The sequence below is a fragment of the Parapedobacter luteus genome (genome assembly GCF_900168055.1).
In the GTDB taxonomy this organism is placed as follows: Bacteria; Bacteroidota; Bacteroidia; order Sphingobacteriales; family Sphingobacteriaceae; genus Parapedobacter; species Parapedobacter luteus.
The window spans coordinates 115,343-230,685 of the sequence record NZ_FUYS01000006.1; the positions used below are offsets into that span (position 1 = coordinate 115,343).

Here is a 115,343-nt window from a genome sequence, read left to right on the forward strand (position 1 = left end):
CTGTAGCCGGCATACACATGCAATCCCGTACGGTGCAGACCGCGATAGCGCGATAAGCCGAACATCGTAATCAGCATAATTTCGGTAACGATCAAGACAATCGCAAGCACCGGCAGCCCCAAATAAAAGTTTAAGGGGATTAAAATCCCCACCAGTGCAATCATAAATAGCGACACCACATTAAAACTGCGGTTTTCATTGGGCAGCATCCCTGGCTTTCCCACCAGCTCCTGCCAGCCCCCCCTAAGCAAGGCCAAAAATGAACGGCTATATTTGCTTTTCAACGATAAATTATCAACTTGTACGCCTAATACTACAAAAGTGCTGAAAACAATTTAATTTCCTCGTATAGAAGGTCAAAATTCCGTCAATTTAGCTCCGTGTCGGCGAGCTATCGACTATTTACCGGTTCTCCCGGTTAACGTACTTCCCAATCTATGGGATGCTTCACCTCAATGCAATGAGCAGCCAAACATTTACCCTTGCGTGCTGTTGAATAAAAGGAGGATATTGGCGATGACAAGCAACAACAAACAACACGTACCGGATGATCCGGAGAAAAAGGGGAAGAGCACCTTGGAGAACGAACATGCAGCCCACATGGCTTTCGATAGACCACAACAATATATGGATGCAGATGACGAAGAAAGCCGCGAGACCGAGGACGATGCCGATAACGCCGATGGCGACGGCGGAGCCCCGACTGACACAGATACACAATCCAGTGACTAAGGTCGCGACTTTGTACACGTTTAAACGCACATTCAGGCGGCATTTCAGCGAAACACCGCGTGCGGAGCCGTATAGAGACTACCGCTTTTTGGATTCCGGCGATAAAAGCCGATATTCGTCTGCATGAAGACGACAGACCATTTCCTTCTCCTACTTTGCATACTTTTTCCGCCGATGCTGCCGGCTAAGGCAGCGCCCGATCCCGATAGGGGTGTCCAATTTTTTGAGGGTACGTGGTCGGAAGCGCTGAACGCCGCTGAGGCCTCGGGCAAACTGATATTCGTAGATGTTTATACGGATTGGTGCCCCCCCTGTAAGCGCATGAATAAGGAAGTACTACCCTTACCCGAGGTGGGCGAGTCATACAACACGTCCTTTATCAATTACAAGCTCGATGCCGAGAAGGGTGACGGCATAGCCCTGGCCAAACAATATGAGGTGGCGGCCTATCCCACGTACCTATACCTTGATGCCCAAGGCAACCTGTTACATCGTGCGGTAGGCTACTTCGGTGCACAGGCATTCATTGCCCATGCTGAACGCGCCCTGGCATCGGCAAGCGACGCGCAAAACCTGCGCAGGCTCGAATCGGCATTCAACAACGGCCAGCGCGATCCCGCGTTTCTGCGCAGCTACATCGTCAAGATGAACGAACTCGGCATAAGCAATAGCCAAGCGATAAACACCTACTTCGAGGCGCTTCCCCTGAGCACGCTCACCCAGCCGGACGAACTGGCCTTCTTGGGTGAGCATATCAACAGTATGCACAACCTCGCGCTGGTTTTCCTGCTTGACCACTATCACCTGCTCGATGCGGAGCAGCAGCGCAAACTGGCTCCGCGCCTGTTTGGAGTACTTACCGATGGTGCTGCCGAAGCGCTTGCCGCCTATCGACCGTTTGACGTGAAGCAGGCACTTGCTTTTTCTGAGCAATTGCTCCCTCATCTCGGCGAGCGGCAGCAGCAGCGGTTTCTACGCCTAAGCCTGATGCATCACGTATCGGTGCGGGATACCGCAGGCGTAAAGCGCTGGGGCAAGGCCTTGGTAGATAGCATCATGACCATTCCCCCAGATTCCGTCAAGGCAGAAGACAACCGGCGGTACCAGGCAGTCACGGAGTCTTTTTTGAGCGAGGCGCAGGACAGCACATCCATCAAAGGGTTTGAGGCCGATAAACCGTTCCTGGTAAACACCTATACACGCGAGCTTGTCTCCTTCTTGTATGAAGCTGCCAACGCATACGACACCGCGCTGGCTGACGACGATCCAGCTTTGCGGGAGGCCTGGGCGTGGATGATGCGCTGCGATGAGCTGATGCCGAATGAACGATTTGCAGCCGCCGCCAATCGCATCCGCGCACGGATACACGCCAAGTAGGCCCCCTTTATTCCCCAAAATGTCATATCGTCCCCCATGGCATGCCCTGTTGCTGCGATGGTTGCAGCCCCCTCTGTATACGCCTTTCTACCGCTATATAACGCTTTACCTTCGCTAAAGAGCCGTTTTTGGGTACTTTTAGCGAAGGATATGCGAAGGATATGCGGACAGGGGCGGAGGGAAGGATAAGGGAAGGGCGGCTTGCCGGCGCTTCGGGCGAGTGACGGACTGCTCGTTTTCGGCTGAATCCGATGGACATGAAAGAAAAGCCCCGAAACGGGGAGAATCGGGGCTTTCTAACTAACCAATTATAAACCTAAATTATGAAAAGACAATTTTTAAAAACTACTATATAGACGTATAACTTCCCCAATGGATTAAGGAAAAATGTTAAAACTTTGTTAAAAAAGTTCCTGCATAGCTGTTTGCTCCTAAACGCACCGTTTTGAAAAACATATTTCATTAATATCTTTGTTTTAAATAGGATACATATGACACAGGCGACCTTGCATATTGATAGTAGTTTTGGATGAACGCAAAAAGCATATATTATTCAATGTTTTTTTTCTTCCTTGCCTGCGCCGGATCCGCGGATTTACGTTTTGTAAATATAGCAGAAGGCAAGAGATTAACGCATGGTAAACCGTTGGACTTGACCATAGCGGGTCTGCCAACGGGAGTCGATTCAATTCAATATTATATAGACAACGGGATTCTCGACATAAAAAATGGCACGGAAGGCTTGGTTGTCAATTCAGCCGAAATAAAGATGGGGCAACATACCGCTTCTGCCCTTGTATTCCTTAATACGGGCAAAAGGCTGCGGGTTTCTTCCGCATTTACGCTGCTCCCCCCGGTTCCAAAACAGTTTCGATACGAAGTAATCAACCGCTATTCTCACGATTCGAGCGCGTATACGCAGGGTTTACAATATCAGCATGGGGCACTCTATGAAACGACGGGGATTAAGGGTGCTTCAACGCTGCGGACTGTCAACGTAAAATCCGGGGAAGTTATCCGGTCAAAAGAAATAGGCGACAACTATTTCGGCGAGGGAATGACCTTAGTCGGTGATAGTATCTATGTCTTGACCTATCGCGAGAACACCTGCTTTGTCTTTGACAGGCATTCGTTCAGACTGATTAAGACCTTCAACTATGATCAACCGCGCGAGGGTTGGGGAATAACGTACGATGGCACGAAGCTGATAAAATCGGATGGTTCAAATGTGTTGTATTTCATTGATCCAAAAACCTTCCGTGTATTACATACCGTCCCTGTATTTGACGATAAGGGTCCTGTGCCTCAGCTGAACGAGCTGGAATATATCGAAGGAAAAGTATACGCAAATGTTTACCAAGAAGACTATATCGTCGTGATCAATCCGCTAAATGGAGTGGTTGAATCAAGGATAAATCTGATCGGAATATACGACCATAAAGCGCAAGACAATGAGCTGAATGGCATCGCATACAATGATGCAGACAGCACACTGTATGTAACCGGAAAAATGTGGCCTTATTTGTTCGAGATCAAACCGCAGGCGCTGTAAGCGATAGAACACCCGGGGCTGCGCCAACCTCTCCCGGTGATGTGTATCTTCGTAAATCCGATATCAGAAAATATTTCTATTGCCCTGATGGCAGCGTTATGGCCTTGCATAGCCGGAGCTTGCGATAATTTGATAATCGGCAATACCATTAAGTACAATAGATGTTGCGTACATTACAAGCCGGCTGCAAGTCGAACGCATATACCCGCAGGCGTCAGGCGAAAATAAGGAGATAAAACGATGACAAAAAACAAATTGCAGGTTGATTATCCATTTTTCCTACATGTCATCCGCGAAGCGGTATCCCATCTACCCGAAGCAAATGAAAGGCTGTGCCATGGAACGCCCGGGTTTTATGCGGGCAAGAAAATCTTTGCCCGTGTACAGGAAGACCTGGCATCGCTGGCGGTCTACACGAAAAGAAAGGATGACTTGCTTGCATCGAATCCCGTAGTATACTTTACTACGCCGCATTTCGATGGGTATGATTATGTGCTGGTACGGCTGGCCCGCGTCGACTTCAATGAATTGGCGAAGTTACTGCTGGAAGGTTGGCGAGAACGAGCTCCTAAACGGGCGATAAGGGAATATGAGTCGCTGTATGGATGATACCGGAGTGCATTAAACATCAATAAAATGTAGTCGATCATTCGCAATTTCATTGGCGTACGCTATTCGTAGCTGGTTAATTTTCTGCTTAAAGTATGCATATACTTCTACGGAACTTTTTTCTGCTTTTTCGCTATCCCCAAAATCATCCTTCAGGTACTTGGAAAGCGAAAACAAGGTTCTGGGGTATTCGTAAATCAGTAAACTATCATTGTCGATATTGGCACGAAGCCAAAAAGGTTCGCTTTGGGACGCTTCCCTGACATAAACGATCTCCGCTTTTCGCTCCACCGCATTGGCGTAGCTGCACAATGAAGAAAAATTTTTCGGGATTCCGATTTCAACGTTGATTTTGTCGGTAGTGAATGTCTTTAACGAATTGTCTGGAAAAGAAAAATCAACAGGAACCTTGGATTTTACTAATTTTCCCAGCCTGCCGGAGAAATGGTTAAAATAACCGACCGCCAGAATTTCGGCCAGCGATTTTTTAAATGTTTTTACATTTTCCCTGTAAAATAGAATGGCCAAGGCCAAAGAGACCACCAAACCGACCCCGAGAGAAACCCACAGATTTTTAAACAGTGCATTGTCAGCACCGTTTAGGTATTCGAGATAGGTACCAACAGTCGGGATGACCGAATAAAACATGTCTTTAACCGGCAGGAATTTTAAACCAAATTTCATTTCGAATGATTGTTACCTCATTGCCAATGCAAGCAAAGGTATCCCAGCTTTTCGCACTGTAAAACCGAAATGATTTTGTGCCAGACTTGATTTATTTCATGAGGAAACGAAATGATTATCTGCGTCGGGCGAACCGATGACTGCCTTCATACAGGGTTTGAAAAAACGAGCTCATTTCCAGGCCGGCAACGTTCTGACGTTACATTTTTTGTTTATAATCCGCCGGATTTCCTTATTTTAGGCCGACTCCATTCTCAAGGAGACGGCCTACATTATGAGTAAAAAATCAATTTTCATTACAGACGGGGTGAATTATACCACACCCTTCATGGCAATAAGCGCACTGTTTCTCACCTGGGGCATCGCACACGGCTTGCTGGATACGCTCGACAAGAACTTCCAAGAATTGTTGCACTTAAAAAAATGGCAGTCAAGCTTTATACAAGTCTCACTCTACGGGGCCTATTTTTGCATGGCCATACCGGCCGGTTTATACACCCAAAAATATGGCTACAAAAAGGGAATTATATTCGGGTTGAGCCTTTTTGGAATCGGCGCATTACTCGCTGCGGGCACCGCACCGCTACAATCGTTTGTTCTTTTTCTCTTTTGCCTCTTGGTGATCGGCGCAGGCTTGGCAACGCTGGAAACAGGGGCCAACCCCTATACCACCAAGCTGGGCCCTCCGGAATCCGCTGAAAGGCGAATCAATATTGCCCAGTCTTTCAATGGCTTTGCTTGGGTAATCGGCCCGCTGATCGCCTTATCCATTTATGGCAATCGCAGCCATGTGGAAGGCGAAAAAATGATCTCCATTATCCTTCCCTTCGCTATCATCGGATTGTCCGTTCTGGCGATTGCCTTTGTTTTCTCCCGGTTAAAGCTGCCTAAAATCGATGAGGAAGATTTAATGCACGCTCATGGCGCTGCCCCCACGCCAGGTAGTGACATGGAAATTTCGGACCCTTCGCATCCCGCTTATATTTCAAAGAAACCGTTATGGAAAAACAGGCATTTTAAACTGGGCGTTGCCGCCCAAGCTTGCTATGTGGCGGCACAAACCGGTGTTTTTAGCTTCCTGATCAACTTCGTTACGGACCACGATATGCATCCCAGGTTTGATGTGCGATATGGCCCGTATTTCTTGTCCCTCGGTTTTTTCCTATTTATGATGGGCCGGTTTTCGGGCAGTGCACTGATGAGGTACTTTAAGCCTTCCCGCCTATTGGCTTGCTATGCACTAATGGTATGTGCGCTGCTGCCCCTCGTATCGTTGAAATTAGGATGGACTTCCCTCATTGCGCTTTATGGCGTTTTCTTTTTCATGTCCATTATGTTTCCAACCATATTTGCATTGGCCATCAGGAGCTTAGGAACTCATACCAAGCAAGGGGCGTCTTTTTTGGTGATGTCAGTTGGGGGCGGAGCGGTGTTTCCACCATTAATGGGCTACGTTTCAGACCTATACGACATGTCTGCTGGCTTTTTTGTTCCTATCCCGCTATTTGCATTCGTTGCCTATTATGCCATTGAGGGATATAAAATTAAGCCTTAGCAGCCGCGTACGCCTGATCAAATCTGCGTGTACCCGGCTTCCTATGTCTCAAATACCCCGCAAACTCGTCGCTTTTACCCTGCTAATCAAGCATATAAAACCCCTATTTTTGTCATTAAACGAGGCTCGCCTAATACATGGCAGCGTAACAAGCGTACAGGATGAAACCGAAAAGAATCTGGGCAAATCTGGCTGTCACTGACTTGACACGGACAGCAAAATTCTACACAGCATTGGGATTTAAACGAAATGGAACACATGGCTCCGGCGAACTGGTTAGCTTTTCCTTTGGCGAGGCTGGCTTCGTCATCAACTTTTTTCTGAATGATGTGCTGAAAGCCAATTTGGAAATTGAATTGGCTGATCCCCATCGGGCAGCCGAGGTAGTGTTTACACTATCCGCAAACGGCAGCGAGACAGTCGACAAATGGGCGTTGGAGGTGGAAAAAGCAGGCGGCCGACTCATTTCCAGACCGTCAGCGTTTGGCGAAGGATATTATGGGTTTCTCTTCGCCGACCCTGACGGCCATCGCTTCAATGTCTTTCACATGGATGGCCTTTGATTGCCTCCTACTAATCTGTTGTATCTTCGCCTGTTTTATTCTTTTTTGAAGCATCATGGTTGTAATACGCCCAAGCGAGTTCTACAAGTTCAGCATCTAAAACAGAGCCATCTGCCATTTCGGCAAGATACATGCCGCCAAGGTCATCGTAAACGATGGATTCGGTGACTTGCTGCATACCTACCGGAATGGTCTCAACAGGTAAAAATTTCACCGTTTTTCCAGTCCTGTTGTGGGTGACGTATATCGTAGACGCGCCGTCGCTTTGCTTAATTTCAAATGGTTCCATTGCCTTGTTGAGCTTTACCTTTTGAGTCAACAAATAACAGCGCCGGATGTTCGTACCTATTTTGACAACGGAACATCCATTAATGAGCTGGTTCCTCCCTATCATGCGCAACCCAAATAAGCTGCGATGTGTCATAGCCGATTTGTTCGGCTTTTTGAAGGTAACTCTCCCGGATACTATCGGGAACCGCTGTCGTTCTCGATAAAATCCAAAGATATTTCAGGCTTTCGCCTGCTACCAAGGCATACTGATAATCTTTGTCCAACGCGATCACGTTGTAGCCCGAATAGAATGGACCGAAAAAAGACACCTTTAGTGCACCGATACGTTGGTCATCCCTGAATTTTGCCTTGCCGGTTGCCGACTCCCATTTACCTTTGACGTAATTATAGCCGCTATTGCGTACCCTGATCGTGCCGCTTTCATTGAGGCTGTACGTAGCGGTTACATTGTTAAGATCGCGCTCCTGCTTGTGATCCAGGCGTGCTATTTCATACCAGTTGCCCAAATAGCGGTCCATCTCAAAATGTTGTACAGGCTCTGCATTTGGGGGAATGCTCGCGCACGAGTAAAGCAGGACGACTGCCACAAGGACGACGATGTTGTTTTTCTTGCTCATATGGTTTTTAGTCAACCGGCGTGTGCCGTAAATGTTTTTAAAAACACCCCACGATCTACGTCGTAATCTTCTTGCCTTTTAAACGGCTAAACCGTTTACCTGTCGCTTCCGCTTTTTGCAAACAGGGACCCACACTTCGCTGTATGCATAATCATTTTTATGCGCATCCATTTTGGCGAAAGAAAAAGTAGGAGCATCAACCACTTCGTAGTCGGACGACGGCAACCACTCGGAATACGTTCTGGCCATGGTTTGCTGCAACGCTGCCGGAAATGGCCCTTCGTTTGGAAATACCGCCCAGGCGCAGGCCGCTACAGGCACCTTGTCCAAAAGCTCACTTACCTCGTTTTTGGTGGTCAAAACACCTATCAAATGCGTCAAATTGCCCTCTTCTTTCTTAAACCCGGCGTCGGCATCATAAGAGACATTTACTATTTCGTATGGCCCTATATCCTGAAGGGCATGCATTTCTCGCCTTTGAGCTTCGGTGATGCTCTTGGCCAATTCCACAATTTCGCTATTAATGCCTTCGAATTGCATGGGTACCCGTTTACTGACACCGACGAAATTGAACGCCGGCTTTTCCTCAAGTCTGAATTCCATGGTATTTCCTCCTTTTACAGTAATGATAAATGATAGCTTGGGCACCGATTTGTTCGGTCCCTTTTTGGTTATTTCTGAGGGTAAAAAGCCGCTCCATTTCTTGAACGCACGAGTGAATCCGTCTAGTGACTGATAGCCATATTTGAAAGCGACATCCGTTACCCTATCACCACTCAGTAAGTCTTTATTGGCTTCTGACAGTTTCCGTCCTTTGATATACTCACTCAGCGTCAATCCAGAAAGATAAAAAAATATCTTCCTAAAATGATAGTCCGAAACACCTGCGTAGTCGGCGATGGCTTCAAGGGACAGATCATCGGTGAGATGATCTTCAATATAATCCATTACCCCGTTTAATTCGTTTAACATTTTATTTCCTTTTATGCAGCAAGAATACCATGGCCAACGAAATATCGCTCGACTTTTGTATGCCCAAAAATATCGGATTCCCTTGTTCCAAGTCTTGCCTTGTCATGAAGGCTGCATGCTTATTCGTTCCCAATCAGCGCAGGCTTAGCCACCGGTGCCGAATTGCGCAGACGCTAAAGCTAAAACCGGCACACACGAGAGAGCTTCCCGTTGGACGATTTGAGAATGCACTATCCCTATTCGGCTAAGTGACTTTTCTGTTCAGGTGCCAGGTCATTACGATTTTCACGGCCAGTACCACGCCCATAAAAGCCGGCAGCACCGCATAGCCCGTGTGGGACGCCAATTTGCCGAATAGCAGCGGCATGACCGTTATGCCGATATAGGCGCTGGCCATCTGCAAACCCATGATTGCCTGCGAATGCTGTTCGCCGAAGTTGCGCGGCGTTTCATGCAGGAGGCTTGGAAAGATGGGCGCACATCCCAAGCCGACCAACAGGAACCCGGGCAAGAACAATGTCTTAACCGGCAGTAACAGCACTAGCAGGCCCGCGGCAATTAACCCCTCGCCGATATAGACGAGCTGCTTGTTGCCCACTCGTTCGGACACGAATCCCGAGATGAAGCGGCCAGCGGTGATCCCAACGAAATAGACAGATACCAGCCTTGCCGCATCTTCCGGCTCGACGTCCCTGGCGAATACCAGGAAGCTGGCGCCCCACAGGCCAAAGGTAGCTTCAACGGTGCAATAGCAGAAAAAGATAATGAGTGCCTGTTTCACACCCCTGATTTTGAGCAATTCGTAGAATGAACGGCGCCTTCCTCTATTTGGCCCGTCGCCCTCCGTGGCGTTTGGTATCCAAAGCGGCAATGACGCCAGCAGCACCAGAAACAAGGCAATCTGGATCCAGCCGACGGTACGGTACCCACTTGCCCACCCCGCACCAGCCGACAATTGGGCCGCCATAATCATCGGCCCGGTGGCCGCGCCTACTCCCCAGAAGCTATGCAGCCAGTTCATGTGCCGTGCCCGGTAGTGCAATGCCACATAATTGTTGAGCGCCGCATCCACGCAGCCGGCACCGAGGCCGAGCGGAACCGCCAACAAGCATAGGTAAACGAAGTGTTGCGACACGGAAAAACCCAGCAGTGCCAATGCGGTGATCAGTACACTTGAGGTGGTAATAGCCGCAACGCCGTACCGGCTGATCAGCCTGGCACTCAATAGGCTCGAGACTACCGTTCCGCCTGCTATGATCATCGAGATGATACCAGCAAAATGAACCGGCACTCGCAAATCGACATACATTGTTGGCCAGGCAGGTCCGAGCAACGAATCGGGTAGACCAAGACTAATAAAGGCGAGGTAGATTACCAGGAGCAGCAGGCCGCTTTTTAAGTTCATCGGCTCGATTCAAAGGTCATCACATAAACGTTGGTCTCCTTGCGTGAAAATCCCACACTCGGATACAGCTTGTTCGCTTCGATACGGGTAGGATTGGAAGTGAGCGACAGCAGGTCGACCTCCTGCGCCTTCGCAAAGGCGATAGCGTGTTCGGTAAGCCGCCGACCCAATCCTTGCCCGCGGTACGCCTCGTCTACGACCACATCCTCTACCCAGGCTTTGCGCCCAGTGGGCGCACGGTAGATGCAGACGGTAATCATCCCGGCGAAATTGCCGCCGTCTGCGACTGCTACAAACAGGTGGCTGTTTTCCGAAGCTATCAACGCTTCCAGATCCGCCTCGTCGAAAACGCGTTCGCGCCCGGTCAGCTGGCGCAGGAACCGCGCCATGGCCTCGCGCAAACCGGGGGTGTTTGAGGTAACTTCCTTGATGTGCATGTTATGTCTTCCTTGTACAATCCCATAGTGGGACGACCAAAGCTATAAAAAAAACACTTTTAATCTGACGATAAATTCGGGAGGCAACGGCTATATTTTCTTTGAATGGTTTCATTTAACAAGAATTGCGGCATACGCCACCATACATTATCTTTGCAGGGCATGAACTTGCTGCTATGTCCCGTTATGCCGGAACCACGGCCTGACAGAAAGCCGATACGCGCACGCGGCGAAGGGCACCAGTCCGGCATATGGGCTACCGATGTCCGCTTACCTAAGCGGCATCGGGCCATGAAAGTCAACGTTGCATAAAAACGAACAACATGCGAAATGTAATTTTAGGATTGGCCGTAACATTGGATGGTTATATAGAAGGCCCCAACGGAGAATACGACTGGTGTTTTACCGACCAGGACTATGGCTTGAAAGAATTTTTCTCGCGCATTGATGCGGTCTTCATCGGGCGGAAGAGCTATGAGGTGGCGCAGGCCTACGCTGAGGGAAATGACGGTCAACTGGTACCCGGCATGCCACCTGCGAGCGAATATGTTTTTTCTCGAACGCTGGAAAAAGTAAAAGAAGGGGCGGTTTTGATATCAGATAATGCGATGAATGAAGCACGTAAGATCAAAGCGGGGCCCGGCAAAGATATCTGGTTGTACGGTGGCGCATCACTAACAGGTGCCTTGATGAAGGAAGGGTTAGTGGACGAACTGTGGATGTCCGTACACCCCATACTGCTGGGCAGCGGAAAACCGCTTTTTCGCCCACAGGATAGCCGCACCCGGCTTACACTCCTTGATAGTAAAACGTACGATACCGGATTGGTATCGCTCCGGTATCGGGTTGATAAAAAACAATGAGTTACTTTCTTTTCGGCTTTGATACCTGTGCTTCTTCATTAAACGCAAGACACAGCGCTATCCAGTAATTGAAATCGTCTGGATCGGCGAAGCCTTCGGGGTTGACATAGCAATAGCCTGCTAAATTTTTTCCCTTCATGACCATCGGCTGGCATCCCTTGCGTAGAATAACGGCGTCGGTCTGATCGGGGCTAAATCGGCACATCAAAGAATCGTCCGTAACGTTGATGCACATCTTGCCGTTAACCAGAAAAGCCAGCCCACCGAACATCTTCTTTTCGTGTACCGTAATGCCGGAGACACCACCAAGGTAGGCCCTTACTCGTTGTGCCAACTCAATGTCGTATGCCATAGATATAGATAATGCAATAACGTGAAGTCGTAACTCGCTTTAGGCATTGATAAGACATCGCCGTCGGCGGATTCAAAGATAGTCAGCTTCCGCGACTCCACCCAACGCTGCAGCTAAATATGCAGTACCCACCTCACGTCAAAGGCATCAACTACCTCAATAAGCTTTGTGTCGTCATCCTTTTCGAAAGCACGATCTTTTTTATCGACCGCCAACTTTTCAATAAGCGCTTTTCTTTCAAGAGTATTTTGACAATGCAGGAAAATAGACATGTAGTTCCCAAGCGTCCTTCCCTCATCATACACGAGATCTGAACCGTGTATGATGATGCTGTCAGAAACAAGAGACCCGCTGATGACTGGCACCTCGGCATAGCCTTCCAACGTTTCTCTAAATGTTTCGAATTGCAAGGTGCCGCCGAAGCAGGTCTGGTAAAATGTGAGTGCTCTCCTACAATTGCCGGGAAAAGTAATGAAGATTGCACTCACTAATTTGCCATTATTACGATCAATCATGTTCGTTGAATTAGGCATCAGGAATTTCCGGCTCTACAAGCTTGATTAATTTCTCCAGCGATTCCTGCCAGCCCAAATAACACATCTCCGCCGGTATGGCTGAAGGAATTCCCTCTTGTAGCACGTTGAGTTCAGTGCCGCACGAAACCTTTTTTAGCCGTATGGTTGTTGTCATTTCCCCCGGCAAATTGGGGTCGTCAAACGTATCGGTATATTTAATAAACTCATTAGGTTTTATTTCAAGATACGTTCCGCCAAAAGAGTGCCCATTCCCGGTACTGAAATTAATAAACGTCATACGGAACTTCCCACCTTCCGTGAAATCCATTTGCTGCACAGTGCACACAAAGCCGTATGGCGGCAGCCACGTAGCATGGGCGATGGGATCTGCAAATGCGCGAAAGACCTTTTCAGGACTTGCCTGGATTACCCGATGTAATGAAACTGAATTACTTTCCATGATCAAAAAATTTAATTTGTTACTAATTATTTCTTGTACGCTCCGCTGATTGCTCATTTTCCTGTTTGCGGAACGTGATGATTTTTTTTATCAGCGCGTTAGGTAGCGGTTTTCCTGTTGGAATCATCAATTGTTTGATAATTGGTCTTAGCCATAGGTCTGGATTTTACGGTTATAGCGATATGAAATGGCAAGAATGCCAAGCACTGCAAGTGGCATCAACATATACCCTATGTTTTGATCTACGGCCGCATGGCTGATGAATGCAAAGACTAGATTGAATGTAAGTCCCGCATATGCCCATTCCTTGAGCCTGGCCGGGACTTGCGGAACGGAAATCGCTAACACGCCGAGGACCTTACAGATAATCAGTGCATAGGCAAAGTAGTCGGGGTAGCCCAAGGGCCTTGTACCTATGGTCGCCTGCTCCGGTGAAAAAAGCAGGGCGCTAAGCGGCATGACACCTTCCCAAAGGATGATGATGATCGTGGCCACCCAAAAGATTGTTTTATTCTTTTTCATGTTGTTATCTATTAAGACAATGCCTTATGAATTAGTTGACTCGACATAGTTTACAAAGTTGTCTAGGATCGCTTGCCAGCCTTGTTTCTGAAACTCCGGGTCATTTTCTGTCTCGGCATCAAACGTGGTTGCCACATGGGTTTTACCATTTTGTGACGTGAACAGCGTAGTAGCCTTTCGCCCGTCAGGCATAGTGTAAGCAATTTCTTTGTGCAATTCTACCGTTTCGTAAACGCCTTCAAAATCAAAACCGAAGCTGCCGTCCTTGGCTTCCATCCGGTGCTTGAACTTCCCTCCTACACGCAGGTCGTTTTCGCTGCTTGGGCTATGCCAACTTGGGTCTGGAGCGTTCCATTGCATAATGTCGCTTGGTGTATTCCAAACCTTCCAAACTTTTTCTACGGGAGCATTTGCTGTTGCCTCTACCGTAATTCTTGTTGCTTGTGTCATCACGAGTATTTTATTTGTTAAATTTTACAATTCAAAATTACGATAGGGTATACGATTGTAGCTGTTGTGAAAATGACAACTTTAGGGGTGAATTATGACAAACTATTTCCTATCTTGCGGCTTATTAGATTGTTGATATGCAGATTTCTGTCTTTGTACCTGAATATGGGGTGATTGAGGCCGTCACACCGCCGTTCAGAACGTTTCATACCGCCAATGAGTTTTTGGCCACATTCGGCAAAAGACCTATTTTTAAGGTTGAATATGTAGGCTTAAAGGAATACGTGCCCGCCAACAATGGCGAATACACCATCAAAACCGATAGGTTGCTCAAGGACGTAATGGAAACGGACCTACTAATCATTCCGCCTACATTTGGCGACACAGCCAAAGGAATTCAGGCTAACGCAGAGGCAATCCCTTATTTTAAGAAGTTGCATGAAAAAGGCGCAAGTCTTGCCAGTTTGTGCATCGGCGCTTTCCTTTTGGCTGAAACGGGTCTCCTCAACGGAAAAAAGTGTTCCACGCACTGGGCTTATATTAATGAGTTTAAAGAGCGATATCCCGAAGTGGAAGTGGAAGATGGCGCTATCATCACAGAACATGGCAATATTTACAGCTCTGGCGGAGCAAGCAGCTTGTGGAATTTGATATTATACTTAGTTGAAAAATTTGCCGACAGAGAGACGGCCGTGATGATATCCAAATATTTTGCGTTAGATATTGGAAGGGATAGCCAATCGCAGTTTGCTATATTCAAGGGGCAACGGAATCACGGTGATGTTGGCATCCAAAAAGTACAGGACTACATTGAAAAAAATTATCATCACAAATTAACAATAGAAACGCTGGCAAATTTGATTAATACAGGCCGCAGGACCTTTGAGAGAAGGTTTAAAGAGGCCACCAACAATACACCCATAGAATATATACAGCGCGTAAGGATAGAGGCTGCCAAAAGTTTCTTTGAGGCATCAAGGAAGAACGTAACGGAAATCATGTTTGATGTGGGGTATACCGATACAAAAGCGTTCCGAGACACCTTTAAAAAGGTTACCGGGCTTACGCCGATAGAATATAGGAATAAGTTTGCCCGAGTGGCTAACGAGGTGTGAGGAGCAAATAGTCTCGCTGCTTAACGTTTTTTACAAGTAATCCGATATGGTTAAACGATTGCACCTGTCCAGTGGAGCTTATGCACTTTCTTTCTTGCTTCTTTTATCCTTTGTGGTGTCATGCACAAAAGAAAAAATCCATACGGATCCGACGGACGAACCGAAAACGCCCCCCTCAGACCTGGCAGAAAGATTTCTGTACGGTTCTAACATGGGAGCCTATCAAGGTTGGTCCGACGAACAGTTGGCTGAATTGCTAATGGGCAATACGGCAAAGGGTATTGCTGGTGTGGGGGTGAATAGCCTACGTCCTGCGATGTACGACCACTTTGTGCAACAATGGGGCTATGACATCCGGCTAAACGCGTTTGAAACTTACCAACAACTGGGCGGTACAGACCATACAGTCTTCCTCAACGGCCCAACTGATGCCCATAGGGAACAGGCAAGCTACTGCAATGGCGTCCGATCGCAAACCTTCGCCAACCTGTATGAGCCGATATGGTCTTCGGCCGGAAAGGTGAATGACAATAACTACTATGCCAGCTATGTTTACAACGTAGTGAAGACTTATGGTCCTTATGTAAAGTACTGGGAGGTCTGGAATGAGCCTGACTACACCAACAACTGGGAAGCCACCCAAACCTGGGCGCAAACAGATCCCAACCCGTGCGATCTCCCGAACTTTGCGGCGCCTATCCAATCCTATGTGCGGATGCTCAGGATTACCTATGAAATCGTCAAACATTTGGATGGCGATGGCCTGGTGTGCGTGGGCGGCTTAGGTTATCCGAGTTTTCTGGAGGCCATATTACGCAATACTGATAACCCAAACGGAGGAAGCGTCAGCGCCGATTACCCAAAAAAGGGTGGTGAGTGGTTCGATTGCCTAAGTTACCACGTGTATCCAATGTATTACTTGGGAAGCAATCACAATTCTGACGCAGCGGCTACGGCACTCGTCAACCATAAAAACGCGTTTCAGGCTGTGCTTGATAACTATTCGTATGACGGAACAACCAACCCTAAGAAAGCCTTCATCATTACGGAAAGCAATATACCGCGTAAATCCATCGACGGCTATATTGGAGGCGATGTTGTGCAACGGAATTTTTTAATAAAGGCAGCGGTCCAGGCGCAAAAGGCGGGTATCAGCGCGCTTTACATTTATGGCCCTGCTGAAAGCAGGCCATTAGCCCAAGCCAACGACCCCTATCAGGCAATGGGCTTTTATCAAAACATAACATCTGGCCCTTATCATGCTACCATCACATCCGGCGGTATCGCTTGGCGCACCGTAAGCGGTCTATTAAGAACCCGGCAATATGATCCCGCTGCAACGGCCATGCTGCAATTGCCCGGCCATATTGACGGCGCGGCGTTTTATGGTGCTGATGATGAAAGTTATGTTTATGTATTGTGGGCAAAAACCAGTGAAGCATCAGAAACAGCATCGGCCCAATACAGCTTTCCGGCGTCATTAAAGATGACGACAGCTACGCAGTTCGATTGGGACAACCAGCAAACCCGTGTGACCAGTACGCTCGCATTGACTGGATCGCCTGTATTTATCAAACCTTAGCGGTGACGGTCAAACCCGGCCCTGAATTCCAAGGGACTTTGGCGGGTTTTTTGCCTGAATAGCTTACTGAAGGATTGCGGGTGTTCAAAGCCTAATTCGTAAGCAATCTCACTCACCGCTAATGGTGTAGTGGAGAGCTTTTCTTTTGCCTTATCGATCAACTTGGTGTGGATGAGCTGCTGTGCGCTTTGTCCGATGAGCGAGCGCAGCACATCGCTCAAGTAGCCTGGTGAAACGTGTAATTGTGCCGAAAGATAGTGTACAGTGGGAATACCCCGGCGCAGCGATTGCCGACTGTTGAAATATTCGTCCAACAGCGCTTCCATCTTTTGCAGCAAATCGTTGTTTACCGCTTTACGGGTAATGAATTGGCGCTTGTAAAACCGGTTTGCATAGCTGAGCAACAGCTCAACCTGTGCAATAACGACATCTTGGCTGAATTCGTCAATCCGGCTATGAAGTTCTTTCTCAATAATCCGGTAAACGGAAAGAATGACTTCCTTCTCATTATCGGACAGGTGCAGGGCTTCATTGACTGAATAGGAAAAGTAGCCGTACTGTTTTATCTTTTTTGCCAGTGGATACCCAAGCAAAAAATCGGGATGGATGAGCATGACGTATGATGAAGCCACGTCGGTGTATTCGGTTGCCCCTACCAATTGGTTCGGCGCCATAAACATCATGCTTCCTTCTTTGAAATCATAATAGTCCTGCCCGTATTCCAGCCTTCCGCTGCTTTCGGTAATGAAGGTTATTTTATAAAAATCCAGCACATCGTAAATCGGAGCCTTATCAGGATTGAACGGACTGTCTTTGTCAAAACGCGTTAAGCTCACCAATGGGTTCTGGGGCTTGGGCAGGCCAAATGCCTGGTGTACATCAGCGATGGAAGTAAATCTGATCAGTTTGTTTTGTCTTTTCATCCACTAAATTTAAAAAATAAAGTAAAAACCTATGATGATTTATCTTATCACCATAGGTTTTGAACGTGAGGGTATCACCACGGAAAGACCACGCTTTCGGGCCCTGTAAACGTCCCTGTAGGGCCGTCTTCCTCAAGCACTACGCGTATCGGCTCACGTGAGCCTTCTTCGACGGTATCGGTTCCCTGAAAATTGTTGAGTGCCGTAGCGGTAAAACCGGGACTGACGGCGTTTACCTTGATAGGGGTGCCTTCCAGTTCGATGGCAAAAGCAACGGTAATGGCGTTGAGCGCGGTCTTGGATGAACCGTAAACCAGATCAAAACTTGTTCGCCAGGGGTTGGACGGGTCCATGTTCATGGTAAGCGAACCGAGCCCGCTCGATACGTTTACGATGCGCGCAGCAGGCGCATTGCGGAGCAACGGCAAGAAAGCCTGCGTCATGGCAACAACACCAAAGACGTTCGTTTCCCAGACCGTGCGCATTTCGGTTAGTGAAGCGGCGCTTGGGCGGTTTGCAGCCATTATTTCCTCAAGCGTACGGCCCCGGCTTCCGGCGTGCGAAATGGCTGCATTATTTACCAAAAGGTTAAGCATACCAAAATCGCGCTGTACTTGTGCCGCGGCCGCAGCGATAGAATGTTGCTCGGTGACATCCAGCTGTATTGCGCGAGCCTTGCCGCCGATTTCGCCTACGGCTGCCTCGCCATTTTGCGCATTGCGTGAACCTACATACACGGTGTAGCCGTTGTCGGCAAGGGCTTTGGCAATTTGAAAACCTACGCCCTGATTGGCGCCCGTTACAAGGGCTATTTTTTCATTTGCTTGCATAACTGTAATTGATTTATAGGACAAAGGTCCGAATATGCATATCAGGCTACGTAGCTGAATTGAGGGATTTTGAAGCCTAATCGAGGGAAGCGAAGAGACTGACATAGGGTTGGCCGGTATGACGTGGCCCAATCGGGCGGCAATTCCCTGACCGGCGTAGCGGGTGTCGAGATCAATGCCGGACGAATCGCCTTCGGAGGCAATTAGCAATCGCCCCTGTCGCAGAACCTTGCTGATAGCAGCGTAAAAGCGGGCGATCGGTGGCTGGCGCATGTCTCATTCAGTTTTTGATAGGTCCTCCGTCAAATCATTGTCAAAGCCCACCTAGCGCAGGCTTATTTGTTTCTGACTACCGACGTCCAAAAGCTAGCGGACGACCTTTTGGGAAAACAAAAAACAGCCTAACTAACTTGCATGTCAGCAATCGCCGCCGCCCACTTCGGATTTGGAAATCCGGAACAAAGTACATAATTTTAAAGCAACCAGATAGACTTGGCTCGTGCAAGTAGGATTCTTCTTTAGGCTATGCCATTGTAGGACTATTTATCATCCTGCCACGATAAAAAAATGACTGATCCTTTTTCGGCTCTCCCTCAAATCTCAAAAAAATGGAAAATCTGTCTAAAAATGAACCCCGCAGGGAACAGACGCCCTTCAGGAGTATTGCGTTGGCCTTTTCCGGGGGTGGCTTTCGCGCTGCTTCGTTTGCGTTAGGCACCTTGAGCTACTTGAACGAGCTGACATTGGAAGCAGGCACACCTTTATTGAAAAATGTCTCCTTCATATCGTCTGCGTCGGGAGGTACGATCACCAACGCCATGTATGCACAGCATAATGCGGCAAATCAACCATTTGGCACTTTTTACGGAAAGCTTTTCACCATCCTCAATGGCACCGTTCTACTGGATTATGTGTTTAAGATACTGAATGATGACAGCCAATGGGAATCTAGGCCGGACAAAAAGCGCAACATGATCAACGCCTTTGCCCTGGCTTATGATTATTACTTGTTTGAAGGTGCGCTTTTGGGAGAACTGTACAGTGGTAACTCCGCGTCTCACCTGGAAGAGGTATGTTTCAACGCGACGGAATTTTACAGGGGCTTGTTATTCCGGCAAAATATCAAGATGAAATTTGACAAAGGTTTCAGGGAAGACAGAAAATTCCGGTATGGGAATTTTGCCATCAACCTGGGTTGGAGCATTGCCCGGAAACTCAAGCTGTCCGACCTTCTGGCGGCTTCATCCTGCTTTCCCGCAGGGTTCGAGCCAATAATGTTCCCCAATGATTTCACGTATAACAACGCTATAACCGCCGACCAAAACAATAAATCGCTGACCGGGGAAGAATTGTTGAGTGACCTTTACGTCCGACTAAAGGAAATGAACCGAGGCGAATTGGTGAGACTGTATGGCGAAGAGGCTGTCGAAAGGGTGATGGCGCAATTGCCGCAGCACCCGACTCCAGAAGAAATTAACGATGCCTTCAAGTCAGTAGATATCGACCACGCTTTCCTGTTTGGAATGATGGACGGCGGAATTACGGACAACCAGGCGTTGGAGAGTATTTTGGATGCGCAGGAGCGACGGCTTGCGGCAGATGGAACCAGTTTTGCTCCGTTTGACCTGATGCTTATCGGTGATGTCGGCAGTGACCTTATGGATCCTTATGTGCCTCCCAAAGACGAATCTGCTTATACCGGGGTCAAAGGGATCACACTCAACACCTTGCTTGTCGTCCTAACGTTCCTAAGTGCCATCGGGCTGGCCGCTGTCTTTGCCGGATTCACCGCGAATGCCCACGGGTTTGGCGCGAAACTGTCCATATTGAGCGGCTCAGCCACGTTGCTGTTGAGCGGCCTGCTGTTGTGCATACTAGTAGTGATTCGGTCATACATCAAAGGTAATATCCATAAACTGGGAGGTTTGGATCTGGATAAGAACTTTTCTCCTGAAATTGTCAGCAATCTGTTTAAGCACTTCGGCGCTACCCCTGTAGGTGTTATTTACCGGATGCTGAAAGAGCGGTTTAGCTCCGTATTGCTGCTCAACAACGACGTCTTTTTAAAACGCATCCGTTTTCTCTTGTACAACGCTGCCTACAATAGTAAACGGTACACGTATCGGCTCAAGACCAACCACCTGTATGACCTTTCCTTTTCAAATGATTCGGCTAGGGATTCGATACCGGGGACGACCCCCAGTAGGGAAATGCAGGTTGTGGCCCAGGCAGGCTTTGAAATGGGAACGACACTTTGGTTTGACACCAAAAGCCAAGAAAATGACAGCAACGCAGCACTCATTGCTTGTGGTCAATTTACGACCTGTTACAACCTACTGAAATATATTTACAGGCTTAGGAACTCCCCAATCAAGGGCAAACCTTCCTACTACAGCACATTGCCCGAAAAATACCGGAAATTGATAGACCACCTGGATGCAAGCCTAAAGCAGGACTTCAACAAATTTAACACCGACCCATTTTGGATGTATAATCAGTATGGGACTTCTCTGGGCCTTCCGGGATTCAAAATTGTGAAAATTGCCAACTTTAAGTTTCCGAAAGAATTCGAAGGGCTTAGGTGAGCTTCTTAGCTGCTCATTGAAATTTGGCTTAGCGCAGTACAGTACCTGAACGACCCTTGTCCTAATCGGCGATACCGTATGGTAAGGTCTGCAGGTAGGTCACTCGCCGATGGCATCCGGTTCCGTGCAAATAGTCTCCACGATATCTCGGACAGGGACACCAGCCACAGTAGCTGGAAAATCAACTGATATTTACAGCAAAGAAAAGCCCCGAAACGGGGAGGATCGGGGCTTTCTAACTAACCAATTATAAACCTAATTATGAAAAGACATTTTTTATTTACTATTTATATAGACGTACAATTACCCTACCTTATTACGGCATGAATGTCATCATTTTGTTAAAAAGCCATAATGCTTCAGCGGTCTGGCAAGGCGCGGACGAGGGTGAAGGATAATGCATTTGGCAACCTTTATTTTGATTTGTAAAATTTGAATGCTACATTCATCGATTATTTAAGATATCATGAAGTTGCTGCTGCTGGTGATTATACTGTTGTTGATCGGGGGATACTTATGCGCATACCTGCTGGCCAAAAACAGAAAGCGCCCTTTTCTATCGGGAAACGCTCGCAACCGTATAAAACGCTTTGGCGTCACCTGCTTTTTTTTGGGCGCAGTGCTTGGCCTGTTTATGCTATACATCAGGATCAGATATTAAGCCCTTTTATGGTTGTGCAAAAGCATCCAAATCCAGTGGCTCCTTACGCCCACCGCTGGCCGATTTATAAATCGCTTTGAGGATGATGAGATCCCTCAAACCCATTTCGCCGCTTACCCTGCTGGTTTTATTGTTCTTTATGCATATCGCAAAATCATCCATTTGGAGGGCCTGCTGATTAACTTCGGGAAATATCATTTCCCCGGTTGAAGCCCTGCCTTTCAGCCCGCTGTACTCATACGCTGGGCTAAGTTCGAACCAGCCATCATCCGCTTCGGCCCTCAAAAAGTTGCCGTCCCTGGCGTAGCTACTTTCGCAAATGGCTACCGTGCCGTCGACAAACTCCATTTCCCATTGTATTCCTTCTTCTACATCCTTGAATTTTTCAGGATCTGTCTTCGGCAAAAATGAGGCGTTGACGGCAACAGGTAGTTGACCCGCGATGTATTGAGCGGCCTGAACGCAGTAAATACCGTTGTTCATCAACGGCCCGCCACCGGCCAAGCTGCCCTTAACCCGCCATTGGTCTTTTTCGCCGATAGCCATGCTGTCATCGGAGATGATGCGTCTTACCTTCCCTAAAGTCCGGCCGCGCCCAAGTCGCATCAGCTCTTGATGAAAAAGATCAAAATGAAGCCGGTAGCCAACAGATAACCGGACGCCCGCTTCATTGCAGGCTTCAATCATGCGTTTACCGTCTTCGACCGTTGTAGCCAGCGGTTTTTCGCATATGACATGTTTCCCAGCACGTGCGGCGCGGATGGTGTACTCGGCATGCATCGAATTAGGGAGGACGATATAGACGATATCGATATCAGTATTATCTTTGATACGATCAAAATCTGCGTAGCTGTACAAGTTTTCGGACTTCAACTGATATTCGTCTTGCCACTTTTTTCGTTTTTCCTCGCTGCCGCTCACCACAGCCGTCAGAGAACAATATGCGGTTGCTTTCAGTGCCGGGCCGAGCTGCCCATTACTGTACTCACCCAGCCCTACGAGTGCTACGCCGAGTTTTTCACGAGGTATGGAATGATGTATTGACATGGCCGTCTGTTTTACTTACCGATAGGTGATACATAAGTGACTACCACACTTTTTTATTGGATGCCTGCAACATGTCTGTGGCATAAAGGGCCACCTCATCACCGTCGTCCGCACGCTCCATCCGCTTTTTCATCGCACTTTCCCAACTTGCCAATGCTCCTTTGATGGTATCACCGTATCCGACCACGCCCGTCTGCATATCGGGGCCGAGTATGCAGTTGTAGCCCTCATCCGCCTGAAAAACCACTGGCTGAAGCTCCTTGACGAGCAGGGAAATGTTCTTGTCTTCATAGTTAAGCTGAATAACACGGTCTTCTGCAACTTTCATCTGTTTCATACAATGTAGCATTGTGCTGTTATGGAAAAACACCTTACCACTGGTTTTGTTGTATTTCTTTTTGCCAAACAAACTGATTCGTTAAAGGTTACCACACAAAAGGAGCTATTATGAAACAAGCGGATATGAGTGAAGCTGTTGCCTTAGATGGTCAGATGACTGATGACCACGGCAGTTGCGAACAGTTAACAACCGGTGTCTGGCGGCTAAAGATTTTATTTGTGAATGTGTATTTGGTTGCTGCAGACAACGGCCGATGGGTACTGATAGATGCCGGACTCAAAGGTGCTGGCCAAAAAATTGCCGACACGGCAGCACAATTGTTTGGCGAGGACAACCCTCCAGCGGCAATTATCCTTACCCACGGCCATTTTGACCATGTAGGCGCATTGCATTACCTGCTTGGCATATGGGACGTACCGATATACGCTCATGCGATGGAAATACCTTACCTGACCGGGCAGGCCGAGTACCCACCGCCAGATCCCTTCGCGGGCGGGGGAATGATGAGCTGGATATCGTTCCTATACCCGAATAAGCCCGCCAATTTGGGCGACCGCGTAACCCCTCTGGACAAAGACGGCAGCCTGCCCTTTCTCCATAAATGGCGCTACCTGCTTACACCCGGTCATGCGCCTGGGCACATATCGTTATTTCGTGACACCGACAAGGTCCTCATCGCGGGAGACGCATTCGTCACCACGCGTCAGGAATCTGCCTTCTCTATCCTTTTCCAAAAAAGACACCTGTCCGGTCCGCCGAAATATTTTACATACGACTGGGAAACGGCGGCGGAATCCGTAAAAATGTTACAGGAACTCAACCCATCTGTAGCCGCAAGCGGACATGGAAAACCAATGCGGGGCCGTGAACTCACCGAGGGACTCTTAAATTTAGTCAAAAATTTCGACCGGATAGCAGTACCCCAAAACGGCAGATACACAAGAAAGCCTGCACGTGTAAACAGACGGGGGGTGGTGGAACTTCCAAGCGCCCGCCCAATGCTGAACAAAACGTTGGTGACTTCAATAGTGGCAATTGCAGTCGTAGGTGGGCTTGCTTGGCTGCAAATGAAGAAAATGAAATAGCCACCTTAACTCACTCATCGAACTTTTGGCTATTGACACAATGAGGGGAGGCCGATGACATGAGATTTGAAATACCCGACTTTAGTTTGTTGACGGAGTTGATACCAGGAGTAACGTCATTGAAGGGGAGGGTAGTGATACTTCACTTTCCGACGCATACGGTTCTGGAGCTGTTACACGCCGAGGATCCACTATCAAAAACCGTTAGCCCTTGCTATGAATGGGAACGGATAAACAAATACGGTGAAATTGATAAATTCACCTTTATTGTGCATCGTTACGTAACCGATGATCTTACTGCCGTGTTTGAGCAAGCGAAAGAATGGTATCGAAACATAATCGACTGGCTCGATACAAGTGACGACGCGTTTGATCGTTTTTTGCGGGAATGGGAAAACCACTCAGACGACTTGCCAAACTAAGCTGGCATCATCGCGCGGCTCTCCCGTGCCCGAATGTGGCACAGGCAATCACGTTTACTTGCCTCGCCTTTTTGCCAATACCGCAGCGGCGATCCCCGCAGCCAATAGCGTACCTAACGCCACACGGGCGAGAACCCCCTTGCGATTGTATTTCCAAGCTGCGTTCCAGCCGCGTTCAGCGAGGATATTAGGAATGTGACCACGCCTGAGGTCATCCAAAAAACCTTCCGCCACGTTGATCCGATCGGCCAACAATAACGGTAGCCAATGAGCGAACCGAGACTCACTGTATTTAAACGCCTTTCGGCGTAGCACACCGCTTAATCCTCGGGGCGGAAGCGGGGTACCAAAAACAGCCGACACATACGGTCTTTCGTTGGAATGTAGCACCTCCACATTTTCCAATTGCTGCGGCGGCCTTTGCCAATCGAGCCGACGGTGATCGTCGCCGGTGTAATGCTTCATCGGATACGTAGGCTCGTTCTCCGGATCTGCATCAATACCCCAACCTTTGATATGGGAATATTTTTGTGACATGTCGTTTTCCATAATATGATTTTTTAGTTACTCGCCGAGGACGGTATCAATACCGTCTTGATACAATTATCGAGTTTTGATGAGAAAATGTGGTAAGCGTCAGCGACTTCTTCGAGCGGCATGCGGTGAGTGATCAGCCCTTTCGGATCAATGTATCCGTCTTGCACATGCTTGATCAACCGAGGAAGCAAACGCTTGACCGATGCCTGATTGGCACGGATAGTAATCCCCTTATTTACCACATTTCCGATAGGGATGAGGTTGCCCGTAGGCCCATACACGCCGACGATAGACAAAATGCCTCCTTTTTTGACCGAATTTATTGCCCAGTGAAGCGCGATAGCCGCGCCTGCCTGAAGCATCAGTTTCTTTCCGGTAATGGTATGTAATGCACTTCCAGCAGCATCGGCTCCCACGGCGTCAATGCATACGTCCGCTCCTAGCCATCCTGTCTCCCGTTTCAGGAACAACACCGGATCTTCCAAAGAGCGGAAATTATAGGCTTCACATTGCGCGTATTGGCGAGCAAACTCCAACCGATACTCCAGATGGTCGATGATAATGACACGGCCAGCGCCAAAAAGCCATGCACATTTAGCGGCCATAATGCCTATAGGGCCGGCCCCGAAAACCACCACCGTATCTCCAGGTTTGATGCCGCCCATTTCGGCCGCCTGGTAGCCCGTGGGCACTACATCCGTCAAGAGCACGGCATCGTCGGGATCCATATCGGCTGGTATGATGGTAGGCCCCACATCGGCATAAGGCACCCGCACATATTCTGCCTGTCCGCCGTCATAGCCCCCTGCGGTGTGTGAATAACCAAATATCCCGCCAACTGCTGTGGCTTCCGGGTTGGACTCGTGGCAATTGCCATACAATCCCTGCTTACAGAAAGCACAGGCACCACAGGCAATGTTGAAAGGCACCAGCACATGATCGCCTTTTTTCAGCTTCTCAACGGAAGGACCTACTTCTTCGACAATACCGATAAACTCATGTCCAAAGGTGGTGCCTACCCGCGTATCCGGAACCATTCCGTGATATAAGTGCAAATCCGAGCCGCAGATGCAGGAACGCGTCACACGTACAATGGCATCATTGGGATGGAGGATTTCGGGGTAGGGTTTGTGATCCACCCGTACACGGCGTGGACCTCGGTAATTCATTGCTAACATAACAATCGTTTTAAAAACATCCTACTTTCATGGTCGAGCTGATTGTTCATACTTGTCCGATAGCTGCTCAGCCATTCCATAGAGATGACAGCGAAAGTCCGCAATTGTTGGCTTTCATTGAAAAAACAACGTGAGCCATGCCAATGGCGGCCAAATGCTACGCCTGCTGGGCATGGCGGACAGGCGTTTTGCAAAAGGCGTTTGTGCAAATAGGATGAAGGCGACGATGAGCTCGGCGAGATCACCCCAATAATACATCATCTGGGCGGCCGAACGAATCGCTTCACCAGTGAAAGGGACGTTCCGTGGATAAAAGTGTGCATACATGTATTTGGCAAGAAAAGCATGAGCAGCGATACTAAAAAACAACACCCATGCACGCACCTGGAAGCTGGGGCGTGCCGGCACCGGATCTGGCCCAATGATGGCCCAAGTAAACAAATAACCTGCAGCTAAAAAATGAAAATGGATAACATGATGCAGGTAGGGGTTGGTCAGACTCTCGGCGTACAGCGGCGACAAATATAGCACATACATGCCGCCAATATTGAACACCATCGCGGCCACGGGATGACACGCCACCCGAAAGGCCTTGTGTTTCAGCAATGCCATGAGCCTTCTGGCAGGTGCCGCAGGCAGCGTTTTCAGGGCTAAGGTAAAAGGCGCCCCGACCACCAAAAAGATAGGAGCAAACATACCGATTAACAGATGCTGCACCATATGGCTATAAATGTCGTGATGGGCCCTTTCCATGAGCGGCGGGCTACCACCCGCCATCAATGTACTGATGCCCAAGACAAAGCTGAGCGCACGCCATGCCGGCCACTTACCGCCTCGCCTCCTCACATACCAATAGCTTCCTGCATAGATTGCAGCGATGGCCGAAAGCACCGCAAGGAGCACCATATGGCCAACCGTAATTTCATGAACTGGGTGGTGATGCATAGCTATCGTCTAAGTCCGCCTTATCAAATAAATGCCGGTAAAAAGCAGTATTAAAGCCGCAACATTCCACGCGATGTCATAGGGCAAAATAGGGTCTACATACCGGATTTGATGCAGGCGTAAAATTTTATGATTGACGATACCATCAAACAGTTGAAAGCCACCTGCGCCGAGGAAAAATCCGGCCACGGCCCTTCGTTTTATGAGTAGCTGGCTATGCTTCAGCTTCAATAACATGATGAATCCAGCGGCTATGGCAATGATTTCCGTCGCGTGGAGCAAGCCGTCTGCCATCAATCCGACATCGGTAGTAGACCCGTCGTAGAAGTGATGCCAAGCCAGCAGCTGATGGAAGACAATCTCATCTACCGCAGCCATCATGCCGATACCCACCAACACGCCTCCCCATGTTGAACGCATGCGGGCAAAACGATAGCCTGTCATTGTGTTGTCTATCATTGCGGCCTCCAAATAATTGGAGCAACACATAAGGTCGCTCCTTTGTTTGGCCGTTTTTTCTTCCAAATATGCCTTGGCGCAATCTGCCTGCTCAAACCAGTAACTGGTTTTCCTGTTATACTACCGAAAAACGTTGTTAACCCGGCTTGTTCACCAGCCTTCGTGATGAGGGTTGGAAGCAAACTAAACTGAAATATATGCAACAAATTAATTGGCTTAAACACGCAATCGTTTACTCGCTTGATATCCGGAGTTTTAAGGACAGCAATCTGGACGGTCTCGGAGATATCAACGGTTTACTTTCTAAATTCGACTATTTGATCGGGCTTGGTATCAATTGTGTCTGGATAGCCCCCTTTTATTGCACGAACCAACAAGACGACGGGTATGATGTCATTGACTATTATGCGATAGATCCTAGGTTGGGTACCATGGAAGACTTCGGAATGCTGGTCGCGGAGGCCAAAGCGAAAGATGTAAAGATCATCCTCGATCTTGTTGTAAACCACACCAGCAATGCTCATCCTTGGTTTAAGATGGCTATAGAGCAACCCGATTCCCTGTACCACGATTATTATATCTGGAAAAAACAAAAACCACCAAACGACAAAGACGACCTCGTATTTAAAACCGTTGAAGACAGCAATTGGGAGTATGAGCCCTCAGTGTCTGCCTACTTTTACCACACTTTTTACAGCCATCAACCGGATCTGAATGTGGCTAATCCACGGGTACAGGCCGAAATCATTCGTATCATCGATTTTTGGATGAGTAAAGGAATAGACGGATTCCGTATAGATGCCGTACCGCATATCCTTCGCAATAAAGGCGATAGCTATTTCGTGGGCGACCCCTATAAATTGCTGGAGGACTGGCGATCAGCTACACTACGGCATAATGCACAGGCCATACTCGTTGGTGAGGCCGACGTGGAGCCGGAGGAATACTCCAATTTCCTGAATGGGCGGAAATTGACCGGGCTATTCAATTTTTACCTCAACAACTATACATTTCTCGCGTTGGCCACTCAAAAAGCTGTCCCATTGCACCGGGCGATCCAGCGTCTACCACTTGTGGAGGGCAGACGTTACCTCAATTTTCTGCGAAACCACGATGAGCTGGACCTCGAACGTCTCGCTAACGACCAACGCCAACAGGTTTTCAAGCAATTCGCTCCCAAGCGATCGATGATCATCTACGATAGAGGAATCCGGAGAAGGCTGGCTCCGATGGTAGATAACAATGGCAGCCGCATAAAACTGGCCATGAGCTTACTTTTCACACTGCCAGGCATACCCGTAATACGGTACGGCGAAGAAATTGGTATGGGAGACGACCTCAACCTACCCGAACGAAGAAGTGTCCGTACCGCCATGCAATGGGCTAATCAGCCTAATGGCGGCTTTTCAGACGCTGCGCCTAACTATCCGCTAATACGAAAGGGTGAGTTTGCTTATGATAGGGTCAACGTAGCGGACCAACTGACAGATGCTACTTCGTTGCTAAACGTCGTGAAAACCATGATATGTATTCGTCAGGACAAAGCGGATTTATTCGGTTCTGGAAGTTTTACGCTTTTACGCTCAAGCAACGATGCGGTGTTGGCTTTCGGCTATAGGCTGGCCGATAAATTGTTAGTCGCCGTCCATAATTTTTCCGGACAGCCACAGGACGCAACAGTCATGTTGCCGACCAAGCCAAGCCATCTTATTGCCGTCTTGATAAATAAGGAAAACACAGTGGTAGCCGATAAGCACTTCGCTATTGGCCTGCCTGGTTATGGATATAGCTGGCTTATGATGGGTGTATGATTTAAAACTTTTTTAAAATAATTAAAACAATTTTAGGTGGTTTTTTGTCTGCTTCTCTGCCAAACAGACGATCAGTGAGGTAGTTAAAATTGAGTGAGTGCTCGATTCGGCAGCAATAGCCGACAAGAGCATGGGTTAATGAGTGCTTAGTTTATGAAAATAGCTGAAAATCATAGATAATGTAAAACACACATACGTAATGTAAAACACACGACACCATCATCAAAGCAGATTATGAATAAGATTGAATTTAGCACCAAGGTAGTACAGGAAGTAGGCTCGTTAAACAACTACGCACGTTATTTTACCCGAGACCCTGAAAATGCGAGTGATTTAGTCCAAGACACGATGTTAAAGGCATTTTCTTATTATAACAAGTTTAAGGAAGGCACCAATTTACAAGCTTGGCTTTATACAATACTAAAAAATACCTTCATCAATTATTACAGAAGGAAGGTAAAGACCAACGCTATCATTATGAAAACGGAAACCATTTCCTCATCCGATCTCTATAAGAGCTCGTTGCGCAATAACGCGGAGGGGAAATTCATTATGAAAGACATTGAATATGCCTTGTCAAAGCTTTCTGAAGAATATTATTATCCTTTCACTATGTATTATGAAGGATATAAATACCACGAAATCGCTGAACAATTCCAAATCCCAATTGGGACGGTAAAAACCCGCATACATGTGGCCAGGCAGCAGCTCAAGAAAAAGCTCAAGCCATACGCCAAAGGCAAGTAAGTAAGTTAAGCTGCATACATCACACAATATAAAAATAAAGCCGATACCCGCACGTATCGGCTTTATTTATTTAATTGGTAGTTACGCTGCATTTACTTCAATCGATACCAACCATAACCATAGCCGTCAAGTTTCAATTGATCATCTTCGACCGGTACCGGTTGACCAGAAAAAAGATCGGTCAATTGGTTGTCTGCCAATAGCCGATGCTCGAGTCTGAATGCTTGCGGCTTGTCCGAGAAGTTATGGATGGTCAGCAGTGACTTGTCACCGTAGTCGTACCGGACCGCAAAAATATATTTCGAATTGGCCGGGATGATTTCAAAGTCGGCGAGCCCGATTTCCGGACAGGCCTTGCGTGTGCGAATAAGTCGTTTAATATGGTTGAGCAGTGATGTCGAATCTGTAAGCTGCTGCATTACATTAACTTGCTGGTATCCATAAAGTCCATGGCTGATAACATTTCGAAACGGCGTATCTGCCGATGTGAATCCGCCATGAGGCGCTCCGCTCCATTGCATCGGTGTCCGCACAGCCAATCGCTCTTTCAATGATAGGTCATCACCCATACCAATCTCCTCGCCGTAGCGGATAACGGGCGTTCCCGGCAGGGCATATAACAAGCTGTATGCCATGCGCAACTGCTTAGGATCGCCAAGCATAGGAGCCAGCCGTCTACGTATGCCCCGGCCATAAAGCTGCATGGACGTATCAGGGCCAAATTTGGCGTATACCTCTTCCCGCCGCCGTTCCCCCAGCCTATCGAGGTCAATCTCATCATGATTCCGCAGAAAATGTGCCCACTGTGCCGTCGATGGCTTTTCCTTGGTATCTTCGATGGCTTTGATAAACAAGCGGAGCTCCTGCGTAGCAAGTGCATAAAATAAAAACTGATTGACGTAAAAGTTAAACATCATCTGCATGCCATTGTTATCTTCGCCAAAATAGTCCTTATTCTCCTGGGGCGAAAGGTTAGCTTCGCCCAACATCAGCGCATCATGTTTTGCATCCCGCATGATATTGCGCATGGTGGGCACCAACTGCATCATCCGTTGAGGAGTTTCACTGCCTGTCTCAGGAACATCGATAATAAAGGGTACCGCATCCAGCCGATAGCCGTCCATGCCCTGTTCCAGCCAAAAGCGCAGAATCTTGAAAGCTTCCTGTTGTACTTCCGGGTTGGTGTAGTTCAAATCGGGCTGAAAGGGATAAAACCGATGGAAATAATATAAACCGGCGATGGAGTCGTAAGACCAGGTAGTACGCTGGACACCTGGAAATACCATCCCTTTGTCCGCGTCGTCCGGCAGGTCCGCTGACCACACATACCATCTACGGTACCGCGAATCGGGACTCCGGCGCGCCTCCTCGTACCATGGATGCTCGATGGATGTATGATTGAGTACAACATCGGAAATCACTTTCATACCCCTTTTCTTAGCCTCAGCCATAAATAGGTCAAAATCGTCCATCGTGCCGAACTTCGGATTAATCGTGTAATAGTCTTTCACGTCATAACCATCATCATTCCCCGGCGACGGATTAAATGGAGCCAGCCAAATTACATCGACACCCAGGCTGTCCAGATACCCCAGCTTTTGGATGAGTCCCTGAAAATCGCCTATTCCATCGCCATCACTGTCTTTGAATGTGCCTACTTCAAGGTTGTAGATGATGCTGTTTTTATACCAAAGGCCATCATCCGGTGCAGTTGACTCTTGCGCCAAGGCCATAGATAGTCCGGACGCTGCGAGTCCGACGAATAAGCTCCACCAAATGTGGGTCGGTTGCGCTTTTTTATGCTCCATAGTTTTGCGGTGTATCGATTGTTCGTTGACTAGAAGGTGTTCGCTTATAATCCGGCAAGCTTTGAGCTTATCGTGAATAACATTTTTCTGGCATTTTCATCATAAGCCTGATCATGGGCCCGCGCTTGCCGTTTGCCGTCGAAAAACGCCCCGCTAATATCAGCAACCTCTGGTGAAGTGGCCACAAATAACACAGCATCGACGCCTTCTGAAATGCTGCTTCTGGGGCGACTGTTGCTCTCGCGAACCAAGGTGGTATCCATGAGTGATGCCGGATGTACGCTATTGATCCGAATACCCGCATCGCGGAGCCTATGTGACAAGGTCATGGCAAGCATTACCAAGGCCAATTTACTTTGGCCATAGGCACGCCGCCCGGTATACGCGGCATCCAGCATGAGATCTTCAAAGTCGAGCGGTTCCTGCAACCCTGAAGCTACCATGACGACCCGGGAACCTTCGGTTTGCTGCAGCAGGGGTAAAAGCAGATCGGTAAGCAAGAATGGTGCAAGGTAGTTAACCGCAAAACGAAGTTCATAGCCATCTTGACTCATTTGCCGACGACCGCCACCACCAGCTGGACCAATTCCTGCATTGTTTATCACCACGTCCAGTTGCTGATGTGCCGACAAAAGCTTAGCCGCCAATGCACGAACCTCCCCCAGATTTGCCATATCAGCATTGTAGTATATAATGTTTTTGTTGCCTGTTTCCTGAACCAGTGCATCAACCGTAGATCTCCCCTTATCCGGATTGCGCCCGTGCAAAATGAGCGCCGTCCCCTTCCAAGCTAGCGCTTTAGCAAGCGCTTTACCCAGTCCATCTGTGGCACCGGTTATCATAACTACCTGTTCGGATAATGCTCTCATAAGTATCGTTTCTAAACGTCTTCAAGGGCTCTCTTGCCACTATAAGAGCCTAACAAAAGCGGGGTATGAAGGTTTGAAGGAACCGATCAATCGCCACCGGAATCCAACTCAATTCAATTGATATATTTTTAAAACCGACACCACCTCCTGTTGTTATGCGATCAAGGGTAAGCGATAACTAAAAATTTGAAATAATATGGAAACACAAGTTGAAAAAGGAGCGCCGTCGGGACTGGAATTATTCTATCAGACATTGCTGCAGGAGATTTATTGGTGCGAACTGCACCTACGTGATGTCCTGGAAAGTATGGAGGAGCGCGCGAGCACGGATGAACTGAAAACGGCCTTCAGAAACCACCGTGAGGAAACAAACAATCAGGTGAGCCGGTTGGAAAAAATTTTTTACAAGAAAGGTGTGGGAGCACAGCCCGTATTCTGCGTGGGGATGCAGGGCCTGTTTGATGAGGGTTGGCAAGTGATTGATGAAACAGAGGAAGGGTCGGCACATCGTGACGCGGCGCTTATCGTAGCTGCACAAAAGGTTGAGCATTATGAAATTGCAACCTACGGCAGCTTGAGCACATTGGCGAAAACACTGGGCTATCAGGAGGCTGCCGACTTGCTGGAACAGACCCTTGCCGAGGAAAAGAAAGCAGACGCCACGCTGACGACATTGGCCGAGAGAGACATCAATACCGAAGCCAGTATTGAGCCGGCGTCTGAGGAGCAGCTACCACCTACCGACACGTCCAGCATCACTACGGAATCCGACCCTGCGGTGGATGCCATGAAAGCAGGAATAGACGGCATGGACGCCGGCGCGAGCTCCAAACCCACCCATGAAGGTGCAGAAGCCAGTGCTCCCGGTTCGGCCGATGCGTTATTGGTAAACGACGATGGAACGCCTAAAGCGAAAAAGAGAAGTACCCGCAAGGCTAAAGCATAGGCACAAGAGCATGGCATCGAAATACAATACGGAAGGAAGCCAGAGCTTCCTTTCGTATATTGCAACAATTATCTATTCAGGTAACGGGATAATAGAAATCTGACCGTCTCGTTCCAAAACGGCGTATTTGATTTGCTCCATCCGTTCTAACCCGTGTGCAAGCCGCGCTGCCTCCATAATGTCCTCGGTATCCACCCTTGCCTGGCTCATTCTGCCTTTCAAGGGTTTCCCGTGGTCTACTAAAATCAGCGGTGTTCCTTCCAACAGCCTGTCGAGCTTCTTATACCGCCCCTTTAGCTTCACAAATACCATGTCAATCCCCATTAGTACCGTAATCAGCACCAATGCATTAGTCACGGAAAAATCATTCCCCAATAGTGCCTGTTGAGTGGCTTCGCCGACAATTAACAACAGCACAAAGTCAAACGTTGTCGTCTCGGCCAAACTGCGCTTGCCGAGTATACGAAACAACGCCAGAAGGAACAAGTATACGGCAACCCCGCGAAGAAAAAGTTCCATACTAAGGGTAGATAAAATGTGTTATTTCGAATGCTTGATCGTTGACCCGCCAGGTATCGGCCACAGATCCTGCCTTTTGCGGATTTAAATAAAAATAGATGGCTGTTTCACCTGCGCCCGCCACCGTAAACGTATAGCTAACATTTCCATTGACGATACGTGATTCATAACTTTCGGGAATAATCTTCTCGATTTTGAACGCATCAAGGTAACGCATCGGTATAAGAATTTCAATCTCATCCCTCCTACTTAATTGCCACGTGATGGTCGTCTCTTTTTCATAGCGTAAGAACCGATCGTATCGAAGTGCTGTACCCCCATTTGCCAGCTGTCGCTTACTCAGTAGCCCGTTGCCGAAGAGTCCTAACGCGGTGAGTACGACCACAATCAAAATCAGTATACCACAAACCCGCTGCACATTCCAGCCTTTTTGCTGGTGGCTTAGCTTCTCGTCTAACTCAAGCGTGTGTTCAATCTTTTCGACTTGGTGAATTTTCTGCATAGTTATGACCAATCATAAGGCATACCGACGCCTGCGATGCTCAATACAAGAATCCGTCCGTTAATACCGATTACACACGAATACGCATTTTAGATCCCCTACACGTTATTTGTGGGGTCAACCAAAGGGGCACTGTACTAATTTTCAGCCTTGATGTTCACTAAACTGGATTTCATGCAACCCGCACGGCTCCCCCGTTTATCCCCCTTTGGTTGGTGTAAAGTTTGCAGCACGTAGGTAAACATTAACGGAGGTACTTATGATTGCAAGAAAATTTGCCCTGATAACGGGAGGGACCAGTGGCATTGGGTTGGAGCTAGCCAAGCTGTTCGCAGCAGACGGCTATAATTTGGTTATTGTAGCACGGGATCAGCAAGAGCTCGATGGTGTCAGCAGTGAGCTCTCACAACTGCACCCCATAGAGGTGATTACCATTCAAAAGGATCTGTTCAACCCTGAAGCACCGCATGAGGTGATTGATGCCCTGAAGGCAAAGCAGATTACCCTGAATGTCCTTGTCAATAATGCTGGTCAAGGAGTATACGGCGAGTTTATCACCAACGATTTGGATAGGGAGTTAGCTATCGTACAGCTGAATATCAATGCATGCATTGTGCTCACGAAGTATGTATTGAAAGATATGGTCGCCCGCAATTCCGGAAAAATACTCAATGTGTCTTCCATTGCCGGAAAAATACCGGGGCCTTATCAGGCTGTATATCACGGCACAAAGGCATTCGTTCATTTTTTCAGCGAGGCTATCCGCAACGAAATCCGGGATACCAATGTTACCGTTACTTCATTGCTGCCCGGCGCTACCGACACAGATTTCTTCAACAAGGCGGATATGGAGGCCTCAAAGATGGTGCAAGAAGGCGATTTGGCAGACCCCGCAGATGTAGCCAGGGATGGTTACAAAGCGCTGATGGACGGAAAAGACATGATCATATCTGGCTTCAAAAATAAGATGCAGGTAGCGATGAGCAATGTGATGTCAGACAGCAAAGCAACGGATACCCTGCGAAAACAACAGGAGCCCGTGAATAAGTCATGATAGCGTGGGCGGCATCGCATCGAATTAAGATTTGGCTTTCCGGTATCGATATTTTAATACCATCATCACCACATTGAGCGACAGTGCCAAGATATTGGTCGCAATAATCGGCACGTCGCTTTTTTCTGTCCCATAATATATCCATAAGCCATTGCCCGTGCTGAGTACAATAAACATAAGTACCGACACATCCTTTGCTTTTTTGCGCCTAAGTGTTGTGATGATCTGTGGAATGATAGATGAAGACGTACAAATACCCGCCACGATGCCAATGATTTCGATGAATCCCATATGCAAGCACAACATCGTGGCGACCGGATGGTTTATCCATAAACTAAACATTTCATTTATTCAATTGTTCAACTCCATAGATCTGATAAATCGATAGGTTTTCTATGATGGATACGTGGTACAGCAACATGGTCTTGTATTCACTCGACCCCGAGACTTTTTATGACACAAACGGTGATGGCATCGGCGACCTGAAGGGGATAAAAGAGAAACTCAATTATCTTGCCGGCTTAGGTATTACCTGTATATGGATTCAGCCTTTCTATCCTTCGCCCAATAGGGATAATGGCTACGATGTGACCGATTATTACGGCATCGATCCGAAGCTGGGCGACCATGGGATATTTTCTGAACTTATTGACCATGCCCGTGATTTGGGCATCCGGGTAATCGTTGACTTGGTCGTCAACCATACCTCCATCGCACACCCGTGGTTTAAAGCGGCACGAAAAGACAAACACTCCGAATACCGGGACTACTATGTTTGGTCGGACGAACCGTGGGATTTCGGCGAAGAGCACCTCAAACTCACTGGCGAAGAGAACACCATTTGGACATATGACGAGGAAGCCGGACAATATTACCTTCATCGATTTTACAAGGAGCAACCGGATTTAAACATTGGCAACCCAGCGGTTCGCCAGGAAATCCTTCAGATAATTGGGTTTTGGCTCAAAATGGGTGTGTCCGGATTTCGTATAGATGCGGCAACATTACTCATCGAACCCTATGGTTTGAAAGATGGTGAAAAATTGGACCTGGAATCGTTTATTGCAGAAATGCGTGACTATGCTTCGCTGCGAAAAGGTGATGTGATCTTACTTGGCGAGGCCAATGTGCCTCCTTCAGCGATGAAAACCTACATGGATAAGGGGCAAAAGATGCACATGCTCTTTAATTTTTACATGAACATGAAGCTCTTCCTTAGCTTAGCCCGAAAATCGGCAAGGCCACTCTATGCTGCCTTAAGCGAGCAAACATCCATACCTTATGGAAATCAGCTGCTCAACTTCCTAAGAAACCATGACGAACTTGCCCTTGACCAGTTGAGTGAAGACGAACAGCACGAAATATTCCAGGCCTTTGCGCCCCAAAAGCGGATGCAGCTGTACGGCCATGGCATACGCCGACGCCTGGCTCCCATGTTTGGGAACGACCAATGCCGAATGGAACTGGCGTTCAGCCTCATTTTTACCTTACCGGGCGTCCCCATGATCCGATATGGCGATGAAATCGGCATGGGTGACAACCTCCGGCTTAAAGGCCGGAACAGCGTACGCACCCCCATGCAGTGGTCTACAGGCAAGCACGGCGGATTCTCGCCGGCTGACCACGTAAATCGAAACGTCATCCAAGAAACACCTTACGACCCCAAACATGTAAATGTTATCGGCGCTTATAGAGACCCCGATTCGTTACTCAACTTCATGAAACGGCTTATTGCCCTCCGGAAACAGTGCGCCCTTATTGGTACTGCGCCAGTTCAAGCCATCAAGGTCCGGCATGAAGGGCTTTTCGCTCATCGGTATGAAGACAAGACAGGCCTGCAATTACTGCTCTTCCATAACCTTACGGATATGGAAATTAGCGTCTCCGCCGATGAGGCCGATGTGCTGGCTGACGACTGGGTGGAAATCTTCCGGGATGGAAAAACTCGGGTTGCCCACCGTGAAATCACCCTTGCGGCATATGGATATCTATGGATGAAAAAGTTTCCCCAATAAAATAAGTTTTATGGCTCAAATTGCATATCACGCGTCGCATGAACAGTTTAGTCCATCCGAGCTGTTAAGCTACGCACAAATGGCCGAAGAGGCCGGGTTCACAGCGATTCATTCGTCCGATCACTTCCAACCGTGGAGCGAACGGCAAGGTGAAAGTGGCCATGTATTTTCTTGGTTGGGCGCCGCCATGCAAGCTTGTAAGCTTCCCTTTGGATTGATTTGCGCGCCAGGTCCCCGTCACCACCCAGCAGTGACAGCGCAAGCAATCGCTACGTTAACCGACTTATCTCCTGAACGATTATGGGTCGCGCTCGGCAGTGGCGAGGCGATCAACGAACGAATTACCGGGCAGCCGTGGCCTTCCAAAGCCATCCGTAATGAGCGGTTGCTGGAAAGTTTTCACATCATCCGTCGACTGTTGGATGGTGAAACAGTCACCTGTCATGGCCGCGTCTGCACAGATGAAGCGCGTCTTTACACCCGCCCACCGAAGCGTCCGCTTTTGCTGGGTGCCGCCATTACAGAAGAGACGGCCCATTGGATGGGAAGCTGGGCAGAGGGGCTACTGACCATCAACCACCCACTGGAAAAACTCGAACGGGTGATCAAACAATTCCGCGTAGGCGGGGGGGATGGTAAGCCCGTGTTTGTCAAAGTACAAATCTCCTATTCGCGGAGCGAATCGGCTGCATATGCGGGCGCTTTCGACCAATGGCGCACTAACATTTTTGATAGTTCGGTGCTGGCCGATTTGTGGAAACCCGAGCAATTCGAAGCGCTGGCTAAATTTGTAGAGCCGAAAGACTTGGAACAGGCTGTTAATATTTCAAGCGACCCTCGCCAACACGAAGTTTGGTTGAAATCTTACCTGGCGCTGGGTGTGGACTGCCTTATCCTGCATAATGTAAACCGCGAACAGGCGGCATTTATTGAGGACTTTGGACGCGCGGTCCTCCCTAAACTTTGAATTTGGCAAGAGAAAGCCGATTAAACTATTAATTTTGCTGCTAACAATAAAAAAAATTACGAACTATTGTATTCTAATACGCGCATGTATTAAATTTGCTAACGAGGTAAATTACCCATGAAAAGGCAGGGAACATTGAGTATGGCGAAAAAAATCCTGTATGCGGAAGACGATGGCGACATGTTGGATATCGTTTCGGAATTTATGCAATTCGAAGATTATGAGGTTGTGACGGACAATGGAAAAACAATCAAGAAAAAACTGAAACAGCACCAAATCGGCCTGATACTTTTAGATGAGAATTTAAACTGGGGGTGGGGTAGCGATCTGTGCAGGGAACTGCGGGCCGACAAAGAAACCGCCGGTATTCCTATTGTGCTGATTTCCGCCTTGCGGGATATTGACAAAATAGCTGAACAATGCGGCGCAACGACATATATCCGCAAGCCGTTCGATATTTATGACGTAATCGATGTGGTAAACCTCCATTATTTACCCCAGTAGATTACATCGCAATCAGGCTCCTTGTCCGAGATGAATCATTAACCCGCCGTCGACAACGTAGGTTGATCCGGTCACGTAACCGCTATCGGCTGAAGCGAGAAATACGGCAACATGAGCGACATCTTCCGGTTTGCCGGCTCGCTTCATGGGAATGTGCTGTTCCTTTTCCTTTCTCACCGCATCACTCTCTACGGCCTCTTGGTTCATCTCCGTCAATATCATGCCCGGAGCGATGTTGTTGACCCGGACATGCTTGTCGGCAAGCTCTAAGGCGAGGCTCCGGCTGAAATTTTTGATACCGGCCTTTGATGCGTTGTAGTCTGCATTACCTGCCGTGTTGACATCCTCGTGAATAGACGACACAAAAATAATATGTCCTTCGGAAGCGTTGTCCTTTCGCCGTTGAAGGTAAGCCCTACTACAAAAAAAGGGCCCGTAAAGGTTGGTCTTCATGCAGGTATCAAACGTATCTGTATCCATTTGGGCAACGGGTATATTCCTCCCATTTACTCCGGCATTATTGACTAGGATATCGATTTTTTGGTATTCCTCAATAATAGCATCGAATACCTTCGCGACCTGCTCTTCATCGGTCACATCCAATCGAAGACAGATGGCTTCGCCACCGGCGGCAACAATATCTGCTGCGGTACGTTTTCCTCCCTCCTCGTCCGATCGGTAGGTGACCACTACTTTTGCACCTTCCTTGCCGTAAGCGATTGCAATAGCCCGCCCTATTCCCGAGTCGGACCCGGTGATCAATGCTACTTTGTTTTTCAGTCTTTCCATCTCGTATTTTTCAATATGGCCTATGTCAAATTTAACAGGAAATACGCGGATTTGTTTCATAACAAACAACCAAACAATCACCGGAACGCCGGGTTATTACGTCAGACGACTCGCTATGCCATCAAGCGTTATTAGACATATCGACTACAGTGAAACCAGCAATATCCTGAAAATCACCTTTCAAACGGGAGCTGTTTATACCTATTATGAAGTACCCGAAATGGTCTATATCGGACTGCGTAAAGCCCGATCAAAAGGCAAGTATTTCAATGCCCATATCGCGGGACAATACGCATTTGACAAGATTTCATCGTAACGATAACGATTACCTACTTAGCCTCAAAAATCCCGCTTCTACCCGCTACTTCCTCTGGCGACCGGATATCGATTTGATGATCAACGCTCGGCATCAACGCTTCAATGAATGCATTTCTAAGGACTTGCCATATCGCCTCCCAAACGAGTATATTGGTTTCCCCAAAGCTCCCTTCAATGGGTATCCGCGTAGCGACTTGCTCAGCTTTCGGGTTTTCTAACAACTGGCCCACCACACCGATAACGGCCTCTTTCGCCCGTTGGAAAAAATTATCATCGCGATCCTCAAGCCCCACGACCTCCAGATCGGTGATGATAGGCTTTACGTATCCTTTGTACTTGCCATTATTTGCTGCAAATTCGCTGTAAAGCCCAAATGTACCTTTACTGACATCAAATTTCCCATAGGCAATGAAAAAGTCATTTAAGTCGGGCAAATTTGCCCCTTCTATCTCAGCCGTCAGATCAAAGGTAGCCTGATCTGCCAACGCATCCATCTTTAAATCAAGATTCAGTGAGCCACCATACGCTTGCGCACTTGCACGAATGGTGGAGGGCAATTTTTCATCTTCACGAGATGTGTTTTTCAGGTTTTCGGCTATAATATGTGCGTTTTCAAGCGCGATATCCACAAGCGGCGACGTGGTACTGTCGGTATAACGGATGCGGCCATTCCGTACCTCAAAACGGTTGACCCGCAACGGCATAAAATCCTTGAGCAATTTCCGAAAATCCGTTGTGTCCTTGGCTACAGCATCAACCTCAGCCTTGTCCTTGGTGAAGATAAGCTCCGGCGCCGCAAATGCCAATTCACCGACAAGCGCACCCTTCAATAATGACCGCCAATCAACCGATAAGTCAATCCTGTTGACCACGAAAAATTTTATTTGCTCGCCGGACGTTGAATCGACTTTGTTGAGGTACAACCGATCCAGTTGATAAGCTCCCCGGTATAGCGCGATATCGATGTCTGAAACATGCCCGTAGTACCCGTTTAAATTGGCCAAGGTACGGTTGGCGTACCGCAATACGATGGTAGGCAAAAGCAGCCTAATGATGACAAGCAAGAGGATAATACCCGCAACGATGCTATATTGCTTTTTCCATTTCCGGTTCTTCATTCTTACAAGGTCTTTGTGTTATCAGAACTGCAAAAACCTTTCCCTTGCCCTGTTTTTGAGACTATCTGAGGAATAAGAGCGCCTCCTGAACGTTGGCTGTAGCAAATCGTAGACTTTCCGTTCATTAAAATGAAATTTGCCCCTGTCGCCAAATAAGGAAACAATCGACGGCGTTGATTGTAAACTATTCAACTGGAACCCTTCACATTACATGCTATGTATAATCGACAACTTAAAATCGGAATTTCGGGATCCTATGGAGGGATGAACTTAGGCGATGAAGCAATCTTGCAAGTGATGCTTAATCAAATCAAGGCCACATTGGACGCTGAGGTCACCGTTTTCTCCCGCTATGTAGATGACACCCGCAATCGGCATGACGCCGATAATGTGGTAGCCGTACGGAATCTTTCGATTAACGAAATAAAACCTCACATCGCCGATTTGGATCTTTTTATTCTGGGGGGAGGTGGTATTTTGTATGATCAGGATATCTTATTGTACCTACGCGAAGTCAAAATAGCCATTGAGCAAACCGTTCCGGTAATGCTATATGCCATTGGTGTCGGGCCGCTTGAGAAACGTTCGCTACACCCCGAAATCAGCGATATCCTAAATCATGTAAATTTGATTACGGTACGCGACATCGACTCAAAACACTTATTGGAAAGCATCGGGATAACAAAAGAGATCCATGTTACTGCCGATCCAGCTTTTCTGCTCGAGCCCGAACCGATCGGCGATGACGTATTGGTTAAAGAACAGCTCAACACGCAGCGCAGGTTGATTGCCGTTTCAGTCAGGGAGCCTGGTGGTGCAGCTCCGGATTTGGACGAAAATCAGTATCACTCCTTGCTGGCCAACGCTGCGGATTACATGGTTGACCGCTTTGGAGCAAACATCCTTTTCATTCCCACGGAGCGCGACCATCGGGACTTACAACATTCACACGCTGTCATTTCATTGATGCTCCGCCCGCAGCATGCGCATGTACTTAAAGGCGAATATTCAGCAGGCCAGCTGCTGTCGATTATGAAACACTGCGACTTCGCCGTGGGCATGCGCCTACACTTCCTCATTTTTGCTGCTTTGCAGCATGTTCCTTTTATCGCATTACCATATGCCGCCAAAGTAAAAGGCTTGCTGAACGAATTAGCCATTGATATGCCGCCACTACATCTGGTAAACGCAGGCAGGCTTATTGCGTATATCGACCAGTTTTGGGATAACCAGGAAGGGATTCGCGAGCAGATACGTGAAAAATTACCGGCCATTCGAACCAAATCAAAACTGACTCACCAACTCATGCTGGACGTTTTGGAAAGCCATGCCTCATTCCGATGTTAGGTAAGCGGAACAATGGCGAGATCTTTTCGCGGCGGGCCGGTAAGTACCCGTCCATTGGTGTCATAACGCCCGCCGTGGCAGGGGCAATCCCAGCTTTTCTCCGCATCATTCCACGTGACGATACATCCGGCGTGTGTACATACCGGGCTTAATGCGATGACCGCTCCGGCGGCTGATTTATATACAGCGATTTGTTTGCTGTCATAGTTAACCACCGCACCGGTATCCGGAGCCAGCTCCACTAAAGCCTCCAGCCGCTCAGTCGCCACCCTATCGGCCACAAACCGGTATGCTACATCCGCATTTTCTTTTACAAAGTTGGCAAATCCAGCAATTGGCTTAATGCGTTGCGGCGAAAAAAGCTTTTCATAAGGGCTTTCCCGTCCCAAAATAAGATCCGCCAACAACAGCCCTGAAAAGCTCCCCATTAGGATGCCGTTTCCGCTGAATCCGGTGGCCACATAAGTATTTTCGTCGCCGCCGGGGAGTTTCCCTATGTATGGCAAACCATCCGCGGGTTCAAAATACTGTGCCGACCACCGGTAGTCTATGGATGAGACATGAAAATGTTTGCGCGTATAAACTTCCAAATCTTGGAAGGCCGCATGCGGGTCTCCATGTCCCGTCTTATGGTCTGCTCCGCCCACAATCAAATAGGGCTTGCCATTGATATGGTGACTTCGGAAATAATGATAAGGCTGCTGCATATCGTAAGCCAGCTCACTGGGATAATTACTGGACGACAGCTGGACACCCAGCACATAGCTGCGGTACGGTGCACACCGTAGGTGCAAGATATTCAACCCCGGAGGAATGTGAGTGGCGTACACCAACTGCTGGGCACGGACAACACCTGCACTGGTCTGCACGTGATGAATACCGTCCTTGTGCACGGTGTCTTCAACGCGGGTCTTTTCCAGTATCACACCGCCCTGTTTTACGAAGGCGTCCGCAAGTGCGTACAGATAACTGAGCGGATGGATCTGCGCTTGTTCTGTGTATTTTATCGCTTGCATGAACGGCAACGGCAGCGGTATGGTTGCGACGCGCTCGACCGCTACCCCCGCCCGCTGCGACGCCTCGTAAATTTTGTCGAGTTGAGCAACCTCTTCTTCTGTTTGGGCAAAAAGAATCCCGTCTTTGTATTCAAAATCACATGCGATTTGATACGTCGAGACATTGCGTGCAATAAGATCGCGGCCCGCGCGAGCGGCGCTGCCTACCAATTCGGCACCTTCCGCACCGAAGTCGCTTTCGATGGTGGAGTATGGCGTATCGAGCATGGTATTGATATGTGATGTCGTCCCTCCGGTGGTGCCGAACCCCAGATGATGGGCTTCAGCGACTACACATGCGATGCCCGCCTCTTGCAATAGCAACGCCGTGGTCAATCCCGTAATGCCCCCTCCGGCGATAAGCACATCCCACACCTTGGTTTCGACACGGTCTTCCCGTCCTCCCCGTTGTGCCTGTATTACAGCAGATGTTTGCCAAGGGCTGGACAATATCCCGTCTCTCGCCAAAAAACTTGTGGTAGATGCGTCAGCTGAATTGGTTTTCATAATGTGTCGTTTTCAATGATAACATGGGAGACTTCGGATTGTTTATGGTTTATCATGGAACAACCACACATCACAATAAAAGGCAAATACCACCAAACTTTTTGCTTTTTGCTTGTTTATTCTTATATTGTGAACATTGAATCAGATTGGCATCCTAATTATGCCGTATACCTCCTGCACCGGATTAGGCATCAGTGTTTTTTCATGAATTGTCCGTCTATCCGCGACAAGCAGGCGCGTAAACTTAATTTTTGAGGTAAAGTGAGCAAAACAATCATTGTATCCAACCGGTTGCCCATCAAAATCATTGAGGAAGGTGATCATTATACACTGCAACCCAGTGAGGGAGGATTGGCAACAGGCCTCGCCTCCATACATGCGGAGGGCGAAAACAGTTGGATAGGATGGCCCGGCGTATCGATAGTCGATGCAGACCAACGGGCCTATTTTACATCCGCATTGAAAAAAAAGCGACTGGTTCCCCTCTTTCTGGATGAGGAAGAAATCAAAGGATTCTACGAAGGATTTTCCAACGAGGTCTTGTGGCCTATTTTCCATTACCTTCCATCCTACGCCAATTATGACCTCAGCAATTGGGAAATGTATGTGCGGGTCAACGAGAAATTCAGGGATCTTATCCTTGAACATGCCGATCCGGATGACACGATTTGGGTGCACGATTATCAACTATTATTGCTTCCCGGATTGCTAAGGAAAGTTCTACCCGAAGCATCCATCGGTTTTTTCCAGCACATCCCTTTTCCTTCGCAAGAGCTCTTCCGCCTTATTCCTTGGCGAAGGGAACTACTGGAAGGCATGCTGGGTGCCGATTTGCTCGGCTTCCATACGTTTGACGACGTCCGCCATTTTATCAGTTCGGCTACCCGCCTTACTTCAACGAACAACAACTCAAACCGATTGGAGGTGGATGATCGGACCGTTTTTGTAGAGCCTTTTCCCATGGGTATCGACAGTAAACGGTTTTCTGCCCTGTCGTCCGAGGAACCGGTGTTGAATCGGATTGCCGAGCTGAAAGCCAATTTTGCCGATCAGAAAATCATTCTTTCTATTGACCGTTTGGATTATAGTAAAGGTATTACACAACGACTTGAAGCATTTGATTTGTTTTTGGAGGAGAACCCCGATTTCCATAAACGGGTGACGCTGTATATGGTCGTTGTGCCATCCCGTGATACCGTTCCGCGGTACCGCGAACTCAAGGATCAGATCGATCGCTTGGTGGGCCACATCAATGCAAAATATGGTGCGTATGATTGGTATCCAGTAGCCTATTTTTACCACGGGTACCCGGTCGAAGAAATTTCGGCGTTGTATAATGTAGCAGATATCTGCCTGGTCACCCCCATGCGCGACGGCATGAACCTGGTCAGCAAAGAATATGTCGCCAGCAGAAATGACGAAACCGGTGTACTCATTCTCAGCGAAATTGCAGGAGCCGCTAAAGAGCTCATTGATGCCCTTATCGTCAACCCGAACGACATCCACGATATCCGCGATGCGCTGTTGAATGCTCTGAATATGCCAACAGCCGAGATGAAAAAGCGCATGAAAGCCATGCGTGAGCTTGTATTTAAATTCAATGTACAACACTGGGCAACATTATTCATGAACAAACTACAAGAAACAAAAAACGTACAATCCACTACCAAAGCGCGCCTGGTCGGCGCAAATATCGAACAACAAATCATTGACCAATACCGACGCGCCAGTAGCAGGCTACTCCTACTGGACTATGACGGTACGCTGGTGGGATTCCAAGATGATATTGATAAAGCTTCGCCAGATGAAGAGCTTTACCAACTGCTCGATGCGCTGGAAGCTGACATGCATAATCATTTGGTTATCATCAGCGGGCGCAAACATAGTACGCTCGAAAAGTGGTTTCAGGGGAGACCCTATAGCTTGGTGGCCGAACATGGGGTTTGGACAAAAGAGCCCGATGCCGATTGGCGATTGAAAAGTGGGCTCTCCAATACTTGGAAGGAAGAGGTAAGTACACTCATGGAATCGTATGCAGACCGAACGCCAGGTGCTTTCGTGGAAGAAAAAAGTTTTTCGCTGGCTTGGCATTACCGCAAAGTACAGCGCGATTTGGGTACATTGCGGGCGCACGAGCTCATTGACAACCTACGCGATTATTCGGCTGCCTATGGCTTACAGCTGCTGGATGGCGACAAGGTGGTGGAAATACGGAGTGCGGAAGTAAACAAAGGCCGGGCAACCTTGGATATCCTTCATGAAAATCGGTACGACTTCATCTTGTCGATAGGTGATGATCGGACAGACGAGGACACCTTTCAGGCACTGCCAACGGAAGCATGCACCATAAAGGTTGGTACCGAAGTGTCTGCGGCGAAGTTCTATTTGAAACGGCAACGCGATGTACGCGTTTTGCTGACCAAGCTTGTAGCATCGAACAAACCACCTGTCACCCAATAAATATGGGTTGGTCAAGCTTCATCGAAATGCGGTAAGCAGCATTCATCAGGCCAACATGGCTATACGCTTGAGGAAAGTTGCCCCATTGGCTTCCATCAGACTCGTCGACGTCCTCACTGAATAGCATGAGGTGATTGGCGTAGCTCAACAATCGTTCGAAGGTAGCCACGGCTTCATCCACGCGCCCAACGCAGGCCAATGCCTCCACATACCAAAAGGCACAAATCAAGAAAGTTGATCTCGGTTTACCGAAATCATCCGAATGGAGGTATCGATAGAAAAGACCCTCCGGGGTCTTTAGTTCACGTTCCAGCGCAGCAAGGTGGTTTTTGGCCCTTTCTGATGCTGGATCCAGATAATGCATCATAATCAGTTGCAATGTGCTGGCATCAAGATGAGGGCTTCCGGCCGCATTGGTATACACTTGTCGCTCTGCATCATAACAGGCTTCAATATGTTGGGCAGCCCGTTGCATCAGCGCTTCGGCTTTGCTGACCATCTGCTGGTCACCAATCGTCCTTCCAATCTTGCAAGCAGCTGCACATCCAGCCCATTGAAAGAGGTTCGAGTAGCAATGGTGATTGGCAAAATTGCGGAATTCCCAGATTCCGGCATCCTTCTCATCAATGGTCTTCTCAATCTTCTGCAGAATGTAATCTACCCAGCGCCCGGCGTCCGAACGTTCGTTAAACACAAAGCGGTAATCGGTATACAAGGGCAATAGGGCAATCATCGCCTGTCCGTAAACATCGTTTTGGATGTGTTCGTACGCTTGGTTTCCTATCCGCACGGGCTTATTCCCTTGGTAGCCCGCCAAATCGTCCAAAATTTGCTCCGTCAATTCAAACTGACCATTTATGCCATAAAGTGGCTGAAGCCTGCCGGTATCCGAATGGGTGATATTGGTGATGTAATTGGCATAGTGCTCCATTTCTTCGAATTGTCCGATATGGTTCAACGCCGTGATGACATAATAGCTGTCGCGCAGCCAGCAATACCGGTAGTCCCAGTTTCGGCCGCTCCCCGGATATTCGGGCAAACTTGTGGTACTCGCCGCAATGATGGCTCCGGTATCTTCGTACTGATGGATTTTCAGCGCCAATGCAGAGCGGATTACCGCCGATTGGTAAAAAGAGGATATCGTGGCGTGCTTAATCCAGGTGCGCCAATAACCTATGGTCTCCCGAAGAAAGTGTTCGACCGTACGTTCAAGGGGCGCTTCGAGCGGCTCGCCATAGGTAAGAACAAGGTACTTGGTTTCACTCAACACAAAAGACTCGTCGCCGAAAAAATGACTCACCGGAACATTTGTCGTCAAACGCATTTGCTCGACGCCATTATTGAAGCCCACATGGTTGCTTCCCCGGTATTTATCAAACGAACGCTGTCCGTACGCACTCACCGGATCACACACTACACGGATGCGAGGCCGGCTTTCCAAAGGCTCGATTTTCCGGATAAGCATCAATGGCTTGAAATAGCGCTCATATTGCCTGAATCGGGGAGCGAAATCCGTAATCCGGTAACTGCCGTCGGTCGTTGTAATCTCTGTACGCAGCACATTCGTGTTTTCGATATAATATTGCTTACTGCTAAACTCGTTGACCGGCTGTATGGAAAACCGACCGCCTTTGGCGGTATCCAACAAGCTGCCGAAAATAAATGAACTATCGAAAGATGGCCAACATAACCAGGAAATATTCGTGTCTCCTTGAATGTGCGCCAAATAAGCACAGTTGCCAATGATTCCGCTGTTATAGACGTGCCGTTTATCCATGTACCGATTAGTTTAGTTAGGTGTAAGAAAAAGCGTTTTAAATATGTAGTGTTCCCCAAAAATAATAAAACCGGAGCGAATACCAAGAAAGGACGGGAATAAAGTTGGGATGGTAGACTCACTTAATCGGTGCTCCCGCTGGTTCTTCCGGTATGGCTTCCACTTCCATGAGATGAAAAGGAACGGATTTACCTAAGCGGGCTAAAATAGGCAATGATACGTTCCATACTTTGGTACCATCCGGAGTTTGGCCCTCATATTTGCCCATATGCGCGTGCCCATGGAACACCGCTTCCACCTTGGTCCGCTGCAGCGGCTCCAGCAACCTGGAAGATCCCAAAAATGGATAGATCTCCAACGGTTCTCCTTCTACGGTTTCTGGAATAGGCGCATAATGCATGATGGCTATTTTGGGGATTTCCCCTCGGTGCTGCCCTAGCCGCGACAATGCACGCTCCAGCTTGAGCCCTTCATCAACCGCTTCCTGGACAAAGGATTTCATCATATCCTCTCCGAATCGGGATAACATCCTTGGTCCAAACCCACCTCCGAATCCTTTAATACCTGCAAACCCGATGCCTGCAATGACCGTCGATTCACCATCCAGCACCTGCATATTAGCTTGCTGAAGTACTTCTTTGATAATTTTATGACGCCCTTTCTCATAATCGTGATTACCCAATACGCCAACCAAAGGAATTGAACTTCCCTTCAGCTCTTCGACAAATAACGCAGCCTCATCTTCGTCGCCCGTATCGGTGATATCGCCGGCTATGACAAGAATGTCTGCCTCTTTATTGATAACCGAAAAATAGTCCTTCCATTTCCCACGGTCTGTTTCGCGGACATGAAGATCACCTATCGCAGCTATCCGTATTGTTCTTTTTGCTGTTTCCATAAGCTTGATTACACTGTCATTATCGTATATGCTTTGTAATTCCACAACTTAATATCTATCTCATACTGCGTCTGGTCAATCAAGGGACCCCGGCACACTTTTTCCTGAGAAGGAGGCAAATCATATTGCTCTTTTGCCCGGCTAATCAGATCATGAAACAGCCAATCCGGTATAATATTCCGGTAATCGGAGGGGTATACAAATTGAAAAATTAATAGTTGAGCCAACAACAAGTGCCAATGAGTGTCCAGCCTTTTCCACAGCCGTGGCCAGTCCAGCCGATGTCCGGCTTTTAACAGCAGGTGATTGACGTCCGCACTGTCATTACGCTCCCGGTTTTGAACATATATTTTACACCAGATCAGCTCTTCGGGCGGAATAAACTTGACCGGCATACCATAGAAGTCGCCCTCCTCTGCATAGGTAAACCAGGTGTCATCTACTTTACAGATATTGTTTACCGTATCGAAAATGATGTCAATAAAATAATCGTCTTTAAACACCTTCGCAAGCCACCTCGAATCAGTCAGCTCCGTGCGGTATCCATTATCTGCGAAACACTTCAGTATTTTCGGATATTCCTGCGGAAGGCAAAAAATATCCAAATCCTTGGTTGCCCGGTGCACATCGGTATAGTGGACAACCGCATGGCCGCCCCCGATCATAAAATCACATTGATTATTCTTCAACAAGGTCAACGCATCACAATAAAAGGCTGTCACTTTTTCGTTAATCATTCGCTTATAACCTATAGCTCCCCTGATCGGATAAGCTTCTCTGTTGAGAGACAATCTTCAGGACGCCATTGTTTGGAATTACTCCAAAAAAGCAGCATAAACGAGGATAGCCGGATTAACGTTACAGTTTTTTTTGCATGATATAATCGTCCAGCACATAGCCGTGATAGGGAATTTTTACAGCTTCGACAACGGCAAAACCTTGCCGTTCATAAAACGCTTTTGCTGGATTGTACCGATACACATTTAATTCCAGGCAATTGGCGCCAGCGGCCAATGCGTGTCGGGCGACATGATGTATCAGTCGTTGCCCTATTCCGTGCCCTTGCACAGCGGGGAGGATATACAGTTTTTCAATGCGCATGATGTCCGTAGCCGAAGGCTTTAGCCGGAACCCTACAAAACCTACGGCTGTACGCTCCATTATGGCTAACGAGAAACGCTGGCCGGCGTCCATTTGTTGCTGCAATCCATCTGCTGAATAAATATTCTCCAACATTAGGCTGATTTGCCCCGGGGATAAAAGGCCGCCATAGGCGGGCCACCAAATTTCATGAGCCAGCCGATGAATGGTCGGTATGTCGGCCGTTGCTGCAGCTTGGATGGTGACATCATTCATGACTTATAAACATTCGCCTACCAATCCATACTGTTCAGCAAAATGGATGGCATAAAAACCGTCCTTCGCCGTAATGTAGTGGTTTTCACCTTGGCGTATCAATCCAAGCGTATGAGTTACTGCCGTGTACACATAGACCGGTTCGCCCTGAGGTTTCCATTTACGAAACCCCGACTTGACGGCAAATATGCGTTTGCCATCACCCAATACCGTTACATGAATATCGATATGCCTGAATAATGATACGTCAACGTCGGCATCATTGGAGATAATGTTAGCCGCCTTACAGCCCCTCCCAACCAAATATGTCAATGCTGTATCTAAAAAGGTACCATCAATGGGTAAAATGAGAACATGATCCTGAGGCAAGTCCAGTTGCTTGTCAGTGATGAGGACATCAACCTTGATGCCCTTATCAATGACGGACTGAGCATTTTCATGATGGGTGACTACAATCGGATTCCATTCCAGCAACTGGTTGAGCTGGGGTCTTGTCACTCCCTCGGTATCGACGATGATCAGCGCTGGTTCTTGGTCTTCCTTGACAATGTGATGCGAAGACATGGCTAAAGCACAAAAGTTAATTACCTAACTGGCGTAATGCTATATAAGCCATCAGGCCCGTGCTTATCGCCAACGCCTTCTCATCAATATCAAATGTGGGCGTGTGTACGGCAGCGGTTATCCCTTTGGCTTCATTGCCCGTACCCAGACGGTAAAAACAAGCATCAGCAACCTGTGAATAATACGCAAAATCTTCGCCCGCAAGCCAGAGATCAAGATCGACCACATGCTCTTCGCCAAGGAATTCCACAGCATATTCCCGTACCCTGGCGGTCAGTTGCTCTTCATTGACAAGGAATGGATAGCCTACACGAACTTCAAAATCGCAGGTACCGCCCATGCTTTCGGCAATGCCGGAAGCAATTTTCTTCATTTGTGCATGCGCCTCTTTACGCCACTTTTCGTCAAACGTACGAAACGTACCTTCCATGTAGACTTCATTCGGTATCACATTGGTAGCGCCATTTGCAACGACTTTGCCTATCGATAATACGGTGGGCATTTTCGGATCGGCAATGCGGCTTACTACCTGCTGCAATGCAGTGATAATATGCGCAGCAATTACTACCGGATCAATATTTTGCTGCGGCTGGGCTCCATGCCCTCCCTTGCCTCTTACAGTCACATACAGTTCATCAGTAGATGCCATGTACTTACCTGCGCGGAATCCAACTTTACCAGCAGGAATCAAAGGCATTACGTGCTGTCCGATCACAGCCTGCGGAGCAGGGTTCTGCAAGACGCCTTCCTTAATCATCAGGCTTGCGCCTCCCGGCAGCCGCTCTTCACCCGGCTGGAAAATCAGTTTGACCGTGCCGCCAAAGTCAGCTTTCAATGATTGAAGGATATGGGCTGTTCCCAAGAGTGAAGCCGTGTGTGCATCATGCCCGCACGCGTGCATCACGCCTTCATGTTTTGATCCATATATTCTGCCGGCCACCTCGGTAATGGGGAGCGCGTCCATGTCAGCGCGCAAAGCCACCACGTTGCCCGACGGCCGGTCACCGACTATCTCGGCCACCAATCCGGTATTGGCCATGGACCGATAAGGGATCGCCAAACGTTCCAATTCTGCCCTTACAAATGCCGATGTCTGGTATTCTTCAAACGATAATTCGGGGTGCTGGTGGAGGTGTCTGCGCTGGGCTACGGTTTGCTCAAAAATTTGGGCGGCAAGAGTGCCAATCTTATTTTTCATTCGAGTAATTTGTTTTTACACGGCAATGAAGCTTGCATAAATTACTCATATCCTTTTGCTTATGGCAATTTATGCAGGTTTCATCTTTCGCGTTGCCCTTTATTGATAAATATAAATCTCCTCGGTAAAGATAAATACATTGTTGAATTGCTTACGTAATCCTTGCATAAGCTCCTGGGCTTCTGCACGGCTCCTGAAATCTCCCACCTTTACCCGGTAATTGGGTTCTTCGTAAGTAACATACGTATCAATGTCTTTGTACAGCCTCCTGAAACGCGCCTGTTCGGCATACGCCTCGGTGCGGTTAGACCCCGAATAGATCTGAACGCGAAACCCCATGGCTGTTGTACGCGTGGCGTTTTTCTTGTCCACCGGGGGTCTATTGGCCGTTGCAGCGGTGATATTGGTACCTTTTCGATTACGCTGCATCAGGCTGATCAACGGATCCGCCACAATCTCCACATCGCCGTTTTGCTGTGCACGGCCCACCATGCAGCAGGCGACGACCAATAGTCCGGCAAATACAAAACTTCTTACCATTATCCTACCCATTTTTATATTGCTTATGCCCCGTGGCAATTTTTATATTTTTTACCACTACCACATGGACAAGGATCATTTCTTCCAACTTTTTGCTCATTACGAACCGGCTGGGTACGTTGCACCTCACGGGTATCCTCAACGGGGGCACCACCGCCCGACGCGACCAACTCGGGCTTCGAGGTCCTCACCTTAGCCTCCTGCCGGGGTAATGGGCGTGCTTCGCGGACATCCTGTGGTTGCTGATTAGGAATTTCGCCTTTGAATAAGAACCCGATAATATCTTTATTCATATTGACCAACATCTGCTTAAACAGGTTGAAGGCCTCCATCTTATAAATGATAATGGGATCCTTTTGCTCGTACACGGCATTTTGTACGGACTGCTTCAACTCATCCATATCCCTGAGATGCTCTTTCCAAGCTTCGTCTATTAACGCAAGGACCACACCTTTCTCAAAGGACTTGAACACTTCTTTTCCACCAGATTCTACCGCTTTTTTCAGGTTGGTTGCCACCTGTATACCTCTTAGTCCGTCCGAAAAAGGGACGACGATATTCTCTATTTGCCCACCCCTGGCAGCGAACACATCCGTTAATACCGGCAGGGTTTGCTTTGCTATCTTATCGCCTTTCTCGCGATAGTAGCCGATGACCTGGGCAAACAGTTTATCGGTAAGCGCAGCGATATTGCTGTGAGCAAACTCGTCTGCATCAATTTCCGGATCCAACGAAAAAATCCGGATTACTTCCAACTGAAAGTCTTCGTAAGTACCCGACTCCTTATAGGTTGCCACGACATCCTCTACCACATCGAAAATCGTGTTGTTCAAGTCGACATCCAAACGTTCGCCAAACAGCGCATTTTTACGCTTCGCATAAATGACTGTTCGTTGGGAGTTCATGACGTCATCATATTCCAACAGTCGTTTACGGATTCCAAAGTTATTCTCTTCTACTTTTTTCTGCGCTCGCTCAATGGATTTGGTAAGCATGCTATGCTGCATCACCTCACCTTCTTGCACACCCATGCGAACCATGATATTCGAAATACGCTCAGATGCAAACAACCGCATCAACGGATCTTCGAGTGACACGAAAAACTGGGAAGAGCCGGGATCGCCTTGCCGTCCTGCCCGTCCACGCAACTGTCGGTCTACGCGGCGAGACTCGTGACGCTCCGTGCCGATGATTGCCAAACCGCCAGCCTCTTTCACGCCCGGCCCAAGCTTGATATCGGTACCCCGGCCTGCCATGTTCGTTGCGATTGTTACCATGCCCGCCTGCCCTGCCTCAGCGACGATATCGGCTTCGCGTTGGTGCAATTTGGCATTCAGCACATTGTGCTTAATACCCCGGAGCTTGAGCATGCGGCTCAGCAACTCGGAAATTTCTACTGAAGTAGTACCCACCAATACGGGACGGCCCTCTTGGGTAAGCCGTTGAATTTCCTCCGCCACGGCATTATATTTTTCACGCGCCGTGCGATAAATGAGATCATGCCTATCTTCACGTTGCGTTTGCACATTCGTCGGAATTTCCACCACGTCCAGCTTATAGATCTGCCAAAGCTCACCGGCCTCGGTAATTGCCGTACCGGTCATCCCGGCTAGTTTGTGATACATCCGGAAATAATTTTGTAACGTAATGGTCGCGTAGGTTTGTGTCGCATCTTCTACCTTTACGTTTTCCTTGGCCTCGATCGCCTGATGCAAGCCATCCGAATAACGGCGCCCCTCCATAATCCGGCCTGTCTGCTCATCGACAATTTTCACTTTGCCTTCGTCAATGATGTATTCATCATCCCGCTCAAAGAGGGTATAAGCCTTCAGCAATTGATTGACAGAATGGATACGTTCGGACTTAACCGAAAAATCGCGCATCAGCTCTTCTTTTTTGGCTAATTTTTCTTCAGGGCTTAATCCGGACTTTTCTATCTCAGCGACCTCAGTCCCTACATCCGGCATGATGAAGAAATTGGGATCTTCACCCGAAGACGTGATAAGCTCGATCCCTTTCTCGGTCAGCTCCACCTGATTGTTCTTTTCGTCAATAATGAAGTAAAGTTCGGCATCCACTTTGGGCATGTTCTTGCTTTGCTCCTGCAAGTAATAATTTTCTGTCTTCTGAAGTACTTGCCGGTTGCTGCCCTCGCTAAGGAATTTAATCAGCGCCTTGTTTTTCGGCAAACCACGGTGGGCACGTAAAAGCGCAAGCCCTCCCCCTTCTACACTTGTATCACCAGCGGCAATGGCCTTTTTTGCTTCATTCAACACCCCGTTTATAAACGCCTTCTGGGTATTGACCAAGCGTTCTATACGCGGTTTCAACTCATAAAACTCATGCTGATCGCCCCGAGGAATCGGGCCGGAAATAATCAACGGTGTACGCGCGTCGTCTATCAACACCGAATCCACTTCGTCTACCATGGCAAAGTGCAATTTCCGTTGCACCAACGCCTCGGGAGACTGCGCCATGTTATCGCGCAGATAATCAAACCCGAATTCATTATTGGTACCAAACACGATATCTGCTGCGTACGCATTGCGCCGGGCTAGCGAATTGGGTTGATGCTTATCAATGCAGTCTACCCGCAGTCCATGAAATTCAAACAGCGGGCCGTTCCACTCGGAGTCACGGCGTGCGAGGTAATCGTTTACCGTCACGATATGCACCCCTTGACCAGATAACGCGTTTAAGTAGGCCGGAAGTGTGCCGACCAGTGTTTTACCCTCTCCCGTGGCCATCTCCGCAATCTTGCCCTCGTGAAGTACGATACCGCCGATAAGCTGCACATCGTAGTGTACCATGTTCCAGGTCACCTCATTGCCGGCAGCAGTCCACTTATTTTTCCAGATAGCTTTATCCCCAACAACCTCGACGTGCGGTTTCGACGCGGCTATTTCACGGTCAAAATCTGACGCGGTCACTTCTAACGTTGTGTATTCTGTAAACCGACGTGCTGTTTCCTTGACCACGGCAAAAGCCTCCGGAAGAATCTGCATCAAAACTTCCTCCAACTTTTGATCGCGATCTTTGCCTAATTTGTCTACCTTGTCATAAATCGCTGTCTTCTGGGACATGTCTACCCCCTCCTGCTCAGCATCTGCCTTTAGTCCTGCGATTTCCTTGTCAATATCAGCAAGGTAATCACTTATCCGTTGCTTAAAGGCTGCGGTTTTTGCCCGGAGCTCGTCATGAGTCAAGCTTTCAAGTTTTGGATATTCCTCCTTGATCTTGGTCAACAGCGGCTGAATATGTTTAATATCGCGATCTGACTTACTGCCAAATATTTTACTTAAGAATGTTAACATTTGCTAATTGTTTACTGTATGATATACCAATGGTCAATAATAGCACCAAAATGCAATACCGCCATTATGGCATATTGGGCAAAGTTAGTTATTAGATTTGAAATTTGGGATAGGAGATTTGAGATAGCCTGTACGGGGTGCTCCGCATTTAGAGCAAAAACAAGCCTTTGGTAGGCCGAGGTACCACACCAAGCTCCCAGGCCTTATCAAACAAGGTCTGTATAGCGAGCCGGCCTTCCGTACCGAGCGTCAGTGAAAAACGATTGACGTATAATTCGATATGTTTATACATGACATCCTCACTCATTTCCTGCGCGTGCGAACGGATGAAATCGATGCCGGACGTTGGGTTGGCAAAGGCGTATTCCACGCTCCTTCGGATAGTTCGTTCAATACGGCGCTTTACTTCATCAGGCAATTGCCGTTTGACGACAATTCCGCCCAATGGTATAGGAGCTTGCGTCATTTTCTCCCAATAATCACCCAAATCGATCACCTTGTGCAAGCCTTTATCCTGATAGGTAAAACGGTTTTCATGAATAATGAGTCCCAGATCAATACTTCCCTCAACCAAAGCCCGTTCAATATCAGAAAACACCATCTCCCGTTTATTTTTCAATCCGGGAAAAGCTAGCCCCAACAGAAAGTTAGCGGTGGTATACCGCCCGGGTATCCCCACTATAAGGCCGTCAGCAGGTGATGGGCCGATAGACGAGGCATGTTGGCCTACGGCAACGGCAGACAACTGCTCCGCCAGCTCGGAACGCCGGCAAATAAGCAGCGGCCCTACGCCAAACCCCAATGCACTTCCCGCGTCAAGCAATACGTAATGCGTTACTGCGTAGGCGTACGCATGGTAGCTCAGCTTAGTAACTGCCAATTCTCCCTGAAACGCTTTCTGGTTCAACGTTTCGACATCTTCATAAAACACCTCAAACTCCAGCCCTTCCGTATCGATTTTATGATGGATAAGTGCATCAAAGATAAACGTATCATTGGGGCAAGGAGAAAAACCAAGAGATAGTTTCATGTTATCGACAGCTTTTCGACAATAATTAACAACAATGCTGCTGCAAAGGTAACCAAAATCACGCCGCGAGCGCTTCGTTCCAGCTCATTCCGATAAAAAAAACGCACAAGTAACAGGTTAATTAACGCTGCAATGACATATAATGCCGTTGGCCTATCGCCGATGGTTATACGCTGTGAATCAAACCACAGGGTCAATACATATGCAATTGCCGGGGCCAAAAACCCGATTGCACAACCAAACAAAAACGAATTCCTTTGTAGTTTCGATATATTCATCAGCCGCTAACGTCAAAATTCCAGGAGTTGAGCTCAGGTATGGCATAGTGGGCAGTCATATCGAATTGCACCGGCACAATCGAAGCATACCCCTGCTGTAAAGCCCAAACGTCAGTATCTTCGCCACGATCGCGAAGCTGGAATACTCCTGTAAGCCAATAATAGCTCCGGTTGCTCGGGTCTGTCCGTTCCTCGAATTCCTCTGCCCACTTTGCATCGGCCTGCCTACAAATTTTAATCCCCCTGATATTTCCTTTGGGAAAATTAACGTTCAATAAGGTGCCTTTCGGCAACTTGTTGGCCAAAACCTGCTCAGTCACCGCCCGTACGTAGGGCCTGCACCTTGTAAAGTCCGCGTCGTATTCCAAGTCGTCATACGAAAACCCGATGGAGGGGATATCCTCAATAGCACCCTCTACCGCTGCCGACATGGTGCCTGAATAGAGCACATTGATGGAATTATTGAGCCCGTGATTAATGCCGGACACACATATATCGGGCTTTCTGCCCTTAAACACCTTATTCACCGCCAGCTTGACACAATCTACGGGGGTGCCAGAACATTTATACATCACGACCTCGGGATAAATATATATGCGGTCTATGCGCAGTGGCTTGCCGATCGTAATGGCATGTCCGGTACCGGATTGCGGGCCTTCCGGCGCCACCACCGTCACGTCGCCGATTTTTCGCATTTCCTCAATCAATACCTTGATACCGGGTGCTGTAATCCCGTCGTCATTAACGACGAGTATAGCAGGTCTTTTCTTTGTCATGGGACGAAGTTAAAAAGAAAAGCGTTACGGACAATATCCGTAACGCTCCTCCCTCAAAGTTGGCAATGATTTACAAACTATTGAGCCAATTGACTACTTCATCCCGCGCCTTACCGGTCTTTTTTTGGAGACGGCCAATCAATTCGTCCTCCTGGCCTTCTTCATATAACAAGTCGTCATCCGTTAAGTCCGCGTACTGCTGTTTAGCCTTCCCTTTCAATTCATTCCAATTTCCTTTTAACTTCAAGTTGCTCATAGTCGTATCATTTTAATTATTACTCTACCTAATAAACAACAGCGCACACCAAAAGTTTTAAGAACAAGTTGGATAACAAAAAAAAGCGGCTACCTATACGGCAGCCGCTTTTTTTATCAAGTTCTTAAAAGACTTGCTTATTTTTTGATTTCAACACGACGGTTAAGCACGCGGCCTTCTTCAGTTGCGTTAGAAGCAATCGGAGCTGATTCACCGAAAGCTTGAACGTTGATTTTAGCGGCGTCTACGCCAGAGTTAACCAAGTATTGTTTTACCGAGTTGGCACGGTCTCTTGACAAGTTCAAGTTGTAAGCTTCAGAACCTTCAGCAGAAGCGTGGCCGTCCAACGTTACTGTTGCACCGCTTTCACGCAATTCAGAAGACAACCGATCAAGGATAGCGTAAGACTCTGTCTTCAACACGGAGCTGTCGAATTCAAACTGGATGTTTGGATACGTACCCGTTACCTCTTTTACTTCGGGCTCTGGGAATTTAATCGGGCAACCAGCGCCATCTACCTGCGTACCTGCAGGTGTGCCTGGGCATTTGTCAAACTTGTCAGATACACCGTCACCATCTTCGTCGCGGCTCAACTCGTCAACAAGGCCTTCCAAGGTAGAAACCCGTTGTTTCAACGCTTCAAGCTCGTTACGCAACGAAGGATCTTTCAACTCGTCATACAGTGTAGATACAGGGTTGTGCCAAGTCAAATCCGGTTTTGAAGAAGAACCCAAAGAGAATTCCAAACCAGCATAAGTGTACGAGAATTTGTCGTTCGTAGCACGGCCATTTACCGGTCCGTACAAGGTCTTGTCGTCAACAAAGTTCATGGTATAGCCCAAATTTAAGGCTACCCGATCAGACAATTTAAATTTCATGCCCACGCCAACAGGGATGTTGGTCGCTCTCTTGAAATCTTTGTCACCTGTCAACTCTGCTCCGCCATCACGTTCTTGACCCCAGTTACCTTTGTTATCCCAAGCGCCTGTAGAACCGTCTGCATCGGTATAACCTACTGGGTTGTAGGCCAACATACCGAGACCAACGCTGGCATAGAAGTTAACCGCATTTTCTCTTCTCAAGAAATCGATAGTTGCAAATTGGAATACACCGTTAATGCTGGCAGAATATTGTACCGAAGTCTCAGCAGACTCATACCCAGCTGGATCTACTCCTGGCCAAGATGGGTTGTAGTAAGTCTTGGCACCACCTTCATTATGCGCAAAAATACGGCCACGGTTTACAGCACCTTCCAATCCAAACCAGCTCGAAAACTGCTTACGGAGGGTAATGCCATAGTATTCACGTAGCTTATATTCAAAAAAGCCTAACTCTTTTCCAAAAGAATTAGAACCACCGATAATTACTGATGGGGTTGTAAAACCACCATTAACACCAATTGTCCACGTTCTGTATTGGGATCTTCCTCCAAATACAGTCGGCTCTTGTGCCTGTGCTGTCTCAGCAAACCCTAAGGCCGCAACGAGCGAGCAAGCAACCGCCGTTTTGATTGTAGAATAATTCATACTCTGTTTTTTTAAGGTTAAAAATTTTTAATTGTCTAATTTTTCGCAAAAATAACCAATAGTTTGATTCACGCAATATTTGCAAATACTATTCCAGTTTTTCCCATTTTTGTGATTTTATAAAAAAAACGGCCTAATAAAGCGTCCAAACGTATTAATAAAAGAACTTATTTAGCTATTACACAGCTATTTAAATAGGCTACTTGGCTTTGTTGAAACCGAATCCATCCCTCCAGCTGCATCGTTTCTTGCGTGAAAAGCTTCGGAATGCCCTTCAACTTCACTTACCGTTTACCCTCCAGCATGTCCTCAATAATGGTCAGTCAGCAAAAAACGATGTAAATCTATCAATAAATCGCATTGTTTCCTAAAAAAAACAAAGTTTATTCTGAAACACCTTTGTCGGTCAATGCTAAAACAGATAATGGATGATAGCATAGGTGATCCCCGCTAAAATAGCCGACACGGGAATCGTCAGTATCCATGCCCACAACAGGCTTATGGTGACGCCCCACCTGACGGCTGAGACCCGTTTGACGACGCCCACGCCAATGATGGATCCCGTAATCGTATGCGTCGTAGATACCGGAATACCGAAATGCTCGGTGATGCCCAGCGTTACCGCTGCGGCGGTCTCCGCGCCCACCCCTTCCAACGCGTTTACCTTGGTAATTTTGGTACCCATGGTCTTGACAATTTTCCAGCCACCGCTCATGGTACCTAAAGCAATCGCCGAATAGCAGGTAAGCGGTATCCATTCGGGCATGGGATCGCCCGATTGCAGATACCCGCCGGCCACCATGGCCACGAAAATAATGCCCATGACCTTCTGCGCATCATTGCCGCCATGTGCAAAGCTCAATGCTGCGGAAGATACCAGCTGAAGTTTTCTAAACCACCATTCGGCAACAGACGGCTTGGCGCGTTTCGAAATATTGATGATCAGCAGCGTGATGACCACGGCGATAAACATCCCTATCAGCGGAGCAAGTGCAATGAATGAGATAATCTGTAAAGTCGGCCCCAAATTAATGGCGCCTACAGCGCTGTCGCCAAGAATAAAGGCGTGCGCCATTCCTGCACCCGCAAAACCACCGATCAGTGTATGGGAAGAACTGGAGGGCACACCATAATACCAGGTAAATAAATTCCATCCGATTGCAGCCACCAGCCCCGCGAAAATAACTTCCAACGTAATGTACTCTTCCAGCACCGTTTTGGCTATCGTATTGGCGACTTTGTGATCCGTAAAATAAAAATAGGCCGCAAAATTGAAGGCCGCGGCCCAAAGCACGGCCTGGAAAGGGGAGAGCACCTTGGTAGAAACAATTGTTGCAATGGAATTGGCCGCATCATGAAAACCATTGATATAATCAAATGCAATGGCGAGGATGACGACAATAACCAATAGGGTGGTGACCATATACGCTTCGAATTACTAAGGTTAGGCGTTCTTTACTAGAATGCTTTCCAATACGTTGGCTACATCCTCGCATTTATCTGTAGCAGTTTCCATCGCCGACAATACCTCTTTATATTTAATGAGCGCAATAGCGTCCCTTTCAAATTCAAACAGTTCGCCTACGGCTTTATCAAAAATATAGTCTGCTTTATTTTCAATACTATTGATACGCACACAGGAATCTGTGATATTCCGGATATTTTTCAGATTGCGCAACTCATGTATTGCTTTGGCGACATCTTCTGTTGCTTCCAAAATCAAATCGGCCATTTCAATGATGGGCTCCGTGATTTTTTCAACTTTATATAATTCGATCCGGTTGGACGCGCCATGGATAAAATCCGCCACATCATCCAACGAACTGGTCAATGTATGGATATCTTCACGATCAAACGGGGTAATGAAGTTCTTCCCCAATTCCAAGTGTATTTGGTGGGAAATATCGTCGCCGCGGTGCTCCAGATCTTCAATTTTCCGGGTAAGTTCTTTCCGTTTACTGGCATCTGAGAGATTAACCAATTCTTTAAGCAACTTCGCCATATCGATAAGGTTGCTGCTAGCCTGTTCGAATAAAGGAAAGAACTTCTTGTCTTTGGGGACAAAATATTGGAATATGCTATTGAGCGACATAAAACAAAATATTTCTGCAAAAATATAATGTTAATGTTAAGTTAATGTTAATTAACAAGCGATTCTACATTAACCCCCGGCTACACTACATTGCGGTCTTTACTTTTTCTAACGTAAAGGCAAAGGTGGTTCCTAAACCTTCCGTACTACGCACATTGATGGTTTGTTGGTGTGCCTCGATGATATGCTTCACAATGGAAAGGCCTAATCCCGACCCCCCGATTTTACGCGACCGACTTTTGTCTGTCCGATAAAACCGTTCAAAAACCCGCGGCAAATTCTTTTCCTCGATACCAATTCCGTCATCGGTCACCTCCACCAGCACCGTTTCAAAAAGCTCATAAATCCGGACATTGGTCTGCCCTTTGGCTTTCCCATACTTGAATGAATTATCAATGAGGTTGACAAGTACCTGCCTTATTTTCTCCCTGTCGGCCTTTACCATCATAGGATGCTGATACTTTTCCTTGAATACGAGGGATATATCGTGGGCAACAGCCTTATCCTCCATCGATTCCAATACTTCTTTTACTAACGTTGTCAAATCAAACCGTTCATAATTAATCGGTATCTGGCCACTTTCGAGCTTCGAAATCTCATCCAAATCCTTAATCAGGAACGTCAGTCTATCAAGATTCTGCGATGCCTTCATCAAAAACTGCGTCCCCAGTTCGGGGTCTTCCAGCATCATGCCGTCTTGCAACGCATCGATGTAACCCTGGATAGCAAAAAGAGGAGTTTTGAACTCGTGCGAAATATTAGCCAGAAACTCACGCCTGAACCGCTCCTGCTCTTTCAGGGTATCGATTTCCTTCTTCTTTTCTTTTGCCCAATCCCTCACCTGCTGCTCCACATCATTGATGGGATCGTCACTCAGCTTCTCGCCGAGTGCCTCTTTCAGGTCCTTCCCCAATTTGAGGTTATGAATGAGCTTATATATCAGTTTTATTTTATTATAAATATACCGTTGAAAAAGGTAGTAAAATGCCAAAAAGCTAAGGGCGAAGGAGATGACGAGTGTGATAAAAAAATGCTGCCAGCTGTGCTGAAAATAAAAATTCACACAGGCAATGGACAACCCCACCGCAAATGCGTTAATAAAGACAAGTAGGATAAATCTCATGACAACAATACATCACTATGCAAAACGCCCTAACACGGTGAGCCCGCCGGAGACTTTATCTCCGATTTTCACATCTACCTGGGTACCCAACGGCAAAAAGACGTCTACCCTTGAACCAAATTTAATAAACCCAAATTCCTCTCCTTGCTTTACCTCGGCACCTTCCTGTACATACCATACGATACGCCGCGCCATCGCGCCGGCTATTTGACGGAAGAGCACTTCTCGTCCCGAGCTTGTACGTACGGCAATACTGGTCCGCTCATTAAGCGTCGATGATTTTGGATGCCAAGCCACCAGGTACTTTCCGGGGTGATAACGGAAGAAACTCACTATGCCACTGACCGGATTACGGTTGACGTGCACATTGACGGGCGACATAAAAATAGACACCTGTAGGCGCCTGTCGCAGAAATATTCGGATTCTTCCGTTTCCTCAATGACGACTACTTTTCCGTCTGCGGGACACAGGATCAGGTTTTCATCAGTTTTGATACGCCTTTTAGGGCTTCTAAAAAATTGCAAGATCGTGATCAGCAATAGGAAAGACAGGACGTACACCGCCCAAACGACAACTGTATTATCTGCGATAAAATAATGAACCAAAGCATTGGCCACAAAAATGACCAAGACAACGATTGCGATGCTGGTATATCCTTCCTTATGAATGGTCATGCGTCAAGTTTAATAGGCAAACTTAGATAAACTTGCGCTCATGTGCAAGTAATTCCACCATTCCCCAATCATATCCCTTTTTCACGTTCAATCGTGATGTTATAAAATCGCAGTTTACGTTCAGCCGTGTCCGGAAACACATCCATCGTGACGGTAAGGTTATCGTCGATATAATCACCATCGGCGTAGGAAGGAAACCAATATCCGACCCAATTAAGCCCCATCAGCAACAAATCGGCATATCGCTTTTGCGGAAAGGTCGTTTTTGCTTCGATTTTTCCCGGCTCGCCATTTCTGCGTACAAAAATTGTATATTCGACCGTCAATGGGTCGGGCAATTCGTCCAATTCGCCATCAAACCATTCTCCCAAGTGCTCAATTAAGTAATTCGTAAAACCGCTATACTCGTCAATGGTACAACGCTTTCCAATCATCGCTTCCGCACGCGGAAAAAAGGATACCGGCAATACGCCATATTTGGGAGCATTGAAAAATTCATCGTCTTCATAAGCCTCGTATCCCCTCACAAACCTGCCCTTTTGATAGACTTCGTGGCCAGCCGGCTCCTTATTTGCATCGGCAAACAAGTAGGTTATCGCCCAGACACCATCAGGGCGCCCGTCCACGACTTTTCCCCGGCGGAGGTACCGTACATATCCGTAGGGATTGTAGCCATCTGCCTCTACGGCGAAATCATATCGTCCATTTCCATCGATAACACGTTGCCGGCCGCGTTGATCCCAAAAATTACGGATGAACATGTTATTTTCCTGGTATTCCACCTCCAATAACGGCTTACCGTCCGGGTAATAGTATTTCCACATGCCCTGCGGCGTATCTTGCACATAAGAAACCTCCCATTTCAACTGCCCGTTGGGATGATAGGCCTTGAACGGCCCATCCTTCTTGCCATTACGGTAATTTCCACGTAAGATAGCCCTCCCCCAATTATTGAAATCGGCAAACTCGCCTACGAACACCTGCTTTTCAAAATCATAGGCAGCAACACGTTCTATCGCCTTGAATTGACAGTCTTTATCCGCCAGAAAATAATATTCATCGTAGAAAAAACGGGTCTTGCCACCGGGGGCCTTTTCATAGTATACGGGTTGCGCCGATACCGTATCCAAGCCCTCGGCCAGTGCCGACGGCGAAGCCAATCCCATCAGACTTATCAGCAACAACCCCATCATTTTTCGTCGACTATTTAATAATACATTTATCAATGTGCTTCAAGCCAGTTACTTCCCACGCCCAATTCTACCACGATGGGCACGGACATGGTCAATGCATTTTTCATATGCTCTTCTACTAGCTCCTTGAACACGGGGACTTCGCTTTTTGGCACGTCAAACACCAACTCGTCGTGCACCTGCATGGTCATCTTCCCTTGCAGCCCCTGCCGTTTGATGGCCTGGTGAATGCCAATCATCGCCACCTTAATCATATCCGCTGCCGAACCTTGAATCGGCGCATTAATGGCATTTCGCTCAGCAAACCCTCGCACGGTTTGGTTGGCCGAGTTGATGTCCCGCAGGTAACGCCGCCGCCTGAGCAGCGTTTCGACATAGCCGTTTTCCTTGGCAAAGTTGATCGTATCATTCATGTATTTTTTTATACCCGGATACTGGGCAAAATACTGCTCGATGATTTGGGCGGCTTCCGAACGTGGTATGCCCAGGTTTTGTGAAAGCCCGAATGCAGATTGACCATAGATAATACCAAAATTAACCGCTTTGGCATTCCGGCGCTGCTCAGCGGTTACCTCCTCCAACGGCACACCATACACCTTTGCCGCCGTGGCACGATGCACATCCAGCCCCTTGGCAAATGCATCAAGCATGCCTTCGTCGCCGCTCATGTGGGCTACCAAACGCAGTTCGATTTGGGAATAGTCAGCAGACAGAATCACATGGTTTTCATCCCTTGGAATAAACGCTTTCCGCACTTCGCGGCCACGTTCTGTCCGAATGGGAATATTCTGCAAGTTGGGGTTGGTCGAGCTGAGTCTGCCCGTAGCTGCCACCGCCTGGTTGTAAGACGTATGCACGCGACCCGTTATCGGGTTGATCAGCATAGGCAAAGCATCCACATAAGTCGACTTGAGCTTCTGCAATTGCCTAAATTCCAGAATATCCTTTACGATATCACTTTTAGGAGCGAGTGCCAGCAGCACATCCTCTCCGGTTTTATACTGTCCTGTTTTTGTCTTTTTGGCTTTTGGATCAAGTTGAAGCTTTTCAAAGAGCACCTCACCCAACTGCTTAGGCGATGCAATGTTAAACCGTACCCCCGCCTTTTGATAAATAGTCTTTTCAATCTCGGCGATATCCGTTGCCAGGGAGGTCGACAGCTGGCGAAGTACCGGCATGTCAATATTGACGCCACATTGCTCCATCTCGGCAAGCACGTAGATTAACGGAAACTCGACTTCCTTGGCCAGTTTCATGGCTTCCGCCTCCTCCAAAAGCGGCTCGAATACAGCCTTCAGCTGCAAGGTGATATCCGCATCTTCCGCTGCATACTCTTTGATGGTTTCCATATCAACGTCCTGCATATTGCCTTGATTTTTACCCTTTGGCCCGATTAAGTCAGTAATCGGAATAGGGGTATAGCCGAGGTAATTTTCGGCCAGCACATCCATACCATGGCGGGTATCCGGATCAAGGAGGTAATGGGCAAGCATGGTATCGAAAAGCACACCCCGAACGGTTATGCCATAGCGCGCCAATAGCAGGATGTCGAACTTAATATTCTGCCCAATTTTGTCGATGGCTTCATGCTCGAATACCGGTTTAAAAAATTCCAGGATACGCATACAGCCATCCCGATCCGCGGGTGTGGGCACATACCACGCTTTGCCAGGTTCGACAGCAAACGAAAAGCCTACCAAATCAGCCGTATTGGCGTCGGTGCCCGTAGTCTCCGTGTCGAAGCAAAAGAACCGCTGTTGCGATAGCAAAGAAGCCAGTTCCTGTTGCAACGTCGCTGTATCCGCAAGTATGTATTCGTGGGGCGTATTGTGTACGCTCCGCCCTGCAGGTGGCGGCACATACTCCGCTGTAGCAACGGATAAGTCGCCACTGCCCTCCGCGGCATTGCCAAACAAATCCATCTGGGTACCTGCGGTAGATTTTACATCCAATACATTAAACGCTTCGCCAAAAACACGCTTGCCCAGGGTACGAAACTCCAGCTCGGCAAACAATGGTTCCAGCGCTTCTCTGTTCGGCTCGCGAATTTCAAGACTGGATTCATCCAGTTCAATGGGGACGTCCAATTGAATGGTCGCCAGCTTTTTTGAGATCAATCCTTGTTCAGCAAACGTCTCCAAGTTTTCTCGTTGCTTTCCCTTGAGCTGGTCGGTGTTTGCCAACAGGTTTTCCATCGAACCAAACCGCTTAATAAGATCTTTCGCTGTCTTTTCACCGATTCCCGGTATACCGGGGATATTGTCTACCGAATCCCCCCAAAGCCCCAGAATATCGATTACTTGCTTGACGTCAGTTACCCCCCATTTTTCGAGGATCTCGTTCACTCCTAATACCTCCGCCCCATTCCCCAACCGTGCAGGCTTATAAATAAAAATGTTATCAGATACCAGTTGGCCAAAGTCCTTATCCGGCGTCATGCAATAGACCGTATAGCCTCTTCCTTCGGCTTGTTTTGCAAGTGTACCGATAATATCGTCGGCCTCATAGCCGTCAAGCGTGATGATGGGCATATTAAAGCCTTCCACCAACCTAAAAACAAAAGGGATTGCCGCTGCTAAATCTTCCGGGATTGCTTGCCTATTTGCTTTATACAACTCAAATTCAGCATGCCTGTTCGTGGGCGCCATGGTGTCAAAGACGACGGCGATATGCGTCGGCTGCTGCGTGCGCAACAGTTCCAGTAAGGTATTGGCAAATCCAAATATAGCCGAAGTATTAAATCCTGTAGACGTAATCCTTGGGGTCTTACTCAATGCAAAATACGCCCTGTAGATCAAGGCCATTCCGTCTAAAAGAAACAGTTTTTTCATCTGATTTATTTGTTCGCATTGGTGATGAAGCGTACCGTAAGCCACCGCAACCTACCATGATGGTTAGCGTCAATTCACCCACTTCACACAAAAGCGCATCGGTGTGGTTACAAAGATAGCGATATTGTGGTTTTTTTTCCGACTTTTGTGCCAATGACGGTATGCACCTTAGGACTTAACTTCACACTGGGATGAAAGGCCTCGTTACCAAATCAACCGGGAGTTGGTATGAGGTCCTTGCTGATGACGGCAACTTGTACCGGTGCCGCATCAAAGGAAAATTCAGAACCAAGGACATCAAGACCACGAATCCCATCGCCGTAGGCGATTGGGTGGATATCGCGCCCGAGGCCGAGCCGTATACAGCCATCATCGTTCGCCTACATGACCGACGCAATTACATTATCCGGAAATCAGTAAACTTATCAAAACAGGCACAGATTATCGCTGCCAACCTGGACCAAGCTTTTTTAGTAGTCACGTTAGCTTCGCCCTTCACTTCATTGGGGTTTATCGACCGTTTCCTTGTTACCGCCGAAGCTTATGATATCCCGGCGGGACTGATATTCAACAAACTCGATCTGTTCAGCGAGGAAGGAATGCATGTTCTAAACGAATATCAGTCGATATATAGACACATCGGTTATCCATGCTACGAGGTCTCCGCGCGCAACGGGACCAACATTAACATAATCAAACAGCTGTTCCAAGACAAAACAACATTAGTTTCCGGCCATTCCGGTGTAGGAAAATCAACGCTCATCAATGCGATCTATCCCCAAGCGGCGCTGCGCACGGCCGATATATCAGACTGGTCAGACAAAGGCCGGCATACCACCACTTTCGCAGAAATGATTATGCTTCCATTTGGAGGCCGACTTATCGACACCCCCGGCATCCGCGAGCTTGGCATCATCGATATTGAACAACAGGAGTTGAGCCACTTTTTCCCCGAGATGCGGGAACGAATGAACGGCTGCCGCTTCAACAATTGCCGCCACATCAACGAACCCGGGTGTGCGGTGTTGCTGGCGCTCGAAGCGGGCGACATTGCGCCAAGCCGTTATGATAGTTATTTGAGCATCTATCATGGCAACGACACGCGCGCATAGGACCGTCCGAGATGTCGAAACACTTTGCATGGAAAACCTTGCATCTTTCCCCGAAAAAACAGAAGTTTGACCAATAAGTCATCACCATGTACCACCTGATTGAAGAAACCACAGCGTTCATCAAGCATCGCATTGGCGATTTTACGCCGGAATTTGGTATCATCCTCGGCACCGGGCTCGGAAAACTGGCGGACGAAGTCACCATTGCCTATCAATTGATGTATGCCAACATCCCCAATTTCCCGATTTCTACCGTGGAGTTTCACACCGGCAAGCTCATCTTTGGCGTGCTCAACGGACGCCGTGTCGTCGCCATGCAAGGACGCCTCCATTATTATGAGGGCTACAATATGCAGCAGATAACATTTCCCGTGCGGGTCTTGAAAGCGCTCGGCATTCAAAAGCTGTTTGTGTCTAATGCTGCCGGCTCCCTTAACCCGAATATCCGGAAGGGCGATTTAGCCATTATCGATGACCACATTAGTTTATTGCCCGATAACCCGCTAAGAGGTGCCAACGACCATAGACTTGGCCCCCGTTTTCCAGACATGAGCCGACCCTATGATGTCACGATGATTCAGGAAGGCTTAGAAATAGCTAAGCAGCATGGCATTACAGCTCACCGAGCGGTTTACGTTTCCACTCCGGGACCTAATTTAGAAACACGCGCCGAATACCGCTATATGCGCGCCATCGGCGGTGATGTCGTAGGGATGAGCACGGTACCCGAAGTCATCGTAGCCAACCACATGGCATTGCCCGTCTTTGCGGTCTCTGTCGTCACCGACGAAGGCTTCCACGAAGATCTTCAACCGGTGTCATTGGCCGAAATTGTAAAAGTAGCTTCTACAGCAGAACCCAAGATGACATTAATATTGAAAGAATTGGTAGCTTTGCAGCAATGAAGGCTCTTCTGCGTATTTTGCTGCTCACGATATGCTCCGTATCTTTCCTGCCGGTGGTGCACGCTCAAGAGGAAGAGTTCAGTAGCGCATTGGACTCAGCAAGAGCTGCAGAGGACAGCAAAGCAGATACTGTCATCTATAGCGCAAGGTATATCCGCTATACAACCTTGGCCATGATGAAACAGGGCACATTTACCTATCAGATAGATACCCTGCATAAAAACTTCCAGTATTACAATCCGCAGAACCAACCGAGAAATCCCAGTATCCACTTGGGCAGTTACGGATTGGCCACCCGCGACCTGCTTTTTGTACCCAACAAAACTATCGGATTTCAACCGGGATATCATAGCTTGGACCGATTTCTATACCAGCCTGATTCGATTAAGTATTACCGCGCACGAGCCCCTTTCTCAGAACTCTATAATGTGGGCTTCTTCTTTGACGACCAGATTCTCCGGGCAAAAGTCACCCAGAACATTACCCCACGGCTAAATATCGGAGGAGAATTTCACGCGGCAAGGGCAGACGGCTACTATATTAATCAACGATATAATGACATCAAATCTGCACTGTTTGCTTGGTATGAGTCTTCAGACCACCGGTATAACCTATTGACCAACGTGGTATTCAACCGGCTTACCTCTACAGAAAATGGCTCCGTGCTCAACGACACGTTATTCAGGGACAGCGATCGGGGCCCCAGCGATTCAGAATCCACCCGGTTGCGGGGTACGGGTGACGAACGCCCACGGCACACATGGCGCGACAACAGCTTTTTTCTTCGGCAAAGTCTCTTTTTAGGGCGGTTGGATACGATAAATGCAGGAAAGCCGGAACAACAAATCCTGCCTACCAACCGGATGTCGCACAGCTTAAACGTGCGTTTCCGGAATTTCCAGTTTTATAAAAACGAGGAAGATGTGAACAATGCGTTTCCTTTCGGGGACAACGTCTTAACGCAGGATACCACCAAAGTCACCACGATTACCAATGACTTTGGTTACAGCTTTTACCTTAGAGGCAAATCCTTGGCATTTATCAAAAACGAAGTGAAACTTGATTTGGGGTACCAACACGATATGCATTGGTACCAAGACAGGGGCTACAGCACTTTTCTGCAAAACAGCATGTTGAAGGCAGGGGTGGGGTACCGGTTCAGCGACCGGGTGAGCATCACGGGCGACCTAAACCAGATTGTACAGGGAGCAAATTTTGGTGATTACCTTTATGAAGCCAAGGCTGACATCCTGCTGAGCAATGCTATCGGGCGGGTTGTATTGGGCGCTTATATCCAAAATAAATCTCCCGAATGGACGTTCCAACGAGTCAACTACACCTACCATCAATGGGAACATGATTTCGAAAAAATAAAAACCACCAACTTTTCATTTGCCTATGAAAACCCATCACTTGGGTTTTCTGGAAAAGCTGAATATTTTTTAATCGCCAACCACCTTTATTTTAGAGAAATAGACAATCCGCCACCCATGGACGCACGATTACTTCGCGTGATTGAGCCTGCCCAGCTTGGCAACAACATCAACTTATTGAAAGTCACCGTCGGCCAGAATTTTCGACTCGGTAAATTCCATTTGGATAATTATGTGGTGTATCAGCAATCGGATTACAATGCGGTTTTAGCCATTCCCGAATTGTACACTTGGCATAGTCTTTATTACAATGGGTTGCTCTACAAAATTGTCGATTTTAACTTAGGTTTTGACGTCCGTTTCAACACTCCCTTTCGCACGCCGTCTTACGCCATCAATATCGGGCAATTTTATAACGACAATGCGGGCATCGAATTTTCCACCTACCCCATCATGGATGTTTGGGCGACCGCTACACTCAAACGAGCAAATTTATTTCTCAGCTATAATTTCATCAACCAGTTTGTGTGGCCGGCTGGTTATTACACCGTACGGAGATATCCGATGAATAACGCGAACCTACGGGTAGGTATCTCCTGGAAGTTCTATGACTAATGCTGTCCGGGGCTGTCTACCTGTCGCAGCCTATTCGGCGCTGAAGTCGTCATGACGGCAGCTCGTCCTATATACCGCTACGTCAATTATCGCCCACGCTTTGGGATGTCCCGGATTGCCCGCAAAATGTCAGGTTTCCCCCCTCAACATGTACACACCATTTCATACATTTGAACGATCAATGTAGTAATATAACGAATCAAGGATATGACACACCAAAACAACCATACGCACACCTTGATCTTAGCTCCGGGAGAAGGGCGTCTTTACCCATGCGGGACAATGACTGCCGTTTTTAAAGCCGATGAAAACGAGACGGACGAAAAATACAGCGTCTCGGAATGGTGGTTAGCCCCCAATTCCGACGGACCTGGCGCTCATCTGCATGAGGCCAATGACGAAGTATTTTATGTATTGGAAGGCACCGTCACATTTCTTGTTGGCGAGAAATGGGCCGACGCAGAAAAAGGAACATTCCTAAGGATACCCGCCAATACCGTTCATGACTTTAAAAACCGAACCGGTCAAAAAACGGGCGTGCTCAATTTTTTCATTCCAGGGGGTTTTGAGCGAAATATGCCTGCCATTGTCCAATGGTTTAAAGACAATAGATAACAGAACGACCATACCGGCTCTGGCCCTTTGCAATTGGATGCCCGTATTTGCTGCTGGCGGATACGGCCTCGACGAAAACATCCGGAATAAGACACTCCGGATGTTTTTTGAACGTATGAGGAAAAGCGATGGCGGACACCCGCACCCGCTATCAGCGAACGCCGGAGAGGAGCGAAATCGGCAAAACTCCATCCCCGCTGGGAAATTCCAGCCCCAGAAGATAAGCAACGAGCGCAGATACGTCCCGAATATCCATTTCGTCCAGGAACACCCCTTCCCGGATCCCGGCTCCATACGCAACCAAGCCGGATTTCATTTGCGGATTGGAGGGCAAATGCCCATGGGAGCCCTTGCGCGGTGCAGGTTCGTAAAAAGGCCCGTCGGATTTTTCCGAAAACACCACCCCGGGCTGGCCGGACAGTGCCAGTATCGCCTCCACGGAGCTTTCCAGCCGGTCCAACGCTGTCCTTTCCACAATTTCAAACTGCGCCCGTATCGCATCCGGCAACCTCCGCAGGACGCTCCTGATGGAATCAGCCGTTGCCGGATCACTGTCTTTCACCATCAGGAAGGTGCTCCCGCTGGCATTATGAAACCGCGCTTTCCATTCTCCGCGCGGCCCATCGTAGAGCCCATGTTGACGCAGCCATACATTCGGGTTTAATTGGGTGTGAACATCCATAAAGCCATGGTCTCCCATGACAATGACCGCAGTGCTATCAGCGATCCCCGCTGCAGCTATGCCATCCAATATGGTTTGGATAGCGTGATCAGCACCCGCAATCGATTTGCGGACGTGGAGGCCGTCCAGTCCTTCGGCATGCTGTGCCTTGTCCAGTAAGGGCAAGTTCAAGGTAAGCAATGCGGGCCGATAAGTACGCAATAGGTATGCCGCCATGCGTCCGATATTCTGATCGCGCATGAGGTAGCTACCCTGTACACTAAAGGCGACGGAATCAAGCGTCCCTGTTGCATGGCGCTGCAATTCCTCAAACAACCCCTCAGGCGTCGCTTTCTGGGAAGTAATAGCGCGGCTATCATACGAGCTGGGTGACCATACCGGAGGTATGTTGTAATCGATTTCAGCGTCGACCGTCACTGGCCACAGTAGCGAAGCCGTTCTTAGCCCAGCCTGCTTTGCCGCTTGCCATAGGGTGGTTGACCGGATAGCTTGGTTTTCCCAGTACCACCGTCCCCTTGGTCCCTCTGGTTCAAAACGGGCGTTATAAAAAACACCGTGTTTCGCCGGGGACACACCGGTGACAATGGAAGTGTGGGATGGGTACGTGATAGCGGGAAAAACAGGGTTCACTCCGCCGACCGCCGCGCCACGTTCCTTCAGCGCCTGCAATGTAGGCGCCGGCCAAGAGTCATGTAAATAAAACGTCGGCCTAAGCCCATCTACCACAATCAGCACCACGTGTTTCGCAGGCTGCGCATTCCCTACTGTGCCCAGGATCGTCAGGACAAAAATTAAAATGAATAATCGCATGATGATAATGTTTAGTTTCAGTTCCATCCCTCGTTCTGTTCCAGATTTGGGTTGCGTACCAGCTCGTTATACGGGATCGGGTAAACGAACTTGTAGTTTTCCCATACTCTTCTGATATTATTCAGCCATAGCAACCGTCCACGATCCCCTTCGGTGAGCCTGGATTGCGTCCCATCAATCACGTAATATTGGATGCCGGGTTGGGTCTCCCGTGGCACTTCATTGACGAAGGCGACGTCCGGTCGTCCATCACCACTGATATCCACCGGGATATCCAGCGCCGGCACATACATCCCTTCGTAGGGCATTTCCAGCAGTTTGCCACGATTCCAGCGAATCAGATCAGGATAGCGAAAACCTTCGAGGGCCAGCTCGATGGCGCGCTCCCTACGGATTTCCAATAGGACAGCGTCATTCAATCCAGGAAAATAGTTGGTTTGCAAATACGGGTCGATAGTTTGCGGATAGGATACATTCGTTATTCCTGCACGGCGGCGCAATGCGGCTACCGTCATCTCCCAATCATTGGTATTAAACACGCCGCGCTCAGCTCGTGCTTCCGCATAATTCAACAGTACCTCGGCATAACGGATGATAGGAATAGCATTGATATTCTCCGCCCTACCGTCTGCCGATCGGGCCTCCACCGTGAATTTAAGCGGTTGATATCCCGTATAGGTATAGGTAAAGTCAGGTGGCGCCGGCGTCCCTTCGCGGGTATAGCTCGGCATCCTGATTGTCTGGGCAAGCCGCCGATCGCGCCCGGCGAGTTCTTGCGTCAGCAATTGTGTGCCATAGTCCTCCTCGTCGGTAAACCGTGTGCCGTCGAGCTTCAGGTAGGTATTGATAAAAGTCTTGGTGAAGCTGACCCTACTGCCATAGCTTGCACTGGTATAAGCCCAGTTAGCATCGTGAAAGATGCGTAGGCTGCGATCACCCACCCATGACAGGATCACCTCATCGGACACGGGCCGGTCGCTGACAAACAGTTGCCGATAGCTAGCCTGTTCGCCGGCATTCGTATACAGGATGTACGCGCCACCATCCATCACGGCCTGTGCGGCATTCACCGCCTCGTCCAGCCAATGATCGGCGTCTGAGAGCTCAAGATCCGTCCGGTATTTACGCAACGTTCCTTCAAATAGACATACCCTTGACTTAAAAGCCTGCGCCACCCAAGACGTCACCTGCGTAGCCGAAGGGTCTTTTTGGTTACTGATGTGCTGCACCGCGAAATTGAGGTCAGCCAGCACACTATCCATGACCAGTTGGCGCGGGTCGCGCGGCTTATAAAGATCCGGATCGTCTGTATTTAGGGTATGGCCATACCAAGGTACATCACCGAAACGTTTTACCTTGTCAAAATAAAACCATGCCCGAAAAAAGCGGGCAATGCCTCGGTAATGGTTCTTCACCGCATCGCTGACCTCAGCCCTACCCACGTGTTCTAAGAAGAAGTTAATGTTTCTCAGATTTCCCCAGTTCCATCCCGAAGACTGGTTTGCATTGAATGCCCCATCGAGCAGGAACGGATTGACATTGCGCCCAGCGAGGTAGTCGCTCATCACATCTTCTCGAATTATCTCCTCCGCACTGGGAAGTACCAAGTAAAACGAATTGGTATACAATCTCAGGTCCTGTTCGGTGCGGAATGCGTCTTCCGGATTCAGTTTATCGATTGGTTGCAGGTCGAACAGCTTACTGCAAGACGCCAGCAACCCCATAGTGAGTATAATAAGTAACTTTTTCATCGTTTGTCTTTTATATCAGTGCCAGTATTTACATGCGCTCATAAGCCTACGCTGATACCCACGGTGTAAGTCTTCAGCATCGGATAGGAAAGGCCGTTGCCACTGGTACGGTTCACCTCCGGATCAGATCCGTCAATTACTTCAGGATCCATTGTTTTCACATGCCGGTGCAAGGGTGTCCAGGTCCAAAGATTCTGCCCTGTGACAAACATTGTTAGCGCACTCATTCCTAACCTGTTGGTTAAGCGTTCGGAGAATTTATATCCCAGCGAAACGTTTTTGAGCCGTATATAGGCAGCGTTTTGCATGTACTTGGACTGTACCATCGCGAGTGAACCGCTGGCATTCTGCGCGAGGTAACCGCGGAAGCGCGGAAAATACGCATTCGGATTTTCTTCGCTCCACCGGTTGTCCAGCACATCCTGGGGCATCCAGTTGTACGGGCGGTTATATTGCCCCCAGAAAAGCGACCCTTCTCTACCTGGCCACCAATCTTGCCGGCCGATCCCCTGGAAAAAAAAGGTCAGGAATACACCCCTATGGTCCAGGGATCCGTTTATGCCGAATGCATAGCGTGGCTCGGTGTTTCCAACAATCGTCTGGTCACCCGGATCAGCCAATGTATTGGCGCCGCGGTCGATCCGGCCGTCACCGTTCAGGTCCTTGAATTTAATATCTCCCGGAAGCGGCTTGTTGGTGTTGGAATACCTGATGAACGAGTAATCGATGGGATAAGCCGCAATTTCCGCTTCACTACCGAAGTAGCCGTCGTTGACGAAACCCCAGGTATCTCCCACTCGCATGCCTTCATAGTAGGTATTCAGAAGACCCTGAGGGTTATTAAACCGGGTGATAACCGAATAGTGATCAGCAAGCACCGCCCCCAGTGAATAGCTGAATGCGCGTTCCCCTGTTCCACGGCTATCCTTCCAATTAATGGTCAGTTCCCATCCTCTGGTCCGCAGGTCAGCATAATTTCCCCGGGGGACGTCCGTCCCAAAAACGCCTGGAAGTGGTGTACCCACGGTAAACATATCTGCTGTGTTGCGCGTATACCAATCGAACACAAAGTTCAAACGCCTCCTGAACAGCGAGAGATCGGTCCCGAAATTAACTGTCGTTGCCGACTCCCAGGTTAGGCCATTGGGGATCACGTTTGGGGCACTGGTATAATCGGGCGCAACCCCATTCAGTATACGTGGCAGCCGCTGCACGTCCATAGTGGCCAGGTACTGATAAGGCGGCACATTCCCGTTGCCAAGCGTACCCCACGATGCACGCAGCTTCCAGTCGGACACCCAACGTTCGGGGATACTCCAGAAGCGTTCGCGGGCTACGTTCCAAGCCGCTGAAAAGGACGGGAAAAAGCCGAACTGCTGCCGTTCCGGAAACTTGGATGACCCATCATACCGTGCGTTCATTTCAACCAGATAGCGGCTATCGTAAGCATATTGCAAGCGCATAAAGCCTCCCATGGTACGCCAATCGTACCCACCGCCCTCGATGAGGTAATTCTGTCCATTCAGCAGGGAAAAATCCGGTATTGCACTGTTTATGATACCATCCCGTTGATAAAAACGGGTGCGGAGTGATGTGCTTTCATAGTTGAGCCCGATTACCCCGCCAATCCCATGTTTGCCCATGGCCCTGTCATAATTCAGGTACAGGTTTACAGCCGTGTACCGGTTTCGGTCGTTCCGTTCGTTGAGCTTGCTTTCGCCCTGCGTCGCTTCGACGTCTGGCCGACGACGGAAAGGTACCGGTGTAAATACGCGGCCATCGGTATCGAAAGTATATGCGAATGTGTAATCTCCGTTCAAGTCAAGTCCGGTGTCGCCGACCCTGGCCTTGAACCGGCTCGTGTTTCTGATTGACAACGTCGAGGATTCCGAGGCGTTGTTGTCGTAAAGAAAGCCCCCCACAGAGCCGGCTGCGTACTCTGAGAGCGACCCGTCGGGATTCTTCAGTACGACCATCGGAAATGTTGCATCGGTGATCGTCCGCCAAACGGGTGAATTCCAAGCGTTATTGACAATCGGGTAACGGTAATCCCGCTGATTGAATTCGGTATTATTATCGATCCGCAGCCAGTCAGTGGCGTTGCCCCCCAGCTTCGCACGCAAATTATAAATATTGAAATTATCTGGGTTGTAGCGGAATACCCCTTGCTGGTAATGGTACCTTCCAGAAAGGTAGTAATCAATTTTATCTTGGCTGCCCGTCACAGCCAGCGTATGCTCTGTTGACGGATTATAATCCGCATAAAGCTCACGCAACCAGTCGGTGTTGCCATAGTAGACGTAGTTTCCTGTGACCGGGTCAACATCGACCTTCGGCAAAGACGGATCCATGTCCCTTCTTCTCAATTCATCGAGGTAATCGAGCGAAAAGGGGAATAGGTTGTTCACCCGTTGCGGGTACGCCTGATAGTCGTTCCATGCAACGAATGCCTCATTGAAGCTCTCGGCCCATTGGTACCCGTTGGTCACCATGCGCGGTTTCACAGTGCGGTCGTTAAGCGAGAAGTTGCTGTTTAATGTGATTGAAGTTTTACCCGGTTTAGCCGACTTGGTGGTGATAAGCACCACTCCAAAGCTACCCCTAGCCCCATAGATGGCAGCAGACGCAGCATCTTTCAGCACGGTGACGCTCTGAATATCATTTGGATTGAGCAGGGCAGGATCCCCTACGACGCCATCGATTAGTACCAAGGCACTTCCCCCCGCACCTATCGACGTTGTACCCCGTACATTAAACTCAGCACCCCGGGTTGGCTTCCCGTCCGTCATCCGGATATTCAGATTCGGCAGCACGCCCTGAAGACCTCGCGTTGCACTCGTCAACGGACGGTTTTCAAACACTTCTCCGCCAAGCTGGTCCACAGCACCCGTCAGATTAATCTTTCGCTGCGTACCATAACCGACCACGACGACTTCCTCAATCTCATCCAGCCGTTCGCGAAGCGTAAACAACACTTCCGTAACTTGACCCCGCACGACCGAAACGTCTGAAATGCGCTGGCCTTCATAGGCAATATAGCTCACTTCAATACGATAAGTACCCGGCTGCAGGCCAAACGAAAAATTCCCTTCAGCGTCCGAGGTATACCGACCACCAGTTTCCACCACATGGATACTGGCCCCCGCCAGCGGGGTTCCCCCCGCATCCACTACGCGGCCGGCGACCCTTCCCTGTTGCTGCGGGGGTCGGTACGTAACAACGATATGCGTCCCTGTCAGCTCATGCACCGTGTGTGTCTGCCGTTCAATCTCGTCAAGCACGCTTGCCAGGTTGCTCTTTATCGACAGGCTGATTTCCTGATCTTCCGGAACCGCATCCCTGCTATAAACGAAACGGAAATGGCTTTGCCGTTCGATTTCACGGTACACCGCTTTAAGGCTTGTGTTTTTGACTTTAAGGGCCACTTTCGTGTCATGGAGCCCTTGTGCGTCCACGTGCTTGGCACTGCAGAGCGATAGGCCGAAGGCCAGTACCAAAAGCATCAATGAACTGTATCTCATGGCATTAAAAATGATTTTTGAATAGCACAGTAAATTCCTGTTCATTATCTTTGAATGATTTTAATAAGTTTCATACTTCTTGAAATCCATGGTTGCCAATGAGTTGTCCAGACCGCTTGGCAACACGTCCATAAGCTTCCGGCCTCCTGCCGGAAGTTTTTTGATTCCTGTCTCCTGTTACATACGCCGCTCCTTTTTAATGTTTACATTTATCTGATAGCCGGTTATCCGCCGCATCCCGGACCACTCAGAAAGACTGTACCGCCTTCAATCCGGAATTTAAAGCCGCTTCCCTTTTGCAGCAGTCCCAGCAGGCTGTTGATAGGCATCCGGTTGAACTTGCCCGCAAACCGACAGCGTTCAAGTGCCTTGTCTTCAAAAACAATCGACATTCCATACCAACGTTCCAGGCGTTTTGCTACCTGAGCAAACGATTCATCTTCCTGAATCACGAACACCTCATCTTTCCAGTCCAGCATGCCCGTTTCTTCATTGAAATCACTAATTTCAGCTTCGAGGGTCTCCCGGTCGAAGTGCAGTTGTTTGCCTGCCCCCAATTTTCCGTAATGCAGCAATGAATCGCCTGACGCCGTCACTTCGACAAGCCCACTGCGGACGGCCACGCAGACGGCCGTTTCGTCGTCAAACGCCAGCACATTGAAAGCCGTACCTAACACTTGGATATGCAGTGTTTGCGTACGAACGACAAACGGCTTTTCAGGATTTTGTTGTACATCAAAAAAAGCTTCGCCGTCCAGCACCACATCTCGCATGCTTCGATTGTAATCACTGCTATACCTCAACGCGCTTCCAGCATTCAGGTACACCACACTGCCGTCCGGCATATGCACGGTTTTTTTCTGTCCGTGCGCAGCCGCTATGCAATATTCCGTTGCGTGGCGGGTGGTATCGAAGACAGTTTGCATTCGGTGCAGCGCCCAAACCGCAACGATTCCCATGAGACAGGCCGCTGCCATCCAGGGAAGCCAACGTCTGCGGTGACGGTCTTTCCGCACATACCCCATCACAGCAGCGATCCGTCTTTCACTGCTTTTCTGGACATTCCGCGCGCCGTCCCGCACAGCGTCCCGCCAATATGTCCGAAGAAACTCATCCAATAACGCCTCGTTCTCGGGGTCTTCGACAAAGTGTAAAAACACTTCCCTTTCGGCCGGAGCCAGCTCACCGCTGACATACTTCTTGAACAGTACCCGATATTTTTCCTTATCCATCAGTACTATGACGCAGCCGGTGGCTGCGCGGGACTACGAGGTATTATTAAGAATGTGTTAAGTTTAGGATCGTCAGAATAAACCGCTTCCGACAATCAGGAGGTAGGCGTGTTCGGTCATCCATCGCCGCAGCAAGGCATATGCTTTTTGCAGTTGGTTTTTCACCGTATAGGGCGAGATGTTAAGCCGGGCACCGATTTCTTCAATGGATAACCCATGTTTCAGGTTAAGCAGAAAAATTTCACGTCGTTTAGGTGGCAATTGGAGAATAAACTCATCCATCAGTGCCTTGGTATCGTAGCGATAAATATCGTCCTCCGGTCTCGCAGCGATTTCCTGTTCGGCCATATAGCACTGTTCACGTGCCTGGCGGGCCGTTTCCTCCCGGATCATGGAGATCGAGCGATTCCGGCTTGCAGTATAAAACCAGCCGGCGGCCGACTTTATCTGAGATGCTTGACCTCTGTTTTCCCAGATTTTTATAAATACATCCTGCGTGATTTCCTCAGCAATTTGAGAGTTTTTGACCAATTTTAGGGCAAAATCGTACACCAAGCCGTCGTAGCGGCGCATCAGTTGTTCAAGCGCCTCCACGTTGCCCAAAGCAATTTGCTCCAGCAGGTGACTGTCTGAATAACGATCCGGAACTTTTAGTGTCATTCACGGTGTGTTGGTGATCCGGATGCAAAGCTAACACCTCACTGTTACTTTTATGTTACCTTTCTGTGGAGGTGGCCAAAACGATATCATTCTCGACGGCACGTATTGACAGATCTAAAAAATAAAGCCTATGCCCGTTTCCACGATCTGTTTTCTGGGACTTGGGTCATCCTGAAACCTATTCATCCGGCGCTGATAATTAGCTTTGATAACGATATTTTCTCTGGTATTGAAATTGGCACCGAATGTCCAGATGTCCATGTTGCTTTCCACCCGCGGAAGATGCAGCAATTCCACACGTACTCCGGCGTGGGTGTTCAGCCGCTCATATCGCGAAAACAAACTAAGTTTCATCTCGTGTGGATCATGGACAAACGAAGATCCACCCTTTATTTTCCTGTTTTGCCGGATGTATGGCAGGACATCGCATCCAACCTCAAACAGGTAACCAAACACACGTATGCTCTATCACGATTTCGTGGTGGATTTCTTGCGACTTATAATGCAGGAACTCGACCTGACACTCCGAGTTCCAAATCAACTTGTCGGTAATGCGGTAGCCGAAAAAGGTCGCTCCCGGTACCCAATCGGCCATCGTGCGCCATCGAGGTCAGTCAGGAGAGCCTCTAATAAAAAAGCCGCTTTTCTACGAGAAAAACGGCTTTTTGCAAATTTTGTGGGAGCTACTGGATTCGAACCAGTGACCCTCTGCTTGTAAGGCAGATGCTCTGAACCAGCTGAGCTAAGCTCCCTTCCTTTTGGGTCTGCAAATATAGTGCTGTTATGCGACATTCAAAATTATTTTTTCATTTTTTTGCGGGCCGCCATAGATATCGTAGTTTTACATTTTAATTGGATGTCATATTTAACTAAACAATATGAAGCACTCGCGTATACTAGTCGTGGATGACGATCCCGATGTACTGACCGCCGTACGCCTATTACTCAAACAGCAAGCTGGAAAAGTCATAACAGAGCGCAACCCCGAGCAAATTCCTTCACTTCTGGCCAAGGAAACACCGGATCTTGTACTGCTGGACATGAATTTCAAAAGCACCATCAACACGGGCAATGAGGGCTTATATTGGCTAAACCGTATCAAAACCATCAAACCAAACCTGCCCGTCGTGATGATAACGGCGTATGGAGCCATCGATCTGGCGGTCACATCGCTCAAACAGGGTGCAGCAGACTTTGTCGTCAAACCGTGGCAAAACGAACAGTTGATAGGCGTGATCACCGGGCTATTGTCGAAAAGCGATCGCAAGAAAGCCGTAGAGCCTAATAAAGCGGTGATGGATGCCGAGTTTATCGGTGAATCCGAAATCATGCAAGACTTGCTTTACAAGATCAGCAAAATTGCACCTACCGACGCCAATATACTGGTGCTTGGCGAAAACGGCACGGGAAAAGACCTTATCGCAACGGCCATCCATAAACAATCCCGAAGAGCGGACAAACCCTTTGTCAAAGTAGACGTAGGAGCACTCACGGAAAGCCTTTTTGAGAGCGAACTTTTTGGGCACAAAAAAGGGGCGTTCACAGACGCCCGGGAGGATAGGGTCGGTCGGTTTGAGGCCGCAAACGGCGGAACGCTTTTTCTGGATGAGATTGGCAACATCTCCCTTCAACAGCAAGCCAAACTGCTCAGCGTACTACAAAACAGGCAAGTCATCCCGTTGGGAAGCAATACACCCATTCCCGTGGATATCAGGTTGATTTGTGCCACGAACGTGCCCCTGACCGACTTGGCCAACGAAAACCGCTTTCGAAAAGACCTCATCTACCGCATTAATACGGTAGACATACAGGTGCCTCCATTACGTGATCGAGGCGAAGACATCCTCCGGATCGCACGTCATTTCCTTCAGAAGTATGCCCAAAAATACATGAAATCTATTGCCGACTTGGATAAAAAGGCAGAGCAGAAGTTATTGAAATACCATTACCCCGGCAATGTCAGAGAACTTCAGTACAGCATTGAACGCGCAGTCATCATGGCTGATACTGAAATTTTAGGCGCTGAAGATCTCATCTTCTCGGCCATCGAACAAGCGCCACAGAACAACCAAACCCAGCGGCAGGCACCGGAAGAACACAACTTAGTCGAGCTGGAACGTATTACCATCGCAAACGTCGTGGAGAAACACGGCGGGAACATCAGCAAGGCAGCCAAGGAGTTGGGCATTACCCGTACTGCACTCTATCGGCGGCTAAGCAAATACGATATCTGAGGATGCGACGATTCAGGCGATTGATTTTTTTCCGGGCGATATTGCTATTGGTGGCCTTGACGAGCTTAGCGTATTTATTGTTCAAAGCGCAATATTTGTACGCATTCCTATTAGGCCCGTTTTGCATCTGGATGCTCACACTTAATTTCCGCTCGCAGTTGCTGGCCTATCGCGAGCTGGAGGAGTTTGCCGAAGCAGCCCGATACCGCGATTTTACCCGCCACTTTCCGCTCAACTATGCCAAGGCAGAGTTGCTGCCCTTGCGAAGTGCGTTCAATGAAATCAATGCCGTCTTCAAAAAAATCAGCGGCGAACGCGAAACACAATATCAGTACCTGCATCAAATCCTGGAAATTGTCGATACAGCAATCCTCTCGTATAACACCGAGACCCACGAAGTCGTATGGATGAATGAAGCCTTTAAAAAACTTTTTCATATCCCGTATTTACATCGGTTTGAAGGACTTCAGCGCAAAAACGAAGATTTGTATCAAAAAACCATGCAATTGGTCCCCGGTGAACAAACGCTGCTCAGTGTCAATTCTGCCAAGGGGAATATCAAGCTGCTGCTTACCTCCAGCTACTTTCAAACGCCCGAAGGCAAATTCCAGCTTGTTGTCTACCAAAATGTCAACGAAGCCATTGATGAAACGGAGGCCAAAGCCTGGCAAAAGCTGTTGAGCGTACTTACACACGAAATCATGAACTCCATTGCGCCCATATCATCCCTTGCGGATACGCTAAAAAGTCGACTGGATAACATGCCCAATAACGAGGAATTGGAAGACATTCGACTAGGCACCGAAACGATAAAACGCCGGAGCGAAGGATTGCTCAAATTTGCAGGCACTTACCGTTCATTAAACAAAATAGAACGGCCGAACATCAGCAGGGTATATGCATCCGACCTGTTTGAAAATCTCTATCAGCTCATGGAACCTTCGCTTATCCAAAAAAATATCGAGCTGGATATTATTTTGAAAGACACGCAGCTACAGCTTGATCTGGATATAAACCTCATTGAGCAGGTGCTGATCAACCTCTTATTGAACGCGATGGAGGCCGTCAAAGAATCGCCGGCCCCCTATATTTCGCTTTCGGCATCGGCGAACGACGGCCGACCGCAGATCAAGGTAAGCGACAACGGAAAAGGCATTCCCGCAGAGTTGCTGGAGAGTATTTTTATTCCATTTTTTACTACACGTAAAACGGGAAGCGGAGTAGGACTTACGCTCAGCAAACAAATTATGCTCCTGCATGGCGGTAACATTCTGGTGCAAAGTGAAGAAGGGAAAGGCAGTGTATTTACCCTCCAGTTTTAACCAACCATGAAGATACTCATTGTATGCCTGGGAAACATTTGCCGTTCGCCATTGGCGCACGGCATCTTGCAGCATTTGGCTGATGAACGAGGTCTGGACTGGAAAATTGACTCCGCAGGCATTGGTGGATGGCATGTCGGCAATCCGCCTGATCACCGCGCCATCGCCGTAGCTAAACGCCATGGCATTGATATCAGCAAGCAACGGGCAAAACAATTACACCACCGCCATCTGGAGGAATTTGATCACATTCTGGCCATGGATCGCGATAATCTGCGACACTTATTGGCTTACGCAAAAACCAGCGAACAGCGGGCACGCATCCAGTTATTTTTAGGCGGCCAGGAAGTACCCGACCCTTATTATGACGGCCGCTTGTTCGACGTCGTGTATCAGCTGGTTGAAAAGCGGTGCCGGGAGCTATTGGCGATTTGGGGGAAATAAAAAAAAGCGCCACCGAAGCGACGCTTTTCCAGATACTAAAACAAACAGTTCATACTATGCTAAGTAATTTACCGTTATCGTTCAACTTACCTCAAGCGCGGTAATGTTATATGGTTAAAGTCTTTAGCTAAACACCGTGTACTATGCTCTTTTATATAACAATATGATGCCAATTGCTACCGAATCCGCGCCGCGGCAAGCAATCCGACAAGACAACCACCTAACAGCGTGAGTATCAACCAGGTTCATTAGTCAAAAAACCACAACTTGCTTACGAAAAATTCACCGGCGATGAATACAAGCTCATCATTGACCCACACCTTGTAGAAAGAATTCCCCAAAATGTTGCTTTCCTTTCCCTCCGGGACGCAACAGACGGCCACGCTATCAGGGAATAGCAAACCGGTCTTCAAGCGACAATGGGCAATCGATGAAATTGTTAAGACAATTTTAGCTAAATTTGCATGGTGAACGCATCATTGATTAATAAGAGATGGTCTGAGCTGCAAGCCGATACGGCTAAGCAGTTCGACATGGAAAAGCCCGACATCAAGGTAATGCTGTTTCTCATCGGGGTGCAGGAGCTTGGTAAAGGCCCCATGAAATTTAGCAAAAGACAGAAGGAAGAATTAATGCACATCGCTACATGCCGTCTTTTTAGCGCTATGGGGTTTTATGAACTGGAAGGACTCGATCAAGAAGGCTGGCCACACTGGCGCCTTATCAAACCGATACCCAACTATACCCTTTTGGAGCAAGAGCTCATCATCAAATCATTGATCATCGATTATTTCGACGAAGCTATTCAGCAGTGAATAGCCCCTATACGTTTAAAAACGCTCATGAAGAAAACGCTGATACTCGTAGCACTCATTGCATCTATTCTTACATCGCACGCTGCCCCTCCCGCCAAGTACGTCCGGATCATCACACCAAAAGGCGAATGCCTGCTGAAGTTGTATGACGAAACGCCTTTACATCGTGACAATTTCACGAAGTTGGTCCGTGAGGGTTATTTCAAGGACTTATTGTTTCATCGCGTTATCCAGCATTTCATGATTCAGGGTGGCGATCCAAATTCCCGCTATGCGGCTGAAAAGCAGCGGCTGGGTGAAGGCGGACCGGAATACACCATTCCCGCCGAATTCAACGATAGCCTTTTTCATAAAAAGGGTGCCATTGGAGCTGCCCGCGACAATAATCCTGCAAAAGCCTCCAGTGGGTCGCAATTTTACCTGGTGCAAGGGCGTACCTTTACCGATAGCGGCCTGGATAGCCTGGAGCAATTGCGCCTCGGCGGGCGCAAAATCCCGCCGTACCAGCGGGAGGTATACAAGACACTCGGTGGTACGCCCCACCTCGACCAAAGTTATACCGTCTTTGGTGAATTGGTTTCGGGGATAGCTGTCGTCGATAGCATCGCCGCGGTACAGACCGATCGCTATGACCGCCCACTGCAGGATCAACGAATGGATATGGTGATGCTTACCCGGCGGGAGGCCATCAACTTCGAACGTGAGCAAGCCGGCCTGCCTCCGCATAATGGCATCTTCACCAAATTCTTTGATTTGTTCAAGCCGAAATACTAGTTGCCTTCTGCTTTCTTGCCAAATACCCGCCTGAAAAAGCCACCTGTTTTTTCTGCGGCTTGCTTAGCTTCTTCCGCGGCATTTAGCAGTCGTCGCTCGCGCTCGGGGCTGATTCCAGCACACTCCTTGATGCCCTGAGCCAAACTTTGCCAAAGCATTTTGAAAAAAGAATAAGTGGGCGGACGTGTATAATTAATCCGACCCCGATGATATTGGCCATTGGCATCGGGGTTACTATCATTGATGATAAAACTATTTGCCAGAAAGGATACGACGCGTTTCGACGACCGGCCTCCGTCATCCCCCTCGGTCAGTAAGTGGAGCCGCATGTTGTCATAGTCAAACCGCAGCGAACCCCGTGCCCGGCGATCATCAGCCTGCACGTCAAAGCGTAGGCCCTTTATGTTTGCACTACCTATCTCTGCGTTCAATAATGGTGTAATCATACGATTAAGCGGAGTGCCGTTCATGGGTCCAAGCTGTCCTTTATAGGTGTATTTGCCGTCTTTATCGAGCATATCAAACGCAAACAACACATCCAGTTTGCCGGTATTCATCAGATATGTGGTCAGCTGTGCCTCCATCACCTGATTCCGCAGCAACGCCGATGTATCGTTCGTCACGTTCCTAAAAACGCCACTTGCGTCGTCAAACGTTATTTTCCCCTCCTTCCCGTACTTTTTGCCCACCTCGGCGTAGCTGATGTTCAAATGATTGAGCAACACCGAATCAATTTTAATCGTCTGCTTCATGTTGAGCAACAATTGATGGGGCGACTTGCCCATCTTATTGGTCGCATGCCGGGGATAACGAAGATCATTGGATATCGCCACCGTACCGCTGTCGATATGCAGACTACCTGCATACAGCTTTCGGCTATCGACAAATCGCTGCAAATCGATGTCTTCAAGATGAATCGCCGGAAAGGCGATGATAGCCATATCTTTTGCCTGCTGGCTTCGCTTGTAGAATTCGCTCTTATTCATCCGCGGAGCGTACTTCAACCCCGTGACAAGCAGTCGCTTGTACAATGTAGCCAGCTGCACCCGGTCAAAGCTCACATAATAAAAGCTATCGGGCGTCTCATACCGGAAACCAGGCATGTCCACATCGATGGCCCGTGTCAAGTAAAACCGCGATGTATCAAACTGGGAAACCGAATCAATAAGCACATCACGCACATGGATGTTGAGATTGTTCAGCGCCGTTTCGTTTACAGCGGAGTCGGTGTTTTTGGTAAACTTAAACTGAATATCGTTAAGATAGATATTCCCTACGCTCACCTCGTTGAGCAGATGAGCGATCCGTTGGTAGAGTGTCCGTGGGTCGCGCTTTGTCGCTACCGTATCGTTGTAGACATGGTAGGTATTCACCACTTGAATAGCCGGCGTATCGATGATGATGTCATCGATGTTCAACCTGCGATCAGCGAGGATGCGGCGTGGATGGAATCGCCGGATCTGCAGATTGGCTATGCTAATGTTGTAAACATTGTCTGGTGCCTGTTGGTTAATCTCCATCTTTGCATACCTGGCGGTATCCACCGTCAGCCGCAGGTTTTCAATCGTAGCGTTTCCCGTAACCAAATTGAAACCCAACTCGTCATAAGCGATCAGGTAAAGGCTGTCCGTGGCGTTCATCACAGCTTCTTTGAGTCGAGCGTCCAATATCGGCCGCCAATGCCTGCTTAGGTACCAAGCACTCACCGATATCACCAATAGGAGGCTAACAGTAATCCCGATGACCCATTTCCAGATTGGTTTCATGAAACATAGCGTTACATTGACGGAGAAACAACAATTGGCCCTGAATGTTTCGTAAAGATAAGGATTTTCGGTGTAAAGTAAAAAACCACAAAACCGGATCTTGACTTACCGAAAAAAGCAGTAACTTAGGCCTGATGTTCGCTGCTTACCCGCACGACGTTGTTGGATGACTGGAACGCTCGCTCCGTCCATGCCCTTTGGGTACAATCCAACGGCGAAACATCGTGAATGGCGAAACATCTGAAGTTTGTTGTGCATCCGCGGACAGTACAAACAAAACAATAAAACAGCAGAACATATGCGTGGCTACCATTTCTCACAATATACACCCAATACGTTGCCAAAAGGCGGTTTTGATGAGTTGCTGAAACTTTTTATGCAACTGCTCCAATACACCGCGGGTGACGCTATGGAAGCATTGGCCTGGCTCAATGAGCTGGACAAGCAATACAACCTCACCACGGATGACTATGGCATAGGCGATTTCATCCAGGATCTTAAAGACAGAGGCTACCTTAGCGACGATCCAAGCTCAGGCCAATTCCGGATTACGGCTAAAAGCGAGCAGACTATCCGCCAATCGGCGCTGGAAGAGATTTTCGGCAAACTGCGCAAAAGCGGACGTGGCAACCACAACAGCAACCTCTCCGGATTGGGCGACGAAAAAAATGCCGACCGCCGGGAGTACCAGTATGGCGACAGCCTGGATCAGATTGATATGACCACGTCCATCCACAATGCACAGGTAAACCATGGTATTGGCAACTTCATGCTCACCGAACGCGACCTTGAAGTCGAAGAACGGGACTATAAAACACTGACGTCTACCGTACTGATGATAGATATTTCCCATAGTATGATCTTGTACGGGGAAGATCGCATTACGCCAGCCAAAAAAGTTGCGATGGCGTTGGCCGAGCTGATTCATACCCGCTACCCCAAAGACACACTGGATATCGTCGTATTTGGCAATGATGCCTGGCCCATTACGATCAAAGACTTACCCTACCTGCAAGTAGGCCCATATCACACCAACACGTTAGCCGGGCTTGAGCTGGCCACGGATTTATTGCGCAGGCGCAAAACCCATAACAAGCAGATTTTCATGATTACGGACGGTAAACCGACGTGCCTGAAGGAAAATGGCCGTTATTATAAAAACAGCGTAGGCCTGGATCGCAAAGTTGTCAACAAAACGTTAAATATGGCCGCTCAGTGCAAACGGCTCAACATCCCCATCACCACGTTTATGATTGCCCGCGACCCCTATTTACAGCAATTCGTCCGACAATTTACCGAAACCAACGGCGGAAGAGCATTTTACAGCTCTCTCCAGGGGTTGGGTGAGTATATTTTCGAAGACTACATCCGCAACCGGAGAAAAACGGTGCGGTAGGGGATGGCGGCACTTCGCTTCTGTATCCATGTTTAGTGTTCAACAGCCCGAATCGGTAGCATCGGAAATAGTAATCAGTAGCGGGGGCCAGTGATCGATACAATAAAAAACAACGATTTTAAAAATAGTATGACTCATATTCACACATTAGGCGAACTCAAAAAATCAGGATACCAATACCGTACCGTAAAAGACGAACTAAGAGCTAATCTCATCAGGCAGCTACAAGAAAAAAAAGCTGGGTTTAAAGGCATTGTCGGTTATGACGAGACCGTCATCCCCGAACTACAGACCGCCGTCCTATCCCGGCATAATATCCTACTGCTGGGATTGCGGGGGCAGGCAAAAACACGTATTGCCCGCCTGATGGTGCACTTGTTAGACGAATACGTGCCTTATGTGGCAGGGAGCGAGCTTTTCGACGATCCGTTGCACCCTATCTCATGGTATGCACGGAACGAAATCCAGGTAAAAGGCGACGACACGCCCATCGCCTGGCTACACCGTTCAGAGCGGTATACGGAAAAGCTGGCTACCCCGGATGTCACCGTAGCCGATCTCGTGGGGGATGTCGATCCGATTAAAGCGGCAACACTGAAATTGACTTATAATGACGAGCGTGTCATCCACTTCGGGCTGATTCCGAGAGCCCACCGCGGTATTTTTGTCATCAACGAACTGCCCGATCTGCAAGCCCGGATACAGGTCGCTTTGTTTAATATGCTACAGGAAAAAGATATCCAGATACGTGGATTCAAATTGCGCTTACCACTTGATATCCAATTTGTGTTCACCGCCAATCCGGAAGACTACACCAACCGCGGCTCCATCGTTACCCCGCTGAAAGATCGCATCGAAAGCCAGATACTGACACATTATCCAAACAGCATCGATATTTCCCGCAAAATCACCTTTCAGGAAGCGCGCGTCACTCCCGAGCAACAGGCAGCCATTGAAGTAGACGGCCTGTTGAAGGACTTGATTGAACAAGTAGCCTTTGAAGCTCGAAAAAGTGAATTTATTGACCAAAAATCCGGCGTGTCCGCACGCCTGACGATAGCTGCATTTGAAAATCTAATCAGTGCCGCAGAACGGCGGATGCTGATAGCAGGCCAACAGAAGACTGCCGCCCGCCTGTCGGATTTCGCTGGCATCGTACCAGCCATTACCGGGAAAATCGAGCTCGTCTACGAAGGCGAGCTGGAGGGACCTGTCCACGTTGCACACCGGCTGATCGGCTCTGCGATAAAAACCTTGTTTACACAGTATTTTCCGCACCCGGAGAAGACCAAAAAGTCGAAAATCGAAAATCCATACACCCCCATTATTGACTGGTTCACGGATGGCCACCGACTGGAATTGACAGATGAACTCTCAGACAGCCAGTATAAAAAAGCTGTGATGCAGGTACCTGGCTTACACGCCTTAGTTAAAAAGCTTCATCCGAAGCTTGCCGAAAGCCAGCAATTGCTGCTCATGGAATTTGTGCTTCATGGATTAGCCGAACATTCACAGCTCAACAAAAGCTACCTCGACGGCGGTATCGCCTTTGCCGATATGCTGGGGAGTCTATTTGACAACGACTTCAATGATGATGAATTTGAAGAACAGTGAGGCATCACGTAGCCGATCTCCAATCGGATTCGGTGCGCTTCGCTGCCGTCTCCTAGGTTTCGTATGCAACTACTTGTCAGGTAGTGTTAGGACACGGGGCTTGCCCAGGCACCCTTGGATGCGCAACGCAACTGGCAGACTCGCTCCGCTCATCCCCCTAGGTTGCTTTTGCGCATCCAAGGGTGCCTGATTCCGACTCCACTGGTCACCACACAAAAACGGCCCTACGCATCGGGTTGTCCAGCTTCGCGCTTTTCCGTTTGCCATAGGCCGTCACGTGCAAGATGTTGCTTTGCTTGGGAAATTGGTCAAATAAGATGCGGTTGTCTATGGTGATGCGCTGCACCCCGGCTACATTGCTGGCCTCAAGATAGCACCACGCCACGTCGTCCTCAATTTCGTAACCAAGGAAGCTTAAGGTTTTTGATGTTCCGTTTACACCAAGCTTAAGCTGCTTTCCAAAGTAATCCGCCAACAAGCTGTCTGTCCTGCGGCGATCGGCCGGATGTATGAGGTCAATTTTTGTCTTATACTCCGCACGGATCGCTTCTTCCAGGTCGTCATAGAAAATGCGGCAGCTTACTTCCATCGTTTTTGCCTTTTCGTTGAAGTCAATCGACGTAATGCTAACATAAAACGGATGGAAAACCAACAAAAAAAAGCCGATAATTATAGTCAACATGAAATTTAAGCCTCCATCAACGGAACGTCACGATATTTTTTCCGTTATCGATTGTGTTTTCGCCGCAATAAACGTAATATTGTCGCGAATATAACAACAAAACTTCAATATGCAGGATTTCGGGGTTTATTTCGAGTTGGGTCTACAGCACATCTTAGACCTTTCGGGATACGACCATATCCTTTTTGTCATTGCGCTTTGTTGTACCTATTTCATGAAAGACTGGCGAAAGGTCGTTGTACTGGTCACCGCATTTACCGTTGGCCACTCACTTACGTTGGCACTGAGCGTATTCAACCTTATCCGGGTAAATACCGAATTGATTGAATTCCTCATCCCGGTCACCATTGTCATCACCGCCTTCAGCAATGTGGTCAAAAAACGCAGGCGGGCATCAAGCACCGACTGGCTTACCTACGGCTATGCGTTGTTTTTCGGACTCATCCACGGATTGGGATTTTCCAATTACCTGCGGTCGCTGCTGGGCAAGGAAAGTAGTATCACGTGGCCTTTATTCGCTTTTAATGTGGGGTTGGAAATAGGGCAGCTGGCCATCGTTTTCGTGGTCTTGGTCGTCTCATTCATTGCCACGAGCATTTTTTCCGTATCGAGGCGAGACTGGACGTTTTTTCTGTCTGCCGCTATTTTCGGCATCGCTTTGGTGATGGCATTGGAACGGGTGTAAAAACCGACAGCTTAACACTTAACATAAAACATGAAAACATGAAACGAAGATACTATCAGTTGTTCATGCTTCTCGGGTTTGGAACGCTCTCCTCCCCCGTCCTGGCGCAATATCAAAACAATCCCGGTTCGAACCATGGGAACAAGTTTGAGCAGCTCGGCACATTATTGAGCGACCCGAACGTATACCGTACAGCTTCAGGCGCCCCTGGTCACCAATATTGGCAGCAGAAAGCTGATTACGTCATCGACGTAGAGGTCGATGACGAAAATCAGCGGGTCATCGGCGCTGAAACCATCACGTATACCAACAATTCGCCCGACCCCTTGACTTACCTGTGGATCCAGTTGGATGAAAACGAACACAAGGCCGATGCCGAAAGCAAGAAGTTCGACGAAAGCTCACTCGGTGATCAGGTGACCACCCGCCAGCTGCAGCAGCTTATAGCCCACGATAAAGATTTGGGTGTCAACATCCTGAAAGTGGCTGATGCGGCTGGCAAAGCGCTTCCATATACCATCAATTATACCATGATGCGCGTGGAGCTGCCAACCCCCCTGAAACCCGGCGCCAAGTTTGTGTTGCAAATCGATTGGCAATACAACATCAGCGATCGGATGACGGAAGGAGGGCGCGGCGGCTACGAATACTTTGCCGAAGACGGCAACTATCTTTATACCATTGCGCAATGGTACCCGCGTATGGCCGTATATTCCGACTTCCAAGGGTGGCAAAACAAGCAATTTACAGGTCGGGGCGAATTTGCATTGGCATTCGGGGACTTCAAGGTGAACATTACCGTACCGGCCGACCACATTGTTGGTGCCACGGGCGAATGCCGCAATTATGCCAACGTGCTCACCGCTGCGCAATACGATCGCTGGCGGCAGGCACAGCAGGCGGACGAGCCGGTGGAAGTCGTCACGCTCGATGAGGCCCGGCAAGCTATGCGAGGTAAGGCCAAGGGCAAGAAAACTTGGATCTATGAAGCCGAAAATGTACGTGACTTTGCCTTTGTGACATCCCGCCGCCTCGTGTGGGACGCCATGCGCGTCAAGGACGGCATTGCGGGGAACGCACCCATGGCCATGTCATATTACGGCCCCGAGGCCTATCCCCTCTATCGCCCATATTCCACAAAAGTTGTCGCCCACACCCTGAAGGTATATTCCAAGCACACCATTGCCTACCCCTATCCGGTAGCCATCTCCGTGGAAGCCGCCAACGGCATGGAATATCCCATGATTTGCTTCAACTACGGCCGTGCTGATAAAGACGGCACGTATTCAGAAGCCACTAAATACGGGATGATTGGCGTTATCATCCATGAGGTCGGCCATAACTTCTTTCCCATGATTGTCAACTCCGATGAACGGCAGTGGACATGGATGGACGAAGGCCTCAACACCTTCTGCCAGTTCCTCGCGGAGCAGGAATGGGATAAGGATTTCCCCTCACGCCGCGGTCCCGCACATAAGATCGTCGATTACATGAAGCTTCCGAAAGACCAGCTGGAGCCCATCATGACCAACTCGGAAAATATCGTGCAGTTTGGGCCAAATGCTTATGCCAAACCCGCCACGGCGCTCAATATCCTGCGTGAAACCGTGATGGGCCGTGAGCTTTTTGACTATGCGTTCAAGGAGTATTCCCGACGTTGGGCGTTTAAGCACCCCACCCCTGCTGACTTTTTCCGCACCATGGAAGACGCTTCGGCTGTCGATCTCGATTGGTTTTGGCGTGGATGGTTTTTCAGTACCGATCCCGTGGATATCTCCCTGGACGATGTACAGTACTTCCGGCCCGTGGGAAACCTGCAGGAAGCGCAAGCCGAGGCCAAGGCAGCCCACGAAAATGACCTAAATACCATTTCCCGCCGGCGCAACATCGAAGCCGGCGTCAATTTTGCCGTGGAGGCCGACACCTCCTTGCAGGATTTTTATAACAAATGGGATCGCTTCGCAATCACAGCGGAAGACAAGCAAGCCTTCGAGCAATACTACCAGTCGTTATCGGCAGAAGAAAAAGCGCTGTATGATGGCGAGTACCATTTCTACCAGCTTAAAATGAGCAATAAGGGCGGGCTGGTCATGCCCATTATCATTCAGTGGACCTTTGTGGATGGCACCACGGAAACCGAGCGGATTCCGGCCTATATCTGGCGGAAAAACGAACATGAAGTCACCAAGGTCTTTGCGAAAACCAAGGAGGTGAAGACCATCCTTATCGATCCCCTGCGGGAGACGGCAGATATTGACGAAGCCAACAATTCGTGGCCCCGCCAACATACGCCCACACGTTTTGAATTGTTTAAGCAGGGAACCGGGCCGGCGCGTGGCGCATCCGTCGGACCAAATCCCATGCAACGGGCAAGGCAATAAGAGAAGGCGACCCAACATTTATCGCAAAAAGCACAAGAACATGATCGTACAAGAACGGCAATTAAGGGATTTTACATACCGCATCTTCCAATCCATCGGATGCCCTGATGCCGATGCTGCGTTAGCGGCGGATGTACTCCTTTCGGCCGACCTGCGTGGCATTGATTCACATGGTGTGGCGCGACTCAGCGGTTATGTACGCTTATGGGAAAACAACCGGCTCAACCCAACGCCCCATATCCGCATTGTCCATGAGACACCGACTACCGCCACGGTCGACGGCGATGGTGGCTTAGGACTGGTGGTGGCCCCCTATGCGATGAACCTTGCCATCGAGAAAGCCCGGCAATATGGTTCCGGTTGGGTAGCCATCCGCCATTCCAATCATTTCGGTATCGCCGCTTATCACGCCCTGAAAGCCGTGGAGCAGGAAATGATCGGATATGCCATGACCAACGCCAGCCCACTGGTGGCTCCCACGTTTTCGTCCGAACGGCTGCTGGGCACCAATCCAATGTGCTATGCCTTTCCAGCCGGCGCCTATCCGCCCGTGGTGGTCGACATGGCCACCTCAGCTGCCGCCAACGGCAAGCTGGAAATCGCGCAGCGGATGAACGTTCCCATTCCCGAAGGCTGGGCATTGACGCCCGACGGCAAGGCTACCACCGACCCCAATGCGGTGACGGCCGGCGGCGCACTGTTGCCTTTGGGCAGCGAATATGGCCGAGGCAGCCACAAAGGGTTTGGATTATCCGCCACCGTGGACATCCTTTCCGGTGTATTGTCCGGCGCCAACTACGGCCCATGGGTACCGCCGTTTGTGGCGTACTTACAACCCGTAGCCGACCAGCCCGGCAAAGGCATTGGTCACTTCGTCGGTGCCATGCGTGTAGATGGATTCCGACCTGTCGCCGATTTCAAAGCCCATATGGATCAATGGATTAGCCGGTTTAAAAATGCCCAACGGATAAACGAGGAACAAGGTGTTATCATCCCGGGCGAACCGGAGTATCGCGCCACACAACACCGCAAAGAACACGGCATTCCATTGGTTGATGCCGTTTGGGAAAACCTGCAGGCATTAGCGGTCAAACTTGGTGTGGAAGGGATTGCAGACGAAACGTAAGAGACGGCAGCGGAAGTGGCGGCACCTTGGATATGCAACGCAACTGGAAGACTCGCTCCGCTCATCTCCCTAGGTCGCTTGTGCACATCCAAGGTGCCTTAGGAGGGAGAGGAAAGGCATAGCTGAGGGACTGGCATGTTGGATACGCAACGCAACTGGAAGACTCGCTCCGCTCATCTCCCTAGGTCGCTTGTGCACATCCAAGGTGCCTTAGGAGGGAGAGGAAAGGCATAACTGAGGGACTGGCATGTTGGATATGCGACGCAACTGGAAGACTCGCTCCGCTCATCCCCTAGGTCGCTTGTGCGCATTCAAGGTTCGAGTCCAATGCATTGCTTCGTCCCCTCACGGATGCTATGCCAGATCATCTTAAAGAACGAATATGTTGGATCGCGCACCAAATATACGCTGCCCTGATGGTATATCCCGTTGGCATCCGGGTTGCTATCATTCACCAAAAACCGGTTTGCAAAAAACGATACCACCGGCCTCGCCGATGTCTCGCCGTTACCGGCTTCCCTAAGCAAGCTTACCTTCAAATTCCGATAATCCAACTGCAGCGTGCCGCTCGTCTGGCGATCGTTAGCCTCCATCTCAAAGGCCATCGCCTGGATATCCGCCTGTTCAACCTCCACATTCATCTGCGGCGTGAGCATCCGGTTGAAGGACCTACCATCCATGCGTCCAACCTTGGCCTGATACGTATGCGCACCAAGGGTATCCAGCAGGTCAAAGCGAAACCTCACTTCCAGATCCCCAGCCCCCATGACGCGGGAGGTCGCATCAAGCTGCAGGAACCTGTTACGGGCCAGCATTACAGAATCGTTGGTCATATTGCGAATTAGGCCGTTAACATCGTCGAACGTCACGGTGCCCGCTTTGGCCGTCTGGTCGCTTACCTCCGTAAAACTGATATCCATTGCATTGATTAGCACCGAATCAATCGCGAGCCGCTGCTTCATCCCCAGCAACTGCTGGTGCGGCGACTCACCGATTTTATACGCAGGTGGGTTGGGCTTTGTTTTGTCTTTATAGACGGCGATGCTGCCACTGTCAATGCGAAGTACCGACGCTGCCAACGTTTGGCTGTTGACCCACCTTGCCAGGTTCACATCGTTTAATGCGACATGAGCAACCGCTATGCCTGCAATGTCCTTAGCCCGTTGCACCCGGCGGTAAAACTCGGCTTTGCTCACCGTAAGTCCATAACGCAGATCGCGGAGCGCCAATTCCCGCGTATCCGTTTGGAAACGCAGCGGCCCTACATGCAGCCGATAAAGGCTGTCCGGCCGGAGAAAATCGAGTGAATCTATCTCCAATCGGATTGCCCTCGCGAAATACAGGCGTGCCGTATCAAGCAACGAGGCCGGGTCTATCCTTATATCGCGTATCGCCAGGGTGATATCCCGTATCCGGACGTCCATCGCACTGCTGTCGTCCGTCATTTCAAATTGGCCGGCATTCAGTACCATGCGATTTACCCGAGTACCTGCCAACGTCTTAGCGAGGCGTTCGGCAAATGTATCCACAGTCGGGTCGGCGGCCGCCGTATCCTTGTCGGGCCAATGATGGCGGACAAGCTGTAACGATGGCGCGTCGATAACCACCGTGTTGACATGCACCTTCTTGCTGATAAGCAGCCGCATCAGTCCGACTCCTTTAACTTGGAGACGGCTTATCCGGACGAGATACGACGCGCCGGATGCCGGACGCTGCCGGCCATCACCCTTATAAGTTGCCGTATCGGGGATGAGGGAAACGTTTACGGCCGCCGCATTGCCCCCCAGCAACGACACCTCCAAGCGATCGTAGTTCAATTGATAACGGCCGTCTGTCTCGCGGGCGATCAGGTCCTTTAACTTCACCTCCATCCGCGGCTTCCACCGATGGTTTACATACCAATTACTTCCAATGATGAATACGATCAGGCCAGCGGCGATGCCAAGGCCCCATTTCCAAAAGGGCTTCATTACGATAAGAAACGCAACGGACGCCTAAATGTTTGCCGTCAAACACCCAGTGCAAGGCGCTTTTCCTTATCGATAATATCCGCTATACTGGTATCGTTTAGGATTTGTAACATGGCGTTGCGTACGTCAATAAAGGTATCGCGGATACCGCATACCTCTTCCGATTTGCACTCGTCGCAACTCCGGTAAAAATTGAGGCTTACACAGGGCAGCAGTGCAATCGGGCCGTCAATAAGCCGCATCACCTGCGACAACCGGATATCTTCGGGCGCTTTATTCAGGTTGTAGCCGCCACCGGCCCCTTTTTTACTATACAGGATTCCTGCATTACGCATTTCTAACAAAATCTGTTCGAGGAATTTCTTCGGAATACGTTCTTCTTCCGCAATGCGTAAAATCTGCATCGGTTCCTTACCGTAATTCCTGCCCAAAACAATCAGGGCTTTGATGGCGTATTTGGCTTTTTTGGATAACATTGACGAATAGCTTTACCGTACGTAATAAGCAATACAGCTACAAAGGTACAATATTTGGAATACATCCGGGCCGCAAATCTCAGCAACGGCGCACGACAAATTCCGTTTATTCCAGTTGGCGGATTTTTGGCTGGAACGCTCACTTCGTTTACGCTCCTAGGCCAAAAATCCGGCAACTGGAAATACCGTGACTTGCTCAACATCCGAAGTATGCCGTGCACCCTACGGACAGCAATACCCTTCGCAAACATTAATCCCCCCTGGTTGTTGCATAAACAGGACTTACCTATCATGTTACTATGGAGCAAACGCTACGCCGACATACCTGGACCAGTTGGTCCGGAAGCATCCAGTTTACGCCTGAGCGACTGCTGACGCCTGTCGATGAAACAGCCCTGCAACAAATCGTCAAAGAGACCTACCATCAGGGCAAGACCCTTCGCGTGGTGGGTGCCAGCCATTCATGTTCCGATATCTACACCACCAAGGAGACACTTATCAACATGGATAAGTTCACTGGCCTGCTTGGCGCCGATCCCGGCGCACAGACAGCCGTGCTTCTACCCAATACTACGATCGAGGCGGTGGGTGAGGCCATCGCGCCTTATGCGCTCGCCATGGAAAACATGGGCCACATCGACAAACAGACATTGGCCGGTGCCATCAGTACCGGCACGCATGGCGCCGGCAAATACTTGGCTAACCTGTCTTCACAGCTGCACGGGGTCCGTCTTATCAGCGGCACGGGCGCTATACATGACTTTGATGCAGACCAGCACCCCGAAATGATGCAGGCGCTGCGCGTATCCCTGGGCTCGATTGGCCTGTTTACCGCTGTCAAGCTCAAGCTACTCCCGCAATACCGCCTCGTCCGCAAACAGTACCGCGCCTCACTGGATGACTGTTTAGCCCAGCTGGACGAACTCATGGAACTTCACCGCAATTTCTGCTTTTACTGGTATCCCCGGCGGGATGATGTAACGATCCGCACATGGAACGAAGAAGATCGCCAAGTGCCCGACCTTCCCTTCGGCCAGCTGTACAAAGAAATGCGCGGCTATGCCAAAGATGTGCTGCCTTCCGAGCAGACGTTAAAATTCAATGAACTCGAATATTCCGTAGACCTGCGTGATGCCGTCCCCTGCTTCCTCGAAATCCGCCAACGAATCAAAGAAAAACACCGCAAAGACGTGGGCTGGCGTGTGCTCTTCCGGCCGGTCAAAGGAGACAGCAACTGGCTCAGTAATGGGTATGGAAAATCCACGGTGGCCGCCATCACGCTGCACCAGAATGCCAGCCTGCCCTATCAGGCCTATTTCGACGACGTTGAACCCATATTCCATGCTTACGGCGGAAGGCCGCACTGGGGCAAGAAACATAGCATGCGCGCCGCCGATCTGGAACAGCTGTATCCCCGTTGGGCTGATTTCCAACGCATCCGCACGCAGTTCGACCCGCAGGGTATTTTCCTGAATGAACACTTAAAAACGATTTTTACGCATGACGAACAGCAATAGCCATGAACCCATCGCCGGGTATATGCGGTGGGTTATTCCCGGCGGCTACATCCCTTTGGAGAGCCATGGCCCCGAACCGGCATGTACCAGCCGCGATGAGTTAATCATCCTCAATACCCACGCCGAGGAAGCGCAGGTGAGCCTCCACGTCTATTACGCCGACCGTGACCCGGTGGGCCCATATCATATCAGCGTACCCGCCCAGCGCATCCAGTGCTTCCGCTGCAATGACCTCATCGATCCAGAAGCCATCCCCTTGGAGACCCTTTACGCGCTCGTCGTTTCGGCGGATCGGCCCATCACGGTACAATTCAAACAGCACGATTTCGGCACACACCATCAGGCAAACCATACCCTTACGGCCTATCCCGTCAGCTGACCATACCACATGGATGCGCTCTCCCACACATTGTCCGTACTATCGGCCATGATCACCCCAGTGGTGCTGATTATGGCCAGCAGTTCACTGATACTCTCCACGTCGCAGCGCCTCAGCCGATCCATCGAACGATCACGCAAAGTAAGCAGTATCATCAGTGATATCATTCGCGAAAACAGCAGCACTCCCCGGCTTGCGGATGTCCCCGTACTCATCCAACAACTGGAGCTGTCCAGCCGCCGTGCCCGCCTGCTCCAGCGCGCCATGACAAGCCTGTACATCACCCTTTTCTTCTTCGTCGCCTCATGCATCAGCATAGCGTTGGTCTACTTCCTGTCTGACGGCTATTCCTGGTTTCCGATAGCCCTTGACCTCATCGGCGTCGGTTTCCTCTGTTACGCCAGCGTCCTGCTCGTCGATGAATCCCGCATTGCCCTTTCGGCCGTCGATGCCGAGATGCAGCACACGCTGCAACAATTCAAACAATACCGTCAGCAGCAGACCCACGCTGCCAGACGCTGGCTATGGCGAAAACGAAATCGTTGATCAGATTAAGTAGTTCGTGATGTTTCCGGCTAGCAGATTTAGGCTGGAACGCTCACTGCGTTCACGCTCCTAGGCCAAAATCTGCTAGCCGGAAACAAAGATATCGTATGACGGCATTTGGAGTTTACAAAAAAGTGAGTACCTTTGTTGCTCAATTAGTCTATCGTTTTAGATGCTCGACTCACTCATCACCTCGAAGACCCGCTTGCGCCTATTGGTGAAGTTTTTCATCAACGCTGCCAATCGGGGACACATGCGAGGTTTAGCCGAAGAATTCAACGAATCCACCAACGCCATCCGCAAAGAACTCAACAACTTATCAGAAGCCGGTTACCTGGAAAAGGAAGCCGATCAAAACCGTGTTTCCTACCGCGCCAATATAAAGCATCCCTTGTTCGGTTCGTTGCAGGATATTGTACATAAGTACCTTGGGTTAGACCGGATTGTCGAGACCGTCCTCAGCCGCATGGGTGATGTCGAGCAGGTTGTACTCACCGGCGATTATGCCGAAGGGCGCGACAGCGGTTCCATTGAGGTGACCATCGTGGGGCAGGCACTCAATGCCGACTATCTCGAACAACTGGCCCCGAAGGTGGAAGGGGTGATCGCACGCAAGGTACGCTTTACGTTAAGTCAAGTAAAAACAGCGGGGGGGCTGGTGTTGTATGAGCGGTAAAATCAAGTCCATAACACAAAACCTTGGCTTATTTTTTTGTGGGTTAACATCCGACGTAACGATAAATTTGGATACTAACGCTGTGAGGACCACAGAGAATACGTACCTTTGCTCAATTTTAGCATTATATAAACACAAGAAAGCGAATAGATTGATGAAAAGAAGTATCCTGTTATTGATAGGCTTTTTGTGGTTGATTACGACACAGGCGCAGACGCAGTCACAAACGAAATCACAGAACCAATCGCAAAGCCAGTCACAGCAGCAGCAACCTCCTGTGCAATTGTCGGATATTTCCAAGGTCCGGGTGGATCAGCTGTCCGACGAGCAGATCACAAAGATCATGACCGACGCCGAAAAGCGTGGCTTGACGGATGATCAACTGCTACAAGCCCTCGCTCAGCGAGGGATGCCAGCAGCCGAGCAACAAAAGTTGCGTAGCAGGATGGCCGCGCTTCGGCAGAAAGGCTCCCCTGTCGGAAAGCGTGCTGCCGCTATGCCCACACCGATGGATCAGCAAGGACGCCAGGTAGTCGACACGACAACTGCCTTTGTCGACAGCTTGATGATTGTTGAGGAGGAGGCCGATACCAGCCGTATATTCGGCGCCAAGCTGTTCCGCAATACCAATATCCAATTCCAGCCCAATCTCAATATCCCGACACCGAAAAATTATGTGATCGGCACAGGCGATGAACTCCTGATCGATGTAACCGGCGATAACGAGGAAAGTTACAGATTGACGGTATCCCCTGAAGGAACTATCAATATTGATTATGTCGGGATTATATCCGTTGGCGGATTGACCATCGAAGACGCAACCAGCAAGTTGAAACAGCAACTGCAATCGATATATTCGCGATTACGAACAGGGGGGACACGCCTGTCACTCACGCTGGGCAATATCCGCAGCATCAAGGTGACGCTCACGGGCTACGTCACCCGCCCGGGCACATACACCCTGCCGTCGCTGGCCAACGTATTCCATGCGTTGTACGCATCCGGCGGCCCATCCGACAAAGGAACTTATCGCGGCATCCAGCTCATCCGTAACAACCGGGTGATAGAAACCATCGACACGTATGATTTTCTGACCAAGGGCATCCAGCCCGGCAATGTGCGGTTGGAAGATGGCGATGTCATCCATATACCCGTGTTTAACCGCCATGTCACCGTCGATGGGCTCGTAAACAACCCCGGCATCTTCGAGCCGGTAGAAAGCGAAACATTGGAAGACGTGCTGCGCTTTGCAGGCGACTTCTCCCCCGAGGCTTACCGGGCCAAGGTCAAGGTACTTCAGGTTACCGACCGTCAGCGCAGCGTAGCCGATATCTATGCCGAAGACTTTAGTAGTTATACTCCGAGAAACGGTGACCATTACATCGTGGAGGAGGTTCTCGACCGGTATGCGAACCGCGTCGCTATCGAAGGCGCGGTATTCCGCCCCGGATTGTATGCCCTTACAGACGGGCTTACCCTTCGGGAGTTGATCCGTCGAGCCGATGGCCTCAAGGAGGATGCGTTCATGTCGCGGGCTTATATCAACCGCCTGAATCCCGACAATACCCAGCAGCTCATCACGGTAGACTTAGCCCAGCTCATGGCCGGCTCTACGCAACAAGACCACGTGCTGCAGCGTGAAGACAAGGTCATCATTTCATCGATTTTTGATCTCCGCGAAGAATACACCGTGTCCATCAGTGGGCAGGTGCGCAAACCTGGCGAATTCGAATATGTAGAGCAGATGACCCTCGGTAACCTCATCCAGATGAGCGGCGGGCTGGCAGAAGCCGCCAATATCGAGTATATCGACGTTGCCCGCCGTATCCGCCGGAATACCAACGAGCGGGATTCAACGATTTCTGAACTGGTACGGGTTAGTTTTGATAGCCGCGAGGAAGCCGTGCAATCCGACTTCGTGCTGCAGCCGTTTGACATGGTCAGTGTGCATACCAGCACCGGTTATCAAGTGCAGCGGCTCGTACGTATCGAAGGGGAGGTCATGTATCCGGGCGAGTATGTGCTGCTGAAGAAAGACGAGAAGGTCTCTGACCTCATCCGGCGTGCCGGCGGTGTCACCGAATTTGCCTATTTACAAGGCGCTTCACTGCAGCGGAAGGCATCAGACGCAATGGTCTCCCAGAGCCACGGCGCGTTGACGAGCCAAGATCAACAGAAGCTAGACGAGTTGGAGCAGGAACAACGTGAGCTGCAAAGCTTAGCGTTGGAAAACATCGCCGAAGCGGGCACTAACACCGAACTATTTTTCAGCAATTACGTGGGCATCCATTTGGATAAAATATTAGCGGGCAATCGCAAATACGACATCCCATTGGAAGACGAGGATGTCATCGTGGTGCCGCGGCAGTTACGCACTGTCACGGTCCGCGGTCAGGTGCTCAACCCCAACCGAGTCGTGTATCAAAAGGGCAAGCCGCTGCGTTATTACATCAACCAAGCCGGTGGCTTTACGTCCAAGGCCCACAAGCGCAAAACGTTTGTACAGCATGCCAACGGTGCTGTTGAAGGAAGCAGAGGTGGTTATCCTGAGGTGCTGCCAGGTAGTGAAATCATTGTACCCACGAGACCTGATCGGGAACGAATTCCTGCACAGGCTTGGGTGAGCATGGCTAGTGTGATTACCTCAATGGCCGCGGTGATTGTTAGTTTATTGAGGTAATGGGGCATGTAAATGCAGAACAGCCAGGAGTCAATGCTTCCACTCCCTCAGCAATAAACGCCAAAATTGCTGTTATTGGGTTAGGCTACGTTGGTTTACCCCTCGCCATTGAATTTGGAAAAAAATATGACGTCCTTGGTTTTGATATTGATATAGAGCGGGTTTCAGAGTTGAAATCGGGAAAAGACCGTACTCAAGAAACTGACTTCAACGACCTGGCCGTTGCCTTAAATTTAAAAGAAAAAGATGGTATCGGACTAACTTTCTCCACGAATATCGAAGACCTGCATCCGTATGACACATATATTGTCACCGTTCCTACTCCGATAGATCACTTCAAAGCGCCAGACCTAACCCCCCTAATAAAAGCATCCGAGATGTTGGGAAAAGTGATCGGAAAAGGTAACATCGTCATCTATGAGTCGACGGTTTACCCGGGGTGTACCGAAGAGGATTGTGTACCCGTATTAGAGCAAGTATCGGGTTTGAAATTTAATGAAGATTTTTTTGTCGGGTATTCCCCCGAGCGCGTCAATCCGGGAGACAAAGTCAATACGCTGACCAAGATCAGAAAGGTCACCAGCGGCTCTACCCTCGAAACCGCCCGTTGGGTTGACGACCTGTACCGGTCCATTATTAAAGCCGGCACACACCGGGCGCCCAGCATTAAGGTCGCCGAAGCCTCCAAGGCTATTGAAAACGCGCAACGGGATGTTAATATTTCTTTTGTCAACGAATTGGCCTTGATCTTTGACCGGATGGGTATCGATACCTACGACGTGCTAGCTGCAGCCGGTACTAAGTGGAACTTTCTCCCCTACAAGCCGGGCCTGGTGGGTGGGCATTGTATCAGCGTGGATCCCTATTACCTGGCACACCGGGCAGAACGCCTGGGCTACACACCCAACGTCATCCTTTCCGGCCGTCGTGTTAACGAACAGATGGGCGCCTTCGTGGCCAGTAAAGTCGTGAAGTTGATGCTGCAAAAGAATATTTCGGTCAAAGGTGCCCGCGCGTTGATTATGGGCATTACGTTCAAGGAAAACTGCCCCGACATCCGCAATACCGGCGTGGTAAACATCTACAACGAGCTCGTTCAATTTGGCCTATCGGTAGACCTCTATGACCCTTGGGCCGATGCCAAAGCGGTCAAGCACGAATACGGATTGGACATGGTCCATAAAATGGAAGATACCGCCGTTTATGATGCCGTCGTCGTCGCTGTGGCACATCGCGAATTTTTGACGTTTGATTACCAAAAAATCAAGCGGCACAATGGGGTAATTTTTGACACGAAGGCATGTTTGGACAGAAGGCTCGTGGACGGGAGGTTGTAAGTTTAAAAATTGTAGTTCACAGATATGAAAGTAACCGAAACCAAGTTAGCAGGATGCTTTATCATAGCACCCAGCAAGTTTGAAGATAGCCGAGGTTATTTCTTTGAAAGTTTCAATGAAGCGAAGTTTCAAGAGGCCATTGGCGCGAATACGCACTTTGTACAGGATAACCAGTCCTTTTCCAGGCGGGGTGTGCTGCGTGGATTACACGCCCAAGCCGGCGAACATGCCCAGGCAAAGCTGGTACGGGTACTTCAAGGGGAGGTACTTGATGTAGCCGTAGATGTCCGGCCAGGTTCAGAAACATTCGGGCAACACGTAGCGATACAGCTTTCAGACCGGAATATGCTACAACTATACATTCCACGAGGCTTTTTACATGGCTTTGTCGTGCTTTCAAAAACCGCCGAGTTCTTTTACAAATGTGACAACTATTACCATAAAGCATCTGAAGCCGGTATTCGGTTTGATGATCCCGCCTTAAGGATTGATTGGTTATTGCCGAGTGCCGACATCATTATTTCGGAAAAGGACAACGAACTCCCCTTATTCAGCGAAGTTTATACCGATAAGGCATGAAGCTATTAGTTACCGGCACTGGAGGCCAGTTAGGTTCCGAATTAAAGGATTTAAGCGCGTCATACAGTGGATATGATTTTATTTTCGTAGGAAGGAAGGAATTTCCATTGGAGGACATTGGCGGCATAGCCGGACGATTGGATGCATTAAAGCCAGACACCATCATTAACGCAGCTGCCTATACCGCAGTCGATCTGGCCGAAACAGCGGCCGATTCCGCCGATCGCATCAATCACCTGGGCGTTGGTCAAATCGCTGATTGGTGCCGGGGCAACCGGGCGAAACTCGTGCATCTATCGACCGACTACGTGTTTGACGGCAATAATGACCAGCCGATAGTTGAAGAATCCGCCAAAAATCCCATCAACACATATGGGCAAACCAAGCATTTGGGCGAAGAAGCCATTATCGCGTCCGGCGCGGATGCCATCATCATCCGCACGGCTTGGGTATATTCATCCTATGGCAAGAATTTTGTGAAGACGATGTTGCGACTAATGAGCGAAAGAGACGAAATTGCTGTCGTGAATGATCAGATTGGCAGCCCTACCTATGCCCATGACTTAGCCAAAGCGATCTTGGACATCGTCCATTCCGACAAGTGGGCAAATGGGGTTTACAACTATTCGAACGAAGGCCGGATTTCGTGGTACGACTTTGCTGTCGCTATCCGGGATATCCGAGGCTTAGCGTGCAAGGTAAACGGCATTCCAACCGAGGCGTACCCCACTCCCGCCAAACGGCCGCAATATTCCCTGCTGGACAAGCGGAAAATCAAAGCAACGTTCGGTGTGGCCGTACCGGATTGGCGCGCAAGTTTGACCGCATGCTTAGGCAAGCTGAAACCAACAAGTAGACAAAATTTGCAACCTTACACATAAATGAGTACTTTTGTTGCTCAATTTGCGAACAGATAAAACCACGGCAAATGAAGACAGCGTTTATTACAGGAGTTACTGGTCAGGATGGCGCCTATTTAAGCGAATTCCTCTTAAAAAAAGGATACACGGTCCATGGCCTCAAACGGCGGACATCGCTATTCAACACCGATCGGATTGACCACCTGTATGAAGATCCCCATGTCGCCCATCCTAAATTTGTGCTGCATTACGGTGACATGACGGATAGTACGAATCTTATCCGGCTCATCCAGGAGATTCAGCCCGACGAGATCTACAACCTCGCCGCGATGAGCCACGTCAAGGTCAGCTTTGACACGCCAGAATACACCGCCAATGCCGATGGCATCGGTACCCTGCGCTTGCTGGAAGCTATCCGGTTTTTGAGGTTAGAAAAGAAAACCCGTATCTACCAAGCCTCCACATCGGAGCTCTACGGCTTGGTGCAAGCCGTGCCACAGTCCGAAACTACACCGTTTTATCCCCGGAGCCCTTATGCCGTAGCAAAACTTTACGCCTATTGGATTACCGTCAACTACCGGGAAGCGTATAACATTTTTGCCAGCAACGGCATTCTTTTCAATCACGAATCGCCCATCCGTGGCGAAACGTTCGTCACACGGAAAATTACCCGTGCAGCGGCTCGTATTGCCCTTGGCTTACAAGACAAGCTTTATCTTGGCAACCTCGATGCCCAGCGTGATTGGGGCCATGCCAAGGATTACGTGCGCATGATGTGGATGATTTTACAGGCGGAGCAAGCCGAAGATTGGGTCATCGCCACCGGCAAGACCACCCGTGTACGCGATTTTGTGCGGATGGCATTTGGTCAGGTCGGCATTGAACTGGAATTCCAGGGAGCGGGCGTAGATGAAAAGGGCTACGTTAAATCCTGCAGCCATCCCGATTATCAGCTGGAAACAGGCAAAGAAGTTGTCGCAGTAGACCCGCGCTATTTCCGCCCGACGGAAGTCGATCTCTTAATCGGCGACCCCACCAAGGCAAAGACCAAGCTCGGCTGGGAGCCGGAGTATACCCTTGACGATTTGGTGAAGGATATGATGGAAGGCGATATTAAACTCATGGAAAAAGAGCAATACTTAAAAGAAGGTGGCTATCAGACCCTGAATTATTTTGAGTAATGGACAAATCCTCCAAAATATACGTGGCGGGGCACCGCGGGCTGGTGGGCAGCGCTATCCTGAAAAACCTTCAGGACAAGGGTTATACTAACTTAGTGACCCGCACGCATGCCGAACTGGATTTGACCGATCCGGTAGCCGTGGCTGTTTTCTTTGCTGCAGAAAGACCTGAATATGTCTTTTTAGCTGCGGCTAAAGTGGGCGGCATCGTGGCCAACAACACTTACCGTGCCGATTTCATCTACGAAAACTTGATGATCCAAAATAATGTGATTCACCAGAGTTACAAGCACGGCGTCAAGAAATTGCTGTTTTTGGGCAGTACGTGCATCTATCCCAAAGAAGCCCCGCAGCCCATGCCGGAGGATTCCTTGCTGACAGGGCCGTTGGAATACACCAATGAACCCTATGCCATTGCCAAGATTGCCGGTATTAAGCTCTGCGAGAGTTATAATATTCAATACGGCACCAATTTCATTTCGGTGATGCCCACGAACCTTTACGGTCCAAATGACAATTTCGACCTGGAGAAATCGCACGTGTTGCCGGCACTCATCCGTAAAATACACTTGGGCAAGGCATTGGAGCATGACGATTGGGAAGCCATTCGGAAGGACTTGAACAAACGCCCCATTGAAGGCTTTGATGGCGCCGCTCCTGGCGATGCTATCCGGAGCATCCTCGCCAAGTATGGCGTGTCCCGGATGATTGACGGAGCCGTCCAAATCGAAATTTGGGGCAGCGGGCGGCCCATGCGCGAGTTTCTGTGGAGCGAAGACATGGCCGATGCCTGTGTGTATATTATGGAACATCGGGATTTCAATGACTGCGTTCCCCAAGGAGCTAAAGAAATCCGCAATACGCATCTGAATATCGGTACGGGAGAAGACATCAGCATTGTGAATCTGGCCAGTCTCATCAAAGACGTCATCGGATTTCGGGGCACCTTCTACTTTAATACCGAAAAGCCCGATGGGACGATGAAAAAACTTACCGACCCCACTAAGCTCCAACAACTCGGCTGGAAACATCGGGTCGATTTAACGGCAGGCGTACGACAGCTATTTCAATGGTATAGCAACGATTGATTTTAATGGAAGCAACACACATAGAAGAGAAAGAGCAACAGTGGACGGAAGTCATCCGGCCAAAAACCTCCTTATTTGATTTGCGGCTCAGGGAAGTATGGCAATACCGTGACCTCCTTTGGATGTTTGTCACGCGTGATTTCATTGCGACCTACAAGCAGACCATTCTGGGTCCTACTTGGTTTTTTATCCAACCGGTACTCACGGCTGTCACGTATTCCATCATTTTCGGTGGCATTGCAGGGATAGCCACCGATGGCTTGCCACGGATGCTGTTTTACATCTCCGGCATCACCGTATGGACGTATTTCGCGGATAGCCTCACGAAGACCTCCAATGTATTCATTACCAATGCCAAGATTTTCGGTAAGGTATATTTTCCAAGATTGATTATGCCCTTGTCGATCATTACCTCCGGACTTATTAAGCTCGGCATTCAAATGTTGCTGTTCTTGGCGGTATGGGGCTACTACTTGGCCAATGGCGAACCCATTGCCCTGCAATGGCAGGTAGTTTTACTACCCTTGTTAATCGGCATCTCCGCATTGCTGGCATTGGGATTAGGGATGATTATCAGCTCACTGACCACCAAATACCGGGATTTGGCACAACTGCTCACCTTCAGCATCCAGCTGTGGATGTACGCCACGCCGGTCATCTATCCTTCCAGCCGGATTAAAGGTACTTCGTTTGCTTGGGTCAACGAATACAATCCAGTAGCTCCTATTGTGGAAGCCTTTCGTTACATGTTCACAGGCGTTGGCACCTATTCCTGGCAAGGGTTGGTCTATTCAGCGTCGGTGGCGCTTATTATTTTAGCAATCGGCACCTTGATCTTCAACAAGGTCGAAAAAAGTTTTATGGATACGGTTTAGAAAGAGATGAGCAACGTCGTTATCAAAGCAGAAAATTTATCCAAGCAATACCGCTTGGGCGAAGTCGGCACAGGCACTATCCAGCATGACCTCAAACGGTGGTGGTACAAAGTACGAGGCAAAGAGGACCCGTTTTTGAAGATTGGCGAAACTAATGACCGGACCCAAAAAGGAGCAAGCGAATTTGTATGGGCATTGAAGGACATCAACTTCGAAATCGAGCAGGGCGATGTTGTCGGTATTATCGGCCGGAATGGCGCCGGCAAGAGCACCCTGTTGAAGATTCTTTCTAAAACCACGTTACCCACCACGGGCTGCATAAAAGCGAAAGGAAGAATAGCCAGTTTGCTGGAAGTAGGTACCGGCTTCCATCCGGAATTGACAGGGCGGGACAATATCTTCCTCAACGGCGCTATTTTGGGCATGACCAAAAAAGAAATCAAAAGAAAATTTGACGAGATTGTGGACTTTTCCGGAGTCGAGCGTTATATCGATACGCCGGTGAAACGTTACTCATCAGGCATGTACGTCCGGTTAGCATTTGGCGTAGCCGCCCATCTGGAATCTGAAATCCTAATCGTGGATGAAGTTTTGGCCGTGGGGGATGCAGAGTTTCAGAAGAAAGCAATCGGGAAGATGCAGGATGTATCCACGGATGAGGGGAGAACAGTACTTTTCGTTAGCCATAACATGGCGGCAGTAAAGCAACTTTGCAATGTTGGAATGTTGTTAGAAAATGGCACGATTAAAACTTCCGGCAAAATTAATACCGTGTTGGATGCCTATGTGCAAAGAGACGAAACTATAAATCCGGTATATATAAATAATAATTTTGAAAATGAAATAATTGCAGTTTATGCAATTAAAGTTCTTGATAAAAACTTTCAGCTGGTTAATCAACATTTCCACAACGAATGTTTTTATGTTAACGTGAGCTATAAATTTAAACAGCCGACGCAGAAAATATACTTTTCCATCCATATTCACGACTCCGAGCTACAGACGATTATTTTTTCACGAGATTTTGAGAAGGACGAATCCTTCTTGGGACTTCGAGAAGAAGGCGAATACGAACTAAATATAAGAATACCAGCAATACTGGCCCCAGGGAAATATAACATCAGCCTCCATATCTCACATGCCGAGCCACCGAGAATAATGCAAGGATTTGACCACATCTGTAACTTCGAAATAGTACCTGCGGTTACTAATCAAAAAACAGCTAGCTTTATTATGAGAGGTAAAGTGATAGCTGATCTTAGCTGGGAAGTGACCCGCAAACCCATAACATTAACGTAAATTGTGACTTGTTCAATCATCATACGATCTTATAATGAAGAGCGCCACATCGGTCGCTTGATGGATGGCATCCAAAGGCAGCAACTCCCTGTTGGAGTCTCTTTAGAGGTGATTGTCGTTGATTCGGGCTCAAATGATTCTACCGTCGCCATCGCCAAAAGCATGGGCGCAAAAATAATAAAGATAAAAAAAGAAAATTTTTCGTTTGGAAGGGCTTTGAATATTGGCTGTAACCAAGCAAAGGGAGACATTTTACTATTTGCTTCAGCGCACGTATATCCTGTTTTTAATGATTGGATTGAAAAAATGATTGCTCCATTTTCTTCTCAACGCGTTGCTTTGGTTTATGGAAGACAAATAGGAAACGAACAAACACACTTTTCGGAACAACAGGTTTTTGAAAAATGGTTTCCATCAAAAAGTAACTATGTGCAGTCTACCCCCTTTTGTAACAATGCAAACTGTGCTATTAGGAAAAAGTTATGGGAGTCGCAACATTACAATGAATCACTGACAGGTTTGGAAGACCTAGATTGGGCACAGAAAATAATGAATAAAGGTCATCAAATCGTGTATGAAGCAGACGCTGTGATCGTCCATGTACACGAAGAAACACCCAAAAAAATAAAAAATAGGTATCAACGTGAGGCTATCGCTTTAAAACAGATTTTACCGCGAGTGCATTTTGATTTTTTCGATTTTCTATGGCTATTTACTTCCAATACTGCTTCTGATTGGTTCCATGCGCTACAGAAGGGAATATTGTGGAAAGAATGGAAGAACATAATATCATTCAGATTTATGCAATTTTACGGCACTTACTTAGGACATAAGCAAAAGGGTATCATCACCCAAGAGCTTAAGAATAGGTTCTATTACCCCAACGGAATTAGTAAAGCTAAACACCCTGAAAACGAGAGCCGCCGATACGAAACGGGTAAAAAGATAGAATATGATTAATCTGACACAAAATATAGCAACAACAAAGAATTAAAACTAATTTAAAGCATTATAAAAACCAATTATTATGACAATTGCCGCTTTAGTGCCCATGCGCCATTCAAGCGAAAGAGTGCCTGGCAAAAATTACCGCAATTTTGCCGGTAAACCTCTTTTCTTTCACATCGTAGAGACCCTCTTGGCGGTCAAAACTATTAGTAGCGTTGTCGTGGACACCGACAGCCCGACCGTCATGGAGTTGACCCAAAAACATTTCCCATCAGTAATCATTTTGGAAAGACCAGCACATCTGCAAGATGGCTCTGTTCCCATGAATGATGTACTGCTAAACGCCATTGACCAGGTATCTGCTGATTTCTATTTACAGACGCATAGTACGAATCCTATCCTTAGCTCATTAACAATAGAAAGTTGCATCAAGAAGTTTTCGGAAATTTACCCTATGTATGACTCGCTTTTTACCGTTACCAGAAGAAATGTGCGTTTTTGGGATACATTGGCGCGACCTATAAATCACAATCAAAATATTCTTCTAAGAACACAAGATCTACCTTCTGTTTTTGAAGAAAACTCATGCCTTTATTTATTTAGCAAAGAAATTCTGAAAAGAAAACATAACCGGATAGGCGATAGACCATTTTTGTTTGAAATCCCGGAGATAGAGGCCCAGGACATAGACGTAGAGTTAAACTTTAAAATGGCAGAGTTTTTATACAAAGAAATCAACGGACTAAACAACTAATCTCATGAAAGTACTAATCACGTGTCCACCTATGTTGCGAAGAATAGAAGAATTTAGGCATCTATTCTCAGCGAAAAACATAGAGCTTGTAACCCCAAATGTGGTACAGGTGTTGACAGAACAAGAATTAATAGAACTGGTACCAACAGTCGATGCCTGGATCATAGGTGATGATCCAGCTACTGCAAGCGTATTCAAAGCAGGTAAAGCAGGCAAGCTTAAGGCAGCTGTTAAATGGGGGGTCGGAATCGATAACGTAGATTTTGCTGCTTGTAAAGACCTGAATATTCCTATAGCAAACACTCCTCAAATGTTTGGAAGAGAGGTTGCTGACCTTGCCATTGCTTATTTGTTAGGATTAGCGAGAGAAACCTATTTTATCGACCGAGAAGTAAGAAAAGGGAATTGGGTAAAACCCTCCGGAATGTCTGTATCCGGCAAAACTGTTGCCGTAATAGGTTTAGGCGACATTGGTAGAGCGACTATCAGACGATTGCAAGGTTTCGATGTTAAGATCAATGCATATGATCCGTTTACCTTTTTCTCTCCCGAAGAAGTGGGGGCGAATGAAATTCTATCTTTCCCTGAAAAGCTGGAAGAAGCAGATTTTGTAATATTGACTTGCGCATTAACACCGAGTAGCTGTTATATGATAAATAAGGATAGCATTGCCTTAATGAAAGATCATGTGCGACTAATCAATGTTGCAAGAGGGCCGTTAATTAACGAACAGGATTTGATAGCTGCATTAAAATCGGGGAAAGTATATTCTGCCGCATTGGATGTGTTTGAACAAGAGCCGCTTACACCTACGAATGAATTGCGCAGCTTCGAACAGTGTATTTTCGGGACTCATAATGGCTCAAACACTGTCGAAGGGGTGAGGAGGGCGAGTTACAAGGCAATAGAACTATTGTTTGACTTCTTAAAAATCTCTTAATGAAAAAGAAAGTTTTGATAACCGGTGTACTTGGTGGAATTGGAAGTGGCCTGGCAAAAACTTTTAAAGAAGCAGACTATTTTGTAATTGGCCTTGACATAAAAACAACGCCTTCCGATTACTGCGATTTATTCATAAGTTTTGACTTGCATCGGTTTTGTTCAGATGCAAACTACAGAGATAAAATGTGCAATAAGTTTGATAACGAGATTCAAACGTTAGATGTCCTGATTAATAACGCTGCTATGCAAATACTTAGTAGCGTAGAAGAAATACGATTAGATGACTGGAATCA

108 protein-coding genes and 1 tRNA gene (2 of these 109 running past the window's edge) are annotated in these 115,343 nt (G+C 48.6%); 52 read left to right on the plus strand and 57 right to left on the minus strand.

Annotation, left to right across the window (positions count from 1 at the left end):
* Window positions 1-284: the 5' portion of a sensor histidine kinase gene (locus B5X72_RS13030; RefSeq protein WP_079717354.1), read on the minus strand. It extends 1,138 nt beyond the left edge of the window; only the first 284 of its 1,422 coding nucleotides appear in the window; it begins with the start codon at window positions 282-284; its stop codon lies beyond the left edge, outside the window.
* Window positions 285-516: 232 nt separating this feature from the next.
* On the opposite strand from B5X72_RS13030, the gene B5X72_RS13035 reads away from it, so the two are divergent.
* From B5X72_RS13035 to B5X72_RS13050, 4 genes are all read left to right on the plus strand, one after another.
* A complete protein-coding gene (locus tag B5X72_RS13035) occupies window positions 517-732 on the plus strand; it encodes a hypothetical protein (RefSeq protein ID WP_079717355.1) in 216 nt (71 codons plus the stop codon).
* A 123-nt stretch (window positions 733-855) separates the two neighbouring features.
* A complete protein-coding gene (locus B5X72_RS13040) occupies window positions 856-2,109 on the plus strand; it encodes a thioredoxin family protein (RefSeq protein ID WP_079717356.1) in 1,254 nt (417 codons plus the stop codon).
* Between the two features lie 652 nt (window positions 2,110-2,761).
* The gene (locus tag B5X72_RS13045; RefSeq protein ID WP_176146200.1) at window positions 2,762-3,661 is read left to right on the plus strand and encodes a glutaminyl-peptide cyclotransferase; all 900 of its coding nucleotides are present in this window, start codon (window positions 2,762-2,764) and stop codon (window positions 3,659-3,661) included.
* A 240-nt stretch (window positions 3,662-3,901) separates the two neighbouring features.
* On the plus strand, window positions 3,902-4,270 hold the full coding sequence (locus B5X72_RS13050) for an MmcQ/YjbR family DNA-binding protein (protein WP_200119186.1): 369 nt from the start codon (window positions 3,902-3,904) through the stop codon (window positions 4,268-4,270).
* Window positions 4,271-4,282: 12 nt separating this feature from the next.
* Here the strand turns inward: B5X72_RS13050 and B5X72_RS13055 are convergent, their stop codons facing one another.
* Window positions 4,283-4,954: an STING domain-containing protein gene (locus B5X72_RS13055; RefSeq protein ID WP_079717358.1), complete on the minus strand. Its 672-nt coding sequence runs from the start codon at window positions 4,952-4,954 to the stop codon at window positions 4,283-4,285.
* 274 nt (window positions 4,955-5,228) lie between these two features.
* On the opposite strand from B5X72_RS13055, the gene B5X72_RS13060 reads away from it, so the two are divergent.
* Complete coding sequence (locus B5X72_RS13060) at window positions 5,229-6,509, plus strand: sugar MFS transporter (RefSeq protein WP_079717359.1); 1,281 nt, start codon at window positions 5,229-5,231, stop codon at window positions 6,507-6,509.
* 161 nt (window positions 6,510-6,670) lie between these two features.
* Window positions 6,671-7,072: a VOC family protein gene (locus tag B5X72_RS13065; RefSeq protein ID WP_079717360.1), complete on the plus strand. Its 402-nt coding sequence runs from the start codon at window positions 6,671-6,673 to the stop codon at window positions 7,070-7,072.
* Window positions 7,073-7,082: 10 nt separating this feature from the next.
* Here the strand turns inward: B5X72_RS13065 and B5X72_RS13070 are convergent, their stop codons facing one another.
* From B5X72_RS13070 to B5X72_RS13090, 5 genes are all read right to left on the minus strand, one after another.
* Complete coding sequence (locus tag B5X72_RS13070; protein WP_079717361.1) at window positions 7,083-7,361, minus strand: hypothetical protein; 279 nt, start codon at window positions 7,359-7,361, stop codon at window positions 7,083-7,085.
* A 79-nt stretch (window positions 7,362-7,440) separates the two neighbouring features.
* On the minus strand, window positions 7,441-7,980 hold the full coding sequence (locus B5X72_RS13075) for a lipocalin family protein (RefSeq protein ID WP_079717362.1): 540 nt from the start codon (window positions 7,978-7,980) through the stop codon (window positions 7,441-7,443).
* 78 nt (window positions 7,981-8,058) lie between these two features.
* Complete coding sequence (locus B5X72_RS13080; protein ID WP_079717363.1) at window positions 8,059-8,952, minus strand: AraC family transcriptional regulator; 894 nt, start codon at window positions 8,950-8,952, stop codon at window positions 8,059-8,061.
* Window positions 8,953-9,196: 244 nt separating this feature from the next.
* The gene (locus tag B5X72_RS13085) at window positions 9,197-10,357 is read right to left on the minus strand and encodes an MFS transporter (protein WP_079717364.1); all 1,161 of its coding nucleotides are present in this window, start codon (window positions 10,355-10,357) and stop codon (window positions 9,197-9,199) included.
* The gene (locus B5X72_RS13090; protein ID WP_079717365.1) at window positions 10,354-10,794 is read right to left on the minus strand and encodes a GNAT family N-acetyltransferase; all 441 of its coding nucleotides are present in this window, start codon (window positions 10,792-10,794) and stop codon (window positions 10,354-10,356) included. The genes B5X72_RS13085 and B5X72_RS13090 overlap by 4 nt, the downstream gene beginning before the upstream one ends.
* A gap of 323 nt (window positions 10,795-11,117) precedes the next feature.
* Between B5X72_RS13090 and B5X72_RS13095 the strand changes: the two genes are divergently transcribed.
* A complete protein-coding gene (locus tag B5X72_RS13095) occupies window positions 11,118-11,657 on the plus strand; it encodes a dihydrofolate reductase family protein (protein ID WP_079717366.1) in 540 nt (179 codons plus the stop codon).
* A gap of 1 nt (window position 11,658) precedes the next feature.
* On the opposite strand, the gene B5X72_RS13100 is transcribed toward B5X72_RS13095, so the two are convergent.
* The 5 genes from B5X72_RS13100 to B5X72_RS13120 form a co-directional block, all read right to left on the minus strand.
* Window positions 11,659-12,009 (minus strand): TfoX/Sxy family protein, encoded by a 351-nt coding sequence (locus B5X72_RS13100; RefSeq protein WP_079717367.1) that lies wholly within the window; start codon window positions 12,007-12,009, stop codon window positions 11,659-11,661.
* Window positions 12,010-12,122: 113 nt separating this feature from the next.
* Window positions 12,123-12,524, minus strand: coding sequence for a VOC family protein (locus B5X72_RS13105; protein ID WP_139378685.1), 402 nt, complete (start codon window positions 12,522-12,524; stop codon window positions 12,123-12,125).
* Window positions 12,525-12,534: 10 nt separating this feature from the next.
* Entirely contained in the window at window positions 12,535-12,984 is a 450-nt protein-coding gene (locus B5X72_RS13110; protein WP_079717369.1) for an SRPBCC family protein, read from the minus strand.
* Window positions 12,985-13,131: 147 nt separating this feature from the next.
* On the minus strand, window positions 13,132-13,506 hold the full coding sequence (locus B5X72_RS13115) for a DoxX family protein (RefSeq protein ID WP_079717370.1): 375 nt from the start codon (window positions 13,504-13,506) through the stop codon (window positions 13,132-13,134).
* A 24-nt stretch (window positions 13,507-13,530) separates the two neighbouring features.
* Entirely contained in the window at window positions 13,531-13,956 is a 426-nt protein-coding gene (locus tag B5X72_RS13120; protein ID WP_079717371.1) for an SRPBCC family protein, read from the minus strand.
* A 137-nt stretch (window positions 13,957-14,093) separates the two neighbouring features.
* Between B5X72_RS13120 and B5X72_RS13125 the strand changes: the two genes are divergently transcribed.
* Together B5X72_RS13125 and B5X72_RS13130 are read left to right on the plus strand one after the other, a co-directional pair.
* Window positions 14,094-15,071, plus strand: coding sequence for a GlxA family transcriptional regulator (locus B5X72_RS13125; RefSeq protein WP_079717372.1), 978 nt, complete (start codon window positions 14,094-14,096; stop codon window positions 15,069-15,071).
* A 46-nt stretch (window positions 15,072-15,117) separates the two neighbouring features.
* Window positions 15,118-16,653 (plus strand): glycoside hydrolase 5 family protein, encoded by a 1,536-nt coding sequence (locus B5X72_RS13130; RefSeq protein WP_079717373.1) that lies wholly within the window; start codon window positions 15,118-15,120, stop codon window positions 16,651-16,653.
* On the opposite strand, the gene B5X72_RS13135 is transcribed toward B5X72_RS13130, so the two are convergent.
* Together B5X72_RS13135 and B5X72_RS13140 are read right to left on the minus strand one after the other, a co-directional pair.
* A complete protein-coding gene (locus B5X72_RS13135) occupies window positions 16,650-17,576 on the minus strand; it encodes a helix-turn-helix domain-containing protein (protein ID WP_079717374.1) in 927 nt (308 codons plus the stop codon). The two genes, B5X72_RS13130 and B5X72_RS13135, sit on opposite strands and share 4 nt — an antisense overlap.
* Window positions 17,577-17,650: 74 nt before the next feature.
* On the minus strand, window positions 17,651-18,406 hold the full coding sequence (locus B5X72_RS13140; RefSeq protein ID WP_079717375.1) for an SDR family NAD(P)-dependent oxidoreductase: 756 nt from the start codon (window positions 18,404-18,406) through the stop codon (window positions 17,651-17,653).
* Window positions 18,407-19,014: 608 nt separating this feature from the next.
* On the opposite strand from B5X72_RS13140, the gene B5X72_RS13145 reads away from it, so the two are divergent.
* Window positions 19,015-20,991: a patatin-like phospholipase family protein gene (locus B5X72_RS13145; protein WP_079717376.1), complete on the plus strand. Its 1,977-nt coding sequence runs from the start codon at window positions 19,015-19,017 to the stop codon at window positions 20,989-20,991.
* A 667-nt stretch (window positions 20,992-21,658) separates the two neighbouring features.
* Here B5X72_RS13145 and B5X72_RS13155 read toward each other — a convergent pair.
* Together B5X72_RS13155 and B5X72_RS13160 are read right to left on the minus strand one after the other, a co-directional pair.
* Window positions 21,659-22,699: a Gfo/Idh/MocA family protein gene (locus B5X72_RS13155; RefSeq protein WP_079717378.1), complete on the minus strand. Its 1,041-nt coding sequence runs from the start codon at window positions 22,697-22,699 to the stop codon at window positions 21,659-21,661.
* 40 nt (window positions 22,700-22,739) lie between these two features.
* The gene (locus tag B5X72_RS13160; protein ID WP_139378686.1) at window positions 22,740-23,036 is read right to left on the minus strand and encodes a hypothetical protein; all 297 of its coding nucleotides are present in this window, start codon (window positions 23,034-23,036) and stop codon (window positions 22,740-22,742) included.
* Window positions 23,037-23,146: 110 nt separating this feature from the next.
* Here B5X72_RS13160 and B5X72_RS13165 point away from each other — a divergent pair, with 110 nt between their 5' ends.
* Together B5X72_RS13165 and B5X72_RS13170 are read left to right on the plus strand one after the other, a co-directional pair.
* Window positions 23,147-24,124 carry an MBL fold metallo-hydrolase gene (locus tag B5X72_RS13165; protein WP_200119145.1) on the plus strand — a complete coding sequence of 326 codons (978 nt, stop codon included), beginning with the start codon at window positions 23,147-23,149 and terminating at the stop codon, window positions 24,122-24,124.
* A 59-nt stretch (window positions 24,125-24,183) separates the two neighbouring features.
* Window positions 24,184-24,546, plus strand: coding sequence for a hypothetical protein (locus tag B5X72_RS13170; protein ID WP_079717380.1), 363 nt, complete (start codon window positions 24,184-24,186; stop codon window positions 24,544-24,546).
* Window positions 24,547-24,600: 54 nt separating this feature from the next.
* On the opposite strand, the gene B5X72_RS13175 is transcribed toward B5X72_RS13170, so the two are convergent.
* The 4 genes from B5X72_RS13175 to B5X72_RS13190 form a co-directional block, all read right to left on the minus strand.
* Window positions 24,601-25,095: a hypothetical protein gene (locus B5X72_RS13175; RefSeq protein ID WP_079717381.1), complete on the minus strand. Its 495-nt coding sequence runs from the start codon at window positions 25,093-25,095 to the stop codon at window positions 24,601-24,603.
* Between the two features lie 11 nt (window positions 25,096-25,106).
* Window positions 25,107-26,261, minus strand: a complete 1,155-nt coding sequence (locus tag B5X72_RS13180; protein WP_079717382.1) for a zinc-dependent alcohol dehydrogenase — start codon at window positions 26,259-26,261, stop codon at window positions 25,107-25,109.
* 114 nt (window positions 26,262-26,375) lie between these two features.
* Entirely contained in the window at window positions 26,376-27,167 is a 792-nt protein-coding gene (locus B5X72_RS13185; protein ID WP_176146201.1) for a cytochrome c oxidase assembly protein, read from the minus strand.
* A 48-nt stretch (window positions 27,168-27,215) separates the two neighbouring features.
* Complete coding sequence (locus tag B5X72_RS13190) at window positions 27,216-27,665, minus strand: DUF2243 domain-containing protein (RefSeq protein WP_079717498.1); 450 nt, start codon at window positions 27,663-27,665, stop codon at window positions 27,216-27,218.
* A 197-nt stretch (window positions 27,666-27,862) separates the two neighbouring features.
* Between B5X72_RS13190 and B5X72_RS13195 the strand changes: the two genes are divergently transcribed.
* Together B5X72_RS13195 and B5X72_RS13200 are read left to right on the plus strand one after the other, a co-directional pair.
* Window positions 27,863-29,476 (plus strand): alpha-amylase family protein, encoded by a 1,614-nt coding sequence (locus B5X72_RS13195; RefSeq protein WP_139378687.1) that lies wholly within the window; start codon window positions 27,863-27,865, stop codon window positions 29,474-29,476.
* Between the two features lie 234 nt (window positions 29,477-29,710).
* Entirely contained in the window at window positions 29,711-30,223 is a 513-nt protein-coding gene (locus B5X72_RS13200; protein WP_079717385.1) for a sigma-70 family RNA polymerase sigma factor, read from the plus strand.
* Window positions 30,224-30,315: 92 nt separating this feature from the next.
* Here B5X72_RS13200 and B5X72_RS13205 read toward each other — a convergent pair whose 3' ends face one another.
* Together B5X72_RS13205 and B5X72_RS13210 are read right to left on the minus strand one after the other, a co-directional pair.
* Entirely contained in the window at window positions 30,316-32,031 is a 1,716-nt protein-coding gene (locus B5X72_RS13205; RefSeq protein ID WP_217698142.1) for an alpha-amylase family protein, read from the minus strand.
* A 44-nt stretch (window positions 32,032-32,075) separates the two neighbouring features.
* The gene (locus B5X72_RS13210) at window positions 32,076-32,900 is read right to left on the minus strand and encodes an SDR family NAD(P)-dependent oxidoreductase (protein WP_079717387.1); all 825 of its coding nucleotides are present in this window, start codon (window positions 32,898-32,900) and stop codon (window positions 32,076-32,078) included.
* A gap of 196 nt (window positions 32,901-33,096) precedes the next feature.
* Between B5X72_RS13210 and B5X72_RS13215 the strand changes: the two genes are divergently transcribed.
* On the plus strand, window positions 33,097-33,846 hold the full coding sequence (locus B5X72_RS13215; protein WP_079717388.1) for a YciE/YciF ferroxidase family protein: 750 nt from the start codon (window positions 33,097-33,099) through the stop codon (window positions 33,844-33,846).
* Window positions 33,847-33,918: 72 nt separating this feature from the next.
* Here the strand turns inward: B5X72_RS13215 and B5X72_RS13220 are convergent, their stop codons facing one another.
* Both B5X72_RS13220 and B5X72_RS13225 read right to left on the minus strand, forming a co-directional pair.
* Window positions 33,919-34,365: a DUF421 domain-containing protein gene (locus tag B5X72_RS13220; RefSeq protein WP_079717389.1), complete on the minus strand. Its 447-nt coding sequence runs from the start codon at window positions 34,363-34,365 to the stop codon at window positions 33,919-33,921.
* 1 nt (window position 34,366) lies between these two features.
* Entirely contained in the window at window positions 34,367-34,867 is a 501-nt protein-coding gene (locus tag B5X72_RS13225; protein WP_079717390.1) for a hypothetical protein, read from the minus strand.
* A 259-nt stretch (window positions 34,868-35,126) separates the two neighbouring features.
* Here B5X72_RS13225 and B5X72_RS13230 point away from each other — a divergent pair, with 259 nt between their 5' ends.
* Complete coding sequence (locus tag B5X72_RS13230; protein ID WP_079717391.1) at window positions 35,127-35,921, plus strand: SDR family NAD(P)-dependent oxidoreductase; 795 nt, start codon at window positions 35,127-35,129, stop codon at window positions 35,919-35,921.
* Between the two features lie 24 nt (window positions 35,922-35,945).
* Here the strand turns inward: B5X72_RS13230 and B5X72_RS13235 are convergent, their stop codons facing one another.
* Complete coding sequence (locus B5X72_RS13235) at window positions 35,946-36,263, minus strand: SemiSWEET family sugar transporter (protein ID WP_233632417.1); 318 nt, start codon at window positions 36,261-36,263, stop codon at window positions 35,946-35,948.
* A 53-nt stretch (window positions 36,264-36,316) separates the two neighbouring features.
* Between B5X72_RS13235 and B5X72_RS13240 the strand changes: the two genes are divergently transcribed.
* The 3 genes from B5X72_RS13240 to B5X72_RS13250 all read left to right on the plus strand — a co-directional run bounded on the left by B5X72_RS13240 (window position 36,317) and on the right by B5X72_RS13250 (window position 39,407).
* Entirely contained in the window at window positions 36,317-37,936 is a 1,620-nt protein-coding gene (locus tag B5X72_RS13240; protein WP_079717392.1) for an alpha-amylase family protein, read from the plus strand.
* A gap of 10 nt (window positions 37,937-37,946) precedes the next feature.
* Window positions 37,947-38,903 carry a TIGR03885 family FMN-dependent LLM class oxidoreductase gene (locus B5X72_RS13245; RefSeq protein ID WP_079717393.1) on the plus strand — a complete coding sequence of 319 codons (957 nt, stop codon included), beginning with the start codon at window positions 37,947-37,949 and terminating at the stop codon, window positions 38,901-38,903.
* A gap of 117 nt (window positions 38,904-39,020) precedes the next feature.
* Window positions 39,021-39,407, plus strand: coding sequence for a response regulator (locus B5X72_RS13250; protein WP_079717394.1), 387 nt, complete (start codon window positions 39,021-39,023; stop codon window positions 39,405-39,407).
* Window positions 39,408-39,419: 12 nt separating this feature from the next.
* Here B5X72_RS13250 and B5X72_RS13255 read toward each other — a convergent pair whose 3' ends face one another.
* On the minus strand, window positions 39,420-40,196 hold the full coding sequence (locus B5X72_RS13255) for an SDR family NAD(P)-dependent oxidoreductase (RefSeq protein WP_079717395.1): 777 nt from the start codon (window positions 40,194-40,196) through the stop codon (window positions 39,420-39,422).
* Between the two features lie 22 nt (window positions 40,197-40,218).
* Here B5X72_RS13255 and B5X72_RS13260 point away from each other — a divergent pair, with 22 nt between their 5' ends.
* Window positions 40,219-40,512, plus strand: a complete 294-nt coding sequence (locus B5X72_RS13260; RefSeq protein WP_079717396.1) for a KTSC domain-containing protein — start codon at window positions 40,219-40,221, stop codon at window positions 40,510-40,512.
* Window positions 40,513-40,525: 13 nt separating this feature from the next.
* Here B5X72_RS13260 and B5X72_RS13265 read toward each other — a convergent pair whose 3' ends face one another.
* Window positions 40,526-41,632 carry a DUF748 domain-containing protein gene (locus B5X72_RS13265; RefSeq protein ID WP_079717397.1) on the minus strand — a complete coding sequence of 369 codons (1,107 nt, stop codon included), beginning with the start codon at window positions 41,630-41,632 and terminating at the stop codon, window positions 40,526-40,528.
* 216 nt (window positions 41,633-41,848) lie between these two features.
* On the opposite strand from B5X72_RS13265, the gene B5X72_RS13270 reads away from it, so the two are divergent.
* Window positions 41,849-42,979 carry a polysaccharide pyruvyl transferase family protein gene (locus tag B5X72_RS13270; RefSeq protein WP_079717398.1) on the plus strand — a complete coding sequence of 377 codons (1,131 nt, stop codon included), beginning with the start codon at window positions 41,849-41,851 and terminating at the stop codon, window positions 42,977-42,979.
* Here B5X72_RS13270 and B5X72_RS13275 read toward each other — a convergent pair.
* Window positions 42,976-44,541 (minus strand): FAD-dependent oxidoreductase, encoded by a 1,566-nt coding sequence (locus B5X72_RS13275; protein ID WP_079717399.1) that lies wholly within the window; start codon window positions 44,539-44,541, stop codon window positions 42,976-42,978. The two genes, B5X72_RS13270 and B5X72_RS13275, sit on opposite strands and share 4 nt — an antisense overlap.
* Window positions 44,542-44,802: 261 nt before the next feature.
* Here B5X72_RS13275 and B5X72_RS13285 point away from each other — a divergent pair, with 261 nt between their 5' ends.
* Window positions 44,803-47,001, plus strand: coding sequence for a bifunctional alpha,alpha-trehalose-phosphate synthase (UDP-forming)/trehalose-phosphatase (locus B5X72_RS13285; protein ID WP_079717401.1), 2,199 nt, complete (start codon window positions 44,803-44,805; stop codon window positions 46,999-47,001).
* On the opposite strand, the gene B5X72_RS13290 is transcribed toward B5X72_RS13285, so the two are convergent.
* The 18 genes from B5X72_RS13290 to polA form a co-directional block, all read right to left on the minus strand.
* On the minus strand, window positions 46,991-48,778 hold the full coding sequence (locus B5X72_RS13290; RefSeq protein ID WP_079717402.1) for a glycoside hydrolase family 15 protein: 1,788 nt from the start codon (window positions 48,776-48,778) through the stop codon (window positions 46,991-46,993). The two genes, B5X72_RS13285 and B5X72_RS13290, sit on opposite strands and share 11 nt — an antisense overlap.
* A gap of 118 nt (window positions 48,779-48,896) precedes the next feature.
* Window positions 48,897-49,676 (minus strand): metallophosphoesterase family protein, encoded by a 780-nt coding sequence (locus B5X72_RS13295; RefSeq protein WP_079717403.1) that lies wholly within the window; start codon window positions 49,674-49,676, stop codon window positions 48,897-48,899.
* A gap of 8 nt (window positions 49,677-49,684) precedes the next feature.
* On the minus strand, window positions 49,685-50,413 hold the full coding sequence (locus B5X72_RS13300; RefSeq protein WP_079717404.1) for a nucleotidyltransferase: 729 nt from the start codon (window positions 50,411-50,413) through the stop codon (window positions 49,685-49,687).
* A 121-nt stretch (window positions 50,414-50,534) separates the two neighbouring features.
* Window positions 50,535-51,032 carry a GNAT family N-acetyltransferase gene (locus B5X72_RS13305; RefSeq protein ID WP_079717405.1) on the minus strand — a complete coding sequence of 166 codons (498 nt, stop codon included), beginning with the start codon at window positions 51,030-51,032 and terminating at the stop codon, window positions 50,535-50,537.
* A gap of 3 nt (window positions 51,033-51,035) precedes the next feature.
* Window positions 51,036-51,596, minus strand: a complete 561-nt coding sequence (locus tag B5X72_RS13310; RefSeq protein WP_079717406.1) for a hypothetical protein — start codon at window positions 51,594-51,596, stop codon at window positions 51,036-51,038.
* A 16-nt stretch (window positions 51,597-51,612) separates the two neighbouring features.
* Complete coding sequence (locus tag B5X72_RS13315; RefSeq protein WP_079717407.1) at window positions 51,613-52,794, minus strand: M20 metallopeptidase family protein; 1,182 nt, start codon at window positions 52,792-52,794, stop codon at window positions 51,613-51,615.
* A 99-nt stretch (window positions 52,795-52,893) separates the two neighbouring features.
* Window positions 52,894-53,334 (minus strand): SPOR domain-containing protein, encoded by a 441-nt coding sequence (locus B5X72_RS13320; RefSeq protein WP_079717500.1) that lies wholly within the window; start codon window positions 53,332-53,334, stop codon window positions 52,894-52,896.
* A 23-nt stretch (window positions 53,335-53,357) separates the two neighbouring features.
* Complete coding sequence (gene secA / locus B5X72_RS13325) at window positions 53,358-56,648, minus strand: preprotein translocase subunit SecA (RefSeq protein WP_079717408.1); 3,291 nt, start codon at window positions 56,646-56,648, stop codon at window positions 53,358-53,360.
* A 148-nt stretch (window positions 56,649-56,796) separates the two neighbouring features.
* On the minus strand, window positions 56,797-57,678 hold the full coding sequence (locus tag B5X72_RS13330) for a menaquinone biosynthesis family protein (protein WP_079717409.1): 882 nt from the start codon (window positions 57,676-57,678) through the stop codon (window positions 56,797-56,799).
* A gap of 277 nt (window positions 57,679-57,955) precedes the next feature.
* Complete coding sequence (surE, locus tag B5X72_RS13340; protein WP_079717411.1) at window positions 57,956-58,732, minus strand: 5'/3'-nucleotidase SurE; 777 nt, start codon at window positions 58,730-58,732, stop codon at window positions 57,956-57,958.
* Between the two features lie 70 nt (window positions 58,733-58,802).
* Window positions 58,803-58,988: a CsbD family protein gene (locus tag B5X72_RS13345; protein WP_079717412.1), complete on the minus strand. Its 186-nt coding sequence runs from the start codon at window positions 58,986-58,988 to the stop codon at window positions 58,803-58,805.
* 137 nt (window positions 58,989-59,125) lie between these two features.
* Window positions 59,126-60,514: an OmpA family protein gene (locus tag B5X72_RS13350; protein WP_079717413.1), complete on the minus strand. Its 1,389-nt coding sequence runs from the start codon at window positions 60,512-60,514 to the stop codon at window positions 59,126-59,128.
* A gap of 412 nt (window positions 60,515-60,926) precedes the next feature.
* Entirely contained in the window at window positions 60,927-61,937 is a 1,011-nt protein-coding gene (locus tag B5X72_RS13355; RefSeq protein WP_079717414.1) for an inorganic phosphate transporter, read from the minus strand.
* Window positions 61,938-61,958: 21 nt separating this feature from the next.
* Entirely contained in the window at window positions 61,959-62,606 is a 648-nt protein-coding gene (locus tag B5X72_RS13360) for a DUF47 domain-containing protein (protein WP_079717415.1), read from the minus strand.
* 85 nt (window positions 62,607-62,691) lie between these two features.
* A complete protein-coding gene (locus B5X72_RS13365) occupies window positions 62,692-63,729 on the minus strand; it encodes a sensor histidine kinase (RefSeq protein ID WP_079717416.1) in 1,038 nt (345 codons plus the stop codon).
* A 15-nt stretch (window positions 63,730-63,744) separates the two neighbouring features.
* Window positions 63,745-64,404 carry a phosphatidylserine decarboxylase family protein gene (locus tag B5X72_RS13370; RefSeq protein ID WP_079717417.1) on the minus strand — a complete coding sequence of 220 codons (660 nt, stop codon included), beginning with the start codon at window positions 64,402-64,404 and terminating at the stop codon, window positions 63,745-63,747.
* 68 nt (window positions 64,405-64,472) lie between these two features.
* The gene (locus B5X72_RS13375; protein WP_079717418.1) at window positions 64,473-65,597 is read right to left on the minus strand and encodes a toxin-antitoxin system YwqK family antitoxin; all 1,125 of its coding nucleotides are present in this window, start codon (window positions 65,595-65,597) and stop codon (window positions 64,473-64,475) included.
* 29 nt (window positions 65,598-65,626) lie between these two features.
* Window positions 65,627-68,428, minus strand: coding sequence for a DNA polymerase I (gene polA, locus B5X72_RS13380; RefSeq protein ID WP_079717419.1), 2,802 nt, complete (start codon window positions 68,426-68,428; stop codon window positions 65,627-65,629).
* Window positions 68,429-68,619: 191 nt separating this feature from the next.
* On the opposite strand from polA, the gene rsgA reads away from it, so the two are divergent.
* From rsgA to B5X72_RS13400, 4 genes are all read left to right on the plus strand, one after another.
* A complete protein-coding gene (gene rsgA / locus B5X72_RS13385) occupies window positions 68,620-69,540 on the plus strand; it encodes a ribosome small subunit-dependent GTPase A (RefSeq protein WP_079717420.1) in 921 nt (306 codons plus the stop codon).
* A gap of 86 nt (window positions 69,541-69,626) precedes the next feature.
* Entirely contained in the window at window positions 69,627-70,445 is an 819-nt protein-coding gene (locus tag B5X72_RS13390) for a purine-nucleoside phosphorylase (RefSeq protein ID WP_079717421.1), read from the plus strand.
* The gene (locus tag B5X72_RS13395; RefSeq protein WP_079717422.1) at window positions 70,442-72,433 is read left to right on the plus strand and encodes a putative porin; all 1,992 of its coding nucleotides are present in this window, start codon (window positions 70,442-70,444) and stop codon (window positions 72,431-72,433) included. Before B5X72_RS13390 ends, B5X72_RS13395 begins: the two co-directional genes overlap by 4 nt.
* Before the next feature lie 207 nt (window positions 72,434-72,640).
* Window positions 72,641-73,048, plus strand: a complete 408-nt coding sequence (locus tag B5X72_RS13400) for a cupin domain-containing protein (protein WP_079717423.1) — start codon at window positions 72,641-72,643, stop codon at window positions 73,046-73,048.
* A 151-nt stretch (window positions 73,049-73,199) separates the two neighbouring features.
* Here B5X72_RS13400 and B5X72_RS13405 read toward each other — a convergent pair whose 3' ends face one another.
* The 7 genes from B5X72_RS13405 to B5X72_RS13435 form a co-directional block, all read right to left on the minus strand.
* Window positions 73,200-74,540: an alkaline phosphatase family protein gene (locus B5X72_RS13405; RefSeq protein ID WP_176146202.1), complete on the minus strand. Its 1,341-nt coding sequence runs from the start codon at window positions 74,538-74,540 to the stop codon at window positions 73,200-73,202.
* 17 nt (window positions 74,541-74,557) lie between these two features.
* A complete protein-coding gene (locus B5X72_RS13410; protein WP_079717425.1) occupies window positions 74,558-76,291 on the minus strand; it encodes a RagB/SusD family nutrient uptake outer membrane protein in 1,734 nt (577 codons plus the stop codon).
* 38 nt (window positions 76,292-76,329) lie between these two features.
* Window positions 76,330-79,812, minus strand: coding sequence for a SusC/RagA family TonB-linked outer membrane protein (locus B5X72_RS13415; protein WP_176146203.1), 3,483 nt, complete (start codon window positions 79,810-79,812; stop codon window positions 76,330-76,332).
* A 224-nt stretch (window positions 79,813-80,036) separates the two neighbouring features.
* Window positions 80,037-81,044 carry a FecR domain-containing protein gene (locus B5X72_RS13420; RefSeq protein ID WP_079717427.1) on the minus strand — a complete coding sequence of 336 codons (1,008 nt, stop codon included), beginning with the start codon at window positions 81,042-81,044 and terminating at the stop codon, window positions 80,037-80,039.
* A 72-nt stretch (window positions 81,045-81,116) separates the two neighbouring features.
* Window positions 81,117-81,704 (minus strand): RNA polymerase sigma factor, encoded by a 588-nt coding sequence (locus B5X72_RS13425; protein ID WP_079717428.1) that lies wholly within the window; start codon window positions 81,702-81,704, stop codon window positions 81,117-81,119.
* Between the two features lie 114 nt (window positions 81,705-81,818).
* Complete coding sequence (locus tag B5X72_RS13430) at window positions 81,819-82,058, minus strand: hypothetical protein (RefSeq protein ID WP_079717429.1); 240 nt, start codon at window positions 82,056-82,058, stop codon at window positions 81,819-81,821.
* Window positions 82,059-82,381: 323 nt separating this feature from the next.
* Window positions 82,382-82,456: transfer RNA gene (locus B5X72_RS13435), tRNA-Val, on the minus strand.
* 126 nt (window positions 82,457-82,582) lie between these two features.
* Here B5X72_RS13435 and B5X72_RS13440 point away from each other — a divergent pair.
* From B5X72_RS13440 to B5X72_RS13460, 5 genes are all read left to right on the plus strand, one after another.
* Window positions 82,583-83,938, plus strand: coding sequence for a sigma-54-dependent transcriptional regulator (locus tag B5X72_RS13440; protein ID WP_079717430.1), 1,356 nt, complete (start codon window positions 82,583-82,585; stop codon window positions 83,936-83,938).
* A 2-nt stretch (window positions 83,939-83,940) separates the two neighbouring features.
* Window positions 83,941-85,260: a sensor histidine kinase gene (locus B5X72_RS13445; protein WP_079717431.1), complete on the plus strand. Its 1,320-nt coding sequence runs from the start codon at window positions 83,941-83,943 to the stop codon at window positions 85,258-85,260.
* Between the two features lie 6 nt (window positions 85,261-85,266).
* Window positions 85,267-85,704: a low molecular weight protein-tyrosine-phosphatase gene (locus tag B5X72_RS13450; protein ID WP_079717432.1), complete on the plus strand. Its 438-nt coding sequence runs from the start codon at window positions 85,267-85,269 to the stop codon at window positions 85,702-85,704.
* A 467-nt stretch (window positions 85,705-86,171) separates the two neighbouring features.
* Entirely contained in the window at window positions 86,172-86,519 is a 348-nt protein-coding gene (locus B5X72_RS13455) for a hypothetical protein (RefSeq protein ID WP_079717501.1), read from the plus strand.
* 27 nt (window positions 86,520-86,546) lie between these two features.
* On the plus strand, window positions 86,547-87,293 hold the full coding sequence (locus B5X72_RS13460; RefSeq protein ID WP_079717433.1) for a peptidylprolyl isomerase: 747 nt from the start codon (window positions 86,547-86,549) through the stop codon (window positions 87,291-87,293).
* On the opposite strand, the gene B5X72_RS13465 is transcribed toward B5X72_RS13460, so the two are convergent.
* On the minus strand, window positions 87,290-89,059 hold the full coding sequence (locus tag B5X72_RS13465) for a hypothetical protein (protein ID WP_079717434.1): 1,770 nt from the start codon (window positions 89,057-89,059) through the stop codon (window positions 87,290-87,292). The genes B5X72_RS13460 and B5X72_RS13465 overlap by 4 nt on opposite strands.
* Before the next feature lie 298 nt (window positions 89,060-89,357).
* Here B5X72_RS13465 and B5X72_RS13470 point away from each other — a divergent pair, with 298 nt between their 5' ends.
* Together B5X72_RS13470 and B5X72_RS13475 are read left to right on the plus strand one after the other, a co-directional pair.
* Entirely contained in the window at window positions 89,358-90,455 is a 1,098-nt protein-coding gene (locus B5X72_RS13470) for a vWA domain-containing protein (protein ID WP_079717502.1), read from the plus strand.
* A gap of 129 nt (window positions 90,456-90,584) precedes the next feature.
* Complete coding sequence (locus B5X72_RS13475; RefSeq protein ID WP_079717503.1) at window positions 90,585-92,069, plus strand: sigma 54-interacting transcriptional regulator; 1,485 nt, start codon at window positions 90,585-90,587, stop codon at window positions 92,067-92,069.
* Window positions 92,070-92,274: 205 nt separating this feature from the next.
* Here B5X72_RS13475 and B5X72_RS13480 read toward each other — a convergent pair whose 3' ends face one another.
* Complete coding sequence (locus tag B5X72_RS13480) at window positions 92,275-92,751, minus strand: DUF6702 family protein (RefSeq protein ID WP_079717435.1); 477 nt, start codon at window positions 92,749-92,751, stop codon at window positions 92,275-92,277.
* Between the two features lie 109 nt (window positions 92,752-92,860).
* On the opposite strand from B5X72_RS13480, the gene B5X72_RS13485 reads away from it, so the two are divergent.
* The 3 genes from B5X72_RS13485 to B5X72_RS13495 are packed head-to-tail and all read left to right on the plus strand — an operon-like array spanning window position 92,861 to window position 96,943.
* Window positions 92,861-93,436 carry a HupE/UreJ family protein gene (locus B5X72_RS13485; protein WP_079717436.1) on the plus strand — a complete coding sequence of 192 codons (576 nt, stop codon included), beginning with the start codon at window positions 92,861-92,863 and terminating at the stop codon, window positions 93,434-93,436.
* Window positions 93,437-93,474: 38 nt separating this feature from the next.
* On the plus strand, window positions 93,475-95,817 hold the full coding sequence (locus tag B5X72_RS13490; protein WP_079717437.1) for a M1 family metallopeptidase: 2,343 nt from the start codon (window positions 93,475-93,477) through the stop codon (window positions 95,815-95,817).
* Window positions 95,818-95,857: 40 nt separating this feature from the next.
* A complete protein-coding gene (locus B5X72_RS13495) occupies window positions 95,858-96,943 on the plus strand; it encodes an Ldh family oxidoreductase (RefSeq protein ID WP_079717438.1) in 1,086 nt (361 codons plus the stop codon).
* A 311-nt stretch (window positions 96,944-97,254) separates the two neighbouring features.
* Here B5X72_RS13495 and B5X72_RS13500 read toward each other — a convergent pair whose 3' ends face one another.
* Both B5X72_RS13500 and B5X72_RS13505 read right to left on the minus strand, forming a co-directional pair.
* Window positions 97,255-98,913 (minus strand): AsmA family protein, encoded by a 1,659-nt coding sequence (locus B5X72_RS13500; protein ID WP_079717439.1) that lies wholly within the window; start codon window positions 98,911-98,913, stop codon window positions 97,255-97,257.
* Window positions 98,914-98,951: 38 nt separating this feature from the next.
* Window positions 98,952-99,389 carry an RrF2 family transcriptional regulator gene (locus B5X72_RS13505; RefSeq protein ID WP_079717440.1) on the minus strand — a complete coding sequence of 146 codons (438 nt, stop codon included), beginning with the start codon at window positions 99,387-99,389 and terminating at the stop codon, window positions 98,952-98,954.
* A 299-nt stretch (window positions 99,390-99,688) separates the two neighbouring features.
* Between B5X72_RS13505 and B5X72_RS13510 the strand changes: the two genes are divergently transcribed.
* The 16 genes from B5X72_RS13510 to B5X72_RS13585 all read left to right on the plus strand — a co-directional run.
* Window positions 99,689-100,906, plus strand: a complete 1,218-nt coding sequence (locus B5X72_RS13510; protein WP_079717441.1) for a D-arabinono-1,4-lactone oxidase — start codon at window positions 99,689-99,691, stop codon at window positions 100,904-100,906.
* Window positions 100,890-101,285 (plus strand): sensory rhodopsin transducer, encoded by a 396-nt coding sequence (locus B5X72_RS13515; RefSeq protein ID WP_079717442.1) that lies wholly within the window; start codon window positions 100,890-100,892, stop codon window positions 101,283-101,285. Before B5X72_RS13510 ends, B5X72_RS13515 begins: the two co-directional genes overlap by 17 nt.
* 9 nt (window positions 101,286-101,294) lie before the next feature.
* Window positions 101,295-101,831: a DUF2721 domain-containing protein gene (locus B5X72_RS13520; protein WP_079717443.1), complete on the plus strand. Its 537-nt coding sequence runs from the start codon at window positions 101,295-101,297 to the stop codon at window positions 101,829-101,831.
* Between the two features lie 172 nt (window positions 101,832-102,003).
* Window positions 102,004-102,507, plus strand: a complete 504-nt coding sequence (locus B5X72_RS13525) for a helix-turn-helix domain-containing protein (protein WP_079717444.1) — start codon at window positions 102,004-102,006, stop codon at window positions 102,505-102,507.
* 154 nt (window positions 102,508-102,661) lie between these two features.
* Complete coding sequence (locus B5X72_RS13530) at window positions 102,662-105,187, plus strand: SLBB domain-containing protein (RefSeq protein WP_176146204.1); 2,526 nt, start codon at window positions 102,662-102,664, stop codon at window positions 105,185-105,187.
* On the plus strand, window positions 105,187-106,524 hold the full coding sequence (locus B5X72_RS13535) for a nucleotide sugar dehydrogenase (RefSeq protein ID WP_079717446.1): 1,338 nt from the start codon (window positions 105,187-105,189) through the stop codon (window positions 106,522-106,524). The genes B5X72_RS13530 and B5X72_RS13535 overlap by 1 nt, the downstream gene beginning before the upstream one ends.
* A 24-nt stretch (window positions 106,525-106,548) precedes the next feature.
* Window positions 106,549-107,103 (plus strand): dTDP-4-dehydrorhamnose 3,5-epimerase, encoded by a 555-nt coding sequence (gene rfbC, locus B5X72_RS13540; RefSeq protein WP_079717447.1) that lies wholly within the window; start codon window positions 106,549-106,551, stop codon window positions 107,101-107,103.
* Window positions 107,100-107,984 carry a dTDP-4-dehydrorhamnose reductase gene (gene rfbD / locus B5X72_RS13545; RefSeq protein WP_079717448.1) on the plus strand — a complete coding sequence of 295 codons (885 nt, stop codon included), beginning with the start codon at window positions 107,100-107,102 and terminating at the stop codon, window positions 107,982-107,984. The genes rfbC and rfbD overlap by 4 nt, the downstream gene beginning before the upstream one ends.
* A 47-nt stretch (window positions 107,985-108,031) precedes the next feature.
* On the plus strand, window positions 108,032-109,144 hold the full coding sequence (gene gmd / locus B5X72_RS13550; RefSeq protein ID WP_079717449.1) for a GDP-mannose 4,6-dehydratase: 1,113 nt from the start codon (window positions 108,032-108,034) through the stop codon (window positions 109,142-109,144).
* Window positions 109,144-110,232 (plus strand): GDP-L-fucose synthase family protein, encoded by a 1,089-nt coding sequence (locus tag B5X72_RS13555; RefSeq protein WP_079717450.1) that lies wholly within the window; start codon window positions 109,144-109,146, stop codon window positions 110,230-110,232. The genes gmd and B5X72_RS13555 overlap by 1 nt, the downstream gene beginning before the upstream one ends.
* 5 nt (window positions 110,233-110,237) lie before the next feature.
* Complete coding sequence (locus tag B5X72_RS13560) at window positions 110,238-111,107, plus strand: ABC transporter permease (protein WP_079717451.1); 870 nt, start codon at window positions 110,238-110,240, stop codon at window positions 111,105-111,107.
* Between the two features lie 6 nt (window positions 111,108-111,113).
* On the plus strand, window positions 111,114-112,406 hold the full coding sequence (locus tag B5X72_RS13565) for an ABC transporter ATP-binding protein (protein ID WP_079717452.1): 1,293 nt from the start codon (window positions 111,114-111,116) through the stop codon (window positions 112,404-112,406).
* 3 nt (window positions 112,407-112,409) lie between these two features.
* Window positions 112,410-113,366: a glycosyltransferase family 2 protein gene (locus B5X72_RS13570; RefSeq protein WP_176146205.1), complete on the plus strand. Its 957-nt coding sequence runs from the start codon at window positions 112,410-112,412 to the stop codon at window positions 113,364-113,366.
* 67 nt (window positions 113,367-113,433) lie between these two features.
* Window positions 113,434-114,108: an acylneuraminate cytidylyltransferase family protein gene (locus B5X72_RS13575; RefSeq protein ID WP_079717454.1), complete on the plus strand. Its 675-nt coding sequence runs from the start codon at window positions 113,434-113,436 to the stop codon at window positions 114,106-114,108.
* 4 nt (window positions 114,109-114,112) lie between these two features.
* On the plus strand, window positions 114,113-115,048 hold the full coding sequence (locus tag B5X72_RS13580; protein WP_079717455.1) for a phosphoglycerate dehydrogenase: 936 nt from the start codon (window positions 114,113-114,115) through the stop codon (window positions 115,046-115,048).
* A protein-coding gene (locus tag B5X72_RS13585) for an SDR family NAD(P)-dependent oxidoreductase (RefSeq protein WP_079717456.1) crosses the window boundary here: on the plus strand, window positions 115,048-115,343 show its start. 439 nt of this gene lie beyond the right edge of the window; only the first 296 of its 735 coding nucleotides appear in the window; it begins with the start codon at window positions 115,048-115,050; the stop codon falls past the right edge of the window. The genes B5X72_RS13580 and B5X72_RS13585 overlap by 1 nt, the downstream gene beginning before the upstream one ends.

What these genes read in the sequence shown, in the direction of transcription:
- B5X72_RS13035 (WP_079717355.1), top strand. Translation starts at nt 517, where the DNA reads ATGACAAGCAACAACAAACAACACGTACCGGATGATCCGGAGAAAAAG.
- B5X72_RS13040 (WP_079717356.1), top strand. Translation starts at nt 856, where the DNA reads ATGAAGACGACAGACCATTTCCTTCTCCTACTTTGCATACTTTTTCCG.
- B5X72_RS13050 (WP_200119186.1), top strand. Translation starts at nt 3,902, where the DNA reads ATGACAAAAAACAAATTGCAGGTTGATTATCCATTTTTCCTACATGTC.
- B5X72_RS13055 (WP_079717358.1), bottom strand. Translation starts at nt 4,954, where the DNA reads ATGAAATTTGGTTTAAAATTCCTGCCGGTTAAAGACATGTTTTATTCG.
- B5X72_RS13060 (WP_079717359.1), top strand. Translation starts at nt 5,229, where the DNA reads ATGAGTAAAAAATCAATTTTCATTACAGACGGGGTGAATTATACCACA.
- B5X72_RS13065 (WP_079717360.1), top strand. Translation starts at nt 6,671, where the DNA reads ATGAAACCGAAAAGAATCTGGGCAAATCTGGCTGTCACTGACTTGACA.
- B5X72_RS13070 (WP_079717361.1), bottom strand. Translation starts at nt 7,361, where the DNA reads ATGGAACCATTTGAAATTAAGCAAAGCGACGGCGCGTCTACGATATAC.
- B5X72_RS13075 (WP_079717362.1), bottom strand. Translation starts at nt 7,980, where the DNA reads ATGAGCAAGAAAAACAACATCGTCGTCCTTGTGGCAGTCGTCCTGCTT.
- B5X72_RS13080 (WP_079717363.1), bottom strand. Translation starts at nt 8,952, where the DNA reads ATGTTAAACGAATTAAACGGGGTAATGGATTATATTGAAGATCATCTC.
- B5X72_RS13085 (WP_079717364.1), bottom strand. Translation starts at nt 10,357, where the DNA reads ATGAACTTAAAAAGCGGCCTGCTGCTCCTGGTAATCTACCTCGCCTTT.
- B5X72_RS13090 (WP_079717365.1), bottom strand. Translation starts at nt 10,794, where the DNA reads ATGCACATCAAGGAAGTTACCTCAAACACCCCCGGTTTGCGCGAGGCC.
- B5X72_RS13095 (WP_079717366.1), top strand. Translation starts at nt 11,118, where the DNA reads ATGCGAAATGTAATTTTAGGATTGGCCGTAACATTGGATGGTTATATA.
- B5X72_RS13100 (WP_079717367.1), bottom strand. Translation starts at nt 12,009, where the DNA reads ATGGCATACGACATTGAGTTGGCACAACGAGTAAGGGCCTACCTTGGT.
- B5X72_RS13105 (WP_139378685.1), bottom strand. Translation starts at nt 12,524, where the DNA reads ATGATTGATCGTAATAATGGCAAATTAGTGAGTGCAATCTTCATTACT.
- B5X72_RS13110 (WP_079717369.1), bottom strand. Translation starts at nt 12,984, where the DNA reads ATGGAAAGTAATTCAGTTTCATTACATCGGGTAATCCAGGCAAGTCCT.
- B5X72_RS13115 (WP_079717370.1), bottom strand. Translation starts at nt 13,506, where the DNA reads ATGAAAAAGAATAAAACAATCTTTTGGGTGGCCACGATCATCATCATC.
- B5X72_RS13120 (WP_079717371.1), bottom strand. Translation starts at nt 13,956, where the DNA reads ATGACACAAGCAACAAGAATTACGGTAGAGGCAACAGCAAATGCTCCC.
- B5X72_RS13125 (WP_079717372.1), top strand. Translation starts at nt 14,094, where the DNA reads ATGCAGATTTCTGTCTTTGTACCTGAATATGGGGTGATTGAGGCCGTC.
- B5X72_RS13130 (WP_079717373.1), top strand. Translation starts at nt 15,118, where the DNA reads ATGGTTAAACGATTGCACCTGTCCAGTGGAGCTTATGCACTTTCTTTC.
- B5X72_RS13135 (WP_079717374.1), bottom strand. Translation starts at nt 17,576, where the DNA reads ATGAAAAGACAAAACAAACTGATCAGATTTACTTCCATCGCTGATGTA.
- B5X72_RS13140 (WP_079717375.1), bottom strand. Translation starts at nt 18,406, where the DNA reads ATGCAAGCAAATGAAAAAATAGCCCTTGTAACGGGCGCCAATCAGGGC.
- B5X72_RS13145 (WP_079717376.1), top strand. Translation starts at nt 19,015, where the DNA reads ATGGAAAATCTGTCTAAAAATGAACCCCGCAGGGAACAGACGCCCTTC.
- B5X72_RS13155 (WP_079717378.1), bottom strand. Translation starts at nt 22,699, where the DNA reads ATGTCAATACATCATTCCATACCTCGTGAAAAACTCGGCGTAGCACTC.
- B5X72_RS13160 (WP_139378686.1), bottom strand. Translation starts at nt 23,036, where the DNA reads ATGAAACAGATGAAAGTTGCAGAAGACCGTGTTATTCAGCTTAACTAT.
- B5X72_RS13165 (WP_200119145.1), top strand. Translation starts at nt 23,147, where the DNA reads ATGAAACAAGCGGATATGAGTGAAGCTGTTGCCTTAGATGGTCAGATG.
- B5X72_RS13170 (WP_079717380.1), top strand. Translation starts at nt 24,184, where the DNA reads ATGAGATTTGAAATACCCGACTTTAGTTTGTTGACGGAGTTGATACCA.
- B5X72_RS13175 (WP_079717381.1), bottom strand. Translation starts at nt 25,095, where the DNA reads ATGGAAAACGACATGTCACAAAAATATTCCCATATCAAAGGTTGGGGT.
- B5X72_RS13180 (WP_079717382.1), bottom strand. Translation starts at nt 26,261, where the DNA reads ATGTTAGCAATGAATTACCGAGGTCCACGCCGTGTACGGGTGGATCAC.
- B5X72_RS13185 (WP_176146201.1), bottom strand. Translation starts at nt 27,167, where the DNA reads ATGGTGCTCCTTGCGGTGCTTTCGGCCATCGCTGCAATCTATGCAGGA.
- B5X72_RS13190 (WP_079717498.1), bottom strand. Translation starts at nt 27,665, where the DNA reads ATGATAGACAACACAATGACAGGCTATCGTTTTGCCCGCATGCGTTCA.
- B5X72_RS13195 (WP_139378687.1), top strand. Translation starts at nt 27,863, where the DNA reads ATGCAACAAATTAATTGGCTTAAACACGCAATCGTTTACTCGCTTGAT.
- B5X72_RS13200 (WP_079717385.1), top strand. Translation starts at nt 29,711, where the DNA reads ATGAATAAGATTGAATTTAGCACCAAGGTAGTACAGGAAGTAGGCTCG.
- B5X72_RS13205 (WP_217698142.1), bottom strand. Translation starts at nt 32,031, where the DNA reads ATGGAGCATAAAAAAGCGCAACCGACCCACATTTGGTGGAGCTTATTC.
- B5X72_RS13210 (WP_079717387.1), bottom strand. Translation starts at nt 32,900, where the DNA reads ATGAGAGCATTATCCGAACAGGTAGTTATGATAACCGGTGCCACAGAT.
- B5X72_RS13215 (WP_079717388.1), top strand. Translation starts at nt 33,097, where the DNA reads ATGGAAACACAAGTTGAAAAAGGAGCGCCGTCGGGACTGGAATTATTC.
- B5X72_RS13220 (WP_079717389.1), bottom strand. Translation starts at nt 34,365, where the DNA reads ATGGAACTTTTTCTTCGCGGGGTTGCCGTATACTTGTTCCTTCTGGCG.
- B5X72_RS13225 (WP_079717390.1), bottom strand. Translation starts at nt 34,867, where the DNA reads ATGCAGAAAATTCACCAAGTCGAAAAGATTGAACACACGCTTGAGTTA.
- B5X72_RS13230 (WP_079717391.1), top strand. Translation starts at nt 35,127, where the DNA reads ATGATTGCAAGAAAATTTGCCCTGATAACGGGAGGGACCAGTGGCATT.
- B5X72_RS13235 (WP_233632417.1), bottom strand. Translation starts at nt 36,263, where the DNA reads ATGTTTAGTTTATGGATAAACCATCCGGTCGCCACGATGTTGTGCTTG.
- B5X72_RS13240 (WP_079717392.1), top strand. Translation starts at nt 36,317, where the DNA reads ATGATGGATACGTGGTACAGCAACATGGTCTTGTATTCACTCGACCCC.
- B5X72_RS13245 (WP_079717393.1), top strand. Translation starts at nt 37,947, where the DNA reads ATGGCTCAAATTGCATATCACGCGTCGCATGAACAGTTTAGTCCATCC.
- B5X72_RS13250 (WP_079717394.1), top strand. Translation starts at nt 39,021, where the DNA reads ATGAAAAGGCAGGGAACATTGAGTATGGCGAAAAAAATCCTGTATGCG.
- B5X72_RS13255 (WP_079717395.1), bottom strand. Translation starts at nt 40,196, where the DNA reads ATGGAAAGACTGAAAAACAAAGTAGCATTGATCACCGGGTCCGACTCG.
- B5X72_RS13260 (WP_079717396.1), top strand. Translation starts at nt 40,219, where the DNA reads ATGTCAAATTTAACAGGAAATACGCGGATTTGTTTCATAACAAACAAC.
- B5X72_RS13265 (WP_079717397.1), bottom strand. Translation starts at nt 41,632, where the DNA reads ATGAAGAACCGGAAATGGAAAAAGCAATATAGCATCGTTGCGGGTATT.
- B5X72_RS13270 (WP_079717398.1), top strand. Translation starts at nt 41,849, where the DNA reads ATGTATAATCGACAACTTAAAATCGGAATTTCGGGATCCTATGGAGGG.
- B5X72_RS13275 (WP_079717399.1), bottom strand. Translation starts at nt 44,541, where the DNA reads ATGAAAACCAATTCAGCTGACGCATCTACCACAAGTTTTTTGGCGAGA.
- B5X72_RS13290 (WP_079717402.1), bottom strand. Translation starts at nt 48,778, where the DNA reads ATGGATAAACGGCACGTCTATAACAGCGGAATCATTGGCAACTGTGCT.
- B5X72_RS13295 (WP_079717403.1), bottom strand. Translation starts at nt 49,676, where the DNA reads ATGGAAACAGCAAAAAGAACAATACGGATAGCTGCGATAGGTGATCTT.
- B5X72_RS13300 (WP_079717404.1), bottom strand. Translation starts at nt 50,413, where the DNA reads ATGATTAACGAAAAAGTGACAGCCTTTTATTGTGATGCGTTGACCTTG.
- B5X72_RS13305 (WP_079717405.1), bottom strand. Translation starts at nt 51,032, where the DNA reads ATGAATGATGTCACCATCCAAGCTGCAGCAACGGCCGACATACCGACC.
- B5X72_RS13310 (WP_079717406.1), bottom strand. Translation starts at nt 51,596, where the DNA reads ATGTCTTCGCATCACATTGTCAAGGAAGACCAAGAACCAGCGCTGATC.
- B5X72_RS13315 (WP_079717407.1), bottom strand. Translation starts at nt 52,794, where the DNA reads ATGAAAAATAAGATTGGCACTCTTGCCGCCCAAATTTTTGAGCAAACC.
- B5X72_RS13320 (WP_079717500.1), bottom strand. Translation starts at nt 53,334, where the DNA reads ATGGTAAGAAGTTTTGTATTTGCCGGACTATTGGTCGTCGCCTGCTGC.
- secA (WP_079717408.1), bottom strand. Translation starts at nt 56,648, where the DNA reads ATGTTAACATTCTTAAGTAAAATATTTGGCAGTAAGTCAGATCGCGAT.
- B5X72_RS13330 (WP_079717409.1), bottom strand. Translation starts at nt 57,678, where the DNA reads ATGAAACTATCTCTTGGTTTTTCTCCTTGCCCCAATGATACGTTTATC.
- surE (WP_079717411.1), bottom strand. Translation starts at nt 58,732, where the DNA reads ATGACAAAGAAAAGACCTGCTATACTCGTCGTTAATGACGACGGGATT.
- B5X72_RS13345 (WP_079717412.1), bottom strand. Translation starts at nt 58,988, where the DNA reads ATGAGCAACTTGAAGTTAAAAGGAAATTGGAATGAATTGAAAGGGAAG.
- B5X72_RS13350 (WP_079717413.1), bottom strand. Translation starts at nt 60,514, where the DNA reads ATGAATTATTCTACAATCAAAACGGCGGTTGCTTGCTCGCTCGTTGCG.
- B5X72_RS13355 (WP_079717414.1), bottom strand. Translation starts at nt 61,937, where the DNA reads ATGGTCACCACCCTATTGGTTATTGTCGTCATCCTCGCCATTGCATTT.
- B5X72_RS13360 (WP_079717415.1), bottom strand. Translation starts at nt 62,606, where the DNA reads ATGTCGCTCAATAGCATATTCCAATATTTTGTCCCCAAAGACAAGAAG.
- B5X72_RS13365 (WP_079717416.1), bottom strand. Translation starts at nt 63,729, where the DNA reads ATGAGATTTATCCTACTTGTCTTTATTAACGCATTTGCGGTGGGGTTG.
- B5X72_RS13370 (WP_079717417.1), bottom strand. Translation starts at nt 64,404, where the DNA reads ATGACCATTCATAAGGAAGGATATACCAGCATCGCAATCGTTGTCTTG.
- B5X72_RS13375 (WP_079717418.1), bottom strand. Translation starts at nt 65,597, where the DNA reads ATGATGGGGTTGTTGCTGATAAGTCTGATGGGATTGGCTTCGCCGTCG.
- polA (WP_079717419.1), bottom strand. Translation starts at nt 68,428, where the DNA reads ATGAAAAAACTGTTTCTTTTAGACGGAATGGCCTTGATCTACAGGGCG.
- rsgA (WP_079717420.1), top strand. Translation starts at nt 68,620, where the DNA reads ATGAAAGGCCTCGTTACCAAATCAACCGGGAGTTGGTATGAGGTCCTT.
- B5X72_RS13390 (WP_079717421.1), top strand. Translation starts at nt 69,627, where the DNA reads ATGTACCACCTGATTGAAGAAACCACAGCGTTCATCAAGCATCGCATT.
- B5X72_RS13395 (WP_079717422.1), top strand. Translation starts at nt 70,442, where the DNA reads ATGAAGGCTCTTCTGCGTATTTTGCTGCTCACGATATGCTCCGTATCT.
- B5X72_RS13400 (WP_079717423.1), top strand. Translation starts at nt 72,641, where the DNA reads ATGACACACCAAAACAACCATACGCACACCTTGATCTTAGCTCCGGGA.
- B5X72_RS13405 (WP_176146202.1), bottom strand. Translation starts at nt 74,540, where the DNA reads ATGCGATTATTCATTTTAATTTTTGTCCTGACGATCCTGGGCACAGTA.
- B5X72_RS13410 (WP_079717425.1), bottom strand. Translation starts at nt 76,291, where the DNA reads ATGAAAAAGTTACTTATTATACTCACTATGGGGTTGCTGGCGTCTTGC.
- B5X72_RS13415 (WP_176146203.1), bottom strand. Translation starts at nt 79,812, where the DNA reads ATGAGATACAGTTCATTGATGCTTTTGGTACTGGCCTTCGGCCTATCG.
- B5X72_RS13420 (WP_079717427.1), bottom strand. Translation starts at nt 81,044, where the DNA reads ATGGATAAGGAAAAATATCGGGTACTGTTCAAGAAGTATGTCAGCGGT.
- B5X72_RS13425 (WP_079717428.1), bottom strand. Translation starts at nt 81,704, where the DNA reads ATGACACTAAAAGTTCCGGATCGTTATTCAGACAGTCACCTGCTGGAG.
- B5X72_RS13430 (WP_079717429.1), bottom strand. Translation starts at nt 82,058, where the DNA reads ATGAAACTTAGTTTGTTTTCGCGATATGAGCGGCTGAACACCCACGCC.
- B5X72_RS13440 (WP_079717430.1), top strand. Translation starts at nt 82,583, where the DNA reads ATGAAGCACTCGCGTATACTAGTCGTGGATGACGATCCCGATGTACTG.
- B5X72_RS13445 (WP_079717431.1), top strand. Translation starts at nt 83,941, where the DNA reads ATGCGACGATTCAGGCGATTGATTTTTTTCCGGGCGATATTGCTATTG.
- B5X72_RS13450 (WP_079717432.1), top strand. Translation starts at nt 85,267, where the DNA reads ATGAAGATACTCATTGTATGCCTGGGAAACATTTGCCGTTCGCCATTG.
- B5X72_RS13460 (WP_079717433.1), top strand. Translation starts at nt 86,547, where the DNA reads ATGAAGAAAACGCTGATACTCGTAGCACTCATTGCATCTATTCTTACA.
- B5X72_RS13465 (WP_079717434.1), bottom strand. Translation starts at nt 89,059, where the DNA reads ATGAAACCAATCTGGAAATGGGTCATCGGGATTACTGTTAGCCTCCTA.
- B5X72_RS13470 (WP_079717502.1), top strand. Translation starts at nt 89,358, where the DNA reads ATGCGTGGCTACCATTTCTCACAATATACACCCAATACGTTGCCAAAA.
- B5X72_RS13475 (WP_079717503.1), top strand. Translation starts at nt 90,585, where the DNA reads ATGACTCATATTCACACATTAGGCGAACTCAAAAAATCAGGATACCAA.
- B5X72_RS13480 (WP_079717435.1), bottom strand. Translation starts at nt 92,751, where the DNA reads ATGTTGACTATAATTATCGGCTTTTTTTTGTTGGTTTTCCATCCGTTT.
- B5X72_RS13485 (WP_079717436.1), top strand. Translation starts at nt 92,861, where the DNA reads ATGCAGGATTTCGGGGTTTATTTCGAGTTGGGTCTACAGCACATCTTA.
- B5X72_RS13490 (WP_079717437.1), top strand. Translation starts at nt 93,475, where the DNA reads ATGAAACGAAGATACTATCAGTTGTTCATGCTTCTCGGGTTTGGAACG.
- B5X72_RS13495 (WP_079717438.1), top strand. Translation starts at nt 95,858, where the DNA reads ATGATCGTACAAGAACGGCAATTAAGGGATTTTACATACCGCATCTTC.
- B5X72_RS13500 (WP_079717439.1), bottom strand. Translation starts at nt 98,913, where the DNA reads ATGAAGCCCTTTTGGAAATGGGGCCTTGGCATCGCCGCTGGCCTGATC.
- B5X72_RS13505 (WP_079717440.1), bottom strand. Translation starts at nt 99,389, where the DNA reads ATGTTATCCAAAAAAGCCAAATACGCCATCAAAGCCCTGATTGTTTTG.
- B5X72_RS13510 (WP_079717441.1), top strand. Translation starts at nt 99,689, where the DNA reads ATGGAGCAAACGCTACGCCGACATACCTGGACCAGTTGGTCCGGAAGC.
- B5X72_RS13515 (WP_079717442.1), top strand. Translation starts at nt 100,890, where the DNA reads ATGACGAACAGCAATAGCCATGAACCCATCGCCGGGTATATGCGGTGG.
- B5X72_RS13520 (WP_079717443.1), top strand. Translation starts at nt 101,295, where the DNA reads ATGGATGCGCTCTCCCACACATTGTCCGTACTATCGGCCATGATCACC.
- B5X72_RS13525 (WP_079717444.1), top strand. Translation starts at nt 102,004, where the DNA reads ATGCTCGACTCACTCATCACCTCGAAGACCCGCTTGCGCCTATTGGTG.
- B5X72_RS13530 (WP_176146204.1), top strand. Translation starts at nt 102,662, where the DNA reads ATGAAAAGAAGTATCCTGTTATTGATAGGCTTTTTGTGGTTGATTACG.
- B5X72_RS13535 (WP_079717446.1), top strand. Translation starts at nt 105,187, where the DNA reads ATGGGGCATGTAAATGCAGAACAGCCAGGAGTCAATGCTTCCACTCCC.
- rfbC (WP_079717447.1), top strand. Translation starts at nt 106,549, where the DNA reads ATGAAAGTAACCGAAACCAAGTTAGCAGGATGCTTTATCATAGCACCC.
- rfbD (WP_079717448.1), top strand. Translation starts at nt 107,100, where the DNA reads ATGAAGCTATTAGTTACCGGCACTGGAGGCCAGTTAGGTTCCGAATTA.
- gmd (WP_079717449.1), top strand. Translation starts at nt 108,032, where the DNA reads ATGAAGACAGCGTTTATTACAGGAGTTACTGGTCAGGATGGCGCCTAT.
- B5X72_RS13555 (WP_079717450.1), top strand. Translation starts at nt 109,144, where the DNA reads ATGGACAAATCCTCCAAAATATACGTGGCGGGGCACCGCGGGCTGGTG.
- B5X72_RS13560 (WP_079717451.1), top strand. Translation starts at nt 110,238, where the DNA reads ATGGAAGCAACACACATAGAAGAGAAAGAGCAACAGTGGACGGAAGTC.
- B5X72_RS13565 (WP_079717452.1), top strand. Translation starts at nt 111,114, where the DNA reads ATGAGCAACGTCGTTATCAAAGCAGAAAATTTATCCAAGCAATACCGC.
- B5X72_RS13575 (WP_079717454.1), top strand. Translation starts at nt 113,434, where the DNA reads ATGACAATTGCCGCTTTAGTGCCCATGCGCCATTCAAGCGAAAGAGTG.
- B5X72_RS13580 (WP_079717455.1), top strand. Translation starts at nt 114,113, where the DNA reads ATGAAAGTACTAATCACGTGTCCACCTATGTTGCGAAGAATAGAAGAA.